Here is a 112,144-nt window from a genome sequence, read left to right as displayed (position 1 = left end):
CCACGGGCTGTCCAGGTCGTTGAAGACCAGGTCGACCAGGTCCGCCCGGCGCACGGTACGGCTGCCCCGGCGCCGGTAGCCGTGGTGGCGCAGCAACTCCTCGACCCGTTCCCGGGTGTCCGGCGCGACGTCGGACCGCCCGTTGAGCACGCGCGACACGGTCGGCACCGAGACGCCAGCCTCCCGTGCGATAGCGGTGATGGTCACCCTGCGCTCGTCGTCCGCGCTCACCCGTGTTCCCTTCGCCGGCTGCCGGAACCGACCGGTGGACCGTCCCGCCCCACGCACATCTTGCCGTACGCCGACGGCTTGACGACAGGCCGGACCGGCCCTCTCGTTCGCGCGAGTTGCGGAAACCTTCCGGAAATGCACCAGCCATCTCACGCGCGGCGCGCTCGACTTCCTCCGTACCGTGCTGGGCGGCTGACCACCGGTTCCGCCGATGCCGGGCCGCCGGGGCTGGTAGACACGGCGGGTGGGTACCGGCAGACGCGCGACGGCGGTCCTGGCCGTCGCGGCCGCACTGCTCGCCGCCGCCTGCCAGCGGCCGGCACCGTCCCCGCCGCCGTCACCCACTCCGACCGGACCCCGCGCCCCGGCGGACTTCGTGGACCTCGCCACCGTCGACCCCACGATCCGCACCGACATCCGGTACGCGGGCCCGCACAACTTCGTCGGCCGGCCCGTCGACGGGTACGCCGAGCCGCGCTGCCTGCTCACCCGCCCGGCGGCGCAGGCGCTGCACCGGGTGCAGACCGCCGCGCTCGCCGGCGGGCACAGCCTCAAGGTGTACGACTGCTACCGCCCGCAGCGCGCCGCCGACGACTTCGTCGCCTGGGCGAAACTCCCCGGGGAGCAGCGGATGAAGCGCGAGTTCTATCCCGGCGTGCCGAAGGACCGGCTGTTCGCCGACGGCTACATCGGCGCGCCCACCGCGCACAGCCGGGGCAGCACCGTCGACCTGACCCTGGTTCCGGTCTCCGGGCCCCCGCAGGCCGCGTACACGCCCGGTCAGGCGCTCGTGCCCTGCACCGAGCCCGCCGGCCGTCGCTTCGCCGACGACTCGATCGACATGGGCACCGGGTTCGACTGCTTCGACCCGCGCGCCCACACCGCCGACGCGCGGATCAGCGACACCGCCCGCAGCAACCGGGACCTGCTGCGACGGCTGATGTCCGCCCAGGGCTTCGAGAACTATCCGCTGGAGTGGTGGCACTACCGGTACGTCGACGAGCCCTATCCGGACACCTGGTTCGACTTCCCGGTGGCCGGTTCGTCGCTGCGGTGACGCGGCCGTTCCACCAAAATCGATCGCAGCTAGGCTGGCGCTCGTGGAGACCGAACGGATCGGCCCGCCGCTGCTGGCCGGCGAGCGGGAGTCGTTGCGCGCCTTCCTCGACTTCCACCGGGCCACGCTGGCCCTCAAGTGCGAGGGACTGACCGACGAGCAGTTGCGCCGGGCGGCGTCGCCGCCGTCCACGCTGTCCCTGCTCGGGCTGGTGAGGCACATGGCGGAGGTGGAGCGCACCTGGTTCCGCCGGGTCATCGCCGCCGAGGACGTACCTCTGGTGTGGTCGGACAGCGGCGACTTCCAGCAGGCGTACGACGCCCGCGACGCCGACGTGGCGGAGGCGTTCGAGGCGTGGCGGCGCGAGATCGAGCACGCCCGGCGCATCGAGCGGGAGGCCGGGTCGCTCGACGTGACAGGTCACCAGGCACGCTGGGGCGAGGACGTCTCGCTGCGCCTGGTCATGCTGCACATGCTGCACGAGTACGCCCGCCACAACGGGCACGCCGACCTGATCCGCGAGGCGATCGACGGCACCGTCGGCGTCTGAGCCGGCGCGGTCGCCGCCCGCGCACCGGTCAGCGCGTGCGCAACGGCAGCCAGGCCAGCACGTCGCAGATCCGCGCGTCCCAGTACGCCCAGTCGTGGTCACCCGGACCGAAGTCGACGGTGACCGGCACGTCGCGTTCCCGGGCCACGTCGAGGAACCGCAGGCTGTCCTCGTACAGGAAATCTTCGGTGCCGCAGGCGACGTAGAGCGCCGGACGGTCGTCGCCGGAGCGCTCCAGCAGCCCCACCGTGTCGTCGTCGGCGGGCACCGGGCCGTCACCCCAGACGGTGTGCCACACCGCCGGGTCGACCGGACGGGTCGGATGGTGACGGCGACGCGTCACGTCCAGCGCGCCGGACAGGCTCGCCGCCGCCGCGAACGCCACGTACCGCTCGATCGCGGTGCGCCGGGTCCACGCCGTGTCGTCGTCGGTCAGGCCGTGCAACAGGTAGAGCACCGGCGGGTCACCGGCGGCGGCCGCGCCCGGCACGCCGATCCCGGCCGCGCCGCGATCGGGCAGCAGCACCGTCATCGACGTGCCCATGCCGAGCGCCTCGGAGAAGAAGTCACACCGGATCAGGGCCATGAGGCGGCAGCCTACCCCGGAGGGGTTCGATGAGGGCGTTCCTCTTGCCCCGGACGGTCACACGGGAAAAGATGGCCGGGCGTGCCGGAAACACACCCGTAACCTGCGCGCTGCTGGTCTCTGTCACGAGGAAGTGGGAGTCAGTCATGAGCGACGTGTCGGCCGCACTGGGTGTGCGCCTCTACCCGGACCTGGTCGAGCCCGGTGGTCTCGCCCCCGCGCTCGTGGCGACCGCCGCCGCGAACCAGCTCGACATCGGCGAGGTGACCGCGCCCGAGCAGGGGCGCAGCCGGTTCACCTGCGCCGAGATGACCTCGCCCCGGGGCGTCGTCTGCGTCAGCCTCGGCTCCCAGGCCCGTTACTTCATGATCGATCTGCGGGTGGACGGCGACGTCCAGGCCCGGGGCGACGCCACCGACCTGCTCCAGGTCGCGCAGGTCGCCGCCGCGTGGCGGGCCGGCATCACGCTCGCCGAGCTGACCGCGCGCTACCCGTTCATGGAGGAGATGCGGCGCCACCCGGTGGCGCACGCCGGCTGAGGCGACGAGCGACGGAATATCGCATTGCCGCCCGAGTGCGGCGGCCGTACCGTGAACGGGCAACGTCGATCCGATCCACCAGGGGAGCCTGCCGTGTCGCAGCAGAACCGCACCCGCGCCCAGCGGCAAGCGCCGCGCGCCGGTGTCCTGCTGCCAAAATCGGGCACGGGCCGGCGACGGCACTGGCAATCCGGGTGGTGGCGCGTCTAGCGCCGGCGCGACGATCCGCGCGAACCGCCCGCCCCGAGACCGGAGCCGGGCGGTTTCTCGTGTTCGGGGCACCTGTCTCAGACGGACATGAGCAAGGAGACGACGATGGGTTTCACCCCGCTGGCCGGTACCCGGGCGCCGGTCCGGGTCTGGACCGACCCGTACGCGATCGAGGCGCAGGCGGCCCGGCAGCTGCGCAACATCGGCGCGCTGCCGTGGGTGCAGGGCGTCGCGGTGATGCCGGACGTGCACTTCGGTAAGGGCGCCACCGTCGGCTCGGTGATCGCGATGCGGCAGGCCGTGTCGCCGGCCGCGGTCGGCGTGGACATCGGCTGCGGCATGTCCGCGGTGCGGACCTCGCTGACCGCCGCCGACCTGCCCGACGACCTCGCGCCGCTGCGTACGGCGATCGAGGCGGCGATCCCGGTCGGTTTCGCGATGCGTGACGACGCTGTCGACCCGCGCCGGATCCGCGGGCTGGAGCAGGCGGGCTGGGACGACTTTTGGCAGCGGTTCGGCACGCTGGACCGGAAGGTCGCGCAGCTCCAGACGCGGGCGCAGCGGCAGCTCGGCACGCTCGGCGGCGGCAACCACTTCATCGAGGTCTGCCTGGAGCAGGGCGGCCCGGACGACGGCCGGGTCTGGCTGATGCTGCACTCCGGTTCCCGCAACATCGGCAAGGAGCTGGCCGAGCGGCACATGGTGGTGGCGCGCGGACTGCCGCACAACACCGACCTGCCGGACCGGGACCTCGCGGTGTTCCTCGCCGGCACGCCGGAGATGGAGGCGTACCGGCGGGACCTGTGGTGGGCGCAGGAGTACGCCCGCCGTAACCGGGCGGTCATGCTCGCGCTGCTGAGCCAGGTGGTCCGGGACGCGTTCCCGCACGTCGGCTTCGACGAGCCGATCTCCTGCCACCACAACTACGTGGCGGAGGAGAGCTACGACGGGGTGGACGTGCTGGTGACCCGCAAGGGCGCGATCCGGGCCGGCAAGGGGGACCTGGGCATCATCCCCGGCTCGATGGGCACCGGCTCGTACATCGTGCGAGGCAAGGGCAACCTGGACGCGTACTGCTCGGCGTCGCACGGCGCCGGGCGGCGGATGTCGCGGGGGCAGGCGAAGCGGACGTACAGCACCGCGGATCTGGCCGCGCAGACCGCCGGGGTGGAGTGCCGCAAGGACGCCGGTGTGGTCGACGAGATCCCCGGCGCGTACAAGGACATCACCGAGGTGATGGCCCAGCAGGACGACCTGGTCGAGGTGGTCGCCCACCTCAAGCAGGTCGTCTGCGTGAAGGGCTGAGCGGCGGGGCCGGCGTCGAGGGGGCGCCGGCCCTACCGGGTACGCCGGACGACGCGCACGCCGATGGCTACCGCGCCGATGACGAGCAGCGCGGACAGAAGTTGCAGGCCGGGGGAGTCGTCGGCCTCCCCGTACACGAAGCCGGCGACGCCGACCGCGACGGCGAGCAGGGCGACGGCGGCGGCCAGGTATCTCATCGCTCCTCCTCGTCGGCGACCCATTCGAGCAGGTCGCCGGGCTGGCAGTCGAGCACCCGGCACATCGCCTCCAGGGTGCTGAACCGGACGGCCTTGGCGCGGCCGTTCTTGAGTACGGCGACGTTCGCCGGGGTGAGTCCCACGCGCTCGGCGAACTCGCCGACGCTCATCTTGCGCTTGGCCAGTTCGACGTCGATGCGCACGACGATCGGCATCAGATCACCGCTTCCATGTCGGTGCGCAGCGTGGTGGCCTGGCGCAGCAGCGCCCGCAGGACGACCATCAGCAGCCCCAGCACGCTGACGCCGGTGACCAGCAGGAGCAGCAGCAGCGGCAGTCCGGGGTCGTCGGCGTTGAAGCCGACGTAGAGGAACACGCCGACCAGCACAACCCAGGCGGCGGCGACCGCCCAGACGATCCCGTCGACCCAGCCCAGGGACGCCTCGGTGAAGATGCGGTCGCGTTTGACCAGGGTGAGCAGGTGCCAGGTGCAGACGATCACCACCTGGACGCAGAGCACCCAGAAGATCGTGACCGCGGTGGCGGGCCACCGCAGGTACGCCATGTCCGGGTCTTCCCGGGCCATGTGGGCGAACTGCCCGGGCAGCGACATGGTCTGGAACAGCACCAGGATCGCGAACAGCAGGACCAGGAAGGCGCGGAGTGGTGTCACCGCGCGTTGCGCCGCAAGCATGCATCGACTATCGCGCGGAACCTATCGAAAGTCAATCGGTATCGTCTGCGCGGTGGCCGACGGCGTAGCGGACGTGCACGGCGTGCCGCGAGCGGTGGACGGCGCTGATCTCCAGGTCGACGTCCCGGTCGACCATGAGGAAACATCAGGGAACCGGCGTCCGGATCGGGCTGGTCGGCGGTGCGGTAGGTGAGCACGACCAGCGGCGCCGGACTTATCGCCGCCTCCGGCGTCAGCCGTACACCGGATGCTCGGCCTGGAACGCCAGCCGGCGGTCCGCGTCGGCGGCCAGCTCGGCGAGCACGTCGTCGAGGTCCAGGAACGTCTGCCAGCGCTCCTGGCCGGTGATGCCGGCGAGCCGGTCGACCACGAGCTGTTCCAGGTCGGTGACCCGGCGGCCCTTCCACACCTTGTCGGCCAGGCTGACCATCAGGTCCTCCAGCTGCACGCCGGGGGAGTGCCAGGCGGCGTGGGTGACGGCGAAGCGGGCCCGTTCCTCCGGTACGCCGAAGCGCAGCAGCAACTGGTAGCCCGCCTCCTCGTGGGCGGACCCGGGGCCGGTCAGCTCGGCCGGGTGCTCGACCTTGCCGAGGTCGTGCACGGCCGCCCCGAACAGCACCGCCTGCCTGTCGAACGGCACCGCACCGAACCGGTCGGCGAACGCGGCGGTCAGGTGCCAGGCGACGTCGTGCACCAGTCGCAGGTGCGCGCCGAGGCGCGGCGGGGCGGCGAGTGCGTCCAGCAGTTCGACCGCCACGCCGGGCAGCGGGAGCAGCGGCGGGTCGCCCGGTTCGGTGAGAGCGCGGCGCAGCGCGTCGGAGGTCATCGGGGCGAGCGTACCGGTCTGCGGCGCACTCACCAGCGGTGAAGGACGAGCAGCCGAGCGTGAAGCGGCCACTCGTCCGATTCCCGTGCGTCGATCCACTCGGGAGGGTGAGGCCACGTCTCACACGGGGGTTGCCGGATGACAGCAATGAATCGTCGTGCCCTGCTGCGCACCGCCGCACTCACCGGGCTGGCCACCGCGACCGGGCTGGCCGCCGCGTCCACCGCCGCGCCCGCGGCCGCCGCCGACGTGGTGAACGGGTCGTGGCTGGTCAGCGTCGGCTGGGGTGTGCTCCAGGTCGACCCGGGCCGCACCACGCCGCGGGAACTGCTGCCGAACGGGGACCACGCCAAGACCTCGCCGGACGGCCGGTACGTGGCATGGGTCAACACGGCCCGCTCGGGCGACGGCACGCTGGAGCCGTTCGTCGCCGTGTACGACCGGATCACCGGCCAGAAGCGCACACTGCTCGCCGACCCGTTCGGCGTCCACTACGGTGCACCGACCTGGTCGCCCGACGGCAGGGAGATCGCGCTGGTCACCGGCGGGAACCGGGACCGGCTGATCGCCGTCGACGTGGCGACCGGCGGCACCCGCTTGCTGGTCGAGGGGCACACGATGACCGACCCGGACTGGTCCCGGGACGGCTCGATGATCGTGGTCAGGTGGCGCAGCCGTTCGCAGGGCTGGCAACTGCGGGTGCTCGAACTCGCGACCGCCGCGGTGCGGCCGATCTACACGCCGGCGCCGGGCGAGATGTTCCTCTCGCCGGTCTTCACGCCGCACTCCGGGCGCGTGGTGTTCTGCACCGACCGCTGGTATCCGGACCTGGAGACGCGCAACCAGTCCCTCGCCTCGGTGCGGATCAACGGGACCGGGCTGAAGAAGCTCACCGACGAGCCCCGGTTCTACCTGTCGCCGGTGTTCTCCCCGGACGGCCGCTACTGCGCCGCACTGTCGATCCCACCGGAGAACGAGTACCCCGACGGCGGCAACATCATCGTGTCCACCAGTGGCTTCGGCGAACAGTGGTGGATCCCCGGCGACGAGTACGACGACAGCACCCGGCTGGACTGGGCCCGGGCCGTCTGACTCACCCGATCGGCGCGGCGGCCGGACGACCGGCCGCCGCGTCGTACCCCGGGTGGATGTGCGCCCCGGACGGCGGAAGCGGTGCGAGGCTTGGGGGCGGACGCCGCCGTCGGGGCCGGCGTCCGCTGTGGAGGTGTGATGGCCGAGCCGCCGACCGGGACGTCCGCGCAACGCGCGCAGGCGCACGGCAGGCACGCCAACCTCTGCCGCTACCACGACGGCGCCGAGGTCGACGGGTACGTCGACGACCCGTACCACCGGGTGCGCCGCGCGGTCGCGGCCGGGCTGATGGCCGAGGGGGTGACCCGGCGCGGGCCGGTGCTGGAACTGGGCTGCGGGCCGCGCGGCATGCTCGACCCGGCCGCGTTGCCCGGCCCGGTGGTGCTCGCGGACATGGCCGAGACGGCGCTGCGCACGGCCCGCGCGGCGGCCGGCGGGCGGGCGCTGCCGGTCCGGCTGGACGCCACCCGCGGGCTGCCGTTCCGGGCCGGCAGCTTCGCCGGGTTGCTCGCCGGGGAACTGATCGAGCACGTGTACGACCCGCTGGCGCTGCTGCGGGAGTGTCACCGGGTGCTGGTGCCCGACGGCCTGCTGGTGCTCACCACCCCGAACCTGGCGCCGGTGCAGGACCGGCTGGCGTTCCTCGCCGGCCGGGCGCCACGGCAGGTCGACCCGCTGCACCCGTACCTGTGGCTGCACATCCGCCCGTTCACCGCCTCGCTGCTGCGCCGGACGCTGCGCCGGGCCGGGTTCACGCCGGTGGCGCTGCGCTCCAACGAGGTCGGCTGGCGGCTGCCGGGCGGCCGGTGGGTGGCCTCGCGCCGGCTGGCCCGCGCCGCACCGGGGCTCGGCGGCTCGCTGATCTGCGCGGCCCGCCGGCACGGCGTACCGCCACCACCGCATAACAGGGTGTGATGAAGACATTGACAACGGGCTATCATGGGGGTTCCGTCGTCGACCGGGGGATGTCATGACGCGCCTGCTCGCCTGGGTCGTGACCAATCTCGACGCGTTCATCGGCCTGGTCCTGGCCCTCACGGTGTCCGTGCTCGGCCTTACCAACGCGGTCGACCAGGAGGTCGTCAACAGCGCGATCCTGCTGGTGCTGGGCCTGCTCGCGCAGGCGATGCTGCGGGACCGGCTGCGCCGCCGCACCACTGAGCGGGAGGTCCGACAGGTCATCTCGGACACCCGCGACCGGCTGACGGACCTGGTGCCGCAGATGCAGGAGATCACCGGCCCGGAGGGCGCGCTGAACCGGGCCCGCGAGGCCATCGACAGCGTCTCCATGGTGCGCGTGCTGCACGGCAGCGAGGTCGGGCAGGCGCTCGCCGAGGCGCGGCGGCACACCGACCAGTGGAGCTTCAAGGGCGGCACCGGCACCTTCCTGCGCGCGGTCACGCTGCCCGACTGCCTGGACCACGCCCGGCGGCGCAACGCCACCCTCACCGTCGCGATCGAGATCATCGACCCGACCGACGAGGAGGTCTGCGAGCGGTACGCGCGGTTCCGGCGCAGCCTCGACCCGGACGCGCCGGGCGAGCCGTGGACCGTCGACCGCACCCGCAAGGAGTCGTACGCGACGGTGCTGGCCGCCTGCTGGCACCTGCAACGCTCCGGCCTGCTCACCGTCGACGTCCGGCTCTCCGCGCAGATGACCACCTTCCGCTACGACCTGTCCTCCTCCTGCGTCGTCATCACCCAGGAGAACCCGCAGACCCCCGCCCTGCGCGTCGACCGCGGCGAGGTCTACTACAACCGTTTCAACATCGAGCTGGACTACAGCCGCCGGCAGAGCCGGCGCGTGCCGATCGAGGCGGCGGCCCAGGTCAAGCTCGACGACGAGCCGTCGGTCGAGCAGGTACGGCGGTTGTTCACCGCCCTCGGCCTGACGCTGCCCCGGTCCTTCGGCGACCGCGAGGTCGCCGACATCATCGGCAAGGCCGTCCAGGCGAGGAACCCCTACTCATGACCAGTTACGCCGACCTCGCACGGGAGATCGACCGGGGCACCCGGCCGGAGATGCTGCGCGGCTGGGTGCTGGACGTGCTCGGCGACGTCGCCGACGGGCGGCGGCCGCTGCGCGCGGTCCGGCACCCGCTCGGCTTCACCTGCCTGCCCGTGGAACGCGACGGCCCGGACGGCATCTGCGTGCACGCCTGGCCGGCCGACCCGCCGCCGGTGCGCCCGACCACCTCCACCATGCACTCGCACAGCTGGGACCTGCTGAGTCACGTGCTGCACGGCACCGTCCGCAACGAGCTGATCGAGGTCGACGACGCGCCGGCCGACCCGGCCTGGCGGATCTACGAGGTGCACAGCCTCGGCGAGGTGGACGAGATGGCCGCCACCGACCGGCTGGTCACCGCGATGACCGCGACGGTGGAGACGCACTCGGCCGGCGACTCGTACGCGCTGCGCGCCGGCGGCTTCCACACCTCGGAGGTCGACGCCGGTGAGCCGGCGGTGACAGTGGCGCTCGGCCGGACCACTCCCGGCGCCTGCGACCTGAGCCTCGGCGCGGTGGACGGGCGCAGCCACCGGGTACGCCGGGACCGTTGCGACGCGGCGGAGACCGCGCGGATGGCGCGGGAGATCGCGCGACTGGTGGCACGGGGCTGACTGGCTGGAGGAGCCATGGACGTGGAGCCGAGCAGAGGCGGGCCCGACCTGCGCGACGCGCACCGGTTCGCGGTGCAGGCCGCGCAGGCGGCGGGCCGCCTGCTGCGCCGGGGCACCCGGAGGGAGGTGCACGCCCGAGCCAAGAACGACACCGGTGACCTGGTGACCGACCTCGACCTGGCCGCCGAGCGGCTGATCGTCGACCGGATCCGGGCCCGCTGGCCGGAGCACGGCGTGATCGCCGAGGAGGGCGGCGAGTACACCCCGGACACCACCTGGACGTGGCTCGTCGACCCGCTCGACGGCACCAACAACGTGGCGATCGGCCTGCCCGCGTACGTGGTCGGGATCGCCCTGTGTGACAACGGTTCGCCGGTGCTCGGCGTGGTGCACGACCCGGTCGCGGGCCGTACCTGGTCGGCGGTGCGCGGCCGGGGCGCGTTCGTGCACGAGTCCGGCCCGGCCGCGCGGCCGCTGCGCGCCGCGCGGCGTCCGGTGCCGTCCGCGCCGGTGCTGGCCTGGACCCAGGGGCACGAGGTACGCCGCGACGACAGCACCGCCCGGGCGCTGAAGGTGGTGCTGGACACCAGCGCCCGCCGGGTGCTGCAACTGTGGGCGCCGTTGCTGTCCTGGGTGATGCTGGCCCGCGGCGACATCGACGGCATCGTCGGCTACCGTCCCGAGGCGGTCGACCTGCCGGCCGGGATGCTGCTCGCCGTCGAGGCCGGCATGGCGGTCCGCGCGCTCGACGGCGGCACGTTCGACGACCGGTACGGCTGCCCCGCCGACCGGCGCAGCTTCGTGGCCGGGCCACCGGAGACCATCGACCGGCTGGTCAAACTGGTCACCGCGGCACAGTGGATCGAGCCGCAGGTACGCCGCCTCACCCCGGTCGGTCTCGGCTCGGTCGGCTGGTGAGCCGCTTCGGCTAGCCTCGGCGGGATGGCCGCCAGACAACTCAAGCTCGGGCTCCGGGTCCGCGACCTGGACCGCTCCCACCGGCTCTACCTGCGACTCGGCTTCAAGGAGATCCCGCAGACCGACCAGACGAACCTGCGTTACCTCACGTTCGGCCACACCTGGCTGGTCCTGTCCGACATGCACCGTCACGGGCACCACAACGCGGAGCGGGAACGCGCGGTCAAGGCCGGGCCGCCGGGGCTCGGTGTCGTCCTCACCGTGCCCACCGTCGACCTGGACGCCACGTACGCGCTGTGGCGCGACGAAGGGCTGCCGGTGACGCTGGAGCCGGAGGACGTGGGATGGGCGCGGATCTTCTACGGGCTCGACCCGGACGGCTACGAGGTCATGTGCGAGCAGTTCCACCCCGTCACGGGCGCCTGACCGTACGTGCCGGATGTTGCCGCCTGATCATACGATTCGATGCCACGCCGCCGTGGCTAGGCTCCTCGCGTGTTCTCGCTGAGCAGTCCACATCAGACGAAAACCGGCCGGCCGATCGGGCCGTGCCATGGGTGAGCCGGACGAGTACTGGACGGACGTGCGGGACCGTTGGTCGCGGGTCGTGTCCGCTGTCGACAACTCCGGCGCCGGCCACTCGGGTGGCGGGCGGGTGTCGATCGCCGAGACCACGCGACGACCCACGAGTGACATCATCCCGGTGTTGGTGGCGGGCCAGCGCGGGGTCGGGAAAAGCGCGCTGTACCAGGCGTTGCTCGGCGACAACGGCTACATCCGGCAGCGGGACGAGGACCATGTGCCGCACCGCCTCGTGCTCGCGGCCGGCCGGCGCCAGGCCCATGTGACGCTGGTGGTGAGCCCCGGCCAGACCGCGGGCGGCGACTACTCCTCCGGCGAGGTGGACAAGTGGGACGCCATGCTCAAGCCGCCGAACCACCCGACGGGCGTCATCTACGTCGCCGCCGCCGGGTACGACGAGCCGTGGGATCCCCGCGAGGTCAACGTCCTCGAGGAGCGGCGGCAACGGCGTGAGGACGAACTCCGCCGGCAGGTCGAGGCCCGGCTCTGGGAGCAGTGGCAGGCATCCCTCGACGCGACGCCCACCGAGGAGGAGCGGCGGGACCGGGCCGAGCAGATCGCCCGCGAGGTCGAGGCGGCGATCCCGTCGCCGTCCGAGCAGCTCTGGGCGCAGAACCGGAACGTCGAACTCGAACACTTCTCCCGGTTCTGCCAGAACCTGATGCCCTGCTGGGTCGACAATCCGGCCGCCAAGGACCTCTGGTTCGTCCTGGCGGTCACCAAGGCCGACCTCTACTGGACCGACCAGCTGGGCCAGGTCGAGGAGTACTACCTGCCGGGCGCCGACGGTGAGCCCACATCGGACTTCCAGCGACAGCTGGTCACTCTCATCCGTGCCTTCGGCCACCGCAATCGCCCCCGGCTGGCTGTGCTGCCGGTCGCCGGTCGCCGGCAGGACTACCGCTTCATCCCTGGAGTCGGTGAGAAACAGGCGATGTTCGACGACATGAAGTTCGCCGCGGTGCAGCGGAGCCTCCGGACGACCGTGGGAGAGTTCTGTGGGCTGGGATCCTGAGCGGGGCGGTGACCTGTCCGGCCCGGAGTTCGAGCGGCTCCTCGGTGGCGCGGAGCACCTGCTGACCCGGGTGGACGCGGCGCGGGAGCGGCTGCGCTGGTACGAGGCACTGCGGGCGGTCGTCCTGGCCGTACTGGTCCTCGTGGGCCTGGTCGCGGCCGTGTCGGCGTCCGACTGGTGGACCGGGGCGGGCGTCGCGGCAGGTGCGACGGTGGTCGTCGCGTGGTTCGCCGGGACCTTCCGCCGAAGCGTCGTCAAGCCGCTGCTGAGCCAGATCTACCGCGACGAGAAGCTGATGGTCGCCACCGTGAACATGCTGCGCGAGCTGCTGCCGCTGCTGAGCCACGACGAGCGGTGGAGCGAGGTGAGGCAGGATCGAAGCCGCCTGCGTCTCGGCCGCTTCCCCATCGAGCCACGGGGCCTGTGATGGCGCGGACGGAGAACGCGGCAGGCGGTCGGCGCGAGGCCGGCATCTGGCTCGTCGCCGGACGTGTCGGTGTCGCGCTCGGAGTGGTCAACGGGATCGTGCAGGTCGTCCGAACCGTCGTCGCCGGGCGGGTGGGAATCCGTGGCGTGCTCACCGACGGGTGGGTGCTCGGCAGCGCGGCGCTGACCGGAGGCTTCGCTCTGGTGTTCGGAGCGGTGATGGTGCTGTACGCCCGCTTCTGGTTCCGGTCGAGCCCGTTCGACGACTTCCGCCCGGACCGGCAGGCCGTGCGCCGGCGCATCGACCGTGGCGGCTGGAGCCTGGCCGGGCTCGGCGCGGTGATCCTCGCCGCCACCGGGGCGGCCTGGTTGACCCTTCGCTGAGCGGCGCTCCGGCGGCTCAGGCGACCGGCCGCGACGGCATCCGGTCAGCCAGGAAATCGGTCCAGGTCCGCACACCTCTCGCGGCGCCCGGCCGGGCGAGGTTCGCGCCCTCCCGGTACGCCCGGCCGGCCCGCCCGGGGATGCGTACCGGCAGGCGTGCCCGGCGCTTCCCGGCGGCGGTCAGGTAGCCGGTCAGCAGCTCGCCGATGCCGTACGTGTCCGGCCCGGCCAGGTCCGGCACCAGCCCGGCCGGTGCGCCCAGCGTCAGCTCGGCCAGCCGGGCCGCCACCTCGGCCGCGTCGACCGGCTGCAACCGCAGCCCACCCGGAACCGGCACCATCGGCAGCCGCGTCATCGCCGTCAGCATCGTGAACACCAGGTCGTGCACCTGCGCGGCGCGCAGCACGGTCCAGGGCACGCCGGAGTCCGTCACCGCGCGCTCGGCGTCGAGCTTGGACCGGATCCAGGCCAGCGGCACCCGGTCGGCGCCGGTCACCGAGATGTGCACCAGGTGGGCCACAGCTGCCCGGTGCGCGGCGCGGGCCAGGTGGGCGGTGGCACGGTCGTCGCCCTTCGCGCCGCCGGCCAGGTGCAGCACAGTGGACACCCCGCTCAGGGCGGGGCCGAGGTCCGCGCCGCCGAGCAGGTCGGCGGCCACGTGGGTGACACCGTCGCCGGGCCGCCCGCCGCGCCGGCTGAGCACGCGCACCGGGTGCCCGGCGGCGCGCAGCAGCGGCACGACGTGCCGGCCGATCGTGCCGGTGCCGCCGGTGACCAGAATGGGTGCGTTCATCGTCGTCCTCCCGTTGTCGGTGCTGCCACCTCGACCCGCGCCGGCCTGCCGACGTGACAGGTGTGACGGCTGTCACCTGTGGTCACATCGGTGACCCGGCGCGGGTCGAGTCGATGTGCGGGAGGGGAGGCTCAGGTGATGGACCTGGCGGAGCGGTTCGAGCGGGAGCGGCCACGGCTGCGCGCGGTGGCGTACCGGCTGCTCGGGTCGCTCACCGACGCCGAGGACGCGGTGCAGGAGACCTGGCTGCGGCTGTCCCGCACCGACGCGGACACCGTGGAGAACCTCGACGCCTGGCTCACCACTGTGGTCGCCCGGGTCAGCCTCAACACGCTGCGGTCCCGCGCCGCCCGCCGGGAGGACCCGCTGGACGTACGCCTACCCGATCCGGTGGTGGACACCGGCGCCGACGATCCGGCGCACGCCGCGGTGCTCGCCGACTCGGTGGGCCTGGCGCTGCTGGTGGTGCTGGACACGCTGACCCCGGCCGAGCGGCTCGCGTTCGTGCTGCACGACATGTTCGGCGTGCCGTTCGACGAGATCGGCCCGCTCGTCGACCGCTCGCCGGCGGCGGCCCGGCAGCTCGCCAGCCGGGCCCGCCGCCGGGTACGCGGGCAGGCGCCCATCCCCGATCCGGACTTGTCCCGGCAGCGGGCGGTGGTCGACGCCTTCCTCGCCGCCGCCCGCGACGGTGACCTCGACGCGCTGATCGCGGTGCTGCACCCGGACGTGGTGCTGCGCTCCGACGCCGGGACCGCCCGCGCCCGCCACACGGTCGTGCTCACCGGCGCGACGACTGTGGCGGCGCAGGCCACCACGTTCGGCCGGCTGTTCCCGCACGCCCGGCCGGTGCTCGTCAACGGCGCCGCCGGGGTGCTGGTGACCGCCGGCGACCGCCCGCTGTCGGTGATGGCGTTCACCGTCACCGGCGGCCGGATCGCCGCCGTGGACGTGATCGCCGACCCGCGCCGGCTGGCCGCGCTCGGCCTCGCCGGCTGACCCGGAGTCGCGGACCGTCAGTCGACCAGGGCCAGGTTGGCCATGTCGACCACCGGGCGGAAGCCGAGCCGGGCGTAGAGCCGGTTCGACACCGGGTTGGCCTGGTCGGTGAACAGGCACACCCGCGCGCCCTCGGCGGTGAGCAGCCGGCACACCTCGGCGACGGCGTTGCCGGCCCAGCCGCGTCCGCGCTGCTCCGGTGGCGTGTAGACCGGCCCGACGCGGGCCACGCCGAACGAGGTCGGGTTGGCGGCGGTCAGGTGCACCGGAGCACCCGCCTCGTCGGTCCAGAACCAGACCCGCCCGTCCCGGATGCGGCGCAGCAGCTCGGCGGGGTCGGGCGTCTCGTGGGCGCTCGTCCCGCGCGGGCGGCCCGCCTGCTCGTCGGCGTCGTCCATGAACGCGCCGAACCAGGCGGCGACCAGGTCGACGTCGCCGGTGGTGGCCGCCCGCAACGCGCCGGGCACCGGTGCGGGCGGAGTGAGGTGGTCGAGCAGGTGCAGCCGGGTGTGCTGGGCCACAGCGACCCGCCCGCCGTCGAGGCGTGCGACCTCGTCGGCGCAGGCGCGCGCGGCGGGCAGCGCGCCGTTCACCGCGCGGACCCGCTCGCCGCGCCGGTGCCACGCCCCGGCCAGCGCCACAGCGGCTGCCTCGGGCATCGGCAGCAGGAACGGCGGTCGCGGCGGGAACGGCGCGGTACGCATCGCGGCGCCCACCACCGCCCCGGAGGCGTCGCGCACCACCAGCCACCAGTCGTCCTCGGGCAGCGCGACGCCCTCGGCGCGGCGGGCCGCCATCCGCTGCGCGACAGTGGCGACGACCGTGCCGACCACCGGATCGGCGGCCAGGTACGCCTCGGCGGCGGCGAGGAACTCGCCCGGGTCGGTGCAGAAGTGCAGCGTGGGTGCGGCGGTCATGCGGGCACGGTAGCCACCGCCCGGGATCGGGCCGTACCGGTTTTCCCGCCCCGGCGAAGGTGGGCGATGCCGCGATGCTAGGCGCCGGGACCGACAAGAAGCGCCGTCACGGTGGCGGCGGTGGCGAGCACGGCGAGCGCGGCACTGGTGGCCACGAACCGGCCCAGCGGCACGGCCACCCCGGCGGCCCGGCAGCGCTCGTACCAGATCAGTGTCGCCAGCGACGCCCACGGCGTGGCCAGCGGACCCACGTTCGTGCCGATCAGCAGCGCCAGCAACTGGGTGTGCCGGTCGGCCGCGATCACCGCCTCGCCGGCCAGGTATGCGGGCAGGTTGTTCACCACGTTGCTGAACAGCGCACCGACCGCGCCCGCCCGCAGCGCCCCCTCCGCGCCCGGGTCGGTGCCGATGAGCGTGCCCATCACCGTGTCCAGGCCGTGCCGGCCGATGGTCTGCACCACGAGGAACAGCCCGGTCACGAACACCAGCAGCCGCCACGGCACCAGCGCCGGACGCAGCCGGTGCCGGGCCCGGACCGCGAAGCCGGCGACCAGGATCGCGGCGGCCGCCCCGGAGGCGATGCCGATCTCCACCCCGGCCAGGATCCCGGCGACGAACAGCAGGCAGGCCGCCAGCGCGGTGCGGTAGAGCACCCGGTCCGGCGGCACGTACGGCGGCGGCGGGACGAACGGGTCGGCGCCGGTGCGCGCCGGACGCCAGTACCACCACCACAGCAGCAGCGCGGTCACCGCCACGGCGACCAGCTGCGGCCACCACATCCGGGCCGCCCACGGCACCGGGTCCAGGCCGACCCGGTCGCTGGCCAGGATGTTCGTCAGGTTGGACACCGGCAGCAGCAGACTGGCCGTGTTCGCCAGCCACACGGTGGTCATCGCCAGCGGCGTCGGCGGCACGTTCAGCGCCCGGGCCAGCGCGATCATCACCGGTGTGAGCAGCACCGCCGTGGTGTCCAGGTTGAGCGCGATCGTGGTCACCGAGGCGAAGCCGACGCAGAGCCAGAACAGGGCCCGGAAACTGCCCCGCGCGGTCACCGCCACCCGGGTCGCGAGCGCGTCGAACACCCCGGCCACGGCGGTCAGCTCGGCCAGCACCACCACCGTGCCGAGGAAGATCAGGATGGGGACGATGCGCCGCATCGTCGCCTCGGCGTCGGCGCGGGGGAGTAGCCCGGTGAGCACACACACCACACCGAGCACGGCCAGCCCGATCGCGATCCGGTCCAGCACGTGCAGGCGGCCCCAGCGGGAGCGGTCGGGCACGGCGTTCGGCGGATCGCCGGGGGTCTCCACGAGGGATGATCCTCGCACGTGCCCGTGCGGGCGGAGGAGCCCGGCGCGATCGCGATCCGGGCTGCCGAGGGTGTCGATCTGTTGACCGTCGGTGGCCATAATGACCACGTGGTTGTAGGCGCGCACCCCACCCGGTCCGACCGCCCCATCGATTTCTTCATCAGCTACTCGCCCGCGGACGAACGCTGGGCGACGTGGCTGGCGTGGGAGTTCGAGGCCGCCGGCTACCGCACGTTGTTGCAGGCGTGGGACTTCGTGGCGGGCACCAACTTCATCGACTTCATGGACCGCGGCGTCCGTGAGGCCGAGGTGGTGGTGGCGGTGCTGTCCGAGCGCTACCTGCACTCGACGTACGGCAAGCTGGAGTGGCAGGCCGCGCTGCGCGCCGACCCGGACGGCGCCGGCAACAAGCTCGTCACGGTACGCGTCGAGGACTGCCCGATCGACGGCCTGCTCGCCACCATCACCTATGTGGACCTGGTCGGCGTGGACGACCCGGCGCAGGCCCGCAACCGGGTGCTCGACCGCATCCGGGAGGCGCTCGACGGCCGGGCCAAGCCGATGCGGCAGCCGGCGTTCCCGCACCACCCGGCCGACCCGCACGGGGTGCTCGCCGCGCCCGCCGCCGGTGCGCCCGCGCCCCGCCGCGCCCGGCGTACCCCGATCAACCCGCCGCCGTTCCCGCCCGCCGCCGCGGCGCCACCGGCCGCCCGGGACACCGTCACCGTGCTCCAGGTCGCCGGGCCGCGCTTCGGCCGGGGCGTGATCACCCCCGGCGCGCCGGTCACCCCGGGCGAGGTGCAGGAGCACCTGATGGGCGACCTCACGCTGCTGATGAACGACGGTGTGCCCCGGCCGGACCTGCTCGTCGTCGCCGGCAACCTCACCGAGTCGGGCAGCCCGCGCGAGTTCTCCGACGCGCTGAGCTTCCTCACCGGCCTGCGGGTGCTGCTCGGGCTGGAGCCGCACCGGCTCGTCGTGGTGCCCGGCCCGCGCGACGTGACGATGGCGGCGTGCCGTGCCTACTTCGCCACCTGCGAGGCCGACGACGTCGACCCGCAGCCGCCGTACTGGCCGAAGTGGCGGCACTACGCGCGCCTGTTCGACGACCTCTACCAGGGACTCGACGACCGGATCTTCGACAGCGAGCAGCCGTGGACCCTGTTTCCCGTGCCGGACCTGCGGGTGGTGGTGGCCGGGCTGAACTCCACCATCGCCATCACCCACCGCGAGGAGGACCGGTACGGCTTCCTCGGCGAGGCGCAGTCCAGCTGGTTCGCCCAGCGGCTGCGCCACTACCAGCAGTCCGGCTGGCTGCGGCTGGGCGCGATGGCGCACGCCCCGGGGCCGCGCAGCCCGTACGCCGACGAGGTGCCGCCGGACCCGGTGTCGCTGCGCGACCGGGGCTCGGTCAACCGGCTGGTCGGCCCGATGCTCAACCTGCTGCTCGCCGACGCCGCACCGTCGGCGCGGGTGGACCCGGTGGTGCCGCTGGCCGCCGCGCCCCGCGACGGCCGCGCGCAGGTCCTGCGGCTCGGCGCGGACGGGATGACCCGCTGGGTGCTCGGCCGCGACGACCGGCGCGACGGCGGCGCGGTCACGGCGGTGTCCTGGCCGCACGCCGAGGCCACCTTCGGCGCGTCCGGCCCGGCGCAGGTGCCCGACCCGCGCCGCCCGGCCGCCGTCGAGGGGGCCACCCAGGGCGCGGCGGCGGCCGCTGCTCCGGTCGCCCCGGTGCAGCGGCTGCTGGACCGGCTCGCCGAGGTCTGCGAGGCCCGCTACGACCGGGTGGTGGTGCGCCACGTCGGCACCGACCCGCCGCACCTGTACATCAGCTACCGCTCCGACGGGGTGGTCCGCCAGCAGCGCGTCGGCGCGCACGTGGGCACCCCCACCGCGGCCGACGTGGACGTCTTCGCCCGCCGGGTGCACGCCACCGACCCGGACATCGCCTCCGAGTTGGTCTACGACGGCGACCGGGTGCCGCGCGGGCTGGCGGAGGAGGCGCAGCGGCGCGGCGTCCGCGTGCTGCACCTGACCGAGTTCCAGGGCCTGCTCGACCTGCGCGAGTACGTCGCCGCGCAGACCGCCCGGCTCCAGGCCGACCGGCTCTACCCGCCCGGGCAGTACGTGCCGCAGCGCTTCCGCCACCTCGTCGGCGCCGACCAGCGCGTCCGCGACGACGTGGTGGACGAGCTGCTGGAGACCGTCTACGCGCCGGACGGCCGGTTCGTGCTGGTGCTCGGCGACTTCGGCCGGGGCAAGACGTTCGCGTTGCGGGAGGTGGCCCGCCGGCTGCCCACCGCCGCGCCCGACCTGATCCCGATCCTGGTCGAGCTGCGCGCGCTGGACAAGGCGCACTCGGTGGACGGCCTGGTCGCCGCGCACCTGGCCAACCACGGCGAGCAGGTGATCGACCTCAAGGCGTTCCGCTACATGCTGCGCCAGGGCCGGATCGTGCTGCTGTTCGACGGGTTCGACGAGCTGGTCGCCCGGGTGACCTACGACCGGGCGGCCGACCACCTGGAGACGCTGCTCCAGGCAGCCGAGGGCAACGCGAAGATCGTGGTGAGCAGCCGTACCCAGCACTTCAAGACCAACTCGCAGGTGCTGACCGCGCTCGGCGAGCGGGTCGGCCTGCTGCCGCACCGGCGCGTGCTGGCGGTGGAGGACTTCAACCCCGGGCAGATCGAGGCGTTCCTGCGCAACCGGTACGGCGGCGACGAGCAGGCCGCCCGCGAGCGGATGGACCTGCTCGCCGGCGTGAAGGACCTGCTCGGGCTGTCCCGCAACCCGCGGATGCTCGGCTTCATCGCCAACCTCGACGAGGGGCGGCTCGCCGCGGTGGCCGGTGCGGGCGGCACGTTCAGCGCCGCCGCGCTGTACCGGGAGATCCTGGAGTCCTGGCTGGACTTCGAGGAGCGCCGCACCCAGGGCATCCCGGGCGCGCCGGTGAGCCTGCGCCGGCCCGAGCTGTGGCAGGCGGTGAGCCGGCTGGCGTTCCAGATGTGGGAGAGCGGCGAGGCGTACCTTCGCCTGGCCGAGCTGGCCGAGTCCACCGGCCAGCTCGCCGGGCGGGCCGACTCGCGGCTGTCCGGCCCGCAGGCGGCGCACGCGGTCGGCGCGGGCAGCCTGCTGGTCCGTACCGACGACGGGCTGTTCGGGTTCATCCACACCTCGGTCATGGAGTGGCTGGTCGCCGAGAGGGTGGCCGAGCAGATCAACCGGGGCGAGGAGCCGGCCGCGCTGGCGGTACGGTCGCTGTCCGCGCTCGCCGTGGAGTTCCTCGGCGACCTGGCCGACCCGGCCCGCTGCACCGCCTGGACCGCCCGGGTGCTCGGTGACGAGTCGGCGGGCGAGACGCTGCGCGCCAACGCGCTGCGGCTGTCCGCCCGCCTGCGCCTGCCCGACCGGGCCGACCTGCGTGGCGCGGTGCTGCGCGGCGAGGACCTGTCCCACCGCGAACTCGCCGGCGCCGACCTGACCGGCGCCGACCTGACCGACGCGCGGCTGGTCGCCACCAACCTGAGCGAGGCGCGGCTGGAACACGCCCGGCTGCGCGGCGCCCGCCTGGACCAGGCCCGCCTCGCCGGGGCGGACCTGCGCGACGCGGAGATGGCCGGGGCCCGTCTGTTCCGAACCGACCTGCGCGGCGCGCGCGTGGCCGGCAGCAGCTGGCACCGCACCGCGCTGATCGACGTCAGCGCCGACGCGGCCCTGCTGCGCGCCCCGGAACTGCGCGGCGCCGTCGTCGCGCCGGGTCGGCCGGTCGCGCCGGGCCTGGCCCCGCCCGCCGTGGGCGTCGGCTACGGCTTCGAGGTGGGCCGGCTGCCGGTGCCGGTGGCGTACAGCCCGGACGGCGCGGTGCTCGCGGTGGGCAGCGACGACGGTGGTGTGCTGCTCTGTGACACCGCCACCGGGCTGCCGGTGCGGACGCTCGCGGGCCACCGGTCCCGGGTCTACGCGGTCCGCTACGACGCCGCGTCCCACCAGCTCGTCACCGGCTCGGCCGACCTCACCGTACGGCTGTGGGACGCCGACCACGGCGACGTGCGGCACGTCATCGAGGACGTCTTCACCGGCTGGGTGTGGCCGCTGCTCACCGACGGCCGCCGCAGCCGCCTGGTGGTCGGCGACGCCGCGGGCGTGGTGCGGCTGTACGACGTGCGCGGCGCCCGGCTGCGGCACGAGTGGCCCGGCCACGTCGCGCCGATCTGGGGCACCTCGTTCAGCCCGGACGGGCGGCGGGTGGTGGTGGCCGACAGCGCCGGCACGGTCCGCGGCTGGGACATCCCCACCGGCAGGCTGGCGTTCGAGGTACGCGAGCCGGAGGTGGTCTACCGGGTGGTGCACTCGCCGGACGGCCGGCTGCTCGCCGCCGTCGGTCAGCACGGCCGGATCTGGATCCGCCGGGCCACCGACGGCGAACTGCTGCGCGCGCCGCGCGGCCACGAGGCCGACGTGTACGCCCTCGACATCCACCCCGACGGCACGCTGATGGCCACCGGCGACACGCACGGCGCGCTGCGGCTGTGGGAGATTGAGACGGGCCGTCCGGTGCGGGTGCTCGGCCGGCAACGCGGCGCGATCTACAGCGTCCGGTTCAACGGCGACGGCAGCCTGCTCGCCACCGCCGCCAGCGACGGCGCGATCCAGCTCTGGGACACCGACGACGGGCAGGTGCGGCACGAGCTGACCCGGCACCGCGGCTCGGTCTGGCCGGTGGCCTGGCGACCGGACCAGAACCAGGTGGCGACGAGCAGCAACGACGGCACCACCCGGCTGTGGGACGTCCGCACCGGGCAGCTCCAGCACACGCTGCGCGGGCACGGCCGGCGCGTCACCGCGCTGTCCTTCCGCGACGACGGCGGGGTGCTCGCCGCCTGTGGCAACGACGGCGTGATCCGGCTCTGGGAGCCGCGTACCGGCCGCCTGCTGCGGCAGCTCGCCAGCCCGGCCGACCGTCTGCTGTCGGTGGTGTTCTGTCCCGAGGAGCCGCTCGTGGCCACGCCCAGCGGCGACGGCGGCGTGCACCTGTGGAACACCGACACCGGCGCCGACGAGCGCGAACTCAACGTGGACACCGATCATGTCTGGGCGGTCGCGTTCAGCCCGGACGGGGACGCCCTGGCCACCGCGAACGACGACGACACGGTTCGCCTGTGGTACCGCCGTACCGGCCGGCACTTCGCCACGCTCACCCCGCACCGGGGACGTGTGCGCACCGTCGCGTTCAGCCCCGACGGCGAGACCATCGCCACCGGGTGCGACGACCAGACGGTACGCCTCTGGGACGCCGCCACCGCCACCTGCCGGCTCACCCTCGAACACCACACCGACCGGGTCTACTCGGTCGGCTTCAACAGCGAGGGCACGCTGCTCGCCAGCGCCGGCAACGACGGCACGGCGGTGGTCTGGGACGCGGTCACCGGCGAGCGGCGGCTGGTGCTCACCGAACACGACGGCCGGCTCTGGTCCTGCGCGTTCAGCCCGGACGGCAACCTGCTCGCCACCGCCGGGGACGACCTGGTGATCCGGCTCTGGGATCCGGTCACCGGCCGGCTGCACGGCACCCTGGCCGCGCACACCCGCCGCGTCTGGTCGGTGCACTTCAGTCCGGACAGCAGCCTGCTCGCGAGCGCCGGTGACGACGGCACGGTACGGCTGTGGGACGTGGCCGACCCGGAGCACGCCCAGATGCGCACCACGCTGATCGGACTGCCGGACGGGTGGGCGGCGGTCAGCCCGGACGGCCGGTACAAGCTGGACGGCGACCCGGGCGGCCAGTTCTGGCACGTCATCGGCACGTGCCGCTTCGAGGTGGGCGAGCTGGACCCCTACCTGACCCAGGTCCGCCGCCTGCCGGTGGACGCCCCCTTCTGACCCCCCGGCGCCGCTCCCGGTGATCAAGGAGTTCGTGTCCGGGTTCGACGTCGTCTCCGACGCGAACTCCTTGGTCAACTCCGGGCAGGCGGGGGTGGCGGGGCGGCTGCACCGGTCCAGCGGACCTCGCCGTCCTGCCACAGATCGGTGGGGGTCAGGCCGCAGGCCGTGGCCACCGCCGCCGACGCGCGGTGGTCGGGATGGATGTGGGCCATCAGGGTACGCACACCGCGCCGCCCCAGCCAGCCGGCCATCCCACGGGCGGCCTCGGTGGCGATCCCGCGCCCCTGCCACCGTGTGCCCACCACCCAGGCGATCTCCGCGACCGGTCCCGCGGTGACCGGTGTCGACTCGTCGAGGTGCCGGTGGCCGACCGCGCTCGCACCCGCCGTGGCGGCGTGCCGGGACGGACCGACCGGCGCGGTGACGGTGGCCTGGACGAAGCCGGCCAGCCGGCCGTCGTCCCGGAGCTGGATGATCCAGTTGCACCACGACTCGGCCGCGTCGGGCGAGCCGGCGACGAGCCGCTCGTAGCGGGCCCGCAACGCCGCCGGGGTGGCGGGCTCACCGCCGATGAAGGTGTGCAGCGCCGGGGCGGCGAGGACGGCGGCCATCTCCTGGGCGTGTTCGACGGCCAGCGGCAGCAGGCTCAGCCGTGCGGTCGGGATGGGCTCCGCCGTGAACCCGCTCATCGGCGCGGGCACGCCGGTGTCAAGGGAGCGTTTCCCGCTGGCGTTCCGGTGTGGGCTCCGGCTCGCGCTGCCGCTCCACAGTGGGTCGTCGCATGTCCCGCCACGGGCCGCCCAGCAGTGGCGTCAGCACCACCAGCAGGTAGCAGGCACCCATCACGACCAGCGTGGAGGTGGGGCCGAACCGGTCCGCGGCGAACCCCGCACCGACCGCTCCGGCCGGCATGGCCGCCCACGCGCCCGCGCCGATCACGCCGTACACCCGGGCCCGCATGGCCGGCGGCACCCGCTCCAGCTTGACGGCGCCCATCAGCGGGTTGAGCGAGCCGGCGGCCAGCCCGGCCAGCGCCACCACGGCGACCACCACCGGCAGCGGCGGCGCGGCGGCGAGCGCCCACAGTGGTGGCGCTCCGCACAGCACGTACGCGGTGACGAACGTGGCCCGGCGGGGCAGCCGGTGCCCGATCGCGCTGAACACCAGCGAGCCGACCAGCGCTCCACCACCCATGACGCCCACCAGCAGGCCGAACGCCGCCGGACCGCCGAGTTCCCGTTCGGCGACCACCGGCAGCAGCACCTGGCTCTTGGCCGCGTCGAACAGGTTGGTCACCAGCACCAGCAGGACCATGGCGCGCAGCAGCGGCTCGCGGACCAGGAAGCGCAGCCCGGCCGCGAACTGCCGCCAGTAGCCAGCGGCCTCCGGCTCGCTCTCGTCGCCGGACGGGTTCAGGCCGCGCGGCACCAGCAGCGTCACCACGAGCGCCGACACCCCGAACGTCACCGCGTCCACCGCGAGCACCGGCAGCGCGCCGAACACGCCGACCAGCAGGCCGGCCACCGGCGCCCCGATCATCCGGGCGCCGCGCGAGGTCGCCTCGGCCCAGCCGACGGCCCGCTCGATCGGCACCCCGGCCGCCTCCGCCGCCTCCGGCAGCAGCGCCGTGCGCGCGGTCTGCCCCGGGGTGTCGAGCAGCCCGCTGACGAAGACCAGGGCCAGCAGCGCCGGGAACGGCAGGCCGACGGTGGCGTGCAACAGGGGTACGGCGGCGATCGTCCCGCCGGAGATCACGTCGGCGAGCACGCTGGAACGCCGGTAGCCGATCCGGTCGACGAGCACGCCGCCGAACGCGCCGCCGAGCACCACGGGCGCGGTGGCGAACGCCCCGGCCAGCCCGGTGGCCGCCGGTGAGCCGGTCTCGGCCAGCACGTAGAGCGGCAGCGCGATGAGCGTGAGCACGTTGCCGGTCAGCGAGACGGCGTGCCCGATCAGCAGCCCGGCCAGGGGCCAGCGGTCGCGGTTCACTGCGGCCCCCGGTACGCCTGCCAGATCAGCGTGACCATCTCGGCGCCGGGCCGGCCGGGTGCGCCGCGTTCCTGCCATCGCCGGCCCAGCGCGGACAGCTCGTCGCGCAGCTCGACCAGTTCGGCCGGGGTCAGGCGCAGCACGATGTCGCTGCTGGTGGTGCCGCGGACCCACGCGGGGTCGAGGCTCGCCTCGGAGTCCAGGTACGCCTGGTAGCGGTCCACGTAGCGCTGCATGGCGGCTTGGCGCAGCAGGTTGCCGGCGAGCCAGCGTTCCGGGTCGTCGAGCAGTTCGAGCGGATCCCAGTCGGTGGTGGCGTGCGCCGCCCGCCACCACCGCTCGCGCCGGTCCCGGGCCAGCTCGGGAGCCGCGGTCACGAAGCCGTGCTCGGCGAGCTTGCCGACGTGGTAGCTGACCGAGCCGACCGCCTCACCGGTCCGCTCGCTCAGCATGCCGACCGTCTGCGGGCCACGCAGGCGCAGCTCGCCGAGCAGCCGCAGCCGGGTGGGGTGGGCCAGTGCCCGCATGGCTCGCGGGTCGCTCACGCGCCGGTTGCCGGTTCCGTCAGTCACGCCGACAGGCTAGACGGACAAGAGATGATGCACAAGAAACGTTGTATTTATTCCCGTCCGGCTCGTCGCAGCCGGGCACCGAACTCGCGGCAGTCCGCGCGCATCTCGGCGGGTGCCTCGACGGTGAAGTCGGCGTCGAGGAAGGCGAGGTTCAGCACCAGCCACTGCCACGAGTCGAGCAGCAGCACCGCGCGGGTCCGGTCGCCGGCCAAGGGCTCCAGCTCGACGTCCTGGTGGCGCAAGGCGTCCGCCACCGTCCCCGGCGGCGCCTCGACGGTCAGCACCACCTGCTGCCGCGACCGCCCCATGCCCTGGCGGAGGTAGTCCAGCGCGGTGTCCGTGGGCAGCGGACGGGGGGTGAAGACCTGCCCTGTGAGCTGTGGGTCGACAAGCCGGTCCGTCCGGAACACGCGCCAGTCGTCCCGGTCGGTGTCGTGGGCCAGCAGGTACCAGCGCATGTGCTGGTGGACCTGGCGGTACGGCTCGACCCGGCGCCGGCTCGTCGGGCCTGCCGCGCCGGTGTACTGGAACGTCACCACCTCGTGACGCCGGATTGCGTCGGCGAGCACGCCCACTACTTCCGCACTGGTGCTCGGCACCGGGTAGCCGCCGGTCTCCAGGCCGGAGCGCAGGGCTGCGGCGCGGGGCCGCAGCCGCTTCGGCAGGAACTGGTCGACCTTGCCGTACGCGCGGGCGGCAGCGTCGTCGAGACTGCCCTCACCCGCGCTGCCGGTGGACGCGAGCGTGGCCAGGCCGACCAGCGTCGCCACCGCCTCGTCGTCCTCCAGTACCAGCGGCGGCATCGCTCGCCCGGCGGCGAGCCGGTAGTGGCCGCCGGGACCGGGCTGCGTCCGCACCGGGTAGCCGTATCCGCGCAGCCGCTCGACGTCGCGGCGCAGCGTGCGCGGGCTGACGTGGAGGCGGGCGGCCAGTTCGGCCCCGGTGAACGCCCGGCCGGTCTCAAGCGTCGACAGAAGAGCGAGCATGCGCTGCGTGACGTCGGCCATGCCCCCATTCTCGCGATGATCGCGGCCAGTTTCCGGCCACATCCCGTCGTACGGTCCGGCAATGGCACAACGCAGCATCCGGATCCGGGGCGCCCGGACGCACAACCTCAAGTCCGTCGACCTGGACGTCCCCCGGGGGCGGGTCACCGTGTTCGTCGGCCTGTCCGGCTCGGGCAAGTCGTCGCTGGTGTTCGACACCGTCGCGGCCGAGGCCGGCCACCAGCTCAACGAGACGTTCCCACCGTTCACCCGTAACCGGCTGCCCAGATGGCGCCGGCCCGAGGCCGACCGGATCGACGGCCTCTCCCCGGTGGTGGTGATCGACCAGCGCCGGCTCGGCGGCAACGCCCGGTCCACCGTCGGCACGGCCACTGACGCCTGGACCTACCTGCGCCTGCTGTTCTCCCGCGTCGGCAGGCCGTACGTGGGGGAGTCGAACCACTTCTCCTTCAACGACCCGGCCGGCATGTGCCCGACGTGCGCGGGACTCGGCGAGGTCGTGGTCAGCGCCGTCGAGCGCTTCCTCGACCCGGACCGATCGCTCAAGGACGGCGCGATCCTGCTGCCCGGCTTCGGCGACGGCGGCTACTGGTACGACCGGTACGCGAGCGTCGGCGGGTTCGACGCCGACACCCCGCTGCGCGATTGGACCGCGCAGCAGCGGGAGGCGCTGTTGTACGGGGGCGAGCGGGCGGCCCGGCTCGGCGGCGGCGTGCCGAAGGACTACGAGGGCGTGGTCGAGCGGTTCGAGCGGATCTATCTGCGTACCCCGGACCATCTTTCCGACCGGAAGCGGGAGGTGATCGCCCGGTTCACCCGCTCGGACGGGTGCCCGGACTGCCGCGGCGACCGGCTCAAGCCGGAGAGCCGCAGCGCCACCGTACGGGGGCGGACCATCGGTGAGCTGGCCCGGATGGAGATCGGCGAGCTGGCCGACTGGGTGCCCGGCGTGACCGAACCGGCGGTGGCGCCGGTCGTCGCCGCGCTCCGGGCGCGCCTGGACGCGATGGTCACCATCGGGCTCGGCTACCTGCACCTCGGCCGCGTCACCACGACGCTGTCCGGTGGCGAGTCGCAGCGGGTGAAGACGGTCAAGCACCTGGGCAGCAGCCTGATCGAGATGCTGTACGTGTTCGACGAGCCGACCGTCGGACTGCACCCCGCCGACGTGGAAGCGATGACGACGTTGCTGCGCCGGCTCCGGGACAAGGGCAACACGGTCCTGGTCGTCGAGCACGACCCCGCCGTGATGGCGGTCGCCGACCGGGTGGTCGAGATCGGGCCGGGTGCCGGGGACCGAGGTGGCGAGCTGGTGTTCCAGGGCACGTTCGCCGGGCTGCGCCGGGCCGCCACACCCACCGCCGCGGCGCTGTCCCGTCCCCGGCCGGAGCCCGCCGCTCCCCGCACAGCTCGCGGCCGGCACACAGTCACCGGCGCCACCCGCAACAACCTGCGGAACCTGACCGTCGACATCCCGGCCGGCGTACTGACCGTCCTCACCGGCGTCGCCGGGTCCGGCAAGTCCAGCCTCGCCGCGGAGCTGCTCGCCCAGCACGGGGGCGTGTCGGTCGACCAGCGGCCGGTGAGCGCCGGCCGGCGCTCCACACCGGTCACCTACACCGGCGTGGCAGCGGCGATCAGGCGGCTGTTCGCCCGGCGCAACGGCGTGCCGGCCGCCCTGTTCAGCCCCAACTCCGCAGGCGGCTGCCCCGACTGCGGAGGGCTCGGCGTCCGCTACACCGACCTGGCCTTCCTCGACGGTCAGGAGACGACGTGCGACGGCTGCCGGGGGCGCCGCTTCACCGCCGAGGCGCTGCGTCACCGGGTCGACGGGCTGTCGATCGCGGACGTGGACGACCTCACCGTCACCGAGGCGCTCCACCGGCTCGGCGACGCGACGATCGCCGCCGCGCTCGGCCACCTGGACGAGGCCGGACTCGGGTACCTCCGGCTCGGCCAGCCGTTGTCCACCCTCTCTGGCGGCGAGTGCCAGCGTGTCAAGATCGCCAGGGAGCTGCGTGTCGCCGCCGGTCCCACGCTCTACGTCCTCGACGAGCCGACGACCGGGCTGCACCTGCGCGACGTCGACACGCTCCTGGAGGTGCTCGGCGCGCTCATCGACCGCGGGCACACCGTTGTCGTCGTCGAACACCACCTGGACGTCATCCGGCGGGCCGACTGGCTGATCGACCTCGGCCCCGGGCCCGGCCGGCGCGGTGGGCGGATCCTCTACCAGGGCCCGGTCGCGGACATCACCGGCACCGCCACGGCACGCGCACTGCGCGAGGCGGCCCCGGCCTGACACCTCAACCGTCCCCGCCGCCGGTGTGCAGGTACAGATCGCGCAGCAGGCAGACCTCGGCCAGGTGGTGGATCACCTCCTGGTTGATGTGCCGCACGAGCGTCGCCAGCAGGACGTCGGCGAACGGCCCCTCGGCCGGGCCGCAGGGCCGGGCCAGGCCCTCCTCGCCGAGCACCTCGACCCCGGCCGTCCAGGTGGCGTACTCCTCGTCGAGCTGGGCCAGCGCCCCGGCCGCGGTCGGGGAGTAGGGGAACGAGGTAGTCGGTGGGCGGGCGGCCGAAGTGCGACGCGTTGCGTACGGCCAGCACGCCGACGATGACGTGGGCGAGCCGCCAGGCGATGGTGATGAACGGCGGCGGGTCGGGCTGCGGCATCGCGAAGTCGATCGCCGGAGTGCCACCGCCGGCACGCGGGCGCAGGTTCCAGCAGCCGGGGACCGGCTCCCAGGGGTATTCCGCGTCGGTGAGCCCGGCGAGGCGGTCGCGCAACTGGTGGGTCCAGTGCCAGGTGAGCTGCTCGCGGAGCGGCGGGTTCCGGGTCAGGTCGGTCATGTGCGCCAGCGTGCTACCGGCCTTGGGACGGAAAGGCAGTGCGCTCAGCCCCGCCGCGCCGCCGTCCGGCCCTTGAGGCGGCGGCCCATCTCCCGGGCGATCTCCTTCTTCGCGTCCCGCTCGGCGAGCGCCTGGCGCTTGTCGTACGACCGGCGGCCCCGGGCCAGGCCCAGCTCCACCTTGGCCCAGCCGTCCGCGAAGTACATCGACAGCGGCACCAGCGTGATGCCGCCGTCGCGCAGCTTCTCCAGGATCCGGGCGATCTCCACCCGGTGCAGCAGCAGCTTGCGGGTGCGCCGGGGCGCGTGGTTGGTCCAGGTGCCGAAGCCGTACTCGGCGATGTGCAGGCCGTACAGCATGATCTCGCCGTCGCGCTCCTGGGCGAACGCGTCGACGAGCGACACGCGTCCCTCGCGCAGCGACTTCACCTCGGTGCCGGCCAGCACGATGCCCGCCTCGTAGGTCTTGAGGATGTCGTAGTCGTGCCGCGCCTTCTTGTTCGAGGCGATCAGCTTGCGCCCGTTCTCCCTGGCCACGCGAGCAGGGTACCCGCCGTCGGCGGCTGCGGGCCGGTCGCCGGTCGCGTCGCGGCCACCCAGCCGGTGGTGATCAGCAGCAGCGCGGCGCAGTAGGTGGTCATCACCAGCAGACCCCCGCCGGGCAGATCGACCCCGGCCGCTCCCACGCCGATGAGCAGGTCGGAGACGAGGAAGAACGCCCCGCCCGCGGCGACCCGCGCGGACACCCCGGTCGCCGCGGCGGCCATCAGGCACAGCGCCAGGCTGTAGCCGAGCACCGGCAGCCGCAGCGGTCCCAGCATGCCCCAGAGCAGCGCGTTCACCCCGGCCCAGGCGAGCAGGTAGCCCGCCCGTGCCGCGACCGGCGCGCGCCGGTGCCGCGCGAAGGCGGTGCTGAACGCGACCTGGGTGACCAGGAAGAAGCCCATGCCGGCCAGGAACGCGGTGTCGCCCTCCAGGAGCAGGGCGACGTCGCCCGCGGTGGCGGCGACCAGGCCGACCGCCACCGCGTCGACGCTGCGCCGGTGCGCCCAGAGGTACGCCAGCAGCACCGGCGCGAGCAGCGGCTTGGCCAGCCACTGGAGCACCGTCGAGTCGAGCGCGACCCCGACGAGTTCGACGGCGGCGACCAGCCCGAACAGGGGCAGCAGCCGCCTCATCGGGCCGGCTGCCAACCGGGACGGCCGAACAGGTAGCCGAGGCGGTGCCGCCAGCAGTCGGCCCGGCGTACGTCGGACCAGATCGCGGCGAACTCGTGGGTGGCCACTCGCAGCGGGTTGTAGGTGCCGATGTTCTTGGTCAGGCCGTAGCGCGCGGTGGCCCGCTCCGGCTCGAACGTGCCGAACAGCCGGTCCCAGATGATCAGGATGCCGCCGTAGTTGCGGTCCAGGTACTCGGTGTTCGAGCCGTGGTGGACCCGGTGGTGCGACGGCGTGTTGAAGATCCACTCGATCGGCCGGGGCAGCACCTTGACCCGCTCGGTGTGCAGGAAGAACTGGTAGAGCAGGCTGACCGACTGCTGGAGGAAGATCATCCACGGCGGGATGCCGAGCAGCGCCAGCGCCAGCCAGAACGGCAGCGACGTCATCGGCGTCCAGCTCTGCCGCAACGCGGTCGAGAAGTTGTAGTAGACGCTGCTGTGGTGCACGACGTGGCTGGCCCAGAGCACGCGTACCTCGTGGTGCGAGCGGTGGAACCAGTAGTAGGCCAGGTCGTCGGCGAAGAACAGGATCACCCAGGTCCACCAGTCACCGGGGGACAGGTGCACCGGCGCGACGGTCCACAGCGCCGCGAAGACACCGACTGTGAGCAGCTTCCAGGGGAAGCCGATGATCTGGCTGCCCAGCCCCATCGACAGGCTGGTGGTGGTGTCGCGCAGCTCGTAGCCGCGTTCGTCGTCGTCGGGCAGGAAGCGGTAGGAGACCGCCTCGACGACGATCAGGAGCAGGAACGCCGGGATGGCGTACAGCACGGCGGGGATCATGCGTGCGCTTCCCTTCCGGTGGTGGGGGTGGTGGGGGTGATGACCGGCGCGGTCAGCAGCGCCCGGGCGTGCCGGGCGGCCGCCGCGCCCTGACCGGACGCGAGCGACGCGGCGAGACGGCGGTGACCGGCCACGTCGAGCAGTTCGGCCGCGCGCGCGTCCGGGGGGACGTCGCCGACCGCGAACGTGCCGGCCACGAGGCTGTTGAACGCGAGCTGGTAGGCGGTGTTGCCGCTGCCGCGTACGACCAGCCGCCAGATGGCGATGTTTGCCTCACTCATCCCTTCCAGGTCGGGGGCCAGGTCGCCGTACTCCTCGGTGGCCCGGACCAGGGCGGCGACGACCGCCGCGTCCGCGCGCTCGGCGCAGAGCCGGGCCGCGTCGATCCCGATGCAGGCCCGCATCTCCAGCATGTCGCGCACCAGCGTCTCGACCGGGAGTACGTCACCGGAGCGGGCCAGGGACAGCGCCAGGTCCAGCCCGGCGTGGACCCGCCAGTCCAGCACCCGGGTCGCGCCGCCCTGGCTGACCCGGACCAGGCCGAGCTGTTGCAGGCGGCGCAGCGCCTCCCGGACCGCGTGCCGGTTGACGGCGAACGCCCCGGCCAGCTCCCGCTCGCCGGGCAGCGTCTCGCCCGGCGCGTAGCGGCCGGACACGATCGCGTCGCGCAGCCGGCCGAAGACGTGGTCGGAGACCGAGACACGAGGCGCGGGATCGAAGGTCATGCGCTGCAGTGTGGCCCCGAGCACGTCAACCCGTCAACTGGTTGTACCAGTCGTTTTCGGGGGTGGCCGGTGCGTCCCGCGGTGGTCACCCCTCGTATCCTTTCCGCCGTAGCGCCCGCCAGAGGGAAGGGAGTCGGTGTGAGCGACCGGGTCGAGACGTTGGAGTTCCAGGCCGAGGCCCGTCAGCTGCTGCAGCTGATGGTGCACTCGATCTACTCGAACAAGGACGTCTTCCTGCGCGAACTGATCTCGAACGCGTCCGACGCGCTGGACAAGCTGCGGCTGGAATCGCTCGTCGACAAGGACCTGCCGGCCGACACCTCCGACCTGCACATCGGGATCGAGGTCGACAAGGACGCCCGCACGCTCACCGTGCGGGACAACGGCATCGGCATGACCCGCGACGAGGTGGTCGGCCTGATCGGCACCATCGCCAAGTCCGGCACCGCCGAGGTGCTGCGCAAGCTGCGCGAGTCGTCCGACGCCGCCGCCTCGCAGGAGCTGATCGGCCAGTTCGGCGTCGGCTTCTACGCCACGTTCATGGTCGCCGACAGGGTGACGCTGCTGACCCGCCGCGCCGGGCAGTCCGGCGGCACCCGCTGGGAGTCCGCCGGCGAGGGCACGTACTCGATCGAGGAAGTCGGGGACGCACCCCAGGGCACCGCGGTCACGCTGCACCTCAAGCCGGCCGACACCGACGACAACCTGCACGACTACACCGCCGAGTGGACGATCCGCGAGATCGTCAAGCGCTACTCCGACTTCATCTCGTGGCCGATCCGGATGACCGTCGACAAGCCCGGCGAGGACGGCGCCACTACCCGCGAGGAGCAGACGCTCAACTCGATGAAGGCGCTCTGGGCGCGCTCGCGGGACGAGGTCGACGAGGCCGAGTACAAGGAGTTCTACCGGCACGTCGCGCACGACTGGGCCGACCCGCTCGAGACGATCCACATGCGCGGCGAGGGCACCTTCGAGTACGAGGCGCTGCTGTTCCTGCCCTCGCACGCCCCGCTCGACCTGTTCTCCCCGCAGGGCCGCCGCGGCGTTCAGCTCTACGTCAAGCGCGTGTTCATCATGGACGACTGCGACGCGCTGATGCCCAACTACCTGCGCTTCGTCAAGGGCGTGGTGGACGCGCACGACCTGTCGCTGAACATCTCCCGGGAGATCCTCCAGCAGGACCGGCAGATCCACGCGGTGCGCCGCCGGCTGGTCAAGAAGGTGCTCGCCACGCTGAAGGACATGTCCGCCGAGTCGTACCGCACGTTCTGGACCGAGTTCGGCGCGGTGGTCAAGGAGGGTCTGCTGGAGGACCCGGACAACACCGAGACGCTGCTTGAACTGGTCCGCGCCGCCAGCACCCACGACCCGGCCGAGCCGACCACGCTGCGCGCGTACGTGGAGCGGATGCGCGACGGCCAGACCGAGATCTACTACGCGACCGGAGAGAACCGGGCCACCATCGAGAACTCGCCGCACCTGGAGGCGTTCCGCGCCAAGGGCTACGAGGTGCTGATCCTCACCGACCCGGTGGACGAGGTGTGGGTCGAGCGCGTCGGCGCGTACGACGGCAGGACGCTGCGCTCGGTCGCCAAGGGGCAGGTGGACCTGGAGACCGAGGAGGAGAAGGAGAAGGCCGAGGCGGAGCGCCAGGAGTACGCCGACCTGCTCACGTTCCTCGGCGGCGCGCTCGCCGACAGCGTCAAGGAGGTGCGGCTGTCCACCCGGCTGACCACCTCGCCGGCCTGCGTGGTCGGCGACGCGCACGACATGACGCCGACGCTGGAGAAGATGTACCGGGCCATGGGACAGGAGGTGCCCCGGGTCAAGCGGATCCTGGAGCTGAACCCGGCCCACCCGCTGGTCACCGGGCTGCGTAAGGCGCACGGGGAGGGTGGCGACACGGCCGCGCTGACCGAGACCGCCGAGCTGCTGTACGGCATGGCGTTGCTGGCCGAGGGCGGTGAGCTGGCCGACCCGGCCCGGTTCACCCGCATCCTCGCCGACCGCCTCGCCCGCGGCCTGTAGCCCGACCCGGCTCGCCCGGCCCGCCCCGACCGGCTGGGAGCTGGAGACGCACCACCTCGGCGGCCAGCTCCTGGCGCAGGTGGTCGTGCACGTCCACCAGGTGCTGCCCGGCGGCCTGTCCCCGGGCGGGTAGGTGGGCGGGGGCGCGGTCGGGCGGGTGGACTCGTCCCACGGGCGGCGCGCGCTCAGGCGTACCCCGGGTCGGGGGTGGGGGTGACGCCGAGCGTGCTCGGGCCGCCGGCGGCGGGCGTGGCGCGCTCGGCGGCGACCAGCTCCCGCACCGCGGGCGCGACCTCCTGGCCGAAGATCTGGATCGCGCGCGGCTCGTCGCTGCCGAGGATGAACGTGGTGATGCCGTGCTCCAGCGTCAGCCCGGCCAGTTCCTCCACCCACTGGTCCGGCGGCCCGGCCAGGAAACCAGCCGACGAGCGGGCGAACGTGCCGGTCACGTTGAGCATCCGGCGGATCGCGGCCGGGTCGCGCCCGGCGGCCGCCGCGCCCTCGTCGACGAGCGCGTTCAGGGCGGGCAGGTCGTCGGGGCCCTCGGGCAGGTAGGACAGGGACGGCAGCCAGCCGTCCGCGGCGCGGCCCACCAGGCGCAGCATGCGCGGCTTGTACGCGCCGACCCAGATGCCCACCGGGTGCGCGGGCGCCGGACCGCGCTTGGCGCCGACCACCCGGTAGTGCTCGCCGTCGACGCGGATCATGCCGCGACGGTCGGTGTCCCAGACCGCGCGGATCACCCGGATCGCCTCGTCGAGGGCCTCGACGGCGGCGCCGGGGGACAGTCGCCGCCCGCCCGCCGCCTCGATCGCGTCCCAGAACGCGCCCGCGCCGAGTCCCAGCTCGACCCGGCCGCCGGTGAGCAGGTCCAGGCTGGCGACGCTGCGGGCCAGCACCACCGGCTGGCGTAACGGCAGGTTGAGGACGTTGCCGGCCATGCGGACGCGTGCGGTGGCGGCGGCCACGTAGGACATCAGCGTCCAGGTGTCCAGGAAGCCCGGCTGGTAAGGGTGGTCCTGGAACGTGACCAGGTCCAGCCCGACCTGCTCGCAGAGCCGGGCCAGCGCCACCACCCGGTCGGGCTGCCCGGCGGCGGGCGTCAGGAAGCCGCCGAAGGTCAGCTCGTGTCCGTGATCGGTCATCCGTTCCGCCCTTCCGTGATCTTGTCGGGCCCTGTCACCGTAGCGCCGCCGCCGGTCGCCCGGCCGGGTGAAGAGCGTCACAGAAGAGGACGATCGTTGCAAATCGCTCCTAGCGTCGGTTTCGTTCGCAGAAGCGAACACCGAGGGTCGGAAACGCCAAATCCCGCCGCCGGCCCCGGTAACCGAACCTCGCGCGGGAGCGGGGGAACCACACGTTCCACGGTGCATCGTCACCTCGGGGTGAAGCCGCCACCGGCGGCCGGGCTCCTCGGCCCGAACCCGACAGCTCACCTCGTCGGCGTGGAGGAATCCACATGGCAACTGAATACTCAGCCCGAAGCCGCCGCACCGCGCTCGGCGCGGTTCTGGCCGGCGCCGCCGTCGGCGCCGCGACCCTGTTCGGCCCGGCCGCTCCGGCCAGCGCCGGTGTCAACTGGGACGCGGTCGCGCGCTGCGAGTCCGGCGGCAACTGGAAGATCAACACCGGCAACGGCTACTACGGCGGGCTCCAGTTCTCCCGCGCCACCTGGAACGGGTACGGCGGCAGGAAGTACGCCGCCCGCGCCGACCTGGCCAGCCGGTCCGAGCAGATCGCCGTCGCGGAGAAGGTGCTGCGCGGGCAGGGCATCGGCGCGTGGCCGGTCTGCGGCAGGAAGGGTGGCTCGGCGAGCGCCGCGGCGACCCGGTCCGAGCGGGCCACCACGAAGGCGGCCCCGAAGAAGGCGGCCCCGAAGCGGGCCGCCGCGCGCACGGCCACACCGCAACGGGCAGCGACGAGGGCGGCGCCGCGGCCGTCGTCCGGCGCCGGGACGTACGTGGTCCGGCGCGGGGACACGCTGTCGGAGATCGCCGTGGCGCAGCGCGTCGACGGCGGCTGGCGTGCCCTGTACGAGCGCAACCGCGCAGTGGTCGGCGACGACCCGGGCCTGATCTTCCCCGGTCAGCGGCTGCGCCTGCGCTGAGCGGCCCTCGGACGCCCGGCCGGTTCGCCCCGGCCGGGCGTCCGGCCGTGCGCGACACGCCGCATCGCCCGGTGTCCGCCCTGTTCGCGGCGCCGGGACGCGGCCCGCGGCGGCCGGTGACCGCGATTCGTCGGAGCCGGTTGCTAGGGTCACGATGCTCGGCTAAGACGTGAAGAAAGCGCGGAAATGACCAACGACCCGTTCTCGGCGGCCGCGAGCCTCGACGAGCTGCTGACCCGCACGCAGCAGGCGCTCGCCGCGATGCGTTCCCGGGCCTCGGCGCACACCGACGGCGAGCCGGGCGACCTGCTCCGGGCCGAGGGCACTGCGGCCGGCGGGCGGGTCCGCGCGGTCGCCGTCCAGGGTGGCCGGCTGGATTCCGTGGCGATCGACCCGGAGCTGGCGGGCGAGCCCTTCGATGTCCTCTGCGGACACCTCGTCACCGCCGCCAACGCCGCGTTGTCCGAGCTGGACGCCCAGGCGAGCGCGTCGGCGCGGGCCGACGCCGACGCGCTCGCCGCCCGGCTCGGCGGCGTGGGTGACCAGGCGGAGCTGTTCAGCCGCGCGATGCACGAGGTGGCCGCCCGGATCCACCGCGACCGTGGGTCAGTGTCCCGGGCCGGGCGCCCCGCCGGCGCGGGCACCCACCCAGGCAACCGTGACCTTCGTTAGGCACTGATCAGGGCGAACGCCGCCGCAGCCGACCGGCGGCCCGGACGGACGAAGTGGGCGTCGGCGCGCTTGCCGCCGGCCGCGAACGTCGCCATCCCGTTCGGGTGGTCCTGCACGGTGATGCCGTACTGCCCGATCCCGACGTCGCGGATCGGTCCCGCCGCGCTGCCCCTGGTCCGGCCCGAGGCTCAGCCGGTCACCGCGCCGCCCGGCCGACCGCCCGGTCGTCGTGTTCCCGGCGGCCGGCCCGGCGGTTCCGCCACCTGTCGTTGCCGCCCGCGGGCAACGGCGCCGACCGCCACAACGACCGCACCGGCGTGCCGTCCGGCGCGGCGAACGTCTCGCGTTCGGCGTATCCGAGCCGCCGCCGCAGCAGCTCCTCCTGCTCACCGGCGCACGGAAGCGCGTACGTGGGCAGACTCAACGTGTCCATCCGGCGCTGCGAAGCGGACAGCGCCTGGACCGCGCCGCCCCTGGGCGCGGCCAGCAGCGCCAGGTGGTTGTGCGGTTCGACGGGGCGGCGTGCCGCCAGTTCCTCGCCGAGGCGGCGGAACCGGTTCTCGTCCGGCCCGGCGGCGCTCGCGAGCCGGTCGGCGTACCGGTCGGGGGACGGGATCGGGCGGTAGCGGTGGAACCACACGGTGGCGGCGCTGCCGTCGCGCAGCAGGAACGCGTCGCCGAACAGCAACGCGTGCTCGGTCCAGATCCGCGCCACGGCGGCGAGGACCGGCAGGCGGCGGGACGGGTCGGGGACGAGCCAGGCGGCCGGCGCGGTGGGCGCGAGGGCCTCGGCGACGAGATCGGCGATCCGGCCGATGTCGCACCAGCGGGCGCGGACGACGGGCAGGGCAGTGCTCATTGACGAACTCCTGTTTTCGCAGGCTTGATCGGGTCGGTTACGGGCGCCGGACGACAGTCGGCGGCGCCGCCGCGGGATGCGGCAGTCGGGCGGGACACGCCCGTGCCCCGGGTCGGAGGTGCCTGTGGAGTCCGCTCAGGCAGGTCTGATGCCGGGGCGTGACGTGCGCGACGGCGATAGCGGGTTTGCCGCCGGCCGTGCGTACCCGTGCGGCGGTGTCGGCAGCCGACAACGGTTCGCGTCCGCGGTGGCGGCCTCGCTGTGCGGCGCGGAGCCGCCGTGGGTGAGGCCGCCGAGCGGCGGGAGGGCGGGCGTGGTCGTGATGTTCTCGGGCGGACCGGCCGCCGACGGCGTCCGGTCGCAGGCGTCGCCGGACCCGGCGGGGGCCGTGCCGCCGTTGCCGTTTCCGGACGTGGGCAGGCCGAACACCGTCCCGAGCGTGTGGGTGAGCACCCCGACGGTGGCGGTGAGCGGGCCGGACGGCTCGCGGTCGGCGGCGTGGGCGGCCGGACCGGAGGCGACCTCGTGGGCGCCCCGGACGACTGCCATGCCGCCGGGCAGCAGACCGAGGCGCAGCAGGTAGCGCGCCGTCCACCCGGTCCGTCCCGACATCCCGCACCCTCCGGACTCGCGCCCGGTGGCACGGATCGACGCCCCGCACTGTACCCAAGGTGGCGGGCCGGGCACAGTACGCCGTCGATCCGTGTCGCGCGGGTCGCGCGTAGGCGTGGGATCCGTGCGGTCCGGGTACCAGCCGGGCCATGGACACGCGCACGGCCGAACGCCCGGACACCGCCCCCACCCCCGCCGCGCCCACGGCCGGTACGGTCGCTGTCGTCGCCCACCGGAAGAAGACGTTCGGGGGCGGGCTCGACGAGCTGCGCTCCCGGCTCGTCGGCGCCGGGGTCGGGCGGCTGCTCTGGTACGAGGTGCCCAAGAGCCGCAAGGCGCCCAAGCGGGTCCGCGCGGCGCTGGACTCCGGCGCCGAGCTGGTGCTGGTGTGGGGCGGCGACGGCATGGTGCAGCGGTGCGCCGACACGCTGGCCGGCAGCGGCGTGCCGATGGGCATCCTGCCCGCCGGCACCGCCAACCTGTTCGCGGTGAACCTGGGCATCCCGGTCGACCTGCCCGAGGCGGTACGCATCGCGCTGCACGGCCGACGCCGCGAGCTGGACCTGGGCCGGATCAACGGGGAGCACTTCGCGGTCATGGCGGGCGCCGGCTTCGACGGCGACCTCATCCGTGACGCCGACCGGCAGCTCAAGGGCCGCTTCGGCCGGATCGCGTACGTCTGGACCGGGCTGCGGCACGTGCGCGGCGAGTGCGTACGGACCCGGATCCGGGTCGACGGTGCCGACTGGTTCGACGACGAGGCGAGCTGCGTGCTGTTCGGCAACGTCGGCACCATCACCGGCGGCATCCCGGCGTTCGACGACGCCCGCCCCGACGACGGGGCGCTGGAGGTCGGCGTGTCGACCGCCAGCGGCGCCGTCGACTGGGCGCGGACGCTGGGCCGGATGGCCGCCGGGCACTCCGAGGACTCGCCGTTCGTCCGGATCACCCGGGGCCGCAGGATCAAGGTCCGGTTCGACGCGCCGAAGACGTACGAGCTGGACGGCGGCGCCCGGGGCACGGCGAAACGGCTCAAGGTCAGGGTGGTCCCCGGCGCGCTGACGGTGTGCTGTCCCGACCCGGCGCACTGACCGCGCCCGGGCCGGGGCAGGATGCCGGAATGCGCGACGACATCAGCGACTACCTGGCCGACCTGGTCCGCCGCTCCCGGGACGTGCTCGGTGACGATCTCGTCGGCGCGTACGCGGCCGGGTCGGTCGGGCTGGGCGCGTACCAGCCGGGGCGCAGCGACGCGGACGTGGCGCTGGTACGCAGCCGTCACGTGCTGCGTGCGCCCGGCGGGCACCTGCCGTGCGTCATCCCGGTGGCGAGCGACGGCGCGCTGGTCGAGTCCACCGCCACCCGCTGGCCGTGATCCGGCGCCCCGGCCGTGGGGCCGGGGCGCCGGAGACCGCGGGTCAGGAGCCGTACGGCAGCGTGACGGTCGAGCCGTTGCCGACGCCGAGGATCGTGGGCGCGCCGCCGATGGCGTTCCACACCTCGACGCGTACCGTGCCGCCGGACAGGTTGCCCAGCGTGCCGGTGGCCGAGAGCAGGCCCTGGGTCTGCCGGTAGCGCTCCGCACCCGGGACCGGGTCGGTGGCGAAGTACCGGTAGGTCTCCACCCGTTCGAAGCCGCCGTTGCCGGTCAGGTCGTAGGAGACCCGGATCTGGACGCCGTTGCCGACCGCGGTGCCCGCGTCGACGGCCAGGTCGAAGGCGGTCGCCCCGCCGTTGTACGCGCCGGTCAGCCCGGTGGCGGTGAACACCTGCGGGTTGGTCGGCGTGCCGTCGGAGTTGCCGTTCGCCGCCGCCACGGTCACCGTGCCGGCGGTGCCGGCGGTGCCGTCCAGCCCGCCGCCGGAGCGCAGGTACCGGACCGGCTTCAGCGACCCGGGGGCGCTCGGGCTCGGGCTCGCGGAGGTCGGCGTCGGGCTGGCGCTGGTCGGGGTCGGGCTGGGCGTCGTGGTCGGAGGCGGGCCGGTCGGCGCGGTCCCGCCACCGGTGGCGTTGCCGCCGCTCCACGTGTACGCCCCGGACGTGGCCGTCCTCCCGGCCGGCACGGCGAGCGTGACGCCGGTGGAGAACGTCACCGTCAGCGGCCGGGCGGTGATGTTCGACGCCACGTAGGTGCGGACGCCGTTCTTGACGAACACCTTCGCCAGCGGGTGGTTCGCGGTGACTGTGGTGTCCACCGTGCCGAGCGCGGCCAGGTTGCGGATCCAGTGGAACGTGTGTGCCTTGCTCTCGCCCTCCTCGCTGGTAAACCCGCTGTTGGCGCGGAAGTTGCGCAGCGCCTGCTCGCCGTCGCCGAGGGCCAGGAACTCCCAGATGATGTCCTGCCACACCGTCGGCGGCCCGCCCTTGTTGGTGACCAGCTCGGCGTAGTTGGCCTTGACGTAATCGGGGAAGTCGCCCAGGTAGAGGTGACCACCGGTGATCGGCAGCATGTTGATGCCCTGGATCATCTCCGGCGCCGCCGAGAACCAGGTGGAGTACGACCCGCCGTCGCCCCACACCATGCCGACGGTCTTGTGCCCGAACGCGGCGGGGAAGTTCTGGTCGTACACGTCGAACCAGTACTCGGAGATGGCCGCGGACTGGGTGGTCCACAGGTAGACCCCGGCGTCCCGGACGGCGGTGTCGCCGGTGGCCTGGCCCCACTGGATCAGCGCGTTGGCGAAGTTCATCCCCTCGGATGAGGACTCCTGGTTGTTGCCGGCGAAGAACGGCGCCAGCCCGGAGGCCCAGTCGTGCCCGGCGTAGATGTCGAAGTCCCGCAGGTAGGGGAAGCGGCTGTCGGCGCGGTCGTAGTTGTTGGCGTCGCGGATGAGCAGGTCGACCATGCCGCCGTAGCGGCTGTCGTCGGCCCAGCCCGGGTCGAACTTGGCGAGCGTGGCGGCGGCCGCGATGAAGTAGCCGTAGTGGAAGTGGTGGTCGTTGAGATCCTCGTCCGAGCCGTACGAGGCGGGGTAGCCGATCAGCGTGCCCCAGTTGCGGTCGTAGTAGAACAGCTGGCCGGTCTCGCCGGAGCCGGCGGTGAGCCAGTTGGTCAGCCGGTTCCGCATCGCGGTCAGCGCCGCGTCGCGAACCGAGGTCTGCCCGAGTTGGTCGGCGATCTCGGCGATCCGGGCGGCCCGGCCGAGCCCCTTTCCGGCCCAGTAGGTGTCAGTGCCGCTGACGCCCTCCGGGTTGCCCTTCTCGGCGTTGAGGTAGCCGGTGACGGTGGCGAGGTCGGCGCCGCTGGAGTCGCCCACGGCGGGCACCTCGGGCAGCACGCCGGTGAAGCGCATGGAGGTGGTGAACGACGGCACGCCGGTGAGTACGCGCATGGCGCCGCGCGCCGAGACGTACGTCTGCCCGATCGGGGTGGAGCCGGTGAGGCTGCGCCACTGGTGCGGGTAGAGCGCCACCACCGTCTTCGTCTCGCTGCCCTCGCGGGGCGTGGTGGCGAACGCGTAGGTGGTGCGCACCGTTCCCGCCGACGGGTTGTACGTGTAGCTCATCCGGGTGCCGGTGACGTGGGCGTGGGCGTACCGGCCGTAGGTGTCGGCCAGGGCGGCCCGGTCGCCGCCGCCGGGCAGCACCGCGACCGAGAAGTACCCCTTGCCGGCGAGCGTCGAGCTGATGCCGGTGCCGTTGACCGTCCAGGTCGCGCCGGACGGCGCGTACGCGACGTAGTCGTGGCCGCGGACGGTGAAGCCGATGGTGGCGCCGGAGTTGCGCCAGACGGTGGGCGTCCCGGCGGTGGTGAGCTGCGCGGTGCCGCCGTTCACCGTGTAGTAGCTGAACGGCAGGCCGTGGCCGATCGTGGCGCGCATGGTGCGGCTGCCGTCGCTCCAGTCGGCGGTGACCGTCCAGTCGGTCCAGCCGGCGGCCTTGACCACCGGCGCGGTCAGCCCGGTCAGCCCGACGCGGACGTCCTCGGTGTACGGGTAGTGGAACTCGCCCACACCGGTCGCGGTGCCGCTGATCGCGGGCGTGGTGGTGTAGGACAACCCGAGCCCGTTGTTCTCGGCCTTGAACGCCAGCGGGTGGGCGTGCAGGACTTCGCTGCCGGTGCAGTTGTTGCGCTTCCAGATCAGCGAGGACCACCAGTCGTTGGTGGGAATCGCGCCGGCCGGCGCGTCGGCTGTGGTGAACGTCCGCGGGTTGGTGCTGATCGCGCCGCAGCCCTTGGGGAGCAGTGCGCCGGCCGGCCGCGTCTCGGTGAAGCTGCCCGCGCCGACCGCGCCGGCGGTGGCGGTGCCGCCACCGGCGACCACGACGCCGAGCAGGCCGGCGGCGAGCACGGACGCGGCGGCGAGGGCGGTCGCCCGCAGGCCGCGGCGGCGGGCCGGGGACGGGACGGGCACGGCCGGGGGTACGGGGTCGGGGGAGAAGTCCCGCAGGAGGGTCATGGAGGTCCCTTCACGAGGAGAGGCGGGGTACGGAGTGGTGGTCCGGAAGCTGTGAGAGCGCTCTCTCGAGATGCGACATTAAGGTCCGGGTTACGGGTCCGTCAATGTCCTGTTACGAGAGAGGGCGCTCTTCCGGGGTCGTCCTGACCCTCCGCAGTGGCTCTCCGTACGACCGGTGACCGGGGCGACCCCGGACCGCGCCGCCACCCCCGGCCGGTGGCCGGGGGCAGCGCCGCGCGTGCGTGCTCAGGCGGCGGTGGCGGCGGCGAGCCTGTCCGCCGCGTCGCCGGCGCCGGGCTGAGCGTGCTGCCGGTCGGCCGGAGCGACCGGGACCGTTCCGGCCAGGCCCGGCGTGAGCACGCCGACCGACGTGATCGCGCCGCCCGGGCTGACGGAGCGCGCGGCCGGGACGGAGCGCGCGGGCTGCGGCGCCCGGGCGGCGCTCAGTCCGACCTGCGCGTTGTTCCAGGCCGGGCACGGCCACGCCGCCCCGGCGCAGCTCGGGCTGGCGCAGGCGCGCTCGGCGTCCGGCTGGTGCGCGTCGGCCACCGCGGCGGCCAGGTCCCACAGCAGCGGATCGGTCACCTCCGCGGGGCGGTCGGCGACGCGGTCTGTGCTGGCTTCGGACATTGTTCGGTCCCCCTGTCGTGAACGGCCCCCACCTGTTTCCGGAAACCGCCCCGGCCAAACCTGCGCCCGCCCGGGCGCGGACATAGGCTGGCCGGCGTGGCGAGGTACTACGACCTGCATCCGGACAACCCCCAGCCCCGCGTGATCCGGCAGGTGGTGGACCTGCTGTGCGCCGACGGGGTGATCGCCTACCCGACCGACTCCTGCTACGCGCTCGGCTGCCGGATCGGCAACCGCGACGGCGTGGAGCGGATCCGGGAGATCCGGCGGCTGGACGACCGGCACCCGTTCACGCTGATGTGCGCCGACTTCGCCCAGCTCGGCCAGTTCGTCAAGCTCAGCAACGCGGTCTTCCGGCAGGTGAAGTCGGTCATCCCGGGCAGCTACACGTTCCTGCTGCCGGCCACCGCCGAGGTACCCCGCCGGTTGCAGGACCCGCGGCGGCGGGTGGTCGGGGCGCGGGTGCCCCGGCACGCCGTGACCCAGGCGCTGCTCGCCGAACTCGGCGAGCCGCTGCTGACCAGCACGCTGCTGCTGCCCGGCGAGGACGAGCCGATGACCCAGGGCTGGGAGATCAAGGAGCGGCTCGACCACCTCGTCGACGCGGTGGTCGACGCCGGGGACTGCGGGCTGGAGCCGACCACAGTGGTCGACCTGTCCGGCCCGGAGCCGGAGATCCTGCGCCGCGGCGCCGGCGACCCCTCCCGCTTCGAGTAACGATCACCCGTTGCGCCCCGCCGGGCCTCCGCCGTGGCCGGCCGAGGCCGCCCTGGCGGCGCTGCCCCCGGCCGCCAGCGACGTGGGCGCCACGCAGGACACCGTGGACCGGCTGCGCGCCGACTACGAGAACCACCTGGCCGCCGCCCGCGACCCGGGCGGCGAGGACGCGGAGGGGGAGCGGCAGGCGGCCCGGCGGCTGCGGTTGCGGGTGCTCGACCACAAGCGGCAGGAGATCTCCCGGCTGCGCAACACCAGGCAGATCGACGACGCGGTGCTGCGGCAGCTCCAGGCGGCCATCGACATCGAGGAGATCCGGCTGCTCGGGCCGGAGATGCAGGAGTGAGCAGCCGCCGCCCGCGCCGGACGTCCGGCGCGGGCGGCGGCCCCGATCAGCGCCCGTCGACGGCGACAGCCGTGTACGGGGTGGCCGGCGTCGGCGGAGTGGAGAACCGGGCGTTGGGCAGGTAGAGCCGCCCGAGCGCGGCGGCGACGGTGGTCGGCACGTCGAAGTCCGGGTCGGTGAGGACCCGGCGCAGCACACCGGTGGTGCCGGCGCGGTTCAGTTCGACCACGGCGATCTGGTTGAGCCGGTTCTGCACCACGTACAGCGTGCGGCCGATCAGCAGCAGGCCGTCGCCGTTGACGAACGTGGTGCCCGGCACGTCGACGGCGGTGGTGACGCCGGTGGCCGGGTCCACCCGGAACAGGATGCCGGTGTTCGACTGCACGACGATCAGCCCTCGGCCGTCCGGCGTCGGCACGATGCCGTTGAGGTTGACGCCGGTACCGCTCTGCTGGAAGTCGCCGGTCAGCGGCAGCGTGGTGAAGCCGCCGGCGGGCGGCAGCGTGCCGCCGCGTCCCAGCGGCAGGCGGTAGAGCACCGGCCGGTTCGAGTCGGTGAACCAGGCGGCGTCGCGGGTGAGCGTCACGTCGTTGACGAACGTCGGCGCGTCGGCGAACCGGTAGCGGGCGAGCACGGCGCCGGTGCGCGTGTCGATCACCCGCGCGTCGCCGGCGGTGCCGCCGGCGACGAAGAGCCGGCCCCGCCTGTCGACCTTCAGGCCGAGCGACGGGGTGCCGGTGGCGGGGCTGACCTGCCGGCCCGCTCCGGTGATCAGGTCGGCGCGGTAGATCTCTCCGGTGGCCCGCGACCCGAACCAGGCGTACCGGCCGGCGGCGGCGATGCCCTCCGGCTGGAAGCCGTCCGGCAGCGCGATCACTGCCGGGCGCCGGTCGTGGGCGGCGGCGGGGGCCGGTGCGGCGGTGGTGACGAGGGTGGCGGTCAGGGCGACGCCGATAGCGGTCCTGATGCGTCGGTTCACTGTGGTCCTTCCGGCGAGACGGTGGAACAGGACCTACCCCACTGTACGGTCGCAAGCGGGTGCCCGCCGGGGACGCGACCCGGCACGGTCGCCCCGTGCCGGGTCGCGCCGACTGTCAGCCGCCCGCGCAGGCCGGCGTGCCGGAGGGCGCCGTGCCGATGCCCTGGAATCCGAACTCGGTGGTGCCACCGGCACCGACCTGGCGGTTGTAGTCCACGTTGCGGAACGTCACCGCGCCGGTGGTGCCGCTGGCCTGGGCGCTCCAGGTGTTCGTGACGGCCGAGCCCGAGGGCACGGTGAGCGACACGGCCCATCCGTTGAGCCCGCCGGCTCCCGCGGTGATCCGGACGTTGGTGACGAAGCCGCCCGGCCACTGGTTGGTGGTGAACGTCGCGGTGCAGGCGCCGGTCGGCGGGGGCGTCGTCGGCGGCGCGCTGGTCGGCGGCGCGCTGGTGGGCGGTGTCGAGGTGGGCGGGGCGCTGGTCGGCGGCGCGGTGGTGGGCGGCGGGGTGCCGCCCGCGTTGAGGGCGTTCAGCACGGCGGTGTACGCCTGCTTCTTGTTGCCGCTGCCGTCGAACAGCAGCGGGGTGCCGCTGGCCCGCCAGGAGTCGGTGTCCCGGATGCCCCAGACCGTGATGCCGTTGCAGCGCGGCACGGCCAGGCAGTCCCGGGTCACGTTGCCGTACGTGGTGGCCTGGGTGCTGCCGGAGCCCTCGATGTCCAGCTCGGTGATCTGCACGTCGACGCCGAGCGCGGCGAAGTTCTGCAGCGTGGTGCGGTAGTTGCTCGGGTACGGCGACCCGCTGTTGAAGTGCGACTGGAAACCGACGCAGTCGATCGGCACGCCCCGGGCCTTGAAGTCCCGCACCATGTTGTAGACGGCCTGCGTCTTGGCCCAGTTCCAGTTGTCGGTGTTGTAGTCGTTGTAGCAGAGCTTGGCGCCCGGATCGGCGGCGCGGGCGGCCCGGAACGCGGCCTCGATCCAGTCGCTGCCGGTGCGCTCCAGGTTGGAGTTGCGGCGGGCGCCGCTGTTGCCGTCGTCGAACGCCTCGTTCACCACGTCCCAGGAGTCGATCTTGCCGCGGTAGTGGGTGGCGACCCGGGTGACGTGGTTGAGCATCGCCTGGCGCAGCGCGCTGCCGGACATGTTCTGCGCCCAGCCGGGCTGCTGCGAGTGCCAGGCCAGCGCGTGGCCGCGTACCCGCATGCCGTTGGCCTGGGCGTGCGCGACGAGCCGGTCGCCGCTGGTGAAGTTGAACTGGTTCTGGGACGGCTCGGTGGCGTCCCACTTCATCTCGTTCTCGGCGGTCACCGAGTTGAACTCGCGGTTGAGGATGCCGACGTACGTGCTGTCGGACAGCTTGTTGACCGCCACCGCCGCGCCGAAGTACCGGCCCTGCTCCGCCGCCGACGCGCCGAGCGTCGTGCCGGCGCTGGCACTGGTCGCCACCGCTGTCGTCGCGGCGACCACCGCGGCCCCCGCCACCATCGCGATCACAGCGGTCCGCGGGCGTGACCGGGCTGCCGCGCTCCCGCTGCCGCGGGCGAGCACCTTGTCCATCTGAATGCCTCTCTAGCCTGACAATGGGATCGGCTCGCCTCGGCCCCACCGCCCGCCACGACGTCGGCTCCGCGCGGCCGCCCGGTGGCCGCGCCAGGTCCGGGAGTGACTCCCCGGCACATCGTGAGTGGATCGAAGCGAATCTCTGCCCGGAGCCTACCGGAAGTGTTCCGAAAACTTAATCACCTCGATGCGTCGACCCTGGGCGGCCGGCATCGGGTGAGCAGGCGGAGTCTGCGGGTGGGTGCGGGCTGCGAGCGTGCGCCTACCGCCCGGCGCGGTTCCGGAAGTTTCGGGGGCCGCCGGTTCTGCCACTTGAGTCGATCGCGCCACCGGACCGATGCTTGGCAGATCGACCGTAGACGATGGAGGAGGTGTCGGGGGATGCGCCGACCCGCGCTTGTCGTACTCGTCCTCGCCGCCCTGCTCGCCGGCACCCCGGCGCTCGCCCGGGCCGGCGTCGCCGCACCGCCGTCCGATCCCGCCGCGCTCGCCGATCTCCGTACGCCCGGCACCGCCTGGGGGCGCGACCCGGCCACCGGCCGGCTCACCGTCACCGCCGACGACACGGTACGCGGACCCGAGCTGGCCGCGTTGCGCCGCACCGCCGACCGGGCCGACGCGGTGCTGCGCCACGAACCCGGGCGGCTGCGCACGCTCATCGCCGGCGGTCAGGCGATCTACGGCGGCGGCGGGCGGTGCTCCCTGGGCGCGAACGTGCGCAGCGGCACCACCTGGTACTTCGTGACCGCCGGGCACTGCACGCGCCTCGCCGCCACCTGGTACGCCGACAGCGCCCGCACCACGGTGCTGGGCAGCCGGAGCGGCAGCAGCTTCCCCGGCAACGACTACGGCGTGGTCCGCTACACCGGCGCCGTCGCCCACCCGAGCGCGGTCCACACCTACCCCGGGCAGGTCACCGTCACCGCCGCCGGCAGCGCGTACGTCGGGCAGGGGGTCTGCCGCAGCGGCGCCACCACGGGCGTACGGTGCGGCACCGTCACCGGGCTGAACCAGACCGTCAACTACGCCGAAGGCAGCGTCACCGGGCTCATCCGCACGAACATCTGCGCCGAGCCGGGCGACAGCGGCGGCCCGCTCTACGTGGCCGCGACCGGCACCGTCATCGGCGTCCTCTCCGGCGGCAGCGGCAACTGCACGAGCGGCGGCACCAGCTACTACCAGCCGATCCTGGAGATCCTCGCCGCGTACGGCCTGGCCATCCCCTAACCGGCGCTCAGCCCGCGCAGTTGTTGTTGCGCACCGGCTGGGTCAGCCGCTCCTGGTCCCCGAACGCCGCGTAGACGCGCAGGTGACACGGCCGGTCGAGGTCACCACCCGGCGTCAGCTCTTGGCCGCCGGCCCGAGGAGTTCGGCCGCCCGTCGGTCGGCGAACGCGGTGACGGCCTGCTGCCCGGCGCCGAACACGATCGCCAGGCCCAGCAGCGCGGCGGTGCTGCTGACGCTGGTCTCCACCAGGCCGCCGATGACGAGCATGATGCCGACCACCGCGACCAGCGGGCCGATCGTGAGCTTGAGCAGCCCCTGCTGGAACGGCAGCTTGTAGGGCAGGCCGCCGGACCGTGAGGTGATCATCGAGGGCAGCGCGCTGAGGAACGCCCCGAGCGCCCCGGCGATCAGCACGAAGAACAACAGCCGCCACGCCGGCACGCCACCGGCGTCGGTCGGCGCCTCCAGCAGCCGTACGTCGTGGCTGCGCCACTGCACCAGCACCACCAGGATCTCCGCGACGAGCGCGAACACCGACAGGCCCAGCATCCGGTTGCGCAGCCGGCGGGCCGACTCGTGGAACTCGTCGGACGCCGAGTGGTAGCGCAGCAGCAACGCCTGCACCCGGGCGCGCAGCAGCGCGTCGGACGGGGCTCCGGCCGACGGGTCGAGATCGGTGAGCACCTTGTCGTCGGCCGGCAGCACCTGCGCCGCCGCGCTCCGGTACGCCGGCAGCAGCCCGGTCAGCTCGTCCGGGGAGCGCAGCGCCACCATGGCCCGCTCCACCGAGTGGATCGTCTGCCACGCGTACTCCAGGTTGCCGCCGCGCAACCACTCGACCACGCCGCTGCGTCCGAGCACCCCCTCCACCCCGGACAGTTGCGCGCGCAGCGCCTCGGCCCGCTCGGGATCACGCGGCGACAGCACCGCGAGCTGCTGGTACAGGTCGTCGAGCTTGGTACGCACGCGGACCTGCCACACGGCGGCGGGAACCGGCGCGGCGGGCCGGACCGGGCCCTCCGGCGCGCTCCGAGGCTCGGGTATGGCCTCCGGCTGGGTCTCCTGTCCGATCATCGTGCCCCACCTCTTCCCCCACCCGACGCGCGGCGCGCGAGTCTGCTACCAGTATTCGCAGGTCAGAGGCATAATGGCTAGAGCACAGCGGACAGTCGGCCGGGTCACGACGGCGGTGGGCCGACCTGACGGACGACACCGCGGCGCTCGGGCGGTCGGTAGCCTGACCCGGTGACCGTCTACGCCCTCGCACAGCTCACCATCCACGACCGGGCGCGCTACGACAGGTATGCCGCCGCCTTCCCGCCGGTACTGGCCCGGTACGGCGGGAAGCTGCTCGCCGCCGACACCGCTCCTCGCGTGGTGGAGGGCGACTGGCCGCACCAGAAGGCGGTGCTGCTGTCGTTCGGCAGCCGCGAGGACTTCGAGCGCTGGTCCACCTCGCCGGAGTACCGGGAGATCTCCCGGGACCGGGAGGCGGCCACCGAGGGCGTGGTCCTGCTACTCGACGGGATCGGTCACGCCTGGCCGGCCTGATCCGCCGGCCCGCTCGGAGGCGGTGGCGCACCCACACGTTGGGCTCGACGTACGCGGCGTGGTCGTGGTCGACGTCGACGAGCACCGGCGTCAGCGCGCCCGGCACGCGTACCGGGCCGGAGGTGTCGAACGGCAGCCCGGTCCAGCGCCGCCAGTCGGCGAGCGTGCCGGTCACCGTCATCGACCGGGGCGCGACCCGCTCGATCACCCCGCCCGCGCGGACGTGCACCCGCAGCCACGGGTCGGCCGGCAGCCCGTCCGGGCCGCGCCGGGCCACGTACTCGGTCATCGGCACGTCCGGGACGGCGGCCTTGCCGCTCGGGCGCACCGGCGCCACCAGCGTGTCGAAGCCGGCGCGGGCCACCGCCGCGCGCATGGCCGCGAGCATCAGCCCGGACAGCCCGCCGCCGCGCCGGTCCGGGCGCACGCAGATCTCCAGCGCGGACACCAGGTTCGGCGTGGACCCGGTGAGCCGGCCGAGCGTGGCCCGCTGGATCACCCGGTCCCAGCCGCCGTCGGGCAGCTCGTCCTCGGTCCAGCGCAGCGGCACCGCGTACCCCCGGGCCACGGCCCGGCCCGGCTCGGCCGGGTCGACGGCGGCGAAGACGAACTCGGGGTACGTCTCGTGCGCGACGCCGTAGTAGATCGCGCCCATCGGATCCCAGAGCATGAACGGCGGCCAGGCGCCGTCGAAGTCGGCGTCCAGCAGCGGCGCCAGGTCGGGCCGCTGCGCCAGGGTCACGATCTCCACTGTCACGCCGGGCAGGCTAGAGGCGCGCGGCCCGGACCGCACCCGGATTACCGCTGCGCCCCTGGTTAGGCTGCCGGCATGGCAGATCCGTTCCGGGTGCGCGTCACCGTGCGCGGCTACGGACTCGACACGCAGGGGCACCTCAACCAGGCGGTCTACCTCCAGTACGCCGAGCACGCCCGCTGGGAGTGGCTGCGCGCGTCCGGCCGGGTCGCCGGGCGCGGTGGGTGAATCTCACGCGTCGCGCGGCGCCCGTTTCGGGAAGACGGTGTACGCGACCGGCCAGAACACCAGCCAGCCCGCCATCACCAGGCTGAGCCGGCCGGTCCACGCCCACAGCTCGGCGGTGCGCTCGCCGTCGCCGACCAGGGCGATGCCGGCGAGCAGCACGGCGCAGGCGACCGCCCAGCCGATCATGCCCTTACCCCACTCGCGCCACTCGTGCCGGGCCCGGGCCATCCCGTACCGGGGGGCCCGGCGCGGGGGAGGGCCGCCGGCGAACCGGTGCGCGAACCGCTCGTCGGCCCAGCGCACCATGCTGTGCCCGAACGCCACCGAGAACCCGAGGTACGCGGCGGCGAGGCCGTGGGCGAACGTGGCCGTGGCGCCCCGGCGCAGGTCGATCATCGTGGCGGCAAGCAGGACGAGGTCGACGACCGGCACGGCGATCAGCAGGGCGGCGCCGAGGCGGGGCCGCCGCAGCGGGTACCGGGCGATCAGGCCGGCGAGCAGCACCACCCAGAACGCCACCTCGCATCCGACGATCACTGCCACGAGCATGCGGCCTCCCTTTTTAGTACGCTGTGCGATAACCGTAACAGCGGTCGTCAACCACGTTCCGGAGGGGCCCGTGCCCAAGATCGTCGACCACGACGCGCGCCGTGCCGAACTGGCGCAGGCGATGTGGCGGGTCGTCTACCGCGACGGCGTCGGCGCCGCCACCGTCCGCAGCATCGCGGCCGAGGCGGGCTGGTCACCGAGCGCGCTGCGGCACTACTTCGCCACCCAGACCGAGCTGCTGGTGTTCGCCATGGAGCACGTGCAGGCCGAGGCGGCCGAGCGGATCGCCGCCGACGACCGCACCGGCGGCCCGCGCGAGGTCGCCCAGCGGATCCTGGAACAACTGCTGCCACTGGACCGCCAGCGCGTCCGCGAGGCCGAGGTGTGGCTGCTGCTCGCCGCGCGCGCCCAGACCGACCCGGTGGCGCGTGCCCGGATGGCCGACGCGGACGACGGCATCCGCCGCGCCGTCGAGTTCGCCGTGGTGCTGCTCACCGGGGAACCGGCCGCCGACCACGAAACGGTCGCCCGGTTGCACGCCCTGCTCGACGGGCTCGCGCTGCATGCGCTCCTGTACCCCGAGCGGATGCCGCCCGCGCGTGCCCGGGAGCTGCTCGGCGCGCACCTGGGCACGCTGGCCGCGTCCTGAGCGCCCTGGCCGGTGCTGAGCGACTCAGTCGCCCGGCGGCCGGCCCATCGCCGCGCCCAGCTCGGCACGGCTGGCGATGCCCAGCTTGCGGTAGACCCGGGCCAGGTTGGCCTCCACCGTCTTCGGGCTGATGTAGAGCGCGTCGGCGATGAGCCGGTTGGTCTGGCCCCGCGCGGCGAGCCGGGCGACCCGCTCCTCGGTCGCGGTGAGCGTCGTCGGTGCCGGGGTGCGGGCGCCGATGCGGCCCAGCTCCGCCCGCGCCCGGTCGGCGAACGCGGACGCGCCGAGTGCGTCGAACTCGGCCACCGCCGCGTCGAGCGCCGCCCGCGCCTCCCGGCGTCGCCGCACCCGCCGGTACGCGCGGCCGGCGGCGAGCAGGCAGCGGGCCCGGTCAAGCGGCAGCACCGCCTCCGGCACCGCGGCCCGGGCCTGCGTCAGCGCGTCCAGCGCCGCGCTCGGATCCGCACCGGTCGCGCCGGCCAGCAGGACCCGGCTGCGGGCCAGCCCGAGCGTCGTCCACGGTCGTGGCAGCCGGCTGTGGCGCCGGGCCAGCCGGTCCAGCGCGGCGTGCGCGGTGTCCAGGTCACCGGCGCCCACGCACGCCTCGATCCAGTCCGGCTCGAAGCGCTGCCCGAGCGGTTCGGCGATGCCCGACCCGTCCAGATCGGCGGCGAGCGCGCCGAACGCCGTCGCGGCGGTGGCCCACTCCCCGGACGCCAGCGCCACCAGCCCGGTGAGCTGGTGGTGCAGTCGCCGGCTCCACGTGTCGGCGAGGTCGTCGTCGCGGCGCAGCCCGGCTGCGGCGGCGCCCGCCTGCGCCAACCGGCCCCGGTGCGCGTCGAGCACACCGCCCAGCCAGCTCTCGCCCACCAGCCCGGTACCCAGCTGCTCACCCAGGTCACGGGCGGCGGCGATGTGCGAACCGGCCTCGGCGAAGCGCCCCGCCAGCAGTTCCGTCTCGCCGAGATGGGTCAGCACCTCGTGCCGCAGCGGGTCGTCGCCCCGTGCCACCGCCAGGTCCAGCATCAGGTGCAGCCGGGCCCGCGCCCGGTCGTGGTCGTCGACCGACTTCCACCAGATCGCCGGCACCGAACCGGCCAGGAAGGACGGCTCGCCGTCCTCCAGCGCCAGCGCCCGGTCCAGCAGTTCCGTGGGCGCCGGGCCGCCGGCGCGTACCTCGTTGAAGAACAGCAGCAGCAGCGCGGCGGTCAGCAGCGGGCGGTGCTCGTCGCGGCCGGACAGGCGGGCGATCGCGGCGCGCGCGTGCCGGCGGGCCGGCTCCGGCTGGTCGTGGAACATGGTCAGGTGGGTGTGGATCCGCCCGGCCAGGTCGCCGTCCGGCCCAGCGGCGGCGAGCGCCTGCTCGGCGACCCGGACGGCGGTGACCAGGTCGTCGACGCACCACGCGACGAGCGCGCGCAACAGCAGCGCCTCGCCCCGCTCGGCGCCGGTCAGCTCGTCGGCCGCCGCCGCGGCGGCCCGCCCGGCCGCCGCGTAGTCGCCGCTGTCGATGCGGCACTGCACCGCGTCGAGGCGGCGCCGGTTCCGGTCGGCGGCCGACGACGGCGGGGTCAGCTCGGCCGCCCGGGCGTACCAGTCGGCGGCGAGCGCCGATGCGCCGCGCACCCGCTGCCGGGCCGCCGCGGCGGCCAGATCGGCGGCGACGGCGACGTCCGGCGCCACAGTGCACCGGGACAGGTGCCGGGCCCGCTCGTCCGGGTCGGCGACCGCACCGGCGAGCAGCGCGTGCAATTGCCGCCGGGCCCCCGGCGGGATGCTCTCGCGCACCGCCGCCGCGTACCGCGGGTGCGCGAAGTCGATCCGGCTCGGCGTGACCACGACCAGCCCGGCGTCCTCGGCCGCGTCCAGCGCTCCGGCCGGCGCACCCGCCGCCGCCAGGTCCCGCAGCGTCGGCACGGACAGCAGCGCGGCCAGCCGCACCGCGTCCCGGCTCGGACCGGGCAGCGCCCGCAGGGTCTCCGCGAGCAGCAGGCGCAGCGACGACGGTACGGGCAGGTCCTCGTCGTGCGCGGGCGGGCGCGGCAGCCGCAGCACCGCGCGGGCCAGTTCGATGGCCAGCAGCGGATTGCCGTCGGCGTCGCGGGCCAGCCGGTCGGTGAGCGGACGGCTGAGCGTGCCGCCGAGCCGGGCGGCGAGGACGCGGTGCAGGTCGGGCGGAGTGAGCGGGGGTACGGCGGCGCGCAGCAGCGCGGGCCGCCCGGCCGGGTCGTCGTCGAGCCCGAGCGGCACCGGCACCGGAGGGCTGTCCCCGGTGCGGTGGGTGGCCAGGACGGCGGGCCACCGGGTCAGCCGGCGCAGCGCGAACCGCAGCGCCCGGGCGCTCGGCGGGTCCAGCCACTGCGGATCGTCGACCGCGAGCAGCACCCGAGGCGCGTCGGTGACCGCCGCGTCGAGCAGCGTACGGGTGGCCGCGCCCACCGCCCGCTCGTCCACCGCGCCGTCGTGCTCGCCGGTCAGCAGCACCATGTCGGCGGCGACCCGTTGCGGCGCGGGCAGCCCCGGTAGCGCGTCGGCCAGCGGGCGGAGCACGTCGGCGAGTGCCGCGTACGGCAGCGCGGTCTCGGCCTCGGTGGGCGCGGCGGACAGCACCCGCCAGCCGGTGCGCCCGGCGTGGGCGACCACTGCCCGCCAGAGCGCGGTCTTGCCGATGCCGCTCGGACCGTCGAGCAGCACCGGCGTACCGGAGGTCAGGGCACGCCACACCCGCTCGACGACCGCGTCGCGGCCGACCAGTGCGGCGTCCATGGCGGGATGGTGGCACAGCCGCGCCCGCGAACCCAGCGTCGGCGCGGCCTGGCCCCGAAGCTGTCCGCATGTCGAGACGGCGGGATCACCTCCTGGTGCGGTAGACGCCGGCCACGCACCGGCCGCCTCACATCCGGCCGGCGACGGTACGGGCGAGCCGTTCCAGCGGCGCCCGGTTCTCCTGCGGGTCGTTGAGCCGCACCAGCCGCACCGCCACCCACAACTCGCCCTTGCGCAGGAAGAACGTCTCCGCGGTGAGCAGTGCCTCGTCGGCCGTCCCGGCCAGCTCACGGATCTCGTGCCCGAGTTGCCGTTCGATGTCGAGGTACTTCTTGGCGCCGTCGCCCACGAACACCTCGACCTGAGCGGTGGGCCCGCTCGTCGGTCCGGTGTAGGTGCACGACCGGTCGGAAACCACCGGTTCCTGCAGCGCGGTGCCGGCGAGGCGTTCCGCGTCGGCCTTCGGCACCAGCGCGCACGCCTGCGGGGCGGCGGCGTCGTCCACCGGTTCGGTGCTCGCCGGCGCCTCCCCGGTCGGCTCCGCGACCGGCGCGCTCGCGCCCGGGGCGGCGCCACCGGCAGCCGGCGGTTCGTCGCCGCCGCAGCCGGCCGAGGCGGTGAGCAGGGCCGCGGCCAGCGTGAGCGCGATCAGTCCACGGGTTCGCATGCCTGCCCTCAGCCCGGAATCGCGTCGAGCGTACGGCGGAGGATCTGCTCGTTGCCGGCGGTGCCGCCGCCGAAGCTGCTGATGGTGACGGTGTACGCGCCCTTGCCGTCGATCAGCACCGCTTCGCCGCCGATGTCCTTGACCGCGAGGTAGCTCCGCTCGCCCCGGTCCAGGTCGACGACCTTCTCGTACTGCTTGCCGGCCTGCTCGTGCTGGTAGTCGTAGGTCGTCACGCCGGCCTCCGCCGACGCGGTGGTGACGGTCAGGCTGGCCAATCCCTTGCCGTCGCCGAACGCGCAGTTCCCGTCGTCCCGCATGCTCTGCCCGACGATCTCCGACACCTGAGCGGCGGTGAACGGGCAGGGCGGGCGGACCCCGGCGAGCGTGCCGGCGTCCGCGTCCCCGTCCCCGGCGACATCGGCCGGTGCGGAGTCCGGCGGACCTGCGTCGCCGCCGTCGCACCCGGCCGGGGCGAGCAGGGCGAGCAGCAGCAGGGGCAGCGCCAGCCGGGCGCGGCCGGTCCGGGACGGTGTGAGCGCGTCAGATGCCATGTGATCGACGCTAGGCATGTCGTCACCGCCCGTAATCGGGGGTTTCCCTATGCGGTGACCTTGCGGACGGACGGATACGGCCGGCCCAGCGGGCGCAGCGCGCCGATGCCGAACCGACCGGCGCCGCACGGTGCGGTCCACCACCGGGCCGCACCGCTGCCGACGCGGTGGCCCGGTCCCTCCGGGTGCCGCCGGATAGGGTCGCATCCGTGCGGACCAAGCAGGAACTGTCGACGGCGATCCGGGAACGACGGCGGGCGGTGCTCGTGGTCAACGCCCACTCCCGGCGCGGCCGGCGGCTCTACGACACCGTCCACGCACGCCTGCGGGCCGCCGGTTTCGCGCTGCTCGGCGCGTACCCGGCGGACCGGCCGGGGGAGCTGGACCGGGTTCTCGCCGAGGCCGCCGACCTGGGGCCGGACCTGCTGGTCACCGGCGGTGGCGACGGCACGGTCGGTGCGGCGGCCCGGCTGCTCGCCCACCGGGACATCGCGATGGGCCTACTGCCGCTGGGCACCACAAACAACTTCGCCCGCACCGTCGGGGTCCCGCTCGACCTGGACGCCGCGATCGCGGTGTTCACCGGCGGCAAGGTGATCGACGTCGACCTGGGCCTGATCGGCGACACCCGGTTCACCAACCACGTCGGGGTCGGCCTGTCCGCCGACATCATGCAGGCCGCGCCGCCCGGGCTGAAGCGGGTCGTCGGGCGGCTCGCGTACCCGCTGACCGGGCTGGGGCTGCTGGCCCGCCACCGGCCGCTGGCCGTGACGGTCCGCGCCGAGGGCCGCGAGCACACGTTCACCACGCATCAGGTGTACGTGGCCAACGGCGGCTTCCACGCCGGCCGGCCCATCACCGCCGACGCCACCGCCGACGACCGGCTGCTGGTCGCGTACCCGGTGGGTGGGCCGACCCGTCGCGGGCTGCTGCGCGAGACGGCGCGCAACGCGGCGGCCGGCCACCGCCGTACGCTCGGCGACGAGCCGTTCCTGGCGGTACGCCAGCTGTGGCTGGACACCGACCGGCCGGCTCGCATCGAGGTCGACGGCGAGCCGTACGGGCGGACGCCGGTCCGCATCGGCCTGGACCCGAACGCGTTGCGGCTGATGGCGCCCGCGGGCAGCCCGGACCACTGACCGGTCAGGCCCAGTGCTCCTCGTCCGGCAGCGGGATCTCGGTGTTCTGCTCCACCGCGTCGGCGGCGGTCAGGTCGTCACGCACCGACTCGCCCAGCCCGGCCCGGTCGCTCGGCGGGCGCAGCACGCCCTGCTCGGCCAGGTCCGCCTCGCTCGCCTCGGGCACCGCCGTGCCGACCGTGTCGGGTCCGCCGACGAGCGTCTCGTCCTGCCGCTGCTCCTGGGCGTCGGCCTCGGGCGGGCGGCGCAGCGCGTCCTCGCTCATCGCGTCCCCGTCACGCCGTGCGCCGCACGTACGGCGCGCTCTGGTCGGCCACGTCGCCGTACTCGGCCGGGAGCTGCCCGACGACCTGCGCGTAGGCGGCCGGGTTGACCGCGTCGCGCAGCACGTCGAACACCGCCGTGATCCCGTCCCGGGCGGCGTCCACGTCGACGTCGGCGCGTCCGCTCACCCGCTCCACGAAAACGTCGAGCCCGAACGGCTCGGCGTCCTCGGCCGGGCCGAACGCGTACGCCCGCAGCGCCTCCGGCAGCCGGTCGGCGAGGTCGCGCGCCTCCCCGCCGTCGATGCGCTCGGCCAGCGTGGTAAACGTCGCCCGGGTGATCGCGGTGGCCTGCTCCGCGGACGCGCCGCACCGCTGGGCCACCGCGCCGATGAACTGATCCTGGTCCATCTCGCCGCCTTCCTCCGCCGGGATCGCGGGATTCCCACCCTCGACCTCCGCAAACGGGCCGCGCACCGCCCGGCACGGCGCGGGGCTCGACCCGCCGGCCCGGAGCCGGGTAACCGCCGTCATGACCGACCGTCGCGCCGACACCGTCCGCTCGCCCCTGGACCGGACGGGCGAGCGGTCTCCGTCCGGCCCGGCCGACCGCCGCAGGCCACCGGACGCCGACTGGCACCTGCCCGGGGCCGGGTCGGCTGGTTAGCGTCGTCGCATGGACATCCGTCAGGACGCGCCGGCCGCGCGTTTCGCCGCGCTGACCACCGCCCACGTCGCCGACGCCTGCCTGCGCGCCGGCGTCCCCGTCCGCTGCGCCCCCGCCGCCGTCGTCCCGGTGCTGCCCGGGCGGCGCCTGGCCGGCCGGGTCCGCCCGGCCCGGCACGCCGGCAGCGTGGACGTCTTCCTGGAGGCGATCGAGCGGGCCACCGAGGGGGACGTGCTCGTCGTCGACGACGGCGGGCGCACCGACCGCGCCTGCGTCGGCGACCTGGTGGTGCTGGAGGCGCGGGCCGCCGGCCTGGCCGGACTGGTGGTGTGGGGCGCGCACCGCGACACCGCGGACCTGGTCGCGGTCGGGCTGCCGGTGTTCAGCCTCGGCGCCACCCCGAGCGGGCCGCTGGCCCTGGACCCGCGCCCGGCCGGGGCGCTGGAGCACGCCCGGGTCGGACCGCTCACCGTCGGCCCGCGGGATGTGGCGCTGGCCGACGACGACGGCGTGCTGTTCGTACCCGCCGACCGGGCCGGGGAGCTGTTCGACCTGGCCGAGTCCATCCGGGACACCGAGCGGCGGCAGGCCGACCGGATCCGGGCCGGCGATTCGCTGCGCGCGCAGGTCGGGTTCGGCGCGTACCTGGCGGCCCGGGAGGCGGACCCGGCGCTGACGTTCCGGGCGCACCTGCGGGCGGTGGGCGGCGCGATCGAGGAGTGACCCGGTCAGCCGCCGCGCGCCCACAGCGCCAGGCGTACCCGGTTGGCGCTGCCGGTCTTGGTCATCAGGCTGGTGATGTGCGTCTTCACCGTGGTCACCCCGATGTGCAGGCGGTCGGCGATCTCGGTGTTCGACAGCCCGTCGGCGACCAGGTCCAGCACGTCCCGCTCGCGGGCGGTCAGGCCGGCCGTACGCCGGGGCGCGCCGGCGCGGGCGTGCACCGCGCGCTCGACCAGCCGGCGCAGGACGTCGGGGCTGAACGGGCTGTCGCCGGCGGCGGCACGGCGGACGCCCGCGAGCAGGTCGGCCGGGGGCGCGTCCTTGAGGAGGAACCCGCAGGCGCCCGCGGTCAGCGCGGGGTAGAGGTGGTCGTCGTCGCCGAACGTGGTGAGCGCCATGATCCGGGTGGCCGGCCGGTCGGCGAGGATCCGGCTGGTCGCGGTGATCCCGTCGACACCGGGCATCCGCAGGTCCATCACCACCACGTCGGGGCGTAGCCGGGCGGCGAGGGCGACCGCGTCCCTGCCGTTGTCGGCCTCGCCGACGACCTCGAGGTCGGGCTGGGCGTCGCAGAGCATCCGCAGACCGGCCCGGATGAGGTGCTGGTCGTCGACCAGCAGCACCCGGATCACGCCGGCTCCGGCATCCCGGCGCGGGGCCGGTGCGGGTGCGGGGCGGGCCCCGCCCCGGGCAGCACGGTCCGTACCCGCCAGCCGGACCCGGTGGGCCCGGCCTCCAGCCGCCCGCCGAGCACCTCGACCCGTTCCCGCATCCCGACGATGCCGTGACCGCCGCCGGTGGGCACCCCGGCCGGCGCGGCGCCCCGCCCGTCGTCGGTCACCGCCCAGTGCACCGCGCCGTCCTCGACCGACACGGTCAGCCGAGCCCGGGCCGCCGCGCCCGCGTGTTTCGCCACGTTCGTCAACGCCTCCTGGGTCAGTCGCAGCACCGCCTGGCCGCGTACCGCGTCGAGCGTGCCGACCCCGGGGTCGACGTCGGCCTCCACCACGACGCCCGCCTGCCGGGCGCGGTCGACCGCCGCGCCGAGCGCGGCCGGCAGCGCCGACGGGTCGATCGCGGTCAGGGCGGCGTCACCGCGTACGCCGTCCGGGCCGCGCAGCACCGCCACCAGCCGCCGCAGGTCGGTCAGCGCGGCCGTGCCGGTGGCGTGGACGTCGTCGAACACCTCACCGACCCGGGGATCCAGGTCCGGCAGCACGTGCCGGGCCACGCCGACCCGCAGCACCATCGACGCGACGTGGTGCGCGAGCACGTCGTGCAGTTCCCGGGCGATGGCGCCGCGCTCGTCGGCACGGGCCGCCCGGTCTTCCGACTCGCGCCGGCGCCGTTCCGCCTCGGCCCGCTCCTGCGCCTGGCGCCCGAGTTCCCGGGTGGTCCGCACGACCAGCCCGAGCAGCAGCGGCAGGCCGACGGTGACGGCCGGTCCGAACAGGCCGGTCAATACGGTACGGACCGGTGCGCCGATCAGGCCGGTCAGGTCGACGGCGGCCAGCAGCCCGGCACCGAGCCAGATCGTGCGGGGCCGGGTGGCGCGCATGGTCAGCTCCAGCAGCGCCCAGCTCGCACCGACCTGGTTGATCGTCTCGTCGTCGACCAGGACGAGCGCGGCGACCAGCAGGGCCGACTGGAGCAGCAGGTTCACCAGCGGCCGGCGGTGGCACAGCAGCGCCAGGAGGAACGCCGGGACCGCCAGTGCCCACTGCGTACCGGTGGCGGCCGGGCCGCCGTGCGCGCCGAAGACCAGGTAGCCGATGCCGCTGAGGTCCAGCAGCAGGATCCGCGCGAACGTGTCGCGCGCGTCGAACAGCCGGCCGACCCACCTCACCGCGCCAGCCTAGGCAACCGCTGCGGCGGGGGCCACCGTGTCCACCGGCCGCCGCCATCCGACCGGCGGTCCGAGGTGGACCGCCGGGCCGACCCGGCCGGGGACCGTGGCGCTCATCCGACCAGCACCACACCGGTACGCCGGGCCCGGCGGGCCAGCACCAGCGCGGCGGCCGTCGCGGTGGCCGCCACCAGCACCCCCGCCGCGGCGAGCGTGCGCGCGTCCGGTGCGAGCAGCGGCTGGCCGCGCAGCGCCTGCCCGGTCAGCAGCAGCGTCAGTCCCGCGTACGCGACGCCGCCGACGAGCACCAGCCGGGCCCGGGTCAGCTCGTCCAGCCGCGCGCCGAGGAACCGGTCGAGCAGGATCGCCAGCAGCGGCAGCGCCTGCAACGCGTGCATCCCGACGAAGTGCCCGACGCGCAGGTCGCCGCCGGTGGTGCTCCAGCCGAGCAGCGGCAGCCCCGGGCCGCCGTCGGGGACGCCGACGCTGTGCGCGCCGCTGATCCCGGCGGGCGCGCCGGCCGGGCGCTGCGCCACCATCGGGAACGCGACGAGCATGCCGAGCAGGGACACGGCGAGACCGAGCCGGACCGCGTATCCGCCGGCCCGGTCCGGAAGCGACCGGCGGGCCAGCACGACCGCCAGCACGAACTGGGCCGCGAACAGCACGGTGATCGCCACGCCCATCACGTTGAACAGCACCGCGTCCAGCGTGGTGGTGCCGTTGAAGTGGCTCGTGGTGCCGCGGAGCACCTGACCCACGATGACGGCCATCTCCACCACGGACACGGCCACGATCACGGTGGCCGCCCGCTCGGCCGCCCGGCTGCGGCGGGGCAGCAGGGACAGCATCCAGGCCAGCGTGACGCCGTAGAGCACGAACGAGATCGCGAACTTCAGCGGCTTGAGCCAGATCGGCGCGCCGGTGAGCACGCGCGGGTCGGCCACGACACCGATCGCGGCGACGACGGTGAGCACCGCCATCGCGGACACGAGGAGCATCAGGGGGCGGTGCCATCCGGCCGCCCGGTTCCGCAGGGTAGTCATGCCTGTAGATGCTCGTGACGGGCCGGGCCGGTCGCGCCCGCCCGCAGGCCGCACCCGCGGCCACGGGTCGGAGTCCGTCTCCTACCCGGGGAGGAGGCCGGCCGGTCAGTCCGGCAGCCGGGGCATCTCGACGCCCGGGTCGCGGCCGAGCAGCACGCCGCGGGTCAGCGCCCGGGATCCGAAGCGGTCCCGCACCGCGTCGACGGCGGCGTCCAGCGCCGGGCCCGGTTCGGCGGCGAACGGCAGGGTGAGCTGGGTGTGCCCGCTGCCGAGGTTGCCCACCGAGACGCCGAGCAGCGTGACGCCACGTTCGGCGATCAGCGGCAGCGCGGCGCGCAGCAGGTCCCCGGCGGCGGCCCGCAGCGGCCCGGTCTGCGCGGTCGGCTCGTCGAGCGTGTGCGACCGGGTGGCCCGGGTGTAGTCGGCGAAGCGCAGCCGCAGCGTCACCGTGCGGCCGGTGCGCCGGGCGGCCCGCATCCGCCCGGTGACCCGGTCGACCAGCCCGGCCAGCACCGCGTCCAGGTCGGCGGGGGAGTGCGGCCCGCGTCCCAGCGCGTGCTGCGCGCCCATCGAGGAACGGCGGCGGCCCACCTGCACCGCCCGGGGGTCGCGGTTGTGGGCCAGGGCGTGCAGGTGCCGCCCGGCGCCCCCGCCCAGCAGCGACACCAGGGCCGGCTCGTCCAGCCGGGCCACCTGCCCGACGGTACGGATGCCGCGCTCGCGCAGCCGGGCGGCGGTGACCGGGCCGACGCCCCACAGCCGCTCGACCGGCAGCGGGTGCAGGAACGCCAGTTCCCGTTCCGGCTCCACCATCAGCAGCCCGTCCGGCTTGGCCACGCCGCTTGCCACCTTCGCCAGGAACTTCGTCCGGGCCACCCCGACGGTGATCGGCAGGCCGACCTCGCGGCGTACCCGCTCCCGCAGCGCGGCCGCGACGGCGGTCGGCGCCCCGGCGAGCCGCCGCAGCCCGCCCACGTCGAGGAACGCCTCGTCGATGCTGAGCCCTTCGACGAGCGGGGTGGTGTGCCGGAAGATCTCGAACACCGCCCGGCTGGCGGCCGTGTACGCGGCCATCCGGGGCGGCACCACCAGCGCGTCCGGGCAGAGGCGCCGCGCCTGCCGGCCGCCCATCGCGCTGCGCACGCCCCGGGCCTTGGCCTCGTAGCTGCACGCGAGCACCACGCCGCCGCCGACGATCACCGGCCGGCCGCGCAGCCGGGGGTCGTCGCGTTGCTCGACCGAGGCGTAGAACGCGTCCAGGTCGGCGTGCAGGATGGTGACCTCGCTCGACACCGCGTCATCATCGCACAGGTGTTCGAAAGGGCGCGGCTGACCTGCCCGGACAGGCGGCCGGCCGGCCGCCTGTGGTCACCGCCCGTAGACCTCGAACTCGTAGAGCGAGAAGCCGTACGAGGTGGCCCGCTTGACGCCGTACATCCGCACGTAGCGGGCGCTGACCGGGGCGAACGTCACGTTGTCGACGCCGCCGTTGCCGGTGGTGGTGCTGAACACCGGCTGCCAGGAGTTGCCGTCACCGGAGACCTCGACCCGGTAGCCGGTGGCGTAGGCGGCCTCCCACCGCAGCACCGCCCGGCTGATGGTCCGGGCCGAACCGAGGTCCACCCGCAGCCACTGGTTGTCGTTGTAGCGGCTGGCCCACCGGGTGCCGAGACTGCCGTCCACCGCCTTGGCCGGGGTGTAGCTGGTCAGGAACTGGGTGCTGGACGCGGTGGCGGTACGGCCCTGCGCCAGGTTGGTCACCGTGTCGCCCCGGCGCGCCGGGAACGAGACGACCTGCTGGTAGGTCGGCCGGTTCTGCCAGGCGATCAGCGGCTGGGTGATGCCGCCGAGCCCGGACTGGACGATCGAGTCGGCGCACCACTGGTCGCCGGCCCCGCAGGACGAGTCGCCCGGGTAGACGGTGGTGGCGGACGCCGCCGCGGCCTGGCCGAGCGTGTCGAGCAGCGCCTGCCGGCACGCGCCCAGGTTGCCGTTGCCGCAGTACGTGCGCCCGAGCCCGCCGGCCACCGGGTCGCCGAGCACGGCCCGCAGGTCCTTGTCGACGTAGCTCCACCAGCCGTACTGGAACGCCGAGCCCTTGTGCGCCTGCCCCTGCGACGCCCAGTTCACGGTGCCGTCGCGGGCACCGTTCTGGCCGCCCGAGGGCGCCTCGTTGACGTCGAGCGCGTCGACGAGCGCGGCGTACAGGTCGGAACCGAGCCCGGGGCGGAACTGCGCCGAGGCCAGCAGCGGCCACCAGGCGTCGAAGATCCGGATGGCCTCGGCGTGCTGGTAGACCTTCGAGCCGGGCGACGTCTCCACCCGCCGCGACCCGGCCTGCTGCCAGGCCCGCAGCTTGGTCACCGCGGCGGCGAGCGCCGGGTCGGTGACCGGCGTGCTGTCGAGCACCCGCAGCAGTTCGCCGAGCACCTGCTGCCCGCGCAGGTCGGTCACCGCCGCCTCGGCGGTGATCCGGACGATGTCGGCGCGGCCGACCTTGCGCGAGGCGATCGCGGCCTGCACCGGGCCGTCGAGCAACTGGCCCCGGTGCACCGCGCCGTAGCTGAAGTTTCCGTCGGCCGCGCCGAAGTCGCGCGCCTGCTTGTTGTTCCAGCTGACGTAGTAGTCCTGGTTGACCGACTGGGGGTGGGCCGACGCCGGGGTGTACGTGGCGTCGTTGGTGTCCGGGTTCCAGCCGGCCCACTCGTACGCCGGCTCCGCCTTCGCCGGCAGGTTCGGGTCGAGCCCGGACGGGCGGACCGGGTTGGAGCCGGAGTTGTAGTACGCCGCCTCGGTCGAGTTGACGTAGAACCAGTTGAACGCGTACCCGACGCCGGCCGCGGACGCCTGGAACGCCGCCGCGCTGCCCATCGCCGCCGGGTCGTTGTACGCCTGGAAGCCGATCGCCGAGTCGGCCTCGTGCCGGTAGGTGGAGCGCAGCTTGGTGAACGCGGTGGGCTGCCCGTTCACCAGCCCCCGGTAGGCCACCAGCCCGTACTTGGTGCGCAGCGAGCGCAGCGTGTACGCGCCGGCCGGGGTGGAGTCGGCGAGCGTCGGCGACCAGGAGTTGCGCTTCTCCAGCACCTCCATCGCGACGCACTGGCCACGGTAGAGGTAGCGGTTGGAGCGCAGCGTCGGCGCGCTGCCGTCGGTGGTGCACAGCGGCACCGCGTACGTGTCGGTCAGGTCCTGGTTGGCGGAGGTGGCGCTCCATGCGTAGTCCTGGCCGCGGCCGAGCAGCACGTAGAGGTTCAGCCCGGCGAACGCGGCGCCGCGGGCGCTGATCCCCGGCCCCTGGAGTTCCTGGAGCATGAGCAGCTGCGGCGCGAAGTAGCCGGTCTGCGGGCCGAACACGGCCACCGGATTGCCGCTTGTGGTGTGCCGGCCGGAGACCACCACCGCGTTCGACATGCCCTGCGCGCGCAGGTTCGACAGGCCGCCGAGCAGGTCCTTGGTGGCGGCGCTGCTGCCGGTGCGGGCGGCGGCCCCGCCGGTGGCGTCGTACGCCAACGGCTCGGCGACCACGGTGCCGGCGTCGGGTAGCACCGCGCTGGTGGCGCCGGGTGGTGTCGCGCCGTACGGGAAGCTCTGCCCGTCGTGCAGCGTCAGCACTGTCTCCGGGTCGTTCTGCGACCGGAACGCCGTCCAGACCCGGTCGCCCTCGGTCGGGCCGTACTTGGCCCGGGCGGCCACCCGGACCAGCGCGGACTGCATCTCGCTGCCGCCGCCCCCGCCGAACAGCCCGCCGATGACGCCGGCGGTGGCGATCAGGTCGGTCATGGTGAAGTGCCTGGGCTTGCCGGCGCCGGTGAGGACGTACTCGCCGGGGTAGTTGTCGTCGGCGATCGACTTGTCGATGTAGGCGTTGATGCCGGCGATGTAGTCGGCGACGTCGGTGTGGAGCTGCTGACCCCGGGTGCCCTTGAGGCGCAGCGCGTCCACCTGGGCCTGGAGGTCGGCCTCGGAGTACGGCGAGTTGGCCCAGATGCTCTGCTCCAGCTCCCGGTTGCCCGGCGCACCGCCCGCGAACGAGGTGAGCGTGCCGCGTCCGGCGTGCCGCAGCAGGTCCATCACCCAGAGCCGGTCCTGGGCTCCGGCGTACCCGGCGCCGAACATGGTGCCTGCGCGGGTGGTGCCGGTGACGTGCGGGACGCCGGTGGCCCTGTCCCGGACGATGGTGACGTCTGCGCGCGGCGAGATCCTGCTCTCGACCTGCGCGTCGGGGACGCCGAACGAGGCGTCGTTGTAGAAGTGGGCGATCTGCTCGTCGGTCAGGCCGGCGTAGTTGTAGACCAGGTTGGCGTACTCGTCGAGCTGGTCGCTGGAGTGCGCCGGGCGGGTGCCGAGCGCCTGGTGGGCGAGGATGGCGACGAGTGTGGCGTTGCCGTTCTGCCCCGGGGGCAGGATGTCGGCGCACTGGCCGAGGCAGTAGTCGTCGGGGGTGAACGTGGTGGCGGCGAGCGCCGGTGACGGCGGGACGACGGTCAGGACGCTCGCGGTGAGGGCGGCGGCGGTGAGCGCCGCGAGGCGGGCGCGGACGGGGGGTCGTGGCATGGCGATCCTCCGGGGACGCGGAGTAGGGCCGTTCGGTACGCCCGGCTGACGGCGTCTCGGCCTCCGCGCCCGGGCGTCCTGCCCGGAGGTGAGAATGACTCATATCTATCTCCGGGCAATGATCGGCGCACCGCCGCCGTCCGGGATAGCCGTCGTTCACCAGTCGTCAATGCCGACGTTTCGTCTTGTTCCATCCCGCAACGACGAGGTGGGGGTGGCGCCGTTGCCACCCCCACCGCTCTCTCCCCGCCGGTGCGCCGTCAGTGCTTGCGGAACGACTCGCGCACCACACCCCCCACCAGCGCGCACCAGGTGGTCGTGCTGATCTTGCCGGTGGGCGGTAGTCCGTGTAGGCGCTGGAGGTCCTTCACCGCCGTACGGGTGGCGTGGTCGTACTCGCCGGTGGCGGTGACCTCGGCGTATCCCTTGGAGGCGAGCATGGACTGCGCCGCGGCCACCGGGATCCCGCTGGACTTCTGGTCCAGCTCCGGAGCCAGGGTCTCCCAGGTCGGCGCCGTGAGCGTGGCGTCGACGTCGACCGGAATGCCGTTGCGCGCCTGCCAGTCCTGCACCGCCGCGACGGTGGCCGCGTCGAACACGCCGGTGGCCGGCACGGTGTAGCCGCGGAACGTGAGCAGCTCCTGGGCGACCCGGACCACCGGGCCGCCGACGAAGCGCCAGATGTCCGGCCAGCGGCGGGCCGGCACGTCGCCCAGCTTGGTGCCGAGCTTGTGGCACACGGCCCGGCGCAGCGCCGGGAACTCCCGGTAGAACATCGCGCCCGGGCAGAGCGTGGCGCGGAAGCCCCAGTGACCGAAGATGTCGTGCGCGTGCAGCCCGTACTGCCGGCAGATCGCGGTGCAGAGCCGGACCAGCCCGTCGAGCAGTTCCTCCGGCGGCGTCTCGGTGACGTAGGTGCCCTCGTTCTCGATGCCGATGGCCCGCCCGTTCTCGCCCGGGCAGTGCGCGGCGACCATCTGCCGGTCGCCTTCGCGCAGCCGGTCCAGGCTGCCGTGCCGTCCCTCCAGGACGTGACCGCCGCGGCTCACCGTGAAGTGCTGCCCGGTGTCGGACCAGCCGTTGCCGTCCATGTGCAGGTCCTGGCAGTCGCGGGCGAGCTGCTTGGCGTGCTCCTCGGAGTAGTCGGTGACGTTCGGGAACGCCATGTGGTGCACGATGATCTTGTTGGTCGGGATCGCACTGACCGACAGCGGGTCGGCCGGTGGGCGGGCGGCCCACTCGTCGCAGGCGATGATCCAGTCGAGGTCCGCGCCCGGCGCGGCCCGCGCGGCGGCCGGTAGGGCGAGCTCGCTGCCGACGACCGCGACCGCGGCGGCGCCGAGGCCGGCCCGCAGCAGCGTACGGCGGTCCAGCTCGGGGTGGTCGAAGTGCATCTCGCCTCCTCGGTGGCCCGACCGGCGCCGGGCGGTGTAAAGGAAATGCAACGACTGAGCGCGTGGTGGAGAATATTGCCAAGCCCGGGTGGTGCGCCAGAGGACAAAAGCGACGTTCGCTGCCGGTGAACCGGCCGCGCCTGCCGCCGGAGTAGGCGATCTCCGGTCCGCTGACCGGGACGGACCATGGTCGTCCGCGGTCCGCCGTGGCCGCCGGACCGGAGCCGTCGCCGGCCCGACCGGCACCGATCCGGCGGCCGGGCCGGGCGCCCGCTCGCCGCCCGGACGGCGGTGCCCCCGCGCCGGCCGCCCACCCGTACGCTGGCCGGGGCGGAACGGGGGGAATGACATGGCGAGTCGCGGACGGCTGGACCGGCGCAGCGTGCTCGTGGCCGCGGGCGGCCTGGCGGTCGCCGGGATCGGCGTGCCGGTCGGGCTGGCCGCCACGAACGACCGGCCGCCGCCCCCGCCGCGCGGCCGGCGGCCGGTCAGCATGGCGATGCACCTGCACGCCTCGTTCAGCGAGGGCGTGGCCAGCTACGCCGCCCATCTCGACCAGGCCCGCCGCAACGGCGTCGACGTGCTCTGGTGGACCGACCACGACTTCCGGGTCGCCGCCCACGACCACCGCCGGGTCGTCCACTTCGACGGCCCCGAGGAACGCGAGGGCGGCCTGGCCTGGACCTGGGAGCCGGCCACCGAGGGACGACTGTCCACCTCGGGCGCCGACTTCGTGGACGCGCCGGACGCCCCCGACGGTCCGGGCCGCGCGCTGCGGCTCACCGCCGCCGGTTCCGGCACCCTCTGGTACGCGGGCAAGGCGTGGAACTGGACGCACACCGCCAACATCTCCGACACGACACTGCACCTCGACGTACGCCCGGAAGCGGCGGGCCGGGACGCCACGCTCACCGTGGAGGTGGCGCTGTCGCACCACCCGGCCGGGCCCGGCCGGCCCGCCGGACAGCTCGTGCTGCGCTACCGCCTCGGCGGCGTGGACACGGTCCGGCACACGGTGGACGGCCGGCACGGCACCGTCGAGACGCCCGCCCCGGCGGGTGCCTGGCGGCGGCACACGTTCGACCTGCTCGCCGACGTGCGGCGGCTCTGGCCCGGCATCGTCGCCGGGGACAACTCGCTGCGCGGGCTGCGCCTCGGCGTGACCGCGGCACGGGGCGGGCGCGGCGCGTACCTGGTGGACCGGCTCGTCTTCGACCGCGCCCGCCGCGCCGGCCAGGCGGGCGAGGAGCTGCGCGCCGAGGTGCTGCGCGGCTACGACGGCGCGTACCCCGGCGTCACCCACCACCGCGCGTACGAGGTGTCCATGGTGCGGCACCTCAACTGGTTCGGCGGCGACGGCACGCTGCCGCGCTTCCCGTCCCCGCCGTACCGGGACAACGACGTCGACGCCACCGAGAAGATGGTGGAGTTCCTGCACGCGCACGGCGGGGTGGTGTGCTGGAACCACCCGCTGGACGTGGAGCGCCGCGAGTCACTGGCCCGGCTGCTGGTGAGCCGCGACGCGCTCGGCGTCGACCTGATCGAGATCGGACGCCGGCCGGTCGAGGACCACCTCTGGGCGTACGACGTGGCGGCCCGTAACGCGATCCCGCTCACCGCCGTCGGGGTCACCGACGACCACGACGGCACCGACTGGCGGGCCGGCCGGGACCGGAACGTCACATCGGTGTGGGCGGCCTCGACCGGCCGGGACGACCTGGTCGTGGCGCTGCGCGCCGGTCAGGCGTGGTTCGCCGACCTGGCCGGCTACCGGGGTGCGCTGGACCTGGAACTGGGTGGCCGCAGCGCCATGGGTGCGCTCGCCGTCCTTGCCGAGGACACCGTCACGGTGCGGTTGCGCGCCACCGACCTGCCGGCCGGGGCCACGCTGGAGACGGTCACCGGCGAGGTCGACCGGGCCGGTGTCGCGGACCCGACACCGGCGGTCCGGGTCGGGCCGGTCGCCTGGCGGCAGTTGCGGCAGGGCTGGTACGACCTGCCGGTGCGCGTCGGCTCCGGCACGTACGTGCGCACCCAGGTCCGTGACCGCGACGGCGAGATCGTCGGCGCGAGCAACCCCCTCTGGCTGCTCCGCAACCCCCCACCGGCAGGAATCCCCGCACCCCGCCGCTTCTGACCCGCGGTTGCCGGGGTCTGGTACTCGTGACGGTGTGTCCGATACCGACGACCTGCCGTGCGACGCCGCGCCGCGCGGCCGACCGGACGCCGACCGGCGTCCGGAAACAGCCGTTGCGGCGATGGCCGGTGCCCGCGCCTCGGTGAGAATGACGAGCGAGGCGGAGTCCGACATCCGCCCGTGGGACGCCGTGGAGTCTGTCGCATGAGCGGCTGGGAACTGTCCGGATACACCCCCGTCCGCCGGCTCGGCGCCGGCGCGTCGGGCAGCGTCGTGCTCGCCGTCCACGATGCGACCGGCACCCCGGTCGCGATCAAGTACCTGGTCCGCGACCTGGGCGAGGACTCCGCGTTCCGGACCGCGTTCCGCACCGAGGCCCGGCTGCTCGGCGAGATCGACGACCCGCACGTCAGCCGCCTCTACGAGTACGTGGAGAGCCCGCACGGCGCGGCCATCGTGATGGAACTGGTCGACGGCGTCTCCCTGCGCCAGATGCTGCGGGAACACGGCCCGACCACGCCCGAGGCCGCGCTCTGCGTCCTCAAGGGCTCGCTCGCGGGCCTGGCCGCCGCGCACGCCCACGGTGTCGTGCACCGCGACTACAAGCCGGAGAACGTGCTGGTCACCGGCTCCGGGCTGAGCAAGCTCGCCGACTTCGGCATCGCCATGCCGATCGGTCAGGGCTCCGACACCACGGTGTCCGGCACGCCCCGCTACATGGCCCCCGAGCAGTGGACCGGCGCCCCGGCTGCCCCGGCGTGCGACGTCTACGCCGCCACCGCCACGTTCTTCGAGTGCCTCACCGGCCGGCCCCCGTACCAGGGACCGGACCTGCTCTCCCTGCGCGACCAGCACGCCAGCGCGCCGATCCCCGCCGAGGCGGCGCCCCCGCCGGTGCACGAACTGCTGCGCCACGGCATGGCCAAACGCCCCGACGAGCGTCCGCCGTCCGCCGAGGCGTTCCTGGACCTGCTGGAACGGGTCGCCGGCAGCGGCTACGGCAGCGACTGGGAGCAACGAGGACTGGGCGAACTGGCCCGGCGGGCGGCGCTGCTCGCCGCGCTGTGGCCGTTCCCGGACCGGGCCGAGGGCGGCACCGCTGTCGCCCACACCGCGCTGGGCACCACCACCGGCCGGAGCGGACGGTTCCGCAGCGGGCGCACCCGTACCGCGCTCACCGCCGGTGCGCTGGTCGCCGCCGTCCTGGCCGGGGGCGCCGGCTACAGCTACGCCGCCCACGACGGCACGTCCGCCGCGGGCCCCACCGGTCCGGCGAGTGCCGCGCCCGCCACCACCGGCGCACCCACACCGGAGCCGACCGGCGCCGAGTCGCCGAGCCCGTCGCCGACGCCCACCCCGTCCACCGCGTCCGCCGCACCACCACCTCCCGCGCCGCCGGCCACCCCCGGCCCGACCGGGACGCCGGCCCGTACCGGCACGCCCGCCCCCAGCGCTACGCCCGCCCCCAGCGCCTCGCGCACCACCAGCCCGCCGCCACCGGACGTGACCGCGCCGGTCGTGGACGGCGTACGTGCCGACCCGGGCGAGCTGGACCCGACGGGCTGCCCCTACGGCGCCAAGACCAGCACCGTCACCGCCACCGTCACCGACGACCGCAGCGGCCCGGCCGCGCTCACCGTCACGTTCGGCTACACCGTGGATGGCGCCGCCGGCACGATCCGGATGGCCGCCGCCGGGCGGGGCGTGTTCACCGGCACGCTCGGCCCGCTGTCCACGCCCAAGCGCAGCGCCCGCATCCCCATCCGGGTCACCGCCGCCGACGCCGCCGGCAACACGACCACCTCGGCGTCACCGGTGTACGTGACGCTCTACCACGCCTGCACCCCCGGCTAGGAGTACGACAGTGCCCGCTGCCCCGCCCCGCAGCCCGTCCCCGGGACGATCGGCGTGACCCGCCCCGACGAGCCCACCGAGGCGCTGCCCACCCGCGCCCTGCCGATCACCGGCGACGCGGACGCCGCGGAGCCCACCGTCCACCTTGCCGGGGCGGCGGCCGACCGGCCACCCACCGCCGAACCCACGGTGCACCTGACGGTGATCCCCGGCGGGGACGACCACACCGCAGACCTCGCCGCCCCGGCCACGCCGACACCGTCCGACGCCGAGCCGACAGTGCACCTGCGCCCAGGCCGGGCAGCCGACACGGGGGAGGCGACGGCCCAGATGCGCCCGGCGCCGGCAGGTGCGACCGGACAGGCTGCCGTCCACCCGCGTGCGAGCGCGGAACCGCCCCTGCGCCCCGGCGCGGAACCGACCGCGTCGTGGCAGCCCACCGCCTCCTGGCAGCCCACCGGCGTACCGCATCCGGGCCGCGCCACCGGCACGGCGGCGACGGGCGCCGGGGCGTACCCGGATCGGACCGGCCACGCGCGGCCGGCGAGTGGCGTGCCGGCCCCGGGCGGTGAGCTGCGCTTCGGGCCGGGCGTGCCGGCGACGCCGCCGCCCGCGCCGCCCTGGCCCGCCACGCCTCCGATCCGCCGGCGTCCGGCCTGGCGTGGCGTCGTCTCGGTGCTGTCCGCGCTGCTCACCGTGGTGCTGCTGCTGGCCGTCGGCCTCTACCTGTGGCAGCGGCTGCGCCCGCTGGAGGTCGAGGGAGTCACCGTCGCGGTGTCCCGGCCCGCCGGTGTCGCCTGCGACGTGACAGTCGACGTGGTGGCCACCGTGCGCACCAACGGTCGCGGCGGGACGATCCGGTACCAGTGGTTCCGCTCGGACGCGCCGCCCGGCGCGGTGCTCACCGAACGGGTCGGCAACGGGCAGCGGACCGTCGCGCTCACGCTCAAGTGGACGTTCACCGGGACCGGGACGACCACCGGCATCGCCACCGTCAACATCGTCGGACCGACGACGGCGCAGGCCGGCACCCAGGTCGTCTACCGCTGCCCCGGAGGCTGACCGCGTTTCCCCGCACGCGCGTCCGGGTAGCCCCACCCGAACAAACCTGGACCACGTACGTGGAGGCCCTTCGATGAGAGACGATTTCGGGGACGCGGTGGGCGACGCGTTCCGTTCGGTGATGCTGTTCCTGCCCAAGGCGGTCGCGTTCGTCGCGATCCTGGTCGTCGGCTGGCTGATCGCCAAGGCCGTGCTGAAGCTCGTCGACAAGGTGCTGGAGCGGGTCCACTTCGACCGCGCCGTGGAGCGCGGCGGGATCAAGACCGCGCTGGCCCGCTCGAAGTACGACGCCAGTGACATCGTCGCGAAGCTGGCCTACTACGGGGTGCTGCTGGTCACGCTCCAGCTCGCGTTCGGCATCTGGGGCCCGAACCCCATCTCCGACCTGATCGCCGGCGTGATCGCCTGGCTGCCCCGGGCGTTCGTCGCGATCGTCATCGTGGTGGTCGCCGCGGCCATCGCCCGCGCGGTGAAGGACATCATCTCCAGTGCGCTCGGTGGCCTCTCGTACGGGCGGGTGCTGGCCAACCTCGCCTCGGTGTTCATCCTGGGCCTCGGCGTCATCGCCGCGCTCAACCAGATCGGCGTCGCCACCACCGTCACCACCCCGGTCCTGATCGCGGTGCTCGCCACCGTCGGCGGCATCCTGGTCGTCGGCGTCGGCGGCGGGCTGGTCCGGCCGATGCAGAGCCGCTGGGAGAACTGGCTGACCCGGGCCGAGGAGGAGTCGCGCACCATCGCCACGCATGCCCGTGCCTACCAGGCGGGCCGGCGTGACGTCGAGGCCCGCCTGTCGGCCAACGGCCCGTCCGGGGACTCCGAGCTGACCCAGCCGGTGAGCCGCGACGCCGAGGCGGACCGCACCCAGCCGGTCCCCGCGTATCCGGGCACCCGGCCGGCCCCGGCCGCCACCGGCGCGGACGCCACCGAGCCGGTGCCGTCGCAGGTGGGCGCGGAGGCGACGCAGCACATCCCGGCGTACCCGGACTCCGAGCGCACCCAGCCGGCCACACCGCGCCAGCCGACCGCCGAGCAGGCCGCGGACAGCGAGGCCACCATGGTCATTCCGCAGGCCGACGTGGACAAGTTCCGCCGCTGACCCGACAGCGGAGACGAACCGGGGCGGGACCGCACGGTCCCGCCCCGAATTCGTGCCCTCCGCAGGGACCACCCGGGCGCCTCACGGCGGATAGGATCCCGGTATGACCTGGCGATGTTGATGCCTTCCTGAGCGACGAGGCCGCGGGCCGCCGCGGACGCCGAGCACTCCGACCGGTGTCCGTCACGTTCCGTGGGAAGGTTCCATGCTCGTCGCTCCCTCCCGCGTGCCCGCGACCCGCCGTCTGGCGGCGACGCTCTACGGGTACGCGTTCCTCACCGACCTCGTCCTGCTCTACCCGCTCTACGTGCTGCTGTTCGCCGACACCGGACTGTCGGTCGGGCAGATCTCCTCGCTGTTCGTGCTCTGGGCGGCCGCCGGCATCGTGCTGGAGGTGCCCTCCGGCGTGTGGGCCGACGCGGTGTCGCGCCGGCTGCTGCTCTGCCTGGCGCCGCTGCTGGCCGCCGTCGGGTTCGCGCTCTGGGTGCTGCTGCCGTCCTATCCGGCGTTCGCCGTGGGCTTCCTGCTCTGGGGCGCCGGTGGCGCGCTGCGCTCCGGCGCGCTGGAGGCGCTCGTCTTCACCGAGTTGGAACACCTCGGCGCAACCGGCCGGTACGCCCGGCTGATCGGCCGGACCCGCACCGCCGAGGTGCTGGGCGCGGTCGGGTCGGGGGTGCTCGCCGGGCCGGTGTTCGCGCTCGGCGGCTACCTCGCGGTCGGCGTGGCGAGCGTGGCGACCTGCCTGCTGGCGGCGGCCGTCGCGGCCCGCTTCCCGGAGCACCGCACACCGCCCGCAGCGCCTGTTCCGGGCGCGGGTGACGAGGAGCCCGGCTGGCTGGACAGCCTGCGCCTGGGCCTGCGCGAGGTGCGGGCCGACCGCCGCGTCCGCACCGCCGTGCTGCTGGTCGCGGCCGTCACCGCGATCTGGGGTGGGCTCGACGAGTACACCGGGCTGCTGGCCGCCGACACCGGGATGGCCGAGGTGGGCGTTCCGCTGCTGCTCCTGCTGGTGTGGGCCGGGATGACAGTGGGCGGACTGCTCGCGCCGCTGGGCGAGCGGCTGTCCCACCGGGGGTACGCCGGTCTGCTGGTGTTCGCGGCGGCGGCGACGGCGGCCGGGGCGCTGCTGCGGCACCCGGCGGGCTTCCTGCTGCTGGCGGCGGCGTTCGCCGCGTTCCAGCTGGCCACCGTGCTCGCCGACGTGCGGCTCCAGGCCCGGATCGCCGGGCCGTCCCGGGCCACCGTCACGTCGCTGGCCGGGATGGCCACCGACCTGACCATCGTCGCCTTCTACGGCGGGTACGGGCTGCTCGCCGGCGCGGTGGGTAATCCGGCGGCCTTCGCGGTCGCGGTGCTGCCGTACCTGCTGGTGGCGCTCTGGCTCGTCACCGGTCGGGCATGAATAGCCAGAAAAGGGACCAATGGTCGCGTTCGCGGTTAGCGTGGGTCCGGAAATCGGCGAGCCCGGGAGACGATCGCGGTGACGTTGGAAGCAGAGCGCACATTGCGCGACGAGGATCTGACCGGGCTGGCGGAGCTGGCCGCCCAACTGCGGGTGGACGCGATCCGGTGCAGCACGATGGCCGGCTCCGGGCACCCCACGTCCAGCCTCTCCGCCGCCGACCTGCTCGCCGTGCTCGTCGCCCGGCACCTGCGCTACGACTGGTCCTACCCGGACAACCCCGGCAACGACCACCTGATCTTCTCCAAGGGGCACGCCTCCCCGCTGCTGTACGCGGTGTTCCGCGCCACCGGCGCGATCAGCGAGCAGGAGCTGCTGGAGACGTACCGGCGATCCGGCTCGCGCCTCCAGGGCCACCCCACACCGGCGCTGCCCTGGGTGGACGTGGCCACCGGCTCGCTCGGGCAGGGCCTGCCGGTCGGCGTCGGGGTGGCACTGGCCGCCCAGCACCTCGACCGGTCGCCCGCCCACGTCTGGGTGCTCTGCGGCGACAGCGAGACCGCGGAGGGATCGGTGTGGGAGGCGCTGGACAAGGCGGGCCACTACGGGCTGCGTAACCTCACCACGATCGTGGACGTCAACCGGTTCGGCCAGCGCGGCCCCACCGAGCTGGAGTGGGACCTGGACACCTACCGGCGGCGGGTGGAGGCGTTCGGCTGCCGGGCGATCGTGGTCGACGGCCACGACCCGGGCGCCGTCGACGAGGCGTACGGGCAGGCGCGCGACGCCGCCGGGCCGACCGTGGTGCTGGCCCGCACGGTCAAGGGCAAGGGCGTACCCGAGGTGGAGAACGACCCGGCCTGGCACGGCAAGCCGTTCGACCCGGAACTGGCCGAGCGCGCCGTACGCGCGCTCGGCGGCCCCCGGCGCATCCGGGTCGCCGGACCGAAGCCACCGCCCGCGCCGCGCACCGCCCCGGCCGAGCACGGACAGCCGGAGCTGCCCCGGTACTCCCGCGGCGCGAAGGTCGCCACCCGGGACGCGTACGGCGACGCGCTGCGCGCCCTCGGCGCCGCCCGGCCCGACGTGGTCGCGCTCGACGGCGAGGTCAGCGACTCCACCCGGGCGGAGCGCTTCGCCACCGCGTACCCGGATCGGTTCTTCCAGATGTTCATCGCCGAGCAGCAGCTCGCCGCCGCGGCGGTGGGCATGGCGGTGCGCGGCTACCGACCGTTCGCGGCGACGTTCGCCGCGTTCTGGTCCCGGGCGTACGACTTCATCCGGATGGCCGGCGTGTCCCGCGCCGACATCGCGCTCGTCGGCTCGCACGTCGGGGTGGAGATCGGCCCGGACGGCCCGTCCCAGATGGGGCTGGAGGACATCGCCGCGCTGCGGGCGGTGCCCGGCTCCACGGTGCTCTGCCCGGCCGACGCGGTCTCCTGCGCGGCCCTGGTCGCCCAGATGCCCGACCACCCGGGCGTGACCTACCTGCGCACCACGCGCGGGAAGTACCCGGTGCTCTACGACGACACCGAGCCGTTCCCGATCGGCGGCAGCCGGATGGTGCGCGACGGCCGGGACGTCGCGCTGCTGGGCACCGGCGTGACGGTGCACCTGTGCCTCGCCGCCGCCGACGAACTGACCCGCGAGGGCATCGACGCCCGGGTGATCGACCTGTACTCGATTAAGCCGGTGGACCGGCGGCGGCTGGCCGAGGCCGTCGTGGAGACCGGCGGGCGGCTCGTCGTGGTCGAGGACCACTACCCGGAGGGCGGGCTGGGCTCGGCCGTGCTGGAGGCGCTCGCCGACCTGGGCGAACCGTCCCGGGTCAACCACCTGGCGGTACGCGGACTGCCCGGCTCCGGCACCCCCGCCCAGCAGCTCGACCGGGCCGGCATCGGCGTCGGCGCGATCGTCTCGGCGGCGCGGGCCCTGGCCTGAGCGTGTCCGCCCGGGCCGGCGGCGCTCGCGGCGGTGTTTGCGGGGACCGGCGGCGGGTAGCCACGCTGCCGTTGCGACGGGAGGACCGACGATGGCCGAACCGGAGTTCTACGCGCGGGTGTCCGCCCGGGCCGGCGTGCCGCCGGACGACGCCCGCGCGCTCACCCAGGCGACGCTGCGCACCCTCGCCGAGCGGATCAGCGGCGGCGAGGCCGCCGAACTGTCCGCGCACGTCGCGCACGAGCTGCGTCCGCTGCTGGCGCGGCCCCGCACCGACGACCCCGAGGCATTCGGGTACGACGAGTTCCTGCGCCGGATCGCCGAGCGGGCCGGCGTCAGCCCGGCCGAGGCCGAGCGCGGTGCCCGCGCCGTGGTGCAGGCCCTGCACCGGGTGATCGGGCCGGCCGCGTTCCACCGCGCGCTGTCGCAACTGCCCGCGCGGATCGGCGAGCTGGCCCAGCCGGCACCACGCGGGTAGCGCCGGATCCCGCCTCCGCCGAAGGCGGGATCCCGCTCGGACCGCCCGCGTGGATCAGTCCGTCCGGTGCAGGAACGACCACTGGTGCGGCCCCGCCAGTACGCCTTGAGCCGTTCCGCCTCGTCGGCGTCGGCCAGCTTCTCGTGCAGCACGGCCACCCGTGACTTCGACGCACCCATCGGGTTCAGCCCGACGACGATCCGGCTGGGGCCGTTCGCCCAGTCCGCCCGGAACGTCTTCGGTGCCGTGGCGGTACGCACCCGCACCTCGACGCCGGGCAGCCACCGCCGTCGGGTCGCCGCGTCGGCGAACGCCTGGAACAGCGTCTGCACCGGCACGCCGACGGTCCGGCTGGCACCGGCCTCGAACCCGCCGCCCCGCCGCTGACCCGGCGCGCGCAGGCCGCGTGCCTGCTCGTAGCCGACCGTGACAATCTGCGCCCACCAGCCCGGCACCCCGTGGGTGTCGACCAGCCAGCGGGCGATCTCGGTGTGGCTCCGGTCGACCGCGCCCCACGCGTCGAGCCGGTCGAACCAGTAGGCCCAGTCCTGCCCGGTCCGCTCGCGCAGCAGCGCGTCGGAGATGCGGTCCCGCTGGGTCCGCCCACCGGTGGGGGCCACCGTCGGGGCCGGCGTGGTTTCGGCTCTGCCGAGCAACTGCCGGCGGGCGGTGGTGTAGCTCTCGCCGGTCTTGTCCATCCGGGTGCGTACCCGGGACTTGAAGGACCTCTGACGGGTCATCGCGCGCTCCCTGTCACGACCCGGTCGGGGAACCCACGCTTCCGGCGACCGTGCCGTGGGAGCCGGCGCGCCGGGCCGCGTCACTCCGGCAGCGCGTCCAGGTATACCCAGCGGCCGTCCTCCCGGGCGAAGCGGCTGTGCTCGGCCAGCACGCCGGCCCGGCCGCCCTCGCGGTAGTGCGCCTGGAACCGGACCGTGCCGGCGGTGTCGAACAGCCCGCCCTGCCCGGTCTCCACGATCTCCAGCCGGGTCCAGCGGGTGCCCGGATCCAGCTCCAGCCGGTCCGGCCGGGTGCTGGAGTGCCAGCTGTGCCGCAGGTAGGCGGCGTCGCCGAGCGCGAACGCGCTGAACCGGGACCGCATCAGCGCCTCCGCGGTCGCCGCCGTCGCCTCGTCCCGGTGGACCGGGGCGCAGCAGTCCGCGTACGGCCGCCCGGTGCCGCACGGGCAGGCCGCCGTCCGCTCACCCCGTTTCGCCATGCCGCGATTCTCCCAACTCGCGGAGCGGTGTTAACAAGGGGCCCTTCCTCTACCGGAGGCGTTAACAGGGGGCCCCTCCTTACACCTCAACCCTCGCTGCTGCTGTTCCGGCGCGGAACTGGCCGACCTGGCCGGGTGAGCCTCACCGGGTGGCGGTGGCGAAGACGACGATGTTGTCCGGGTAGTTGCCGGTCCGGGGGTCGAACCGTCCGCCGCACGTGATCAGCCGCAGCCGCGCCGCCGCGTCGCCGCCGTAGACCCGTGCGGTGGGGAAACGCTCCTTCGGGTACGCCCCGACGCCGTCGACAGCGAACGTCGCGGTCCGCCCGTCGGCGCGCAGCACCCGGATCGTGTCGCCGCCGCGCAGCCGCCCGAGGTCGAAGAACACGGCCGGACCGTGCTGCGAGTCGACGTGTCCGACCAGCACCGCGTTGCCGGCCTGGCCGGGGGCGGGACCGGGGTGGTACCAGCCGGTGACCGCCGGGCGTTCCAGCGGTGGCACCTCCAGCGCGCCGTCCGCGTCGGTGGCGACCGGGACGATCTCGGCGTCGACGCCGATGCGGGGGATGGTGACCCGCACCGGCGTGGATCGGGGCAGCGCCGGGCCGCCCGTACCCGGTCGTTCGGTCGCCGGCGCGGCGGAGGCGCCGGGTTGCGGTGGTGACGCCGACGTGGTGCCGAGCCCGGCCGAGACCAGCCCGGTGCCGGTGGCGGCGGCGAGCGTGACGGCGGTGACCACGACGGCGGTGTGCAGGCGCGAGCGGCGTTGCGATTCCGACAGCATCCCACCTCCGTCGAACAGGGACGCGGCGCCCGCGCCGGAGCATCCGGCGCGGGCGGACCGCTCCGGTCAGGCGACGGCGCCCGCGCGACGCCGGCGGATGACCGCGTACGCGCCTCCGGCGAGCGCCCCGGCGGCCAGCACGCCACCGGCGATCAGCACCCCGGTGTCGCCGTCGCGCCCGCCCCCACCGGCCTGCGCGCCGCCGATCGGGGTGACGGTGAACGTGGCGCTGCCGCCGTCGCTGCCGTCGCCGCAGGTGGTGGCCACCGTGTACGTGCCGAGCGTGAACCCGGCGGTGAACAGTTCGGCGCTCAGGCCGCCGCCCGCGGCGGCCGTGGTGGACCGGACGTTCTGGTCCCGGTCCGGGCCGGTGACCCGGAAGATCGCGTCACCGGCGTTCGGGTTGCACGTGGTGGTCAGCACGACGGTGCCGCCGACCGGGGTGGTGGCGGGTGACACTCTGGTGTCCGCCAGCGCGGCGGCCGGGAGCAGCAGTGCGCCGAGGCCCACGCCGAACGCCGCCGATCCGAGAAATGACTGTGCCTTCATCCGCGTCTTCCCTCACTTTTCGTCCGCTGTAGGCGTGGGACGTCGTTCGGGTGGCCAACTCCGTGACGAGCACCGGTGTGGCCAACACTAGGAGGGTTGCGGCGATCACTGGGGGTAATTGAGAAATCTTCGTTGCCGTCCGGTGTGCTCCTTGCCGCCACGAGACGGCGGACATGTCGACCCAGGCCGGACAGCCGTACTGGACTGGCATAACTAGCCTCCTAGGATGGATTACGCGATGTGACGCCCGAAAATTCCTCCGCCACCGATGTCGAGAACGGACGGCCGGCTTCGTCCCCGGAGTGAACGCGGCCAGAATGGGTCGCACCCTCCACGAGGAGACACAGATGAAGTACCTGCTCCTGAAGCACTACCGCGGCGGCCCGACCCCGGTCACCGAGATGCCGATGATCGACAAGTGGACGCCGGAGGAGATCTCCGCGCACGTGCGCTACATGCAGGAGTTCGCGGCACGGCTGCAGGACAGCGGCGAGTACGTCGACGGTCAGGCGCTCGCCCCGGAGGGCACCTTCGTCCGCTACGACGGCGAGGGACGCCCGCCGGTCACCGACGGCCCGTTCGCCGAGACGAAGGACCTCATCGCCGGCTGGATGGTGATCGACGTGGACAGCTACGAGCGCGCCCTCGAACTCGCCGCCGAGCTGTCGGCCGCGCCGGGGCAGGACGGCAAGCCGATCCACGAGTGGCTGGAGCTGCGCCCGTTCCTGAGCGCGCCGCCCATCATCACCGAGTGACAGCTCCGATGGACGAGGTCGCCCTTCGCAGCCTCATCCCGGGCGTGCTCGGTGTCCTCGTCCGCCGTGGAGCCGACTTCGCGGCGGCCGAGGACGCCGTGCAGGACGCGCTGATCGAGGCGCTGCGCGTCTGGCCCGACGACCCGCCCCGGGATCCGCGCGGCTGGCTGGTCACAGTGGCGTGGCGGCGGTTCCTGGACGTGGTCCGCGCCGACGCCGCCCGGCGCCGGCGGGAGGATCTCGTGGACGAGGAGCCGCAGCCCGGGCCGGTGCCGTCGGCGGACGACACGCTGCGGCTATACTTCCTGTGCGCGCATCCGTCGCTGAGCCCGTCGTCGGCCGTCGCGTTGACGCTGCGCGCCGTCGGCGGGCTCACCACCCGGCAGATCGCGCAGGCGTATCTGGTGCCGGAGGCCACAATGGCGCAGCGGATCAGCCGGGCCAAGCGCACCGTGTCCGGGGTCCGCCTCGACCAGCCCGGCGACGTCGCCACCGTGCTGCGGGTGCTGTACCTGGTGTTCAACGAGGGCTACTCCGGCGACGTGGACCTGGCCGCCGAGGCGATCCGGCTCACCCGGCAGCTCACCGCCGCGATCGACCACCCCGAGGTGGCCGGGCTGCTCGCGCTCATGCTGCTGCACCACGCCCGCCGGGCCGGTCGGACCGCGCCCGACGGGAGCCTGGTGCCGCTGGCCGAGCAGGACCGCCGCCGGTGGAACACCGTGCTGATCGCCGAGGGCGTGGGCATCCTCCAGACCGCCCTGTCCCGGGATCGGCTGGGCGAGTTCCAGGCCCAGGCCGCCGTCGCGGCCCTGCACGCCGACGCGCCCACCGCAGCGGAGACCGACTGGGTGCAGATCGTCGAGTGGTACGACGAACTGGTCCGCCTGACCGGCAGCCCGATCGCCCGGCTGAACCGGGCGGTGGCGGTCGGCGAGGCGGACGGCCCCCGGGCCGGGCTGGCGGCGCTCGCGGCGCTCGACGACTCGCTGCCCCGGTACCCGGCGGTGGCGGCTTACCTGCACGAACGCGACGGCGACCCGGACACGGCGGCGCGGCTGTACGCGGCGGCGGCCCGCCGGGCGTCCAGCCTGGCCGAACGCGACCACCTGAACCGGCAGGCCGCCCGTCTCAACGCCGGCCGCCGGTAAACCGGTCGGCAGGCTCCGTCGCCGCTGGTAGGTTGCCTCGCCGTGACGGGGGAACGGCTCGGCGGGCGCTTCGCCCGACTGTGGACGGCGAGCACGCTGTCCGCGCTGGGCAGCGGAACGGCGACGGTGGCCGCTCCGCTGTACGTGGCGTCGATCACCGACGATCCGCTCGTGGTGTCGGCCGGGGCGGCGGTGTCGTGGCTGCCGTGGCTGCTTTTCGCGCTGCCCGGTGGCGTACTGGCGGACCGGATGGACCGGCGCCGGCTGATGGTGCTCATCGACTGGGTGCGCGTCGGCGCGCTGGCCGTGCTCGCGGCGGCGATGCTGGCCGACCGGGCCGGGATCGCGCTGCTGTACGCGGTGCTGTTCGTGGTGAACACCGGCGAGGTGGTGTTCCGGACCGCCGCGCAGGCGGTGCTGCCGGCGGTGGTGCCGCGCTCGATGCTGGAACGCGCCAACGGCTGGCTCGGCGGCGGCACCCAGGTGATGCAGAACATGATCGCCGGCCCGCTCGGCGGGTTCCTGTTCGTGCTGGCGGCGTCGCTGCCGTTCGCGCTCAACGCCGGCACGTACGCGCTGAGCGCCGTGCTGGTCGGGCTGCTCGCCGGGACGTACCGGGGCGGTGCGGCGCCGCGGGGCCGGCGGTCGGTGCGGGCGGAGGTCGCGGAGGGGTTCCGCTGGTTGTGGGGGCAGCGGCTGCTGCGCACCATGACGGTGCTGATCGGCCTGCTGAACGTCACGCTCACCGCGGCGGTGGCGGTGCTGGTGCTGCTCGCCACCGAGCGGCTGGGTCTGGGCTCGGTCGGCTACGGCGCGTTGTTCACCTGCATGGCGGTGGGCGGCGTACTCGGTTCGCTGGTGGGGGACCGGCTGATCGCCGCGATCACGCCCACCTGGACGGTGCGGACCGGGCTGCTGGTCGAGGCGGGACTGCACCTGGCGCTCGCCGCGTCCCGCAGCGCGGCCGTGGTCGGGTTCGCGTTGTTCGCGTTCGGGGCGCACAGCGCGCTGTGGAACATCGTGGCGAACTCGCTGCGGCAGCGGCTCACCCCGCCGGAGCTGATGGGCCGGGTCGGCAGCACCACGTTGTTCGTCGCGGCGGGTGGCAACTGTGTCGGCGCGTTGCTCGGCGGCGTGGTGGCGGCCCGGTTCGGCATCACCGCGCCGTACTGGGTGGGCTTCGTGGTGGCGGTGGCGGTGATCGCCGCGACGTGGCGGGTCTTCGACCGGGCGACGGTGGCCGCCGCCTACGCCGAGCCGGCCGCGCGCAAGCCCGCCCCGGTGCCCTGAGCGGGTCGCCCGGTGGCGGCTCCCGCCGGTGTGGCAGCGTGGCCGGATGCACCCATCCTTCCCGGTCGACGCCGACCTCGCGCTGGTCGGCGGCGGCGGCGCCGCGTCCCTGGTCCTGGCCGCGCTGGACCGCCACGACGTGACCGGGCTGCGGGTCGCGGTGGTGGACCCGGTGCACAAGCGCGGCCAGGACCGCACCTGGGCGTTCTGGGGCCTGCCCGGCGACGACCTGGACCCGATGCTGAGCGCGAGCTGGTCGCAGGTCGACGTGGTCACGCCCGCCGGCCGCCGCGTCCTGACACTCGACCCCCTGCGGTACGCCATGCTCCGCTCCGCCCCGGTCTACGACCGGGCTGCCGCGGCCGAGCGGCGGCTGGACGCGGTCCGGATCAGCGCCCCGGCGGGGGAGCTGCACGACGACGGTGAGCGGGTCACGGTCCGCGACCCGGACGGCCGGGACCTGGTGCGGGCCGGGTGGGTGCTCGACTCGCGGCCCCGGCGGCCGAGGCGTCCGGGGCGTACCAGCTGGTTGCAGCACTTCCGGGGCTGGTGGCTGGCCGCCGACCGGCCGACGTTCGACAGGCAGCGGGCGGTGCTGATGGACTTCCGCACGCCCCAGCCGGATCGCGGGGTGTCCTTCGGGTACGTGCTGCCTGTCGACGACCGGTTCGCGCTGGTCGAGTACACCGAGTTCGGCCCGCAACTGCTCGACGACGCGGGCTACGACGCGGCGCTGCGCGGGTACGCCGGCCTGCTCGGCCTGGACCTGACCGCGCTGCGGGTGCGGGAGGTCGAGGACGGCGTGATCCCGATGACCGACGGCCCGTTCGACTCCCGCCCGAGCCCACGCGTGGTGCGGCTGGGCACCGCCGGTGGGGCGACCCGTCCGTCCACCGGATTCACGTTCTCGGCGATGCTGCGCCAGGCCGACCAGGTGGCCCGCGCGCTCGCCGCCGGTCGACCGCCGGTGCCGGCGCCCGCGTACCCGGGCCGGCACCTGTGGATGGACGCGGTGGCGTTGCGCGCGTTGGACCGGGGCCACGTCGGCGGGGTGGAGTTCTTCGAGCGGCTGTTCGACCGCAACCCGCCGGAGCGGGTGCTGCGGTTCCTCGACGGCGTGACCAGCCCGGTGGAGGATCTGGCGGTGATGCGGTCCAGTCCGCTGCTGCCGATGACCGGCGCGGTGCTGGGTGACGCGGCCGGCCGGCTGCGCGCCCGCCTGCGCCGCTAGCTTCCGCTGTCGCCGGTCCCGGCGCCTATCGGCGGCCGGTCGCCTCGGTGACGCGGCCGCGCACGAGCGCGCGCAGTCGCTCCGCCGCCGGCGTACTGCCGCCCTGGGTGGGCAGCGGTTTCGTGTCGCCGGCAAGCAGCCGGGCGCGCAGCGCGTCGATCGTCTGCTCGTCGACACCGAGCCGGCCGGTCGCGTAGCCGTGCACGGAACCGTGGGCGGCCCGCAGGTCGGCCAGCACCAGCCGGATGATCTCGGCCGGGGCCCGCCCGTACGCCGGCCAGCCCGGCGCGCCGCCGTGGCGATCACGCCACTCGGCGACCAGCCGTTCGGTGGCGTGCTCGGTGAGCGCGAAGTCAGCCGCGATCTGGTCGTCGTCCACGCCGAGCAGGGACAGCACCAGCGCGGCGAGCAGCCCGGTGCGGTCCTTGCCGGAGGCGCAGTGGAACACCAGCGGGTGCTCGCCGTCCGCGATCAGTTCGAGCGCCTGCCGCAGCTCGGTCACGCAGGTCGATCACGGTGCGGACGCCGAGAGCCGCGAACCGTTCCAGATCCGAGCCGGCGAGCTTGGCCAGTGAGTCGGAGCGGTAGAGCCGGCCCCGGGCGACGGTACGGCCGTCGCCGGTCCGCCAGCCGCCGAGGTCACGGAAGTTGCACAGAGCGGCGAAGTCCGGGGGAGCGGTCATGCCCGCACGTTAGCCGCGCGCGGCGGGTCGGGTGGTCCCGCGCGCTCGCGTACCCGGTAGGTTGCCGGGCATGGTGGAGGCGGAGACCGGCCGGGTCGTGGAGATCTGGACCGACGGCGCGTGCAGCGGCAATCCCGGGCCCGGCGGCTGGGGCGCGGTGCTGCGCTGGGGCGGGCACGAGCGGGAGCTGTGCGGCGGCGAGGCCACCCCGACCACGAACAACCGGATGGAGCTGACCGCCGCGATCCGGGCGCTGGAGAGCCTGACCCGCCCGGTCACGGTACGGCTGCACACCGACAGCACGTACGTGCGCAACGGCATCACCGGCTGGCTGAACTCGTGGAAGCGCAACGGCTGGCTGACCGCCGCCAAGCAGCCGGTGAAGAACGCCGACCTGTGGCAGGCGCTGGAGGCGGCCTGCGCCCGGCACGACGTGACGTGGCTGTGGGTGAAGGGCCACAACGGGCATCCGGAGAACGAGCGCGCCGACGCGCTGGCGAACCGGGGCATGACCGAGGCGCGGAGCGGCGCAGCCGCCGCCCCGCGTACGGCTCAGCGCAGCGGCCGGCCCTCCTCGATCTCCTCCGGTTCCTCGGACGGGTCGCCGGTGCCGGAGACGGCCGCCACGTCGTAGCCGGCCCGGCTGACCTCCCGTGCCGACCGCCGGTCCTCGGCGGGCTGGTCGGCGAAATCGTCACCGGTGTCGTCGGTGGTGTGCAGGGATTCGCCCGGCGGGCGCAGGGACGCCTCGTACGCGGTCGTGCCGTCGGGTTCGTCGCCGGCCGCGCGGCCGAAAGACTCTTCACTGGTCATGTCGCCCTCCTGCCCGCAGCGGGTGACGGCAAACGTTCGGGTCGCCCGAGCCCTGGCGACGGGCCCGGTTCGTTCGGTGGCCCGGGTTCGGCCGGTGCTCGCGCCCGGTCAGCGGGCCGCGTCCGGGTGGGTCGGCATCGAGGAGCCGCCCGAGCTGCTGCCGGACGCTCCGCCCGCCGTCTCGGATCCGTCGTCCTCGGTCACCTCGTACGGTTTCGGTGCGCCCGGAGCGGGTGCCGGCACGTCGGTGTCAGCGGCCGTCTGCACCAGCGGAACCTGTCCGGCCTCGTCCTCGGCGTGCGCCGGGTCGACCGGTTCCTCACCGTCGCGTGCCCGATACCCCACCGGTGGCCCCTCCCAGTCGGTCGACGTCGTCCGCGCCGCCTACCCCACCCCACCCCCACCAAACCCACGCGCCCCCGCCCGGTCCCCTCACAGTTGATCAAGGACTTTGTGTCCCCATCCGGCCCTGAACCCGACCCAAACTCCTTGATCACCGCCGAGGTGGCCCTGGTGAGCCGGTCGAAGGGGGTGATCAAGGAGTTTGTGGCCTGGCGGCGGGCGGAAATGGACACAAAGTCCTTGATCGCCGCGGTGCGGGGGTGGGGTGGGAGCGGGTGCCAAGATGCGGGCGGGCCGGGGGTCGGCATGAGTGGCGGCGGCGGGGGCGCGCGTGGGTGGCGTCAGCGGGGTTGGCGGCGGCGCTGCCGGGGCTGGGGGCGGGCCGGGGTCAGCGTCAGGGACCAGTGAGCCGGGCGGTGTAGCCCCGGCGGCAGCACCGTGCGGTGGTCGCCGCGTGCGGCATCGAGCTGCGACTGGTGCGTGAACAGGCACTCGCCCAGGTCGGCCCCGCGCAGGTCGGCCCCGCGCAGGTCCGCGCCGGTCAGGTCGGCGGCGCCGAGGCGTACGCCCCGCAGGTCCGCCCCGATCAGGCAGGCACCGCGCAGGTTCGCCCCGGTCAGCGGGGTGCGGCGCAGGTCCACCCCGATCAGCGTCGCGCCCCGGCGGTCCGGGCCGGCCTTTCCGGCGCGGGCCCGTTCGGCGGCGCGCGACAGCAGCCGGTTGGACCGGTCCCGGTGCGCGTCGACGTCGAGCGCGAGCAGGTCGTCAGGGGTGCCGTCGGTGAGCCGGCCGGTCTCGTCGAGCGCGGCGGTCAGCTCGTCGCGCAGTGGTCCGGGCGGGGTCAGGCGGACCGCCTCGGTCAGGTACCAGAGCAGTTCGTGCAGCGGTCGCAGCACCGCGAAGCTGTCGAACATCCGCTGCGCGGTGGCCGGGTCGGCGCGCCAGTCGCGGCCGGCGAACGTGTGCCGGGTGAGGTGTTGACCGGCGCCGAAGCAGTCGAACACGGTGCATCCGGGGAAGCCGCGTTGCCGCAGCTCGGTGTGGATGCCGCAGCGGAAGTCGGCGCCCAGGTTCGGGCAGGGCCGCCCGGCGGGCTTGTCGATGGCGAAGTCGGACGACGCGGTGAACGCCGGCACGACGCAGCACACCCCGGCGCAGCGCGAACAGTCCGCCCGCAACTCCCGCCCGCTGACGACCGGTCCTCCTCCCGACACGGCACCCATTCTCCCCACCCCACGCGCCCACCTACCCACCCACCCCGTCGATCATGAGGTTGACGGCGACGAACCGGACCGGAACCGCCGCCAACCTCATGATCAACGAGAACGGGCGGGGCGGCGTCGACAACCCGATCGCCACCCGATCCGGTAACCGATCCCGCGCTGCCTCGACGATGCGAGTCACCCCGGCCACCGGAAAGATCGTAGTCCATCATGGACTTGAAAGAGCGCCGTCCGGCCTGGGGGAGAACGCGCGCCCACCCGACGCACTCCGCATCCTCACCGTGGATCACTGTTCACGAGTGTGCACACCCATCAAATGCTCTGGCCTCGAACATTGACCTTCCTGGTTCTGCCTCCTAATCTCAGCGCGGGCCGGTTCTGCGCGGTTCGCATATATGAAAACTCCACTCAGGAGTGCGTATGACGCGACGCTCAGCGCTGGAAAAACGCCGGTTCACCACCACCACCACCACCTCGAAAGGCGGAACCCCGCAATGAATCCTGTTCGAAAGCGCAGGCTCGTCACGGCGATGCTGGCGACCCTGGCCATCCTGGCCACCCCCGTCGTCTCGCAGAGTGCCGCCACCGCGGCCGCCCCCTGCGACTACCCCGCCCAGCAGCTCAACCTCACGAACTGGAAGGTGACGCTGCCGACCGGCTCGTCCGGCTCGCCGACCGAAGTGAAGCAGCCCTCACTCGCCACCTACTCCACGAATCCGGCGTTCATGGTGAACACCAAATGCACGGGAGTGCAGTTCCGGGCCCCGGTCAACGGTGTGACCACCAGTGGATCGAGCTACCCCCGCTCCGAACTGCGGGAGATGGCCAACAACGGCACCTCGAACGCCTCCTGGTCGTCCACCTCGGGCACCCACACCCTCACCGTCAGGCTGGCGTTCAACAAGCTCCCGAACACCAAGCCGCACGTTGTGGGCGCTCAGATTCACGACGGTGACGACGATGTCACCGTGTTCCGCCTGGAAGGCACCAGCCTCTACATCACCAAGGGCAACACCACTCACCACAAGTTGGTGACCAGCAGTTACAAGCTGAACACGGTCTTTGAGGCGAAGTTTGTCGTCAGCGGTGGCCAGATCAGGGCCTACTACAACGGCGTACTGCAGACGACCATTGCGCACTCGAAGTCCGGCAACTACTTCAAGGCCGGCGGATACACCCAGGCCAACTGCAGCAACTCCTCTCCCTGCAGCAGCTCCAACTATGGGCAGGTGTCCCTGTACAAACTGCTCGTGTCGCATTCCTGAAAATAGCCGCGAGTGCCGGGTGTTTCCTGCGGGAAACGCCCGGCACTCGTGTCAGCGGGTGGCGACGACGCGAGGTCGGACCGCAGCGCGGTGCCGGTCTCCCGACCGGTCCGTCTCTGCGCCCACGTCCCGAACCGGACTTGCGGCTCTCACCGCATCGAGCCCCAATTCCGGCGACGACGGCCGTCGCCAGTACCGGCGCCTGGCCGCCCGCGCCCTGTCCGACGAGCTGCGGCCTTCAGCGTCGACGACGGTTCCGGGGCGGCGGGAGACGGTGCTGCTCAGTCCGCAGGACGGGCACCTGCTCGGTCACGAGACGACGGGACTGTCGGACCGGGCGGTCATCGCGTACTCGCTGTCGTACCGATGCCGTGGTGGATGGGTCGTGCCAGTGAGCAGGGGCGATCTCTTCCGCAACCCGGCTGGCCCGCACACGCCCGCCATCCGCCCGGTCACCGGGACTTGCGTCAGCCCCCCGGCGCTCCGGGTACGGCGATTTCGTCCTCTCCGGTCAGCTCCCCGGCCACGGCGGGCGGCCGCGGTCGACCGGGCAGCAACGGGATGGCGGTCAGGATGATGAGGATCAGTGCGCCCACCAGCCAGAAGACGTTGTGGAACCCGCCGATCGGGGTGCTGGCGGTCTGGATGATGAGCGTGACGAGTGCGATGCCGAGCGCGGCGCCGAGCTGGTTGAGCATGTAGAGGACCGAACTGCCCTGCGCCACCACGCGGGCGGGCAGGGTGCGGTAGAGCGAGCCCATCGTCGGGGCGCTGAAGAAGGCAGCGCCTGTGCCGAGGGTGAATGTGGCCAGGACCGGCCACACCTCGGAGGTGCCGGCCCGGACCTGGGTGAGGACCAGTCCACTGAGGCCGGCCACGACAGCGCCGGCGGTGGCGAGGCCTCGGGCGCCGACCCGGTCCGACAGCCGCCCGGCGATTGGCATGGCGACGGCTCCCGCCAGACCGAACGGCGCCAACAGGAGCCCCGCCGCGAACGCGCCGTGCCCGTGCGCCTGCTGGTAGTACAGCGGGAGCGCGAACAGAGCCGCGAAGCTGGCCAGGCCACCCAGCCCCATGATGGTCACGCTGGCGGTGAAGCCGCGGTTGGCGAACAGGCGCAGGTCGATCAGCGGCGGTGAGCGCCGGGCACGCAGCGCGTCGACGGCGTAGCCGACCAGCAGCACGAGGCCGAGGGCCAGCGGGGTGAGCGCCTGCCACGCGGTGAACGCGGCGTGCTCGGCGGTCTGCGACAGGGCCAGGACCACAGCGGCGAAGCCCGGCGCGAGCAGGGCGAGACCGAGCGTGTCGAGCCGGATCCGGGTCGGTCCCGATGCGGCGGGCACGTCCTGCGGTAGGACGCGGCGGGCGAGCAGGTAGGCGATGGCTCCGACCGGCACGCTCAGCAGGAACATCCACCGCCACGACAGGTTGGCGAGGATGACGCCGCCGGCGATCGGGCCGAGGGCCGGGCCGAGGGAGAGCACGAGGCCCATCAGACCCATGACGCGTCCCGCTCGGTGCGGACCAGCGGCACGGGCCAGCAGGATCAGCACCAGCGGGTCGAGCAGACCGGCTCCGACACCTTGCAGGGTGCGGAAGGCGATCAGGCTGCCGACGTCCGGAGCCAGCCCGGCGGCGAGCGATCCGGCCGTGAAGAGCACGAGACCGGTCAGCCACAGCCGCTTGCCGCCGAACCGATCGACGGCCCAGGAGGTGAACGGGATGGTCGCTGTGACGGCCAGGAGAAAGCCGGTGGACGCCCAGCCGACAGTGCTCAGCGAGGCGTCGAACGTTGTGGCGAGGGTGTCGGTGGCGACGGCGGCCATCGTGCTGTTGAGGATGCCCAACAGCCCACCGAGCAGGACAACGGCGATCATCCGCAGCAGCGGAGGGTCCAACTGATCGGTGTTTGAACTCACTGGTTCAAGATAGTGATCTCATCCGTTCAGGCGCAAGCGTCTTGGTCCACGACGTGAACCGGCGGGTACAGTCGGGGGGTGGGCACGGCACGGGCGACTGCATCCGCGCGAGGAAGGATCGACAAGCGTCAGGCGATCCTGCAGGGCGCCTTCACGGTGTTCGCCCGTCAGGGATACGCCCAGGCGTGCGTTCAGGAGATCGCGGACGAGGCGGGCGTGGCCAAGCCCACCGTCTACAACCACCTCACCGACAAGGCCACGTTGTTCCGGCAGGCCCTCGAAGCCGCCGCGCAAACCGTGCTGAACGAGCGCGTGGCCGCGCTCGAACCGCTGCACGAGCCCGGTGACGACCTGCGCGCAACGCTGGAAGGCATGGCGCAGCGGCTGCTGCGCCTACACTGCGACGACCGCTCCTGCGCGCTGCGACGGCTGCTCTACTCAGAGATCACCACCTTTCCCGACGCCCTGGACATCGTCCGAGAACACGGGCCGCACCGTCTCAACGCGGCTCTGGCCGACCGGTTCGCCCGGCTCATGCTCACCGGGCACCTGCACCCCAGCGACCCCGCCCAGGCCGCCGAACACTTCATGGCCCTCCTCGTCGGCCCGCTGGAGGCCCGTACCGAGATGGGCACACGCCAGCTCAGCGACACCGACCTGGATGGCGTCGTCCGCTCCGCCGTCCGGACGTTCCTGCTGGCCTTCGGCCCACAACACGACCAGGCCAGCCAGACCCAACGCCCCTGGCCGGTGCACGGTCAGAACGGACAGGATCGGTAGACGGCGTCCGGCCAGTCGCGGCTCATGAGGGAACTGTCGTACCCACCGGCCGCACCCGGCCCCGACGTCGGGCCGTTCCCGGCGCGCGACCGGACCGGCCCCGACGCCTAAATCGGCGCAGGCCGCGACCCGCGCACCGGCGACGGCGTTGGATCGCGAGGCGGCACACCCGTGGTCAGCCCGTCCGGACCGGCACGGCGAACTCCGGCGCGTCCGCGCTCAGCAGCGCCGTCCGCGCCGGCGCGCGCCACTGCTCGGTCAGCGCCACAGCCAACTCGTCCAGCATCCGGCGTACGGTCGGCGCCGCCCGCTCGTGCATCGCCTCGACCACCACGAGCACCTCGGTGGTGCCGGCCCGGACAGCCGACGCGCCGCTCTGCCGGTGGCACCAGCGCCGGGCGTGCGCGTGTCCGGAGTTGTCGGCGAAGATCACCTCGCCGGGCGCGGGCTGCTCGTTCTCCCCGCCGAGGCCCAGGTAGGACTCCGTGCCGTCGGCCGGGCGCACGGTCAGGTCGCCGTCGATCCGGGCCAGGTCGAGCACGGCGACCGGGACCGCGTACCGGGTGGAGAGCGCGTTGCCGAGGTCCACGAGCGGGTGCAGCCGGGGCAGGTCCCCGTCCCGCCGCAACCGGCGCAGCAGCGACTCGGCAGCGCAGCGGTAGCGGGTCGGCGGGCAGCCCATCCGGGTGAACGCGCGACGCCAGGCCTGGATCTCGGGGAAGCCACCCTCCGGCCCGGTGGCGAGCCGGTCCCGGGCGGCGCCGAGACACCCGGCCAGCCGGGGCGTGACGTCGACGCCGGGCGTGACGCCGGCGGCGTGCAGGACGCCGCAGGTCAGTTCCGGAAATGCCGACCAGATCTCGGGGGAGTGCCGGAAACGCACGGAAAGACTCCTTGTGGGTTGTGAGTCGAGGCTAGGCGCGGAACGCGAGGCCGAGGCCCAGGACGAGGAAGCTGCCGGCGAAGGCGTGCCGCAGCAGCCCGGTCAGCCGGGGCCGGGACAGCACACGCCGGCGCAACGCGCCGGCCAGCAGCGCGTACCCGGCGAACACCAGCAGCGTGACGGCCATGAACACCAGGCCGCAGGCGAGCATGCGCACGGTGGCGGCGGGCGCGTCCGGCGGTACGAACTGCGGCAGGAACGCCACGAAGAACACCGTCACCTTCGGGTTCAGCAGGTTCAGCAGCACCCCGTCGCGGAACACGGCCGCCGCCGGACGCGGGGGCCGGTCGCCGTCGAGGGCGAACGTGCCCCGGTCGCGCAGCGCCGACCAGGCCATCCAGAGCAGGTACGCCACGCCCAGCCAGGTCATCACGCGGAACGCCGGGGTGCCGGCGCGCAGCAGGGCGGCCAGCCCGGTCACCGCGGCGATCACGTGTGGCACGAGGCTGAGCGTGCCTCCGGCGGCAGCGGCCAGGCCGGCCCGCCGTCCGGCGGTCACCGTGGCGGCGAGCGTGTGCATCACCCCGGTGCCCGGAGTGATCGCGACGACGAGCGACGTCAGCAGGAAGGCGACTGTCATGCGGTCCAGCCTGTGCCCATAATGGTCCGATGGACAGGGCCAAAGCTGTCGCTTTCGAGGAGTCCAAAGCGGCCGGCGCGGACTTCCTCCAGCTCGACGTCGGCGAGGCGCCGCCCGGTGGCCGCGCGGACTGGCTGGCCGCCCGGCTGCGGTCCGCCATCGCCGACGGCCGGGCGCCGGTGGGCACCCGTCTGCCCGCCAGCCGGGTGCTCGCCGCCGAGCTGGGCGTCTCCCGCGGTGTGGTGACCGAGGCGTACCAGCGGCTGGCCGAGGACGGGCAGGTGGCCGGACGCGGCCGGGCCGGAACGGTGGTGGTCGCCTCGCCGGCCGCCGTGGTCACCCGGCCGCCCGAGCCGAGGAGAGCACCGCAGGTGTTCGCCACCAGGCCCGGCGTCGACGCGTTCGACGAGCTGCGCGCCGTACCCGCGCAGGTGGACCTGACACCCGGCGTACCCGATCTGGCGGCCTTTCCCCGCGCGGCCTGGCTGCGGGCCGAGCGGACCGTGCTGCACCGGATGACGCCCGCCTCGCTCGGCTACGGCAACCCGGCCGGCACGCCCGCGCTGCGGCTCGCGGTCGCGAACTGGCTGGCCCGCAACCGGGGCGTCGGCGCGGACCCGGCCGAGGTGGTGATCGTGGCCGGGGTGTCGCAGGCGCTCGGCCTGCTCGCGCGGGTGCTGCACGACCGGGGTACGCACACCGTGGCGGTGGAGGATCCCGGCTCGCTGGGTGTACGGCAGCACCTGCTCTGCTTCGGGCTGGCGACACCGCCGATCCCGGTGGACGACCGGGGACTACGTGTCGACGAGCTGGAGCGGTCCGGTGCTCCCGCGGTGCTGCTCACCCCGGCGCACCAGTTCCCGACCGGGGTGGTGCTCGACGGCGACCGGCGCCGGCGGCTGCTGCGGTGGGCACGCGACGGCGGTCTGGTGGTGGAGGACGACTACGACGCCGAGCACCGCTACGACCGGCCGCCGGTGCCGGCGTTACGTGCCATGGCGCCGGACCGGGTCTGCTACGTCGGCAGCATCTCCAAGCTGCTCGCGCCGGCCCTGCGGATCGGGTGGATGCTGGTGCCGGCCGCGCTGCACCCCGACGTGGTGGCCGCGAAGCGGGCGGCAGACCTCGGCAACGCGGCCTTGCCGCAGCTCGTACTCGCCGAGCTGATGGAGTCCGGCGCGCTGGAACGGCACCTGCGGCTGCTGCGCCACCGGCACGTACGCCGACGGGACGCGATGATCCGGGCGGTCCGCGCGTACCTGCCGGGGGCGGTGGTGCACGGCGCGGCGGCCGGGCTGCACCTGATGGTCACGCTGCCCTGCGACGTCAACGACCGGGCGCTGGCGGCGGCGGCGCTGCGGAGTGGCGTCAAGCTCCACCCGTTGTCCTGGCACGGCCAGCGCCCGCAGCCACCCGGCCTCGTCCTCGGGTACGCGGCCACCCCGCCCTCCGAGATCGACCGCGCCCTCTCCACGGTGGCCGAGGCCCTCCACGTCGGCGCCGAGCCGGAGCAGGTCACCGTGGGCGTGGGTGAGCGACTCGATCGGGATGCCCGGCCTCGCCGCACAGCGGGATGCCGGCGAGCGCACCCGGGAGACCAACTGGGTCATGGAGTTCCGCCGGACGGGATGACCGGCGGCGTGGTGGTCCGGTAGATCGCGGTCAGCCACACGTCGAGCAGCACGTCGACCACGTCCCGCTCGGCCACCGCCGGGCCGTCCCCGGCGAACGTGGCGTACCAGACGCGCTCGTTCATCGAGTTCAGCGCGATGGCGAGATCCCGGGCGGGCAGCCCGTCCGGGGCCGCGCCGCGGGCGCGTTCGGCCTCGATCGCGGCCTGCACCGCGCGGACCCAGCGTTCCAGCACCTCGGCCCAGAGCCGCCGCACCTCGGCGTTGGTGCCGCGCACCTGGGCGCAGGCCAGCACCACGTCCCGGTGCCCGCCGAAGGTGGCGTGGAACCGGGCGATCAACTTCCGCCAGTGGGCGCGCGGATCCTCGGCGAGCCGTTCGAACACGCCCCCGGCGGCGGCGTCGGCCTCCTCGGTGACCCGGTCGAGCAGCGTGAGCAGCACCGCGCTCTTGGACGGGAAGTAGAAGTAGAACGTGGGGCGGGAGATCCCGGCGCCGCGCGCCAGGTCGTCGATGGAGATGTCCGCGAGGGGGCGCTGGGCCAGCAGCCGCTCGGCAGTGGCCAGGATCGCGGTCTCCCGGTCGTCGCCGGTGGACCGGCCGGCCCGCCGCCCGCGCGTCGGCGCGGCGCCGGTCGGCGTACGGGCGGTTGTCATGTCGGCTGATGCTACACCCGCTCGACACAGTGTCGATTCGACTCGACACGGTGTTGACCGCGGTCGACGGCGATGGATAGTGTCCGGTCCACCGCCGGTGCGAACGGGAGAAGCGATGGCCGCAGACCACGTCGACGTCCTCATCGTCGGGGCCGGCCTGTCCGGCATCGGCGCCGCCGTCCACCTCGGACGTGAATGCCCCGGCAAGACCTACGCGGTGCTGGAGGCCCGGGGTGCCATCGGCGGCACCTGGGACCTGTTCCGCTACCCGGGCATCCGCTCCGACTCCGACATGTACACCCTCGGCTACTCGTTCGAGCCGTGGACCGACCCGAAGGCGATCGCCGACGGCGACTCCATCCGGGCGTACGTGCGGCGGACCGCCCGCGAGTACGACGTGGAGCGGCACATCCGCTTCCACCACTGGGCGTTGCGCGCCGAGTGGGACAGCGCCACCGCCCGCTGGACCGTGCACGCCCACCGCGACGACACCGGCGAGGACGTCACACTCACCTGCGGGTTCCTGTTCACCAACTCCGGCTACTACCGATACGACGAGGGCTACACGCCGCGGTTCCCCGGCGTCGAGCGGTACGCCGGCACGCTCGTGCACCCGCAGCACTGGCCCGACGACCTGGACTACGCCGGCAAGCGGGTCGTGGTGATCGGCAGCGGCGCCACGGCGGTCACGGTGGTCCCGGCCATGGCCGAGCGGGCCGCCCACGTCACCATGCTCCAGCGCTCACCCACGTACGTGATCGCGCTGCCCTCGCGCGACCGGTTCGCCGACGCCGCGCGGCGCTGGCTGCCCCCGAAGGCCGCGTACGCGGTGGTCCGGTGGAAGAACGTCACGCTCGGCGTGGCGAACTTCCAGCTCAGCCGCCGCGCCCCCGGCGTGGTGAAGCGGTTCCTGCGCCGGGCCGCGAAAGGCCGCCTCCCCTCCGGGTACGACGTCGACAGGCACTTCTCGCCCCGCTACGACCCGTGGGACCAGCGGCTCTGCGTGGTGCCGGACGGGGACCTGTTCGCCGCGCTGAGCGCCGGCCGCGCGTCGGTGGTGACCGACACCATCGACACGTTCACCGAGCACGGGATCCGGCTCGCCTCCGGCGAGGAACTGCCCGCCGACGTGGTGGTCACCGCCACCGGCCTCAACCTGCTCGCGCTCGGCGGCATCACGCTGACCGTCGACGGCGCCGAGGTCGACCTCGCCTCGACGGTGGCCTACAAGGGCATGATGCTCTCCGGCGTGCCGAACTTCGCCATGACCATCGGCTACACGAACGCCTCCTGGACGCTCAAGGCCGACCTGGTCGCCACGTACGTCTGCCGGCTGCTGCACCACCTCGACGACACCGGCCGGCAGATCGTCACGCCGCTCGCCCCGGACACCGACGACCTCGAACCGATCATCGACCTGAAGTCCGGGTACGTGCTGCGAGCCGTCGACCAGCTCCCCAAGCAGGGGCCGCAGGCGCCGTGGCGGCTGCACCAGAACTACCCCCGCGACGTACGCCTGATGCGGCACGGCCCGCTCACCGACGGCGTCCGGTTCGACCGCGCCGGCGTACCCGCCACGGCGGCCACCACCTCGGGAGGAACCGATGCGTGACCTCGTCCTCCCCGGCGGCACGGCGGTGCTCACCGGCGCGGCGAGCGGCATCGGCGCGGCGCTGGCCCACGGGCTGGCCCGGCGCGGCGCCGACCTGGTGCTGCTCGACCGGGACGCCGACGGCCTGGCCGCCACCGTCGCCGCGATCCGGGCCGTGTATCCGGACCGGCGGGTCGAGACCCACGTGGTCGACCTGGCCGACGCCGACGCCACCGACCGGGTCGCCGCCGAGATCCACCGCGCGCACCCCCGGATCCGGCTGCTGATCAACAACGCCGGCGTGGCGCTGGGCGGGCGCTTCGACCAGGTCACCCTGGAGGAGTTCCTCTGGGTCATCGAGGTCAACTTCCGGGCGGTGGTCCGCCTGACCCACGCGCTGCTGCCCGCGCTCAAGGCCGAATCCGGCTCCCACCTGGTGAACGTGTCCAGCCTGTTCGGGCTGATCGCCCCCGCCGGGCAGGCCGCGTACGCGGCGAGCAAGTTCGCCGTGCGCGGCTTCACCGAGGCGCTGCGGCACGAACTCGTCGACGACGGCGTCGGCGTCACCTCGGTGCACCCGGGCGGCATCCGCACCCGGATCGCCGCCACCGCCCGCGTCGGCAGCGGCGTGGCCCTCGACGAGTACGAGGCCGGGCGCAGGCAGTTCGAGAAGCTGCTGACCATCGACCCGGCGACCGCCGCCGAGGTGATCCTGCGCGGTGCGCAGCGACGCCGCGGCCGGGTGCTGATCGGCTGGTCGGCGAAGCTGCCCGACCTGCTCGCCCGCCTCGCCCCCGCCGGGTACGGCAGGGTGCTGGCCCTGGGCATGCGCCAGCGCCCGACCGGGCCCGGCGTCGCGCCCGCAACTCCGCCCGCCGTCCCGCCCGCCGAAGCGCCCGCCCTCGCGACCGACGCCGCCGTGCCGGTTCCGTCTCCCCGGGCCGGCGACGAGGCCGTGCCGGAGTCCGGAAGCCGGGCGTGACGCTCGCCCTGCCCCCGGCCGACGAGCGCACCGTCGACGGGCGGCGTACCCGGTGCCGGATCAGCGGCGGCGGCTCGCCCGTGGTGCTGCTGCACGGCATCGGCCGTACCCTCGACGACTTCACCGCCCTGCACACGGCGCTGGCCCGCGACCACCTGGTGCTCGCGGTGGACCTGCCCGGCCACGGCGGCTCCGCGCCGCTGGACGGCCCGCACACGCTCCCGGCCCTGGCCGCCGCGGTGGCCCGCTTCCTGGACGTGGCAGGGGTGACCGGCCCGGCCCACCTGGTCGGCAACTCCCTCGGCGGGGCGGTCGCCATGCGCCTGGCCGCCGACGCGCCGCACCGCGCCGCCAGCCTGGCGTTGCTCAACAGCGCCGGCTTCGGCCGCGAGGTGACGGTGGCGCTGCGGCTGCTCGCGGTACGCCCGCTGGCCCGGCTGCTGCTGCGCCCGCACCCGGGGATCGCCCGGCGCACCGAGCGGGCGATCTTCCACGACCCGGCGCACGTCACCGACGAGCGGATCGCCGTCGCGCTCGCCGTGGCCGGGCAGCCGCACGCCGCCCGGGTGATGCGGGAGCTGGTCCGCGACCTGGGCACCTGGCGCGGCGTACGCCCGCAGTGGCGCGCCGACCTGCTCGACGCGGTGGCCGCGCTCGACCTGCCCACGCTGCTCGTCTGGGGCGAGCGCGACCTGGTCCTGCCCGCCGCGCACCTGGTGTACGCCCGCACCCGGCTGCCGCACGCGCACAGCCACCTGTTCCGCGACACCGGGCACATGCCGCAGATCGAGCGGACCGTCGAGGTGGAGGCGCTGCTGCGGGAGCTGTGGGCCTGACCGTGGCCTGCGCCACTGTCCAGGCCCGCCCCGGACCGCCCGGGTGTTCGACCAGGCGGCGGGCCTCGATGACGTCGGCGATCTCCCGGGCCGACACCGGCCGGGTTCGACTACGCCCGCACGTTCGACGCTGGTTCGCCAGTCATGATCAGCGGTACGTTTCCGGGTGCAGACGTAACCGACGAAGGAGGCACCGTGAGCCAGGAAGTCCGGGGAGTCGTGTCGCGGCGCAAGGGCGCGCCGGTGGAGGTCACCACCATCGTGGTGCCGGACCCGGGGCCCGGCGAGGCGGTGGTCCGCATCCAGTCGTGCGGCGTCTGCCACACCGACCTGCACTACCGCGAGGGCGGCATCAACGACGACTACCCGTTCCTGCTCGGCCACGAGGCCGCCGGCGTCGTGGAGCAGGTGGGCGACGGCGTCACCGACGTGGCTCCCGGCGACTTCGTGGTGCTCAACTGGCGCGCGGTCTGCGGGCAGTGCCGGGCCTGCCGGCGCGGCCGGCCGTGGTACTGCTTCGCCACCCACAACGCGACGCAGAAGATGACGCTCACCGACGGCACCGAGCTGACGCCCGCGCTCGGCATCGGCGCGTTCGCCGAGAAGACGCTCGTCCACGCCGGGCAGTGCACGAAGGTCGACCCGTCGGCCCGGCCGGCGGCGGTCGGCCTGCTCGGCTGCGGCGTGATGGCCGGTCTCGGCGCGGCCATGAACACGGGCAACGTGACCCGGGGCGACTCGGTCGCGGTGATCGGCTGCGGCGGCGTCGGCGACGCGGCGGTGGCCGGCGCGGCCCTGGCCGGCGCGACCACGATCATCGCGGTGGACACCGACTCCCGCAAGCTCGACTGGGCGCGCAGGTTCGGTGCCACGCACACCGTCGACGCCTCGGAGGACGACGTGGTGGAGGCCGTCCGCGCGGCCACCGGTGGCTTCGGCGCCGACGTGGTGATCGACGCGGTCGGCCGTCCGGAGACGTGGAAGCAGGCTTTCTACGCTCGCGACCTGGCCGGCACCGTCGTGCTGGTCGGCGTGCCGACCCCGGAGATGACTGTCGACCTGCCGTTGCTGGACGTCTTCGGGCGCGGCGGCGCGCTCAAGTCCAGCTGGTACGGCGACTGCCTGCCCAGCCGCGACTTCCCGATGCTGACCGAGCTGTACCGGCAGGGCCGGCTGGACCTGGACGCGTTCGTCACCGAGGAGATCGCCCTCGACCAGGTCGAGGAGGCGTTCGCCCGGATGCACCACGGGGACGTGCTGCGCTCGGTGGTGGTCTTCCCGTGACCGCCCGCGTCGACCACGCCGTCACCTCCGGCACGTTCTCGCTCGACGGCCAGACGTTCGACGTGGACAACAACGTCTGGGTGATCGGCGACGACGCCGAGTGCGTCGTCCTCGACGCGCCGCACGACGTGGCGGCCGTCCGCGCGGTGATCGGTGACCGGCGGGTGCTGGCGATCATCGCCACCCACGCCCACGACGACCACGTGCGGGTCGCGCCCGAGCTGGCCCGGGCCACCGGCGCGCCGGTGCTGCTGCACCCGGCCGACCGGGTGCTGTGGGACATGGTGCACCCCGGCACGGCCCCGGACGGCGACCTGACCGACGGGCAGACGGTCACCGTCGGCGGCACCACGCTGCGGGTGCTGCACACGCCCGGCCACAGCCCCGGCGCGTGCAGCCTGTACGCGGCCGACCTGGGCACGGTCTTCACCGGCGACACCCTGTTCGCCGGCGGACCGGGCGCGACCGGGCGGTCGTACAGCGACTTCGGCACCATCGTCGAGTCGATCCGTACCCGGCTGTTCACGCTGCCGCCGGAGACGGTGGTGCACACCGGGCACGGCGACGACACCACTATCGGGGCCGAGGCGCCGCACCTGGACGAGTGGATCGCCCGGGGCCACTGAGGACACCGCCGGACCGGGCCCGGTCGGGCGTCCCGGCCCTGGCGGACGCCGGTTCCGGCTCGGAAACCGGGTGGCCGGGCGTCGCTCCGTCTGGTGATACTCGGGCCCGTGCCCGCCGCCGACCTCACCGACGCCCAGTCCGCAGCGCTGCGCCACGTCCGCCGGGTCGCGCTGCGCGACCGCCCGGCGGCGCTCGCCGTCATCGCCGAGCACCTTGCCGCCTCCGGCACGACCTACCGGTACGAGGAGGTCGTCGCCGCGACCACCGGGTACGGGCGCCTGACGCTCAACTTCCACCCCGACCGGGTGCTGCGGGACGGCCGCACCGTGGTCGAGGCGCTGGACGAGGAGGGCGTCTACCGCAGCCAGTTCGAGACCGGCATTTCCAACGGCGGCCTGACCGCGTACCCGGGCGGCGACCGGGACGTGTGGGAGCAGGCGATGTTCGGCGGCGCGTACCAGCGTCCCGGTGTGCTGCCCACGGAGCGCCCGAAGTACGGCGGCCTGAACCTGCTCGACCACGCCGACGGCGCGTGCCCCCGGTTCGGCTCCTGTCACCTGCGACTGCGCCCGGAGGTGCTGGCCCGGGCCACGTTCACCTTCGGTGACAGCCACCTTCAGCCTGCCGAGGTCGGCACCGTGGACGTCTTCGAGCCGGTGTTCGCGGCGCTGCTGACCGCCACCGCCGGGACCGGCGTCGCCCTGGGCGTGGCCGGCATGGACACCGGCGCGCTGCTGCGGACGCTGCTGCGCCGTCGGGAACGGGAGTCCGGGCGGGTGGGAAGGGCGCTCGACGACTACGTCGAGGCGCAGGTGCACGGCGAGATCAGCCTGGCCCGCGACGTCGAGGCACTGGTGGTCGACCCGTCGTTCCGGGGCACCGACGTGGGGCGGCGCCTCGCCGGGATCGCCGCGCGGCACGGCCTGGCGCTGCGCTTCCACAGCGGCTTCGTGCTGCCCGCCGCCGCCGTGGACGCCGCGTTCCGCGGCCCCGACATCCCGCCCCTGGCCCTACGGGTGGCCGCCGAGTTCGCCCGCCCGGGGGAGCCGCTGCACGCGGCGCTCGTCGGCCGCGCCGCCGCCTCGGTGGTACGCGAGCCGCAGCGCTGGGCCGACCGGGGACCGGCCGCGGTGACACTGCAGCACCTCAAGCAGCTCTGGCACGTGCTGGTCCGGTTCGGCGTTGCGGCCTGATCGTCCGGTCTGCGGCAGGCACGACTCTGCTGCCCGGAATCGCGGGTGACCTGGACCGCAGCCTCGGCTCTACCCGGCATTTCCGGAATGACCGACACCGCGGGCTCGTTGTGTCCCCCGTACCGCCGGAACCCAAACACCTACCCGGCGGTAGTCCCTCGAGGGGCGCTCATCCCGGAGCGCGTCGTAACGATCGAAAGGGCAACCATCGTGAAGCAGTACTTCACTGGATGGCTCCCCGCCATCGCGAAGACCGCCGTCGTGAAGACCGCCGCCGTCTCCCGGAACCGCCGCGCCGCGCTGAGCGTGGCGGGGGTGGCCGTACTGGGTGGCCTGGCCGTCGGCCCCGTCGCCGTGGCCGCGCCTGTGACCAGCGGGCCGCACGCCGGCGCCAAGGCCGCCATCGACCTGGCCACCGGCACCTCGACCGAGGCGGTGCAACCCGGCCAGACCACCGGCCTGGACAAGGTGCCGACCAGGGCCGACCGGCCGGCCGAGGAGAAGCTCGTGCCGCACGGCGTCGAGGGCGCGCAGTCGCGCATCCCGCTCGACGACGCGCAGCTCGACAACGCCAAGGCCATCGTCGAGGCGGCCAAGGAGACCGGCGTGGGGGAGCGGGGCGCCGTGATCGGCGTCGCGACCTCGCTGCAGGAGTCGAAGCTGTACAACCTGGGTCACCTCGGCGCGTCAAACGACCACGACTCGGAGGGCCTGTTCCAGCAGCGCCCGTCGTCCGGTTGGGGCACGTCCGAGCAGATCACCGACCCGGAGTACTCCAGCAAGGCGTTCTTCAACGCGCTGAAGAACGTCGGCGGCTGGGAGGATCTGCCGCTGACCACCGCCGCGCAGACGGTCCAGGTGTCCGCCTACCCGTACGCGTACGCGCAGTGGGAGGAGCAGGCCGCGGACATCGTCCAGCAGGTCTGGTGACCCGACCCCGCGCAACGGCCGGCCCCCTTCCCGGGGCCGGCCGGTGGCTGCTCACCACAGTGCTGCTGCCCGCCGCCGATCAGGAGCGGCCCGCGGCCCACCGGTGACCGAGCACGATGTCGGTGACGGCGGCGCCGAGCGCCACCACGATGATCCCGGCGGCGAGCAGCAGTGAGTGGCGGAACGCCGTACTCCAGTCGCCGCGGTCGCCGGCGAGCGTCGAGAAGAACAGCGCGCCCACCGCGGCGATGCCGGCGGCCGATCCGAGGCGCTGCCCGGTCTGCAGCATCCCGGCGCCGCTGCCGGCCGTCGGCACCGGCACCTCGGACAGCGTGAGCGTCTGGTTCGGCGCGATCACCAAGCCGCTGCCCAGCCCGGCGACGAGCAGCGGCAGTGCGGTCCGCAGCGGCACGTCGTCGTGCGGCCCGCCGGCCAGCACCAGATCGGTCGCGATCAGCCCGGCCACCACGGCCACCAGCCCGACCGCGACGAGCGGACGGCCGTAGCGGGTGACCACCCGGCCGCCGAGCGCGGAGGCGAGCGCCGAACCGAGCGCGAACGGCGTGATCGCCAGACCGGCCACGAGTGCGCTGTAGCCGAGCCCCATCTGGAGATAGAGCGTGAAGACGAAGAAGATCGCGGTGAACCCGGCGAAGTAGATCAGGCCGATCAGCGCACCCAGCGTGTACGAGCGCACCGTGAACAGCCGCAGGTCGAACAGCGGCTGGGCGCGCCGGGCGTACCGGTGTTCCCAGAGCGCGAACCCGCCGAGCAGCAGCAGGCCGACGGGGATCAGCAGCCACTTGCCCGGGCCCCGCCACTGCTCCCGCTGCACCAGCGGCAGCAGGAGCGCCGTGACCCCCGTCCCGAGCAGCAGCACACCGAGCGGGTCGAGGCGGCCCCGTCCGGCCGGGTTGGTGGGCCGGGCGGGCATCAGCCGCCAGCCCAGCACCATCGCCACGATCCCGACCGGGATGTTCACGAAGAACACCCACCGCCAGCCGTGCTCGGCGCCGCCGAGGTGGATGACCAGCCCGCCGAGCAGCGGACCCACGGCCGTGGAGATGCCGATCGTCGCGCCCAGCAGCCCGAACGCCCGGCCCCGGTCCGCACCCCGGAACAGCTCCTGAATCATGCCGCTGACCTGCGGGTTCACCACACCGGCGGCGGCACCCTGGACGAGCCGGGCGACGACCAGCCACTCCGGCGAACGGGCCAGCCCGGCCAGCGCGCTGGTGAGCGTGAACAGGCCCACCCCGACCACGAACGCGGTACGCCGCCCGCGCGCGTCACCGAACCGTCCGGCCGGCACCAGCACCAGGCCGAACGTCAGCGCGTACCCGGACAGCACCCACTGCAGGTCGCTCGGCGTGGCCTGCAACGCCCGGTCGATCGACGGCACCGCGACGTTGACGATGCTGACGTCCAGCAGCGTCATGAACGCCGCGATCAGGCCGACGCTCAGCGCCTGCCAGCGACGCCGGCCGTCGTACCCGGTGCCGGGCACCGCCGTCGACGACCGGCCTTCGCTCATCGCGCCCCCCATCGACCGTCGACCACCCGGATCGTCACCCGGTGCCCGGTGGGGCGAACGACCCGGTCACGCCATCTGGCGCGCGCACCACCGGGGTCCGAAGTCCAGGCCGGACATCGGGGAGTCCTCGCGGTGCAGCAGCCCCCGCTCGGTGAGCGAGTGCAGCGGCTCGCGCAGTTCCTCCTCGGTCATCCCGGTCTCCTGGGCGATCAGGTCCGGGTAGGGGACGTGTCCCTGCACCTCCAGCGCGGACACCGCCTGGTAGACCCGTTCCTCGACCGCAGACAGCTGGACCTGAGGCATCGCTTCCCTCCTCGGCGTGGACCGCCCGACCCGCGGACGGCCGGCGACCGGCGGTTACCCGGACGGACGGCGATGATGCTCACCCGTTCGGCTGTCGTACCGGGCGGCGCGGCCCGCCGGTGCCCTAGGCTGCACCCGTGATCATGGATCTCGTCGTGGTCGGCGGCGGGCCCGCCGGACTCTCCGCCGCGCACGCCGCGGCCCGGGCCGGCGTCCGCACGCTCGTGGTCGAACGGGCCACCCACCCCCGGTACAAGACGTGCGGCGGCGGCCTCATCGGCACGTCGCTGGCCGAGATCGCCGGCCGCGTCGAGGTGCCCGCCCACGACCGGACCGACCGGGTCACGTTCACCCGGGACGGGCGACGCGCGTTCACCCGCCGGCACGCCGGGCCGCTGGTCACCATGATCCGCCGCGAGGAGTTCGACGAGCGGCTGCGCGCCGCCGCCGTCGCCGCCGGGGCGCAGGTCCGCGAAGGCGTCGCGGTCCGCGCGATCGAGCAGGACCCCGACGAGGTACGCCTGCGCCTGGCCGGCGGTGAGACGGTACGCGCCCGGACCGTCATCGGCGCGGACGGTTCGTCCGGCGTGACGGCGCGCCACGTCGGGGTGCGCTTCCGCCAGGTCGACCTCGGCCTGGAACTGGAACTGCCGGTGGACGCCGCCGAGCGGGACCGCTGGCGCGGCCGGGTGCTGCTCGACTGGGGGCCACTGCCCGGCTCCTACGCGTGGGTCTTCCCGAAGGGCGACCGTCTCACGGTGGGTGTCATAGCCGCCCGGGGCGACGGCGATCGCACCCGCGCCTACCTGCGCGACTTCACCGACCGGCTCGGCCTGTCCGCGGTCGAGCCGGAGCACGACTCCGGTCACCTGACCCGCTGCCGAACCGGGGACTCGCCACTGCGCCAGGGCCGGGTGCTGGTCGCCGGGGACGCCGCCGGCCTGCTGGAACCGTGGAGCCGCGAGGGGATCAGCTACGCGCTGCGCTCGGGCCGGCTGGCCGGGGAGGCGGTGGCCGCCGGCGACCTCGACGCGTACGCCCGGGAGGTCGACCGGCGGCTGACGCCGGAGATGCGCGCCGGGCACCGGCTGCTGGAGGTGTTCGAGCGGCGGCCCGACGTGTTCCACGCGATGCTGGCGAGCCCGCCCGGCTGGCGGATGTTCGTGCGGTTCTGCCAGGGCCGGGCGAGCTTCGCCGAGATGCTCGACCGGCGGCCCGTACGCGCCGGCCTGGCGTTGCTCGACCGGCTGCCGTCGCTCAGGGGACGATGACCGCCCGCCCCCGCACCTCGCCCCGGCGCAGCGCCTCGTACGCCTGCGGCGCCTCCGCGAGGGGGAACGTGTGCACGTCGGCGTGCAGCCGGCCGTCACGGGCCAGCGCGATCACCTCGTGCAGTTCGGCCCGGGTGCCCCAGAACGGCACCACCACACCGGTCTCCAACGGCACCGGGGGCGGCTCGTCGGCGACCGGGCGCACCGGCAGCGTGCCGCCGGCCAGGCCCACCAGCAGGATCTGACCGCCGGTGGCGACGACCTGCCGGGCGGTGTCCAGGGTGGGCTGCGCGCCGACGAAGTCGAGCACCACGTCCGCGCCGTCCGGCGCCGGCCCGACCAGTTCGCGGATCTTCTCCACCGCGTCCGGTCCGGCCTGCACCGTGTGGTGCGCACCCAGGCGGCCGGCCAGCTCCAGCGCGGCGGTGTTCGTGTCCACCGCGATGACCCGTACCGCCGTGGTGGCGAGCAGGATCTGCAACCCCATGTGCCCCAGACCGCCGATGCCGATCACCACGCAGGAGGTGCCCGGTCGCAGCCGGGGCCGCGCCAGCTCCACCGCGTGGTACGGCGTCAGCCCGGCGTCGGTCAGCGGCGCCGCCCGGGTCAGGTCCATGTCGCCGACCGGCAGCAGCCGGGACGCGGGCACCACCACGTACTCGGCCAGCCCGCCGTCGCGGCTGAGCCCGATGCCGCCGACCGGGATGACCCGGCAGCGGTTCTCCTCGCCCCGCAGGCAGGCCCGGCACCTGCCGCAGCCGATGATGCCGTAGACGGCGGCCCGGTCGCCGGGCGACCATCCGTCGACCCCGGCGCCGACCGTGTCGACGGTGCCGGCGATCTCGTGGCCGAGCGTCATCGGGACCGGGAACACGCCCGCCGGGGCGTCGAGGATGTGCAGGTCGGAGTGGCAGGCGCCGACCGCGCCGACGCGCAGCAGCACCTCGCCGGGGCCGGCCTGCGGCGTGGGCACCTCCGTGTGCTCCAGCACGCCGGGTGCAGTCATCCGTACTGCGCGCATGTCTCCTCCACCTCGCCGCCGACGGTCGACGCGGCGGCATACCCGTGCCGTTGCGGTTGATGCGGAGACGGGCCGGGTGAGCGCACAATGCGGTCATGAGCGAACCCGCCGAGTCGTTCACCGACGAGCAGTACGCGTTCCTGCGGCACGTCCGCTTCGGCGAACTGCCGGCCCGGGTACGCCCGGAGGAGCGGATCGAGTCCGCCGAGACCGAGTTCCCGCCGGACCGGCCGGACCCGGTCGGCGGGGAGTCGGAGTGGCACCTGCGCGCGGGCGGCTGACGCGCCCCGGGCACCTGCCCGGACCTCGCCGCCCGCATGGCCAGAAGAGCCCTTGGCCCGCGCCCAGTCGACCTTCCGGTCACTGGCTGCTGTTTTTCCCGCCGGTCCCCCGGGTAGGGGCGCATGCATGAGCGAGGACCAGTTCACCCAGCAGCACCCGGCCGAGCAGTACGGACAGCAGGAGGGCCAGCCGGCGCAGCAGCAGACGCCGCCCGGCAGCGAGCAGCAGATGGGGCCGAAGCCCGACCACGGCGAGGAGTCGTACCGGGGCAGTGACCGGCTCAGCGGCAAGCGGGCGATCATCACCGGTGGCGACTCCGGCATCGGCCGGGCCGTCGCTGTCGCCTTCGCCCGCGAGGGCGCCGACGTCCTGGTCACCTACCTCGGCGACGAGGAGGAGAAGGACGCCCGGGAGACGGTCGCCCTGATCGAGCAGGCCGGGCGCACCGGTGTGGCGGTCCAGTGCGACCTGCGCGAGGAGGCCAACTGCCGCGAGCTGGTCGACCGGGCGCTGCGCGACCTCGGCGGCGTCGACATCCTGGTCAACAACGCCGCTTACCAGATGTCGCAGGACAACGGCCTGCTCGACATCACCACCGAGCAGTTCGACCGGGTCTTCAAGACCAACGTGTACGCCATGTTCTGGCTCTGCAAGTTCGCCGTGCCGCACATGAAGGACGGCTCGACGATCATCAACACCTCGTCGATCCAGGCGTTCGACCCGTCGCCGCAGCTGCTCGACTACGCCACCACAAAGGCCGCCATCGCCAACTTCACCAAGGCGCTCGCGCAGAACCTGGCCGAGCGTGGCATCCGGGTCAACGCGGTCGCGCCCGGCCCGATCTGGACGCCGCTGATCCCGGCCACCATGCCGGAGGAGAAGGTGAAGCAGTTCGGCACCGACACGCCGCTGGGCCGTCCCGGTCAGCCGGCCGAGCTGGCGCCCGCGTACGTCTACTTCGCCTCGCAGGAGTCCAGCTACGTCACCGGCGAGATCCTCGGCGTCACGGGTGGCCGCCCGACGAAGTGAGCGCCCGACCGGTCCCCGCCCTCGGTCGTCTGGTTCCGCCGCTCAGCGGGGCCAGGCGGCCATCCGGCGGCGCACCTCGGCGATGCGCGGCGCGTCCAGGCCGTAGCGGGTGAACCGGCGGTCGGCCAGCCCGTCCAGGTAGCGGCCCGCGGCGCGCACGTCTTCGTCGTCGAGCGCCGGGTCGACCTGCCGGGCCAGCTCCAGCAACTCGGCGACCGTGTACCGGTCCAGCGCGGCGGAGACGTCGATGTAGTCGCGTACCTCCCGCCGGTTCACCAGCGCGGCGGTCTTGTTGGCGATCAGGTCGCGGACGTCCATCACCGGGCCGAGGTCCATCACCACCGGGCTGCGGTGCCGGTCCAGGCGGGCCAGGCTGAGCCGGATCTGCCGGCCGTCCCGGCTCACCACGAAGTCCCGCAGGTCCCGGTCGAAGCCGTCGAACACCGCACCCAGCCCGCCCGGGTCCACCTCGGCCACCTGGTAGCCGGCCCGCTCCAGCGCCGCGCGCACCCCGTCGGCCGCCGCCGCGGCGGCGCCCTCCACGTCGGCGAACAGGTCGACGTCCTCCGTGGGACGGGTGACCAGGCCGTGTACGGCCCACGCCACCCCGCCGCCGAGCACGAAGCGATGCGGGCCCGCGGCGGCCAGAGCCACCCGGGCCACCTGCCGGTAGAAGTCGTGCGGGTGGGTCACGCCGGGCGCAGGCTCCGGTGCCGGCTCTCCCAGGCCAGGCGTACGCCCCGGGGCAGGTTGAGCAGCGGCCACAGCCTCCGCAACGTGCCCGCGTGGATCAGCTCGCGCAGATCCTCCACCCGGGTCGTCTCGCGCAGCACGTTCTCGTACATCCAGAGCAGTTCGTCCGGTTCGCCCAGGTCGAACGCGCGTTCGCTGCTCCACATCAGGCGTACCGGCAGTTCGACGATGCCGCTCGTGGGGCCGGTGAGCTCGTCGAGGGTGCGCGCCACCACGGCGGGTCGCCCGGGGCGGGCGAGGTACGCGTGGGCGCTGACCGACATGGCATCAGGGTAACCCCTGCCCGGCCCCTTTCCGCCCATCCGTTCCCCGAGCAGCGCCACTTGCCCCGCGCCCGCCGTCCCGCCTCACCCAGTCGATCATGAGGTTACCGGACAAATCGGTCAGCTCACGCCGCCTACCTCATGATCGACGGCCGGGGACACCCGGGCGGCGGAATCGGTGCCGGTGGCGGGGCGTTATACCTGGTGTACGACCGCAGCAGCACCCCGCGCCGGTGAAGGGCGGGCGGCAGGCGCCCGGGAATGATCCCCGGCCCGCGGTCGTTGCACATGTCTCCGGCACCGCCAGCCGGCCCCGCCGCCCCCGGGCGTGATGTGCGGGCCGCGTGAGCAGGACGCCGGCCCCCCCCGAGAGCTTTTCTGAGCGCCTGACGGTGCTCGCACCCGCACCGGCCCCCACCGGTACGGGCGTCGACCCCCGAATGGAGCATTTCTGATGAACACGATCCTGCGTAAGAGCATCCTCGGAATCGCCGGTCTGACCGTCGCCGGTGGCCTCGCCGCCGGCCCCCTGAACCACGACACCAGCAGCACCACCCCGGCGCGGGACGTGGCCGTCACCACCCAGGCCACCGCGAAGCTCGACACCGCCGCGCTGATCCCGCACGGCGTGCAGGGCACCCAGTCCCACATCGAGCTGGGCGACGAGCAGACCGCCAACGTGAAGGCGATCATCGCGGCGACGAAGAAGGCCGGGATGGACGAGCGAGCCGCCGTCGTCTCCATCGCCACCGCGCTGCAGGAGTCGAAGCTGGAGAACCTCGGCCACCTCGGTGACCGCAACGACCACGACTCGCAGGGCCTGTTCCAGCAGCGCCCGTCCTCCGGTTGGGGCACGGTCGAGCAGATCACCGACCCCGAGTACTCCACCCTGGCGTTCCTCAAGGGCCTCAAGCAGGTCGACGGCTGGCGCGACATGCCCCTGACCGTCGCCGCCCAGACCGTCCAGGTGAGCGCCTACCCCGACCACTACGCCCAGTGGGAACAGCAGGCCGCCGACCTCGTCGCCCAGCACTGGAACAGCTGACCCGGCGGTGACCGGGGTCACGACGAACGAGCGGAAGAACCGTGCCCCCGGTACCGTTGTGCAGAGCGTCGGTGTGTCCAGTGTCCCCGGGCCTCACCTAAATTGCCTTCGCGGAATACCGTTCGGCTGGAGCCGCGTCGCGCCACTCGCCGAGAGGCGACATGCACACCGACGCCCAGAGCCGCCCCGGCCCACCGGCCGGGGCGGCTCTGTCTGTCGGCTCGAGTCGCACCCCCCGGACCGCTGGCCTAGGGTTACAGGCAGAGGTGAGCCGTTCTCGACGGAGAGGGGGGTGCGCGGATGGGTCTCAAGACGTTCATCCAGGGGTGGCCGGTCTACCGGCAACTCACCGGCACCGACCCGCTCGGTCGCGGCGCCGCCGCCCAGTCGCCCCGCTCCGCCGGGCTGACCGCCCGCACCGAGACCGCCGACGGCATGGCCCGCTCGGTCTGCCCGTACTGCGCGGTCGGTTGCGGACAGCGGGTCTTCCACTCCGGCGGCCAGGTCACCCAGATCGAGGGCGACCCGGACAGCCCGATCTCGCGTGGCCGGCTCTGCCCGAAGGGCTCGGCCAGCAAGAGCCTGGTGACCAGCCCGCTGCGCCAGACCAAGGTCCGCTACCGCCGGCCGTACGCGACCGAGTGGGAAGACCTGGACCTCGACGTCGCGCTCGACATGATCGCCGACCGGATCCTCGCCGCCCGAGCGGAGACCTGGGAGGACGTCGACGAGCAGGGCCGCCCGCTGAACCGGACGCTGGGCATCTCCAGCCTCGGCGGCGCGACGCTGGACAACGAGGAGAACTACCTCATCAAGAAGCTGTTCACGGCGATGGGGGCACTCCAGATCGAGAACCAGGCCCGGATTTGACACTCCGCCACCGTCCCCGGTCTGGGGACCAGCTTCGGTCGCGGCGGCGCCACGGACTTCCAGCAGGATCTCGCCAACGCTGACGTCATCGTCATCCAGGGCTCCAACATGGCCGAGGCCCACCCGGTGGGCTTCCAGTGGGTGATGGAGGCGAAGAAACGAGGCGCGAAGGTCTTCCACGTCGACCCGCGGTTCACGCGCACCAGCGCGCTCGCCGACACGTACCTGCCGATCCGGGCGGGCACGGACATCGCGCTGCTCGGCGGCGTGGTGCGCTACATCCTGGAGAACCAGCTCGACTTCCGGGAGTACGTGCTGGCGTACACCAACGCGGCCAACATCGTCAGCGAACAGTTCGCCGACACCGAGGACCTGGACGGCCTGTTCTCCGGCTACAACCCGGACACCGGCTCGTACGACCACGCGAGCTGGCAGTACGACGGCCAGGAGGGCAACGCCACGGTCCGGGGCACCGGCAAGGAACGCGACTCGGCCTCCGGGCTGGAGCACGAGTCGCACGGCGAGCCGGTGCCGGCGCGGGCGCCACGTGACGAGACGTTGCAGCATCCGCGCTGCGTCTACCAGATCCTGAAGCGGCACTTCTCCCGCTACACCCCGGAGATGGTGGCCCGCGTGTGCGGTATCCCGGAGGAGAGGTTCCTCGAACTGGCGCGCGCCTGGACGGAGAACTCGGGCCGGGAGCGTACCGGCGCGCTCGTCTACTCGGTCGGCTGGACGCAGCACAGCGTCGGCGTGCAGTACATCC

General features: G+C 74.0%; 110 protein-coding genes, 2 pseudogenes and 1 riboswitch (2 of these 113 only partly in view). Of the genes and pseudogenes, 58 read left to right on the top strand and 54 right to left on the bottom strand.

Annotated elements, in window-relative coordinates:
- Positions 1–231, bottom strand: partial view of a LacI family DNA-binding transcriptional regulator gene (locus tag GA0070215_RS08130; RefSeq protein ID WP_018784161.1) — the beginning only. The gene continues 795 nt to the left of window position 1, outside the view; only the first 231 of its 1,026 coding nucleotides appear in the window; it begins with the start codon at positions 229–231; its stop codon lies off the left edge, out of view.
- Positions 232–475: 244 nt separating this feature from the next.
- Between GA0070215_RS08130 and GA0070215_RS08125 the strand changes: the two genes are divergently transcribed.
- Both GA0070215_RS08125 and GA0070215_RS08120 read left to right on the top strand, forming a co-directional pair.
- Positions 476–1,288, top strand: a complete 813-nt coding sequence (locus GA0070215_RS08125; protein WP_018784162.1) for a M15 family metallopeptidase — start codon at positions 476–478, stop codon at positions 1,286–1,288.
- A gap of 43 nt (positions 1,289–1,331) precedes the next feature.
- Positions 1,332–1,838 carry a DinB family protein gene (locus GA0070215_RS08120; protein ID WP_091043510.1) on the top strand — a complete coding sequence of 169 codons (507 nt, stop codon included), beginning with the start codon at positions 1,332–1,334 and terminating at the stop codon, positions 1,836–1,838.
- Positions 1,839–1,866: 28 nt separating this feature from the next.
- Here GA0070215_RS08120 and GA0070215_RS08115 read toward each other — a convergent pair whose 3' ends face one another.
- On the bottom strand, positions 1,867–2,424 hold the full coding sequence (locus GA0070215_RS08115; protein WP_091043507.1) for an alpha/beta hydrolase: 558 nt from the start codon (positions 2,422–2,424) through the stop codon (positions 1,867–1,869).
- A 146-nt stretch (positions 2,425–2,570) separates the two neighbouring features.
- On the opposite strand from GA0070215_RS08115, the gene GA0070215_RS08110 reads away from it, so the two are divergent.
- Positions 2,571–2,963 (top strand): hypothetical protein, encoded by a 393-nt coding sequence (locus GA0070215_RS08110; RefSeq protein WP_018784165.1) that lies wholly within the window; start codon positions 2,571–2,573, stop codon positions 2,961–2,963.
- Between the two features lie 315 nt (positions 2,964–3,278).
- Complete coding sequence (locus tag GA0070215_RS08105) at positions 3,279–4,478, top strand: RtcB family protein (protein ID WP_091043741.1); 1,200 nt, start codon at positions 3,279–3,281, stop codon at positions 4,476–4,478.
- A 32-nt stretch (positions 4,479–4,510) separates the two neighbouring features.
- Here the strand turns inward: GA0070215_RS08105 and GA0070215_RS28385 are convergent, their stop codons facing one another.
- From GA0070215_RS28385 to GA0070215_RS08090, 4 genes are all read right to left on the bottom strand, one after another.
- A complete protein-coding gene (locus GA0070215_RS28385) occupies positions 4,511–4,675 on the bottom strand; it encodes a hypothetical protein (protein ID WP_167361495.1) in 165 nt (54 codons plus the stop codon).
- Positions 4,672–4,890 (bottom strand): helix-turn-helix domain-containing protein, encoded by a 219-nt coding sequence (locus GA0070215_RS08100; RefSeq protein ID WP_013476639.1) that lies wholly within the window; start codon positions 4,888–4,890, stop codon positions 4,672–4,674. The genes GA0070215_RS28385 and GA0070215_RS08100 overlap by 4 nt, the downstream gene beginning before the upstream one ends.
- Positions 4,890–5,369 (bottom strand): DUF2975 domain-containing protein, encoded by a 480-nt coding sequence (locus tag GA0070215_RS08095; RefSeq protein ID WP_091043504.1) that lies wholly within the window; start codon positions 5,367–5,369, stop codon positions 4,890–4,892. Before GA0070215_RS08095 ends, GA0070215_RS08100 begins: the two co-directional genes overlap by 1 nt.
- A gap of 232 nt (positions 5,370–5,601) precedes the next feature.
- Entirely contained in the window at positions 5,602–6,195 is a 594-nt protein-coding gene (locus GA0070215_RS08090; protein ID WP_091043739.1) for an HD domain-containing protein, read from the bottom strand.
- 147 nt (positions 6,196–6,342) lie between these two features.
- Here GA0070215_RS08090 and GA0070215_RS08085 point away from each other — a divergent pair, with 147 nt between their 5' ends.
- The 9 genes from GA0070215_RS08085 (at position 6,343) to GA0070215_RS08045 (ending at position 13,234) form a co-directional block, all read left to right on the top strand.
- Positions 6,343–7,287 (top strand): TolB family protein, encoded by a 945-nt coding sequence (locus tag GA0070215_RS08085; RefSeq protein ID WP_244166911.1) that lies wholly within the window; start codon positions 6,343–6,345, stop codon positions 7,285–7,287.
- A 138-nt stretch (positions 7,288–7,425) separates the two neighbouring features.
- Positions 7,426–8,202: a methyltransferase domain-containing protein gene (locus tag GA0070215_RS08080; protein ID WP_091043497.1), complete on the top strand. Its 777-nt coding sequence runs from the start codon at positions 7,426–7,428 to the stop codon at positions 8,200–8,202.
- A 55-nt stretch (positions 8,203–8,257) separates the two neighbouring features.
- Positions 8,258–9,259, top strand: coding sequence for a hypothetical protein (locus tag GA0070215_RS08075; protein ID WP_018784175.1), 1,002 nt, complete (start codon positions 8,258–8,260; stop codon positions 9,257–9,259).
- Positions 9,256–9,909 (top strand): sulfurtransferase TusA family protein, encoded by a 654-nt coding sequence (locus GA0070215_RS08070; protein ID WP_091043494.1) that lies wholly within the window; start codon positions 9,256–9,258, stop codon positions 9,907–9,909. The genes GA0070215_RS08075 and GA0070215_RS08070 overlap by 4 nt, the downstream gene beginning before the upstream one ends.
- A gap of 15 nt (positions 9,910–9,924) precedes the next feature.
- Positions 9,925–10,827: an inositol monophosphatase family protein gene (locus tag GA0070215_RS08065; RefSeq protein ID WP_091043492.1), complete on the top strand. Its 903-nt coding sequence runs from the start codon at positions 9,925–9,927 to the stop codon at positions 10,825–10,827.
- A 24-nt stretch (positions 10,828–10,851) separates the two neighbouring features.
- Positions 10,852–11,253: a VOC family protein gene (locus GA0070215_RS08060; protein WP_091043490.1), complete on the top strand. Its 402-nt coding sequence runs from the start codon at positions 10,852–10,854 to the stop codon at positions 11,251–11,253.
- Between the two features lie 127 nt (positions 11,254–11,380).
- Entirely contained in the window at positions 11,381–12,424 is a 1,044-nt protein-coding gene (locus GA0070215_RS08055) for a hypothetical protein (protein WP_091043485.1), read from the top strand.
- Positions 12,408–12,851, top strand: a complete 444-nt coding sequence (locus GA0070215_RS08050) for a hypothetical protein (RefSeq protein WP_013286525.1) — start codon at positions 12,408–12,410, stop codon at positions 12,849–12,851. The genes GA0070215_RS08055 and GA0070215_RS08050 overlap by 17 nt, the downstream gene beginning before the upstream one ends.
- A complete protein-coding gene (locus GA0070215_RS08045; protein WP_013286524.1) occupies positions 12,851–13,234 on the top strand; it encodes a hypothetical protein in 384 nt (127 codons plus the stop codon). The genes GA0070215_RS08050 and GA0070215_RS08045 overlap by 1 nt, the downstream gene beginning before the upstream one ends.
- 16 nt (positions 13,235–13,250) lie before the next feature.
- Here GA0070215_RS08045 and GA0070215_RS08040 read toward each other — a convergent pair whose 3' ends face one another.
- Entirely contained in the window at positions 13,251–14,027 is a 777-nt protein-coding gene (locus GA0070215_RS08040; protein ID WP_091043481.1) for an SDR family oxidoreductase, read from the bottom strand.
- 138 nt (positions 14,028–14,165) lie between these two features.
- Here GA0070215_RS08040 and sigJ point away from each other — a divergent pair, with 138 nt between their 5' ends.
- Positions 14,166–15,026, top strand: coding sequence for an RNA polymerase sigma factor SigJ (gene sigJ / locus GA0070215_RS08035; protein ID WP_091043477.1), 861 nt, complete (start codon positions 14,166–14,168; stop codon positions 15,024–15,026).
- Positions 15,027–15,043: 17 nt separating this feature from the next.
- Here sigJ and GA0070215_RS08030 read toward each other — a convergent pair whose 3' ends face one another.
- Entirely contained in the window at positions 15,044–15,943 is a 900-nt protein-coding gene (locus tag GA0070215_RS08030; RefSeq protein WP_091043473.1) for a GNAT family N-acetyltransferase, read from the bottom strand.
- A gap of 77 nt (positions 15,944–16,020) precedes the next feature.
- Positions 16,021–17,253 (bottom strand): SLC13 family permease, encoded by a 1,233-nt coding sequence (locus GA0070215_RS08025; RefSeq protein WP_091043469.1) that lies wholly within the window; start codon positions 17,251–17,253, stop codon positions 16,021–16,023.
- A gap of 108 nt (positions 17,254–17,361) precedes the next feature.
- Here GA0070215_RS08025 and GA0070215_RS08020 point away from each other — a divergent pair, with 108 nt between their 5' ends.
- A complete protein-coding gene (locus GA0070215_RS08020; protein WP_091043736.1) occupies positions 17,362–23,136 on the top strand; it encodes a WD40 domain-containing protein in 5,775 nt (1,924 codons plus the stop codon).
- Positions 23,137–23,210: 74 nt separating this feature from the next.
- Here the strand turns inward: GA0070215_RS08020 and GA0070215_RS08015 are convergent, their stop codons facing one another.
- The 4 genes from GA0070215_RS08015 to GA0070215_RS08000 are packed head-to-tail and all read right to left on the bottom strand — an operon-like array spanning position 23,211 to position 26,707.
- The gene (locus tag GA0070215_RS08015; RefSeq protein ID WP_091043468.1) at positions 23,211–23,828 is read right to left on the bottom strand and encodes a GNAT family N-acetyltransferase; all 618 of its coding nucleotides are present in this window, start codon (positions 23,826–23,828) and stop codon (positions 23,211–23,213) included.
- A gap of 19 nt (positions 23,829–23,847) precedes the next feature.
- Entirely contained in the window at positions 23,848–25,128 is a 1,281-nt protein-coding gene (locus tag GA0070215_RS08010) for an MFS transporter (RefSeq protein WP_091043463.1), read from the bottom strand.
- Positions 25,125–25,700, bottom strand: coding sequence for a helix-turn-helix domain-containing protein (locus GA0070215_RS08005; protein ID WP_091043459.1), 576 nt, complete (start codon positions 25,698–25,700; stop codon positions 25,125–25,127). Before GA0070215_RS08005 ends, GA0070215_RS08010 begins: the two co-directional genes overlap by 4 nt.
- Before the next feature lie 47 nt (positions 25,701–25,747).
- Complete coding sequence (locus GA0070215_RS08000) at positions 25,748–26,707, bottom strand: helix-turn-helix transcriptional regulator (protein ID WP_091043456.1); 960 nt, start codon at positions 26,705–26,707, stop codon at positions 25,748–25,750.
- Between the two features lie 61 nt (positions 26,708–26,768).
- Between GA0070215_RS08000 and GA0070215_RS07995 the strand changes: the two genes are divergently transcribed.
- Positions 26,769–29,009, top strand: a complete 2,241-nt coding sequence (locus tag GA0070215_RS07995) for an ATP-binding cassette domain-containing protein (RefSeq protein ID WP_091043452.1) — start codon at positions 26,769–26,771, stop codon at positions 29,007–29,009.
- Between the two features lie 4 nt (positions 29,010–29,013).
- On the opposite strand, the pseudogene GA0070215_RS07990 reads toward GA0070215_RS07995, so the two are convergent.
- The 5 genes and pseudogenes from GA0070215_RS07990 to GA0070215_RS07970 all read right to left on the bottom strand — a co-directional run bounded on the left by GA0070215_RS07990 (position 29,014) and on the right by GA0070215_RS07970 (position 32,286).
- A pseudogene (locus tag GA0070215_RS07990) lies at positions 29,014–29,560 on the bottom strand (DinB family protein).
- 44 nt (positions 29,561–29,604) lie between these two features.
- Positions 29,605–30,096, bottom strand: coding sequence for an SsrA-binding protein SmpB (gene smpB, locus GA0070215_RS07985; RefSeq protein ID WP_018784184.1), 492 nt, complete (start codon positions 30,094–30,096; stop codon positions 29,605–29,607).
- Positions 30,069–30,737 carry a lysoplasmalogenase gene (locus GA0070215_RS07980; RefSeq protein WP_091043447.1) on the bottom strand — a complete coding sequence of 223 codons (669 nt, stop codon included), beginning with the start codon at positions 30,735–30,737 and terminating at the stop codon, positions 30,069–30,071. Before GA0070215_RS07980 ends, smpB begins: the two co-directional genes overlap by 28 nt.
- Positions 30,734–31,561 (bottom strand): sterol desaturase family protein, encoded by an 828-nt coding sequence (locus GA0070215_RS07975; RefSeq protein WP_018784186.1) that lies wholly within the window; start codon positions 31,559–31,561, stop codon positions 30,734–30,736. The genes GA0070215_RS07980 and GA0070215_RS07975 overlap by 4 nt, the downstream gene beginning before the upstream one ends.
- Positions 31,558–32,286, bottom strand: a complete 729-nt coding sequence (locus tag GA0070215_RS07970) for a FadR/GntR family transcriptional regulator (RefSeq protein ID WP_091043732.1) — start codon at positions 32,284–32,286, stop codon at positions 31,558–31,560. Before GA0070215_RS07970 ends, GA0070215_RS07975 begins: the two co-directional genes overlap by 4 nt.
- Positions 32,287–32,424: 138 nt before the next feature.
- Between GA0070215_RS07970 and htpG the strand changes: the two genes are divergently transcribed.
- Positions 32,425–34,317 carry a molecular chaperone HtpG gene (gene htpG, locus GA0070215_RS07965; RefSeq protein WP_091043443.1) on the top strand — a complete coding sequence of 631 codons (1,893 nt, stop codon included), beginning with the start codon at positions 32,425–32,427 and terminating at the stop codon, positions 34,315–34,317.
- 185 nt (positions 34,318–34,502) lie between these two features.
- Here the strand turns inward: htpG and GA0070215_RS07960 are convergent, their stop codons facing one another.
- Positions 34,503–35,462 carry an LLM class flavin-dependent oxidoreductase gene (locus tag GA0070215_RS07960; RefSeq protein WP_244166910.1) on the bottom strand — a complete coding sequence of 320 codons (960 nt, stop codon included), beginning with the start codon at positions 35,460–35,462 and terminating at the stop codon, positions 34,503–34,505.
- 170 nt (positions 35,463–35,632) lie between these two features.
- Positions 35,633–35,778, top strand: a riboswitch (cyclic di-AMP (ydaO/yuaA leader).
- On the opposite strand from GA0070215_RS07960, the gene GA0070215_RS07955 reads away from it, so the two are divergent.
- A complete protein-coding gene (locus GA0070215_RS07955; protein ID WP_018784190.1) occupies positions 35,777–36,424 on the top strand; it encodes a LysM peptidoglycan-binding domain-containing protein in 648 nt (215 codons plus the stop codon). It overlaps the preceding riboswitch by 2 nt.
- A gap of 186 nt (positions 36,425–36,610) precedes the next feature.
- Complete coding sequence (locus GA0070215_RS07950) at positions 36,611–37,096, top strand: YbaB/EbfC family nucleoid-associated protein (RefSeq protein ID WP_091043440.1); 486 nt, start codon at positions 36,611–36,613, stop codon at positions 37,094–37,096.
- A 196-nt stretch (positions 37,097–37,292) separates the two neighbouring features.
- On the opposite strand, the gene GA0070215_RS07945 is transcribed toward GA0070215_RS07950, so the two are convergent.
- Both GA0070215_RS07945 and GA0070215_RS28955 read right to left on the bottom strand, forming a co-directional pair.
- A complete protein-coding gene (locus tag GA0070215_RS07945) occupies positions 37,293–37,955 on the bottom strand; it encodes a hypothetical protein (RefSeq protein WP_091043437.1) in 663 nt (220 codons plus the stop codon).
- A gap of 135 nt (positions 37,956–38,090) precedes the next feature.
- Positions 38,091–38,567, bottom strand: a complete 477-nt coding sequence (locus GA0070215_RS28955) for a hypothetical protein (protein ID WP_244166909.1) — start codon at positions 38,565–38,567, stop codon at positions 38,091–38,093.
- A 149-nt stretch (positions 38,568–38,716) separates the two neighbouring features.
- Between GA0070215_RS28955 and GA0070215_RS07935 the strand changes: the two genes are divergently transcribed.
- A complete protein-coding gene (locus tag GA0070215_RS07935) occupies positions 38,717–39,658 on the top strand; it encodes a diacylglycerol/lipid kinase family protein (RefSeq protein ID WP_091043433.1) in 942 nt (313 codons plus the stop codon).
- Between the two features lie 29 nt (positions 39,659–39,687).
- Entirely contained in the window at positions 39,688–39,942 is a 255-nt protein-coding gene (locus GA0070215_RS28950; RefSeq protein ID WP_091043430.1) for a hypothetical protein, read from the top strand.
- A 43-nt stretch (positions 39,943–39,985) separates the two neighbouring features.
- Here the strand turns inward: GA0070215_RS28950 and GA0070215_RS07925 are convergent, their stop codons facing one another.
- Positions 39,986–42,967: a glycosyl hydrolase gene (locus GA0070215_RS07925; protein WP_091043426.1), complete on the bottom strand. Its 2,982-nt coding sequence runs from the start codon at positions 42,965–42,967 to the stop codon at positions 39,986–39,988.
- A gap of 246 nt (positions 42,968–43,213) precedes the next feature.
- Positions 43,214–43,597, bottom strand: coding sequence for a hypothetical protein (locus tag GA0070215_RS07920; RefSeq protein ID WP_091043422.1), 384 nt, complete (start codon positions 43,595–43,597; stop codon positions 43,214–43,216).
- A gap of 96 nt (positions 43,598–43,693) precedes the next feature.
- On the opposite strand from GA0070215_RS07920, the gene GA0070215_RS07915 reads away from it, so the two are divergent.
- Positions 43,694–44,314, top strand: coding sequence for an L-threonylcarbamoyladenylate synthase (locus tag GA0070215_RS07915; RefSeq protein WP_091043417.1), 621 nt, complete (start codon positions 43,694–43,696; stop codon positions 44,312–44,314).
- 10 nt (positions 44,315–44,324) lie between these two features.
- A complete protein-coding gene (locus GA0070215_RS07910) occupies positions 44,325–44,660 on the top strand; it encodes a hypothetical protein (RefSeq protein ID WP_244166908.1) in 336 nt (111 codons plus the stop codon).
- A gap of 46 nt (positions 44,661–44,706) precedes the next feature.
- Here GA0070215_RS07910 and GA0070215_RS07905 read toward each other — a convergent pair whose 3' ends face one another.
- Positions 44,707–45,639 carry an NHL repeat-containing protein gene (locus tag GA0070215_RS07905; protein WP_091043413.1) on the bottom strand — a complete coding sequence of 311 codons (933 nt, stop codon included), beginning with the start codon at positions 45,637–45,639 and terminating at the stop codon, positions 44,707–44,709.
- Between the two features lie 115 nt (positions 45,640–45,754).
- Complete coding sequence (locus GA0070215_RS07900) at positions 45,755–47,200, bottom strand: glycoside hydrolase family 10 protein (RefSeq protein ID WP_091043408.1); 1,446 nt, start codon at positions 47,198–47,200, stop codon at positions 45,755–45,757.
- A 384-nt stretch (positions 47,201–47,584) separates the two neighbouring features.
- Here GA0070215_RS07900 and GA0070215_RS07895 point away from each other — a divergent pair, with 384 nt between their 5' ends.
- Positions 47,585–48,430, top strand: coding sequence for a S1 family peptidase (locus GA0070215_RS07895; protein ID WP_091043406.1), 846 nt, complete (start codon positions 47,585–47,587; stop codon positions 48,428–48,430).
- Positions 48,431–48,544: 114 nt separating this feature from the next.
- Here the strand turns inward: GA0070215_RS07895 and GA0070215_RS07890 are convergent, their stop codons facing one another.
- Positions 48,545–49,504 carry a hypothetical protein gene (locus tag GA0070215_RS07890; RefSeq protein WP_091043403.1) on the bottom strand — a complete coding sequence of 320 codons (960 nt, stop codon included), beginning with the start codon at positions 49,502–49,504 and terminating at the stop codon, positions 48,545–48,547.
- A 171-nt stretch (positions 49,505–49,675) separates the two neighbouring features.
- Between GA0070215_RS07890 and GA0070215_RS07885 the strand changes: the two genes are divergently transcribed.
- The 3 genes from GA0070215_RS07885 to GA0070215_RS07875 all read left to right on the top strand — a co-directional run bounded on the left by GA0070215_RS07885 (position 49,676) and on the right by GA0070215_RS07875 (position 50,963).
- Positions 49,676–49,981 carry a DUF1330 domain-containing protein gene (locus tag GA0070215_RS07885; RefSeq protein ID WP_018784204.1) on the top strand — a complete coding sequence of 102 codons (306 nt, stop codon included), beginning with the start codon at positions 49,676–49,678 and terminating at the stop codon, positions 49,979–49,981.
- Positions 49,982–50,103: 122 nt separating this feature from the next.
- Positions 50,104–50,622, top strand: coding sequence for a hypothetical protein (locus tag GA0070215_RS28380; RefSeq protein WP_167361494.1), 519 nt, complete (start codon positions 50,104–50,106; stop codon positions 50,620–50,622).
- A 188-nt stretch (positions 50,623–50,810) separates the two neighbouring features.
- Positions 50,811–50,963: an acyl-CoA thioesterase gene (locus tag GA0070215_RS07875; protein WP_244166907.1), complete on the top strand. Its 153-nt coding sequence runs from the start codon at positions 50,811–50,813 to the stop codon at positions 50,961–50,963.
- A 3-nt stretch (positions 50,964–50,966) separates the two neighbouring features.
- Here GA0070215_RS07875 and GA0070215_RS07870 read toward each other — a convergent pair whose 3' ends face one another.
- Positions 50,967–51,512 carry a hypothetical protein gene (locus GA0070215_RS07870; protein ID WP_018784207.1) on the bottom strand — a complete coding sequence of 182 codons (546 nt, stop codon included), beginning with the start codon at positions 51,510–51,512 and terminating at the stop codon, positions 50,967–50,969.
- Positions 51,513–51,582: 70 nt separating this feature from the next.
- Here GA0070215_RS07870 and GA0070215_RS07865 point away from each other — a divergent pair, with 70 nt between their 5' ends.
- Complete coding sequence (locus tag GA0070215_RS07865) at positions 51,583–52,161, top strand: TetR/AcrR family transcriptional regulator (protein WP_018784208.1); 579 nt, start codon at positions 51,583–51,585, stop codon at positions 52,159–52,161.
- Positions 52,162–52,185: 24 nt separating this feature from the next.
- Here GA0070215_RS07865 and GA0070215_RS07860 read toward each other — a convergent pair whose 3' ends face one another.
- The 3 genes from GA0070215_RS07860 to GA0070215_RS07850 form a co-directional block, all read right to left on the bottom strand.
- On the bottom strand, positions 52,186–54,927 hold the full coding sequence (locus GA0070215_RS07860) for an AAA family ATPase (protein ID WP_091043398.1): 2,742 nt from the start codon (positions 54,925–54,927) through the stop codon (positions 52,186–52,188).
- Between the two features lie 127 nt (positions 54,928–55,054).
- Positions 55,055–55,594 (bottom strand): hypothetical protein, encoded by a 540-nt coding sequence (locus GA0070215_RS07855; RefSeq protein ID WP_091043394.1) that lies wholly within the window; start codon positions 55,592–55,594, stop codon positions 55,055–55,057.
- 8 nt (positions 55,595–55,602) lie between these two features.
- Positions 55,603–56,145, bottom strand: coding sequence for a hypothetical protein (locus tag GA0070215_RS07850; protein ID WP_091043391.1), 543 nt, complete (start codon positions 56,143–56,145; stop codon positions 55,603–55,605).
- A 209-nt stretch (positions 56,146–56,354) separates the two neighbouring features.
- On the opposite strand from GA0070215_RS07850, the gene GA0070215_RS07845 reads away from it, so the two are divergent.
- Positions 56,355–57,284, top strand: coding sequence for a diacylglycerol/lipid kinase family protein (locus tag GA0070215_RS07845; RefSeq protein ID WP_091043389.1), 930 nt, complete (start codon positions 56,355–56,357; stop codon positions 57,282–57,284).
- A gap of 4 nt (positions 57,285–57,288) precedes the next feature.
- Here the strand turns inward: GA0070215_RS07845 and GA0070215_RS07840 are convergent, their stop codons facing one another.
- Together GA0070215_RS07840 and GA0070215_RS07835 are read right to left on the bottom strand one after the other, a co-directional pair.
- Positions 57,289–57,549 (bottom strand): hypothetical protein, encoded by a 261-nt coding sequence (locus GA0070215_RS07840; RefSeq protein ID WP_018784213.1) that lies wholly within the window; start codon positions 57,547–57,549, stop codon positions 57,289–57,291.
- A 10-nt stretch (positions 57,550–57,559) separates the two neighbouring features.
- Entirely contained in the window at positions 57,560–57,958 is a 399-nt protein-coding gene (locus GA0070215_RS07835) for a DUF2267 domain-containing protein (protein WP_091043728.1), read from the bottom strand.
- 265 nt (positions 57,959–58,223) lie between these two features.
- Between GA0070215_RS07835 and GA0070215_RS07830 the strand changes: the two genes are divergently transcribed.
- The gene (locus GA0070215_RS07830; protein ID WP_091043386.1) at positions 58,224–58,937 is read left to right on the top strand and encodes an RraA family protein; all 714 of its coding nucleotides are present in this window, start codon (positions 58,224–58,226) and stop codon (positions 58,935–58,937) included.
- A gap of 5 nt (positions 58,938–58,942) precedes the next feature.
- On the opposite strand, the gene GA0070215_RS07825 is transcribed toward GA0070215_RS07830, so the two are convergent.
- The 6 genes from GA0070215_RS07825 to GA0070215_RS07800 all read right to left on the bottom strand — a co-directional run bounded on the left by GA0070215_RS07825 (position 58,943) and on the right by GA0070215_RS07800 (position 67,777).
- A complete protein-coding gene (locus GA0070215_RS07825) occupies positions 58,943–59,569 on the bottom strand; it encodes a response regulator (protein ID WP_018784216.1) in 627 nt (208 codons plus the stop codon).
- On the bottom strand, positions 59,566–60,783 hold the full coding sequence (locus GA0070215_RS07820; protein WP_091043383.1) for a sensor histidine kinase: 1,218 nt from the start codon (positions 60,781–60,783) through the stop codon (positions 59,566–59,568). The genes GA0070215_RS07825 and GA0070215_RS07820 overlap by 4 nt, the downstream gene beginning before the upstream one ends.
- A 113-nt stretch (positions 60,784–60,896) precedes the next feature.
- Positions 60,897–61,829, bottom strand: coding sequence for a hypothetical protein (locus GA0070215_RS07815; protein ID WP_091043379.1), 933 nt, complete (start codon positions 61,827–61,829; stop codon positions 60,897–60,899).
- A 105-nt stretch (positions 61,830–61,934) separates the two neighbouring features.
- Positions 61,935–63,122, bottom strand: coding sequence for a DNA polymerase IV (dinB, locus tag GA0070215_RS07810; RefSeq protein ID WP_091043375.1), 1,188 nt, complete (start codon positions 63,120–63,122; stop codon positions 61,935–61,937).
- A 75-nt stretch (positions 63,123–63,197) separates the two neighbouring features.
- Positions 63,198–66,383, bottom strand: a complete 3,186-nt coding sequence (locus tag GA0070215_RS07805) for a penicillin acylase family protein (protein WP_091043371.1) — start codon at positions 66,381–66,383, stop codon at positions 63,198–63,200.
- Between the two features lie 260 nt (positions 66,384–66,643).
- Positions 66,644–67,777 (bottom strand): peptidoglycan recognition protein family protein, encoded by a 1,134-nt coding sequence (locus GA0070215_RS07800; RefSeq protein WP_091043368.1) that lies wholly within the window; start codon positions 67,775–67,777, stop codon positions 66,644–66,646.
- 349 nt (positions 67,778–68,126) lie between these two features.
- Here GA0070215_RS07800 and GA0070215_RS07795 point away from each other — a divergent pair, with 349 nt between their 5' ends.
- From GA0070215_RS07795 to GA0070215_RS28645, 8 genes are all read left to right on the top strand, one after another.
- Complete coding sequence (locus GA0070215_RS07795) at positions 68,127–69,914, top strand: CehA/McbA family metallohydrolase domain-containing protein (RefSeq protein ID WP_091043365.1); 1,788 nt, start codon at positions 68,127–68,129, stop codon at positions 69,912–69,914.
- Between the two features lie 204 nt (positions 69,915–70,118).
- A complete protein-coding gene (locus GA0070215_RS07790) occupies positions 70,119–71,768 on the top strand; it encodes a serine/threonine-protein kinase (protein ID WP_091043362.1) in 1,650 nt (549 codons plus the stop codon).
- A 54-nt stretch (positions 71,769–71,822) separates the two neighbouring features.
- The gene (locus tag GA0070215_RS07785; RefSeq protein WP_091043360.1) at positions 71,823–72,830 is read left to right on the top strand and encodes a hypothetical protein; all 1,008 of its coding nucleotides are present in this window, start codon (positions 71,823–71,825) and stop codon (positions 72,828–72,830) included.
- 73 nt (positions 72,831–72,903) lie between these two features.
- Positions 72,904–73,929 carry a mechanosensitive ion channel family protein gene (locus GA0070215_RS07780; protein WP_091043356.1) on the top strand — a complete coding sequence of 342 codons (1,026 nt, stop codon included), beginning with the start codon at positions 72,904–72,906 and terminating at the stop codon, positions 73,927–73,929.
- Positions 73,930–74,134: 205 nt separating this feature from the next.
- Positions 74,135–75,331: an MFS transporter gene (locus tag GA0070215_RS07775; protein WP_026267605.1), complete on the top strand. Its 1,197-nt coding sequence runs from the start codon at positions 74,135–74,137 to the stop codon at positions 75,329–75,331.
- A gap of 78 nt (positions 75,332–75,409) precedes the next feature.
- On the top strand, positions 75,410–77,272 hold the full coding sequence (locus GA0070215_RS07770; protein ID WP_091043353.1) for a transketolase: 1,863 nt from the start codon (positions 75,410–75,412) through the stop codon (positions 77,270–77,272).
- A 91-nt stretch (positions 77,273–77,363) separates the two neighbouring features.
- Complete coding sequence (locus GA0070215_RS07765) at positions 77,364–77,750, top strand: DUF2267 domain-containing protein (protein WP_018784229.1); 387 nt, start codon at positions 77,364–77,366, stop codon at positions 77,748–77,750.
- Between the two features lie 66 nt (positions 77,751–77,816).
- Positions 77,817–78,137 carry a hypothetical protein gene (locus GA0070215_RS28645; RefSeq protein ID WP_208600302.1) on the top strand — a complete coding sequence of 107 codons (321 nt, stop codon included), beginning with the start codon at positions 77,817–77,819 and terminating at the stop codon, positions 78,135–78,137.
- Between the two features lie 433 nt (positions 78,138–78,570).
- On the opposite strand, the gene GA0070215_RS07755 is transcribed toward GA0070215_RS28645, so the two are convergent.
- The 3 genes from GA0070215_RS07755 to GA0070215_RS07745 form a co-directional block, all read right to left on the bottom strand.
- Entirely contained in the window at positions 78,571–78,969 is a 399-nt protein-coding gene (locus GA0070215_RS07755) for a YchJ family protein (RefSeq protein ID WP_091043350.1), read from the bottom strand.
- A 142-nt stretch (positions 78,970–79,111) separates the two neighbouring features.
- Entirely contained in the window at positions 79,112–79,753 is a 642-nt protein-coding gene (locus tag GA0070215_RS07750) for a class F sortase (protein ID WP_091043346.1), read from the bottom strand.
- Between the two features lie 66 nt (positions 79,754–79,819).
- Positions 79,820–80,302 (bottom strand): hypothetical protein, encoded by a 483-nt coding sequence (locus tag GA0070215_RS07745; protein WP_073829387.1) that lies wholly within the window; start codon positions 80,300–80,302, stop codon positions 79,820–79,822.
- A gap of 347 nt (positions 80,303–80,649) precedes the next feature.
- Between GA0070215_RS07745 and GA0070215_RS07740 the strand changes: the two genes are divergently transcribed.
- The 4 genes from GA0070215_RS07740 to GA0070215_RS07725 are packed head-to-tail and all read left to right on the top strand — an operon-like array spanning position 80,650 to position 84,729.
- The gene (locus tag GA0070215_RS07740; protein WP_091043726.1) at positions 80,650–81,057 is read left to right on the top strand and encodes a YciI family protein; all 408 of its coding nucleotides are present in this window, start codon (positions 80,650–80,652) and stop codon (positions 81,055–81,057) included.
- Between the two features lie 8 nt (positions 81,058–81,065).
- Entirely contained in the window at positions 81,066–82,208 is a 1,143-nt protein-coding gene (locus GA0070215_RS07735; protein WP_018784236.1) for an RNA polymerase sigma factor, read from the top strand.
- Positions 82,209–82,250: 42 nt separating this feature from the next.
- Positions 82,251–83,498 (top strand): MFS transporter, encoded by a 1,248-nt coding sequence (locus GA0070215_RS07730; protein WP_091043343.1) that lies wholly within the window; start codon positions 82,251–82,253, stop codon positions 83,496–83,498.
- 46 nt (positions 83,499–83,544) lie between these two features.
- Entirely contained in the window at positions 83,545–84,729 is a 1,185-nt protein-coding gene (locus GA0070215_RS07725) for a lycopene cyclase family protein (protein WP_208600301.1), read from the top strand.
- A gap of 25 nt (positions 84,730–84,754) precedes the next feature.
- On the opposite strand, the pseudogene GA0070215_RS07720 reads toward GA0070215_RS07725, so the two are convergent.
- Positions 84,755–85,412, bottom strand: a pseudogene (locus GA0070215_RS07720) (tyrosine-protein phosphatase).
- 70 nt (positions 85,413–85,482) lie between these two features.
- Between GA0070215_RS07720 and rnhA the strand changes: the two are divergent.
- Positions 85,483–86,046 (top strand): ribonuclease HI, encoded by a 564-nt coding sequence (gene rnhA, locus GA0070215_RS07715; protein WP_018784240.1) that lies wholly within the window; start codon positions 85,483–85,485, stop codon positions 86,044–86,046.
- Here the strand turns inward: rnhA and GA0070215_RS07710 are convergent.
- The 3 genes from GA0070215_RS07710 to GA0070215_RS07700 form a co-directional block, all read right to left on the bottom strand.
- Entirely contained in the window at positions 85,965–86,225 is a 261-nt protein-coding gene (locus GA0070215_RS07710; protein WP_018784241.1) for a hypothetical protein, read from the bottom strand. The genes rnhA and GA0070215_RS07710 overlap by 82 nt on opposite strands.
- A gap of 108 nt (positions 86,226–86,333) precedes the next feature.
- Complete coding sequence (locus tag GA0070215_RS07705; protein WP_091043335.1) at positions 86,334–86,570, bottom strand: preprotein translocase YidC; 237 nt, start codon at positions 86,568–86,570, stop codon at positions 86,334–86,336.
- Positions 86,571–86,908: 338 nt separating this feature from the next.
- Positions 86,909–87,790, bottom strand: a complete 882-nt coding sequence (locus tag GA0070215_RS07700; protein WP_091043332.1) for a pentapeptide repeat-containing protein — start codon at positions 87,788–87,790, stop codon at positions 86,909–86,911.
- A 530-nt stretch (positions 87,791–88,320) separates the two neighbouring features.
- On the opposite strand from GA0070215_RS07700, the gene GA0070215_RS07695 reads away from it, so the two are divergent.
- Positions 88,321–89,055 (top strand): polysaccharide lyase family 7 protein, encoded by a 735-nt coding sequence (locus GA0070215_RS07695; protein WP_018784245.1) that lies wholly within the window; start codon positions 88,321–88,323, stop codon positions 89,053–89,055.
- Positions 89,056–89,522: 467 nt separating this feature from the next.
- Here GA0070215_RS07695 and GA0070215_RS07690 read toward each other — a convergent pair whose 3' ends face one another.
- Positions 89,523–90,932 carry a DHA2 family efflux MFS transporter permease subunit gene (locus GA0070215_RS07690; protein WP_167361493.1) on the bottom strand — a complete coding sequence of 470 codons (1,410 nt, stop codon included), beginning with the start codon at positions 90,930–90,932 and terminating at the stop codon, positions 89,523–89,525.
- Positions 90,933–91,052: 120 nt separating this feature from the next.
- On the opposite strand from GA0070215_RS07690, the gene GA0070215_RS07685 reads away from it, so the two are divergent.
- On the top strand, positions 91,053–91,754 hold the full coding sequence (locus GA0070215_RS07685; RefSeq protein ID WP_091043328.1) for a TetR/AcrR family transcriptional regulator: 702 nt from the start codon (positions 91,053–91,055) through the stop codon (positions 91,752–91,754).
- A 175-nt stretch (positions 91,755–91,929) separates the two neighbouring features.
- Here GA0070215_RS07685 and GA0070215_RS07680 read toward each other — a convergent pair whose 3' ends face one another.
- The gene (locus tag GA0070215_RS07680; RefSeq protein ID WP_091043325.1) at positions 91,930–92,637 is read right to left on the bottom strand and encodes a B3/B4 domain-containing protein; all 708 of its coding nucleotides are present in this window, start codon (positions 92,635–92,637) and stop codon (positions 91,930–91,932) included.
- A 31-nt stretch (positions 92,638–92,668) separates the two neighbouring features.
- The gene (locus GA0070215_RS07675) at positions 92,669–93,277 is read right to left on the bottom strand and encodes a LysE family translocator (RefSeq protein WP_018784249.1); all 609 of its coding nucleotides are present in this window, start codon (positions 93,275–93,277) and stop codon (positions 92,669–92,671) included.
- A gap of 29 nt (positions 93,278–93,306) precedes the next feature.
- On the opposite strand from GA0070215_RS07675, the gene pdxR reads away from it, so the two are divergent.
- Positions 93,307–94,932, top strand: a complete 1,626-nt coding sequence (pdxR, locus tag GA0070215_RS07670; protein WP_091043323.1) for a MocR-like pyridoxine biosynthesis transcription factor PdxR — start codon at positions 93,307–93,309, stop codon at positions 94,930–94,932.
- Here the strand turns inward: pdxR and GA0070215_RS07665 are convergent.
- Complete coding sequence (locus tag GA0070215_RS07665) at positions 94,884–95,564, bottom strand: TetR/AcrR family transcriptional regulator (protein WP_018784251.1); 681 nt, start codon at positions 95,562–95,564, stop codon at positions 94,884–94,886. The two genes, pdxR and GA0070215_RS07665, sit on opposite strands and share 49 nt — an antisense overlap.
- Before the next feature lie 115 nt (positions 95,565–95,679).
- Between GA0070215_RS07665 and GA0070215_RS07660 the strand changes: the two genes are divergently transcribed.
- From GA0070215_RS07660 to GA0070215_RS07630, 7 genes are all read left to right on the top strand, one after another.
- Positions 95,680–97,176, top strand: a complete 1,497-nt coding sequence (locus tag GA0070215_RS07660; RefSeq protein ID WP_091043319.1) for a flavin-containing monooxygenase — start codon at positions 95,680–95,682, stop codon at positions 97,174–97,176.
- Positions 97,169–98,137, top strand: coding sequence for an SDR family NAD(P)-dependent oxidoreductase (locus tag GA0070215_RS07655; RefSeq protein WP_091043316.1), 969 nt, complete (start codon positions 97,169–97,171; stop codon positions 98,135–98,137). The genes GA0070215_RS07660 and GA0070215_RS07655 overlap by 8 nt, the downstream gene beginning before the upstream one ends.
- On the top strand, positions 98,134–98,973 hold the full coding sequence (locus GA0070215_RS07650) for an alpha/beta fold hydrolase (protein WP_091043313.1): 840 nt from the start codon (positions 98,134–98,136) through the stop codon (positions 98,971–98,973). The genes GA0070215_RS07655 and GA0070215_RS07650 overlap by 4 nt, the downstream gene beginning before the upstream one ends.
- Positions 98,974–99,168: 195 nt before the next feature.
- Positions 99,169–100,257 carry an S-(hydroxymethyl)mycothiol dehydrogenase gene (locus tag GA0070215_RS07645; RefSeq protein ID WP_026267609.1) on the top strand — a complete coding sequence of 363 codons (1,089 nt, stop codon included), beginning with the start codon at positions 99,169–99,171 and terminating at the stop codon, positions 100,255–100,257.
- Positions 100,254–100,883, top strand: a complete 630-nt coding sequence (locus GA0070215_RS07640; protein ID WP_018784256.1) for an MBL fold metallo-hydrolase — start codon at positions 100,254–100,256, stop codon at positions 100,881–100,883. The genes GA0070215_RS07645 and GA0070215_RS07640 overlap by 4 nt, the downstream gene beginning before the upstream one ends.
- Positions 100,884–100,976: 93 nt before the next feature.
- Positions 100,977–102,077 carry a DUF3626 domain-containing protein gene (locus GA0070215_RS07635; RefSeq protein ID WP_091043310.1) on the top strand — a complete coding sequence of 367 codons (1,101 nt, stop codon included), beginning with the start codon at positions 100,977–100,979 and terminating at the stop codon, positions 102,075–102,077.
- A gap of 210 nt (positions 102,078–102,287) precedes the next feature.
- Positions 102,288–103,007 carry a hypothetical protein gene (locus GA0070215_RS07630; RefSeq protein ID WP_018784258.1) on the top strand — a complete coding sequence of 240 codons (720 nt, stop codon included), beginning with the start codon at positions 102,288–102,290 and terminating at the stop codon, positions 103,005–103,007.
- Positions 103,008–103,086: 79 nt separating this feature from the next.
- Here the strand turns inward: GA0070215_RS07630 and GA0070215_RS07625 are convergent, their stop codons facing one another.
- Positions 103,087–104,541, bottom strand: coding sequence for an MFS transporter (locus GA0070215_RS07625; RefSeq protein ID WP_091043305.1), 1,455 nt, complete (start codon positions 104,539–104,541; stop codon positions 103,087–103,089).
- A 66-nt stretch (positions 104,542–104,607) separates the two neighbouring features.
- Positions 104,608–104,844 (bottom strand): hypothetical protein, encoded by a 237-nt coding sequence (locus tag GA0070215_RS07620; protein ID WP_013286401.1) that lies wholly within the window; start codon positions 104,842–104,844, stop codon positions 104,608–104,610.
- Between the two features lie 143 nt (positions 104,845–104,987).
- Here GA0070215_RS07620 and GA0070215_RS07615 point away from each other — a divergent pair, with 143 nt between their 5' ends.
- The gene (locus GA0070215_RS07615; protein WP_026267612.1) at positions 104,988–106,115 is read left to right on the top strand and encodes a geranylgeranyl reductase family protein; all 1,128 of its coding nucleotides are present in this window, start codon (positions 104,988–104,990) and stop codon (positions 106,113–106,115) included.
- Here GA0070215_RS07615 and GA0070215_RS07610 read toward each other — a convergent pair.
- Positions 106,102–107,136, bottom strand: a complete 1,035-nt coding sequence (locus GA0070215_RS07610; RefSeq protein ID WP_091043299.1) for an NAD(P)-dependent alcohol dehydrogenase — start codon at positions 107,134–107,136, stop codon at positions 106,102–106,104. The genes GA0070215_RS07615 and GA0070215_RS07610 overlap by 14 nt on opposite strands.
- Before the next feature lie 95 nt (positions 107,137–107,231).
- On the opposite strand from GA0070215_RS07610, the gene GA0070215_RS07605 reads away from it, so the two are divergent.
- Both GA0070215_RS07605 and GA0070215_RS07600 read left to right on the top strand, forming a co-directional pair.
- Positions 107,232–107,417, top strand: coding sequence for a hypothetical protein (locus tag GA0070215_RS07605; protein ID WP_018784262.1), 186 nt, complete (start codon positions 107,232–107,234; stop codon positions 107,415–107,417).
- Between the two features lie 127 nt (positions 107,418–107,544).
- Positions 107,545–108,447, top strand: coding sequence for an SDR family oxidoreductase (locus GA0070215_RS07600; RefSeq protein WP_018784263.1), 903 nt, complete (start codon positions 107,545–107,547; stop codon positions 108,445–108,447).
- Positions 108,448–108,489: 42 nt separating this feature from the next.
- On the opposite strand, the gene GA0070215_RS07595 is transcribed toward GA0070215_RS07600, so the two are convergent.
- Positions 108,490–109,140, bottom strand: coding sequence for a nucleotidyl transferase AbiEii/AbiGii toxin family protein (locus tag GA0070215_RS07595; RefSeq protein WP_018784264.1), 651 nt, complete (start codon positions 109,138–109,140; stop codon positions 108,490–108,492).
- Complete coding sequence (locus tag GA0070215_RS07590; RefSeq protein WP_018784265.1) at positions 109,137–109,463, bottom strand: hypothetical protein; 327 nt, start codon at positions 109,461–109,463, stop codon at positions 109,137–109,139. Before GA0070215_RS07590 ends, GA0070215_RS07595 begins: the two co-directional genes overlap by 4 nt.
- A 454-nt stretch (positions 109,464–109,917) precedes the next feature.
- Between GA0070215_RS07590 and GA0070215_RS07585 the strand changes: the two genes are divergently transcribed.
- Entirely contained in the window at positions 109,918–110,508 is a 591-nt protein-coding gene (locus tag GA0070215_RS07585) for a hypothetical protein (RefSeq protein WP_018784266.1), read from the top strand.
- A 300-nt stretch (positions 110,509–110,808) separates the two neighbouring features.
- Positions 110,809–112,144, top strand: the 5' end (the start) of a protein-coding gene (fdh, locus tag GA0070215_RS07575; RefSeq protein WP_208600300.1) for a formate dehydrogenase. 1,988 nt of this gene lie beyond the right edge of the window; the window shows 1,336 of its 3,324 coding nt (coding positions 1–1,336); its start codon is at positions 110,809–110,811; its stop codon lies off the right edge, out of view.

Source organism: Micromonospora marina (genome assembly GCF_900091565.1).
Taxonomy (GTDB): domain Bacteria; phylum Actinomycetota; class Actinomycetes; order Mycobacteriales; family Micromonosporaceae; genus Micromonospora; species Micromonospora marina.
This window is presented reverse-complemented; position numbering and strand designations above follow the sequence as displayed.

Coding starts and splice junctions, on each gene's coding strand:
- GA0070215_RS28955 (WP_244166909.1), bottom strand. CDS start 38,567: ATGTCGGGACGGACCGGGTGGACGGCGCGCTACCTGCTGCGCCTCGGT.
- GA0070215_RS07835 (WP_091043728.1), bottom strand. CDS start 57,958: ATGGACCAGGATCAGTTCATCGGCGCGGTGGCCCAGCGGTGCGGCGCG.
- GA0070215_RS08085 (WP_244166911.1), top strand. CDS start 6,343: ATGAATCGTCGTGCCCTGCTGCGCACCGCCGCACTCACCGGGCTGGCC.
- GA0070215_RS07945 (WP_091043437.1), bottom strand. CDS start 37,955: ATGAGCACTGCCCTGCCCGTCGTCCGCGCCCGCTGGTGCGACATCGGC.
- GA0070215_RS07995 (WP_091043452.1), top strand. CDS start 26,769: ATGGCACAACGCAGCATCCGGATCCGGGGCGCCCGGACGCACAACCTC.
- GA0070215_RS07695 (WP_018784245.1), top strand. CDS start 88,321: ATGCTGGCGACCCTGGCCATCCTGGCCACCCCCGTCGTCTCGCAGAGT.
- GA0070215_RS07970 (WP_091043732.1), bottom strand. CDS start 32,286: ATGACCTTCGATCCCGCGCCTCGTGTCTCGGTCTCCGACCACGTCTTC.
- GA0070215_RS07660 (WP_091043319.1), top strand. CDS start 95,680: ATGGCCGCAGACCACGTCGACGTCCTCATCGTCGGGGCCGGCCTGTCC.
- GA0070215_RS07815 (WP_091043379.1), bottom strand. CDS start 61,829: ATGACTACCCTGCGGAACCGGGCGGCCGGATGGCACCGCCCCCTGATG.
- GA0070215_RS08040 (WP_091043481.1), bottom strand. CDS start 14,027: ATGAACGCACCCATTCTGGTCACCGGCGGCACCGGCACGATCGGCCGG.
- GA0070215_RS07890 (WP_091043403.1), bottom strand. CDS start 49,504: ATGATCGGACAGGAGACCCAGCCGGAGGCCATACCCGAGCCTCGGAGC.
- GA0070215_RS07805 (WP_091043371.1), bottom strand. CDS start 66,383: ATGCCACGACCCCCCGTCCGCGCCCGCCTCGCGGCGCTCACCGCCGCC.
- GA0070215_RS08075 (WP_018784175.1), top strand. CDS start 8,258: ATGACGCGCCTGCTCGCCTGGGTCGTGACCAATCTCGACGCGTTCATC.
- GA0070215_RS07830 (WP_091043386.1), top strand. CDS start 58,224: ATGGACATCCGTCAGGACGCGCCGGCCGCGCGTTTCGCCGCGCTGACC.
- GA0070215_RS07790 (WP_091043362.1), top strand. CDS start 70,119: ATGAGCGGCTGGGAACTGTCCGGATACACCCCCGTCCGCCGGCTCGGC.
- GA0070215_RS07780 (WP_091043356.1), top strand. CDS start 72,904: ATGAGAGACGATTTCGGGGACGCGGTGGGCGACGCGTTCCGTTCGGTG.
- GA0070215_RS08080 (WP_091043497.1), top strand. CDS start 7,426: ATGGCCGAGCCGCCGACCGGGACGTCCGCGCAACGCGCGCAGGCGCAC.
- GA0070215_RS07665 (WP_018784251.1), bottom strand. CDS start 95,564: ATGACAACCGCCCGTACGCCGACCGGCGCCGCGCCGACGCGCGGGCGG.
- GA0070215_RS08095 (WP_091043504.1), bottom strand. CDS start 5,369: ATGCTTGCGGCGCAACGCGCGGTGACACCACTCCGCGCCTTCCTGGTC.
- GA0070215_RS07600 (WP_018784263.1), top strand. CDS start 107,545: ATGAGCGAGGACCAGTTCACCCAGCAGCACCCGGCCGAGCAGTACGGA.
- GA0070215_RS07725 (WP_208600301.1), top strand. CDS start 83,545: ATGCACCCATCCTTCCCGGTCGACGCCGACCTCGCGCTGGTCGGCGGC.
- sigJ (WP_091043477.1), top strand. CDS start 14,166: ATGGACCTGGCGGAGCGGTTCGAGCGGGAGCGGCCACGGCTGCGCGCG.
- GA0070215_RS07585 (WP_018784266.1), top strand. CDS start 109,918: ATGAACACGATCCTGCGTAAGAGCATCCTCGGAATCGCCGGTCTGACC.
- GA0070215_RS07740 (WP_091043726.1), top strand. CDS start 80,650: ATGAAGTACCTGCTCCTGAAGCACTACCGCGGCGGCCCGACCCCGGTC.
- GA0070215_RS07700 (WP_091043332.1), bottom strand. CDS start 87,790: ATGGGTGCCGTGTCGGGAGGAGGACCGGTCGTCAGCGGGCGGGAGTTG.
- GA0070215_RS07735 (WP_018784236.1), top strand. CDS start 81,066: ATGGACGAGGTCGCCCTTCGCAGCCTCATCCCGGGCGTGCTCGGTGTC.
- GA0070215_RS07590 (WP_018784265.1), bottom strand. CDS start 109,463: ATGTCGGTCAGCGCCCACGCGTACCTCGCCCGCCCCGGGCGACCCGCC.
- GA0070215_RS07765 (WP_018784229.1), top strand. CDS start 77,364: ATGGCCGAACCGGAGTTCTACGCGCGGGTGTCCGCCCGGGCCGGCGTG.
- GA0070215_RS07620 (WP_013286401.1), bottom strand. CDS start 104,844: ATGCCTCAGGTCCAGCTGTCTGCGGTCGAGGAACGGGTCTACCAGGCG.
- GA0070215_RS28950 (WP_091043430.1), top strand. CDS start 39,688: ATGCGCGACGACATCAGCGACTACCTGGCCGACCTGGTCCGCCGCTCC.
- GA0070215_RS07860 (WP_091043398.1), bottom strand. CDS start 54,927: ATGGACGCCGCACTGGTCGGCCGCGACGCGGTCGTCGAGCGGGTGTGG.
- GA0070215_RS07975 (WP_018784186.1), bottom strand. CDS start 31,561: ATGATCCCCGCCGTGCTGTACGCCATCCCGGCGTTCCTGCTCCTGATC.
- GA0070215_RS07875 (WP_244166907.1), top strand. CDS start 50,811: ATGGCAGATCCGTTCCGGGTGCGCGTCACCGTGCGCGGCTACGGACTC.
- GA0070215_RS07955 (WP_018784190.1), top strand. CDS start 35,777: ATGGCAACTGAATACTCAGCCCGAAGCCGCCGCACCGCGCTCGGCGCG.
- GA0070215_RS08045 (WP_013286524.1), top strand. CDS start 12,851: ATGGCGCGGACGGAGAACGCGGCAGGCGGTCGGCGCGAGGCCGGCATC.
- GA0070215_RS07895 (WP_091043406.1), top strand. CDS start 47,585: ATGCGCCGACCCGCGCTTGTCGTACTCGTCCTCGCCGCCCTGCTCGCC.
- GA0070215_RS07615 (WP_026267612.1), top strand. CDS start 104,988: ATGGATCTCGTCGTGGTCGGCGGCGGGCCCGCCGGACTCTCCGCCGCG.
- GA0070215_RS07605 (WP_018784262.1), top strand. CDS start 107,232: ATGAGCGAACCCGCCGAGTCGTTCACCGACGAGCAGTACGCGTTCCTG.
- GA0070215_RS07710 (WP_018784241.1), bottom strand. CDS start 86,225: ATGACCAGTGAAGAGTCTTTCGGCCGCGCGGCCGGCGACGAACCCGAC.
- GA0070215_RS07745 (WP_073829387.1), bottom strand. CDS start 80,302: ATGAAGGCACAGTCATTTCTCGGATCGGCGGCGTTCGGCGTGGGCCTC.
- pdxR (WP_091043323.1), top strand. CDS start 93,307: ATGGACAGGGCCAAAGCTGTCGCTTTCGAGGAGTCCAAAGCGGCCGGC.
- GA0070215_RS08090 (WP_091043739.1), bottom strand. CDS start 6,195: ATGACCTCCGACGCGCTGCGCCGCGCTCTCACCGAACCGGGCGACCCG.
- GA0070215_RS07900 (WP_091043408.1), bottom strand. CDS start 47,200: ATGGACAAGGTGCTCGCCCGCGGCAGCGGGAGCGCGGCAGCCCGGTCA.
- GA0070215_RS07775 (WP_026267605.1), top strand. CDS start 74,135: ATGCTCGTCGCTCCCTCCCGCGTGCCCGCGACCCGCCGTCTGGCGGCG.
- GA0070215_RS08105 (WP_091043741.1), top strand. CDS start 3,279: ATGGGTTTCACCCCGCTGGCCGGTACCCGGGCGCCGGTCCGGGTCTGG.
- GA0070215_RS07840 (WP_018784213.1), bottom strand. CDS start 57,549: ATGAGCGAGGACGCGCTGCGCCGCCCGCCCGAGGCCGACGCCCAGGAG.
- GA0070215_RS07935 (WP_091043433.1), top strand. CDS start 38,717: ATGGACACGCGCACGGCCGAACGCCCGGACACCGCCCCCACCCCCGCC.
- GA0070215_RS07855 (WP_091043394.1), bottom strand. CDS start 55,594: ATGCGAACCCGTGGACTGATCGCGCTCACGCTGGCCGCGGCCCTGCTC.
- GA0070215_RS08030 (WP_091043473.1), bottom strand. CDS start 15,943: ATGACCGCCGCACCCACGCTGCACTTCTGCACCGACCCGGGCGAGTTC.
- GA0070215_RS07675 (WP_018784249.1), bottom strand. CDS start 93,277: ATGACAGTCGCCTTCCTGCTGACGTCGCTCGTCGTCGCGATCACTCCG.
- GA0070215_RS07980 (WP_091043447.1), bottom strand. CDS start 30,737: ATGAGGCGGCTGCTGCCCCTGTTCGGGCTGGTCGCCGCCGTCGAACTC.
- GA0070215_RS07755 (WP_091043350.1), bottom strand. CDS start 78,969: ATGGCGAAACGGGGTGAGCGGACGGCGGCCTGCCCGTGCGGCACCGGG.
- GA0070215_RS07950 (WP_091043440.1), top strand. CDS start 36,611: ATGACCAACGACCCGTTCTCGGCGGCCGCGAGCCTCGACGAGCTGCTG.
- GA0070215_RS07870 (WP_018784207.1), bottom strand. CDS start 51,512: ATGCTCGTGGCAGTGATCGTCGGATGCGAGGTGGCGTTCTGGGTGGTG.
- GA0070215_RS08100 (WP_013476639.1), bottom strand. CDS start 4,890: ATGCCGATCGTCGTGCGCATCGACGTCGAACTGGCCAAGCGCAAGATG.
- GA0070215_RS08115 (WP_091043507.1), bottom strand. CDS start 2,424: ATGGCCCTGATCCGGTGTGACTTCTTCTCCGAGGCGCTCGGCATGGGC.
- GA0070215_RS08000 (WP_091043456.1), bottom strand. CDS start 26,707: ATGGCCGACGTCACGCAGCGCATGCTCGCTCTTCTGTCGACGCTTGAG.
- GA0070215_RS07800 (WP_091043368.1), bottom strand. CDS start 67,777: ATGCACTTCGACCACCCCGAGCTGGACCGCCGTACGCTGCTGCGGGCC.
- GA0070215_RS28385 (WP_167361495.1), bottom strand. CDS start 4,675: ATGAGATACCTGGCCGCCGCCGTCGCCCTGCTCGCCGTCGCGGTCGGC.
- GA0070215_RS07610 (WP_091043299.1), bottom strand. CDS start 107,136: ATGCGCGCAGTACGGATGACTGCACCCGGCGTGCTGGAGCACACGGAG.
- GA0070215_RS07655 (WP_091043316.1), top strand. CDS start 97,169: ATGCGTGACCTCGTCCTCCCCGGCGGCACGGCGGTGCTCACCGGCGCG.
- GA0070215_RS07920 (WP_091043422.1), bottom strand. CDS start 43,597: ATGTCCGAAGCCAGCACAGACCGCGTCGCCGACCGCCCCGCGGAGGTG.
- GA0070215_RS07850 (WP_091043391.1), bottom strand. CDS start 56,145: ATGGCATCTGACGCGCTCACACCGTCCCGGACCGGCCGCGCCCGGCTG.
- GA0070215_RS08015 (WP_091043468.1), bottom strand. CDS start 23,828: ATGAGCGGGTTCACGGCGGAGCCCATCCCGACCGCACGGCTGAGCCTG.
- GA0070215_RS08110 (WP_018784165.1), top strand. CDS start 2,571: ATGAGCGACGTGTCGGCCGCACTGGGTGTGCGCCTCTACCCGGACCTG.
- GA0070215_RS08065 (WP_091043492.1), top strand. CDS start 9,925: ATGGACGTGGAGCCGAGCAGAGGCGGGCCCGACCTGCGCGACGCGCAC.
- GA0070215_RS07625 (WP_091043305.1), bottom strand. CDS start 104,541: ATGAGCGAAGGCCGGTCGTCGACGGCGGTGCCCGGCACCGGGTACGAC.
- GA0070215_RS08060 (WP_091043490.1), top strand. CDS start 10,852: ATGGCCGCCAGACAACTCAAGCTCGGGCTCCGGGTCCGCGACCTGGAC.
- GA0070215_RS07925 (WP_091043426.1), bottom strand. CDS start 42,967: ATGACCCTCCTGCGGGACTTCTCCCCCGACCCCGTACCCCCGGCCGTG.
- GA0070215_RS07750 (WP_091043346.1), bottom strand. CDS start 79,753: ATGCTGTCGGAATCGCAACGCCGCTCGCGCCTGCACACCGCCGTCGTG.
- GA0070215_RS07960 (WP_244166910.1), bottom strand. CDS start 35,462: ATGACCGATCACGGACACGAGCTGACCTTCGGCGGCTTCCTGACGCCC.
- rnhA (WP_018784240.1), top strand. CDS start 85,483: ATGGTGGAGGCGGAGACCGGCCGGGTCGTGGAGATCTGGACCGACGGC.
- GA0070215_RS08070 (WP_091043494.1), top strand. CDS start 9,256: ATGACCAGTTACGCCGACCTCGCACGGGAGATCGACCGGGGCACCCGG.
- GA0070215_RS08055 (WP_091043485.1), top strand. CDS start 11,381: ATGGGTGAGCCGGACGAGTACTGGACGGACGTGCGGGACCGTTGGTCG.
- GA0070215_RS07795 (WP_091043365.1), top strand. CDS start 68,127: ATGGCGAGTCGCGGACGGCTGGACCGGCGCAGCGTGCTCGTGGCCGCG.
- GA0070215_RS07690 (WP_167361493.1), bottom strand. CDS start 90,932: ATGATCGCCGTTGTCCTGCTCGGTGGGCTGTTGGGCATCCTCAACAGC.